This is a genomic window from Candidatus Dependentiae bacterium (assembly GCA_018266175.1).
GTDB lineage: Bacteria > Babelota > Babeliae > Babelales > RVW-14 > JAFEAY01.
Window position 1 is genome coordinate 1 of the sequence record JAFEAY010000010.1, and the last position, 115,343, is coordinate 115,343.

Sequence of the window (115,343 nt, forward strand, 5' to 3'; positions counted from 1 at the left end):
AACGAGTTCTCTTGTGGATTGTATCCACTAATTTTCCCCCCAATAACCAAATGGTCTACGAGCACTTGCTCGCCTGAGGTTATTATTTGAGTACCGGAAGCAATACCTGGAAAGAGTTGTAGTGGAAAAAATAGATAGAGGCTAAGAAGTAGCCCAGCAATAGATATTCTTTTAATAGACATAAAATAGAGTTCTTTGCGTTGATAGATTTAAAAATACCTGGGCAAAGATAGATTAAAAGATTTTCTTTGTCTATTGAACACCTCGCTCAATGGAAGCTATCATGATGAGCAAAAAGATCGCGAAAAAAATCTTGGACTTCGGAGCCATCTTCTTGTACGTTATTGTGATCATCGGACATGATAAAGTCACTTGCTAAAGTATAGTCGTCAAGAAGATCTCGTCCCAAGTCCAATTCCTGCGTGTGATGCATCACAGAATCGCTCGCTAATCCCTGCCGAGGATCAAGAACAACTGTTCCACTACTCAATATCTCTTGCTCATTTGAAAATTGATCTGATGAGCTTGATCCCTGAGCTATTGAACCTAACTCTTGAATTAATGATAGTAATTCTGCAGAACTGGGTTCTTGAATTGGCACAGGCAAGTCTTGCTGTTCAGGTGTATCGCCATTTTTTCTTACTCTCTCAGAAGCCTGATAGACCATTCCTTTACATAAAATCCCAACATGAACGGCTCGACTGCACAACATGACACCACAGCAGGTATCGCACGCGAATAAACTTTCTTCATTTTTTTGAGCACATTCAATCATATGAGCAGATACAGCGGCTCGATCAAGCAGGTCTAACTTTTTGTATGACATACTTTTTTCTGCTAATTGAGCCGAACACCACGGACATACTGCATGCTCGCGGATCATATGATTTTTGCAGGCTCGTGCATGGACAAAGCTTCTTGAACATTTATTACAGGTATTTTCTTGCTCAATTTTTAAAACTACCTCGATATCCAATCCTTTATCCGCAACAAGATTTACTTGATGCTTGACGCCACATTTGTGATCTTTTTTTGCATAATGAAAAAGTGCAGAACATTTTTGGCATTGCCAGAGTGAAGTCTTTTTTATTTGAGCACATTTCTTGATGTGATCAACACGTGCTTGTCGATCATTCTCCGAAAGCCCCCTCCAGTCTCGTGAATTAAGATAAACCAAATCACTACACCACGGACATGCATAATGAACACTTATAATATGTTCAACTCGATGTTCAGCTCGTACAAATTGTCGCTCACATCCTTCACAGGTAAGGCCGTTGGTAACACGAAGTTCTTTTTCTCCACCGTCTTTCATAGCAAAAATTGGAGTAGTCCACGAACTGCTGAATGCCAAAATGGCACATGCTATAATCAATTTTTTCATTGTACATCTTTCAATCCTGCTCTACGAAAAGAAATCATGAACTCAATCAAAGTAAAATTATACAAAGAAATTATGTAATACTCACTATCTCTTCTTGCTCTTTGTTGCATCCACCAAAACCATTCGTTCTGCAACACGCTGAAAAAGGGGCGCTGCTACTTCAGATGCCCAACGAGCATGCTTTTCAGGCTCCTTAACAAAAGTAATAATCACACGGCGATAATTTCCCTTTTCAACAATTCCTGCAAAGGTATAAATGCCTCGCTTCAGCGAATATCCCTTGCCCTCAGCACATCGGGCTGATCCTGTTTTACCCATTACACGATAACCAGGAACATCATAACGTGTACCAATAGATTCAAGTATTTCTTGAATTTGGTTGATCGTTGATTCTTGATACAATCGTTCTCTTTTCTCAAAATCCTGCTTACTCTTTTTCAAAAGCGTTGGTCGTACCAAGTAACCACCATTGGCTATGAGGCAAAAAGCTTGTGCAAGCTGCACCAATGAGATCATGGTTTCATAACCAAACGAAAGAACAATTATAGAAGGTTTACTCCAATTTTTTGGATGATTCACAAAACCATCACGCTCTCCGGGAAATTCTATCCCCGTTTTTTTACCAAAGCCAACACGGCAAAAGTGGTCGTAGAGTTTTTTTCCCACACGTTTGGCAATCTTTGCAGTTCCAACATTGCTCGACATACGCATGACATCACGAAATGGAAGCACACCGACGCTTTTCCAATTTTCCACCCTGAAGCGATCGATCGACGTAACCTTCCCTTCACAATCAATTTCTTCATCAAGCGTTACCACGCCCTCTTCAAGTGCTGCAAGAGCAGAAAATGCCTTAATAACCGAGCCCAATTCGTAACATTCGCACACCACATTATTTTTAGTCACCTCAAGTGAAGGTAATGATTTCTGATTAGGATCAAATGTTGGATAGGTTGCAAGCGCAAGCACTTCACCTGTATCAGGATTCATCACGATGACAGAACCCAACTTTGCTTGATATTCATCAACCGTCTTCTTGAGCTCTTCAAATGCAAGGAATTGCAAGTTACTATCAATCGAAAGCGTGAGTAATTCTCCTTGACTTCCCTCCTGATCAACTGCGCGCTCAAAATAATGATTTCCTGAACGCGCATCACGCTGAATAGTAATCTGAGTCGCAACCCCTTGGAGTGTTTTATCAAACCCAAGTTCAATGCCCGCAATTCCTTTGTTATCAATATCGGTAAAACCTATAAGCTGCGCTAACGACTCAAAAGGATAGAAACGTTTTTGCTCGTTAATTAAAGAGACATCATCCGTTCCATTTTTTTTAAGCCATGCAGCACGCTCTGGCGTTAGGTGTCGCTCAAGCCATAAAAAATGCCGTTCTTTATTTTCATTCATACGTGCAAAAACATCAGGGTAATTGTCCTGCACAAAACGCTTAGTTTTTTCAGACTGCTTGAGCTGATGAGGCAAAATAAAGGCCGATTGAACCTCTCGATTAAATGCAAGCGCAACGGTGCCGGATCGGTCAAAAATCAAGCCACGGGCTGGGTTGCTCGTCAGCGTAACCTGATGCTGCTGAACAGCGAGCATGTGAAAAAAATCTTTTTGATGTATCTGAAGCAAAAAAAGCCTGGTTACCAACACAACATAAATGGCCATGAATGCAAGAAAGACTAAAATTACTCGAACTTTATAATTTTTGTGCTGAATCATATCACGCCCTTGTTGATGTTTGATGTAAGGCTTCAATACAACGAAGAACATCGTGCGATGATGCATGATAAAAATCAAGTTCATAAACCTGCTGCGTTACCGTTATGACTTGTGACAGCTTAAGAGGCGTCATACCGAGTTGATGGCTCGCATGGCTTCGTGTTTGCGTATAATCATGAAGCGCACACAAGCGAACTTGTAACTCGATTTTTTCCTTTGCAAGTTGCTCTTTTCTGATCTCTAAGCGCCTTTTTTCATACATAATTTTAATAATTTGGTTGTGCTGATAAATAGTAACAAAGGCTCCTATAAGAATTATCGCTGCGAAGAACTTTATAAATTTCGCTTTTTTCATGGTTGATCTAACCCCTTAATAATCTTAACAAATAATGGTAATAATAGATTTTTCTGTACAAAATGAGCGTAACTATACTTGTTGTGAATTTTCCAGATATTATGGAAAAAAGTTATGAAACAAATAGGTATTTTTTCTTATATAAGGATGATTATGAAAACAAAGAAATTATTGATGTTGTCACTTGCCACAGCAAGCCTACTCACCATGTCCGGTTGCTGTAACTCTAAATTTTGTGATTGGGTTTCTTCATGCTATAAAAAAGCCTGCAAAATGTGTAAATGCTCAGACTCTAAAAAAGCTAGTGTTAAAAAAGCTGCGGCCAACCAGTCGATTCTTTCTATCGAATCTCACGATGCTTTTCAAGCTCAGATTCTTGAATCTGAAAAACCTGTTGTAGTAAAATTACAGGCTGCATGGTGTGGCGCTTGCCAGGAAATGGAACCCGTCTTTAAAAAACTTTCTACACAAATGCCTGAGATCACCTTCGCAGTGCTTGATATCGACCAAGTCGGTGAAATTGCAAAAAAATATTCCATTACCGGTGTTCCAACATTTTTGCTGTTTAAGGATGGCAAAGAAGTTCGCTCAGACAATCGAGTTCTTGGCGTTATTGAAGAAGAAGCTTTTAGAGATATTTTAGAAGAATCATTACTCAAATAAGCAACACAACATTATTTACAAAAAAACCCAAATTGCTTACGATTGGCCATACGATTAAATAAGTCTATGGCCATTATCTTTAATTAAGAATAATTATTTATTATGAATATTTCATTAACTAATACGCTGAGCAGAAAAAAAGAATCTTTTGCTCCAGCTGATGCAAGCAAAGTAAAACTGTATGTGTGCGGCATTACGCCCTATGACTATTCACACCTTGGTCATGGCAGAGCCTACATTAACTTTGATCTACTCGTACGACTGCTTAAATTTCTTGGACACAACGTTACATTTGTTAGAAATTTTACCGATATCGACGATAAAATTATTAACAAGGCAATCCAAGAAGGTATTCCTGAGGGTTTTAGAACAATTGCCGAGCGTTATATTGATGCATACCATCAAGACATGTATCAACTCAACTGCATTGAACCGAATTATGAACCCCGAGTAACACAATACATTCCTGAAATTATTGAGTTTACCAGCAAGCTGATTGATAAAGGTCATGCGTATATTGTAGACCACGATGTCTACTTTGATATTGCAAGTTTTCCATCGTACGGAAAATTGTCAGGCAAGAAGCTTGAAGATCTTGCTGCCGGTGTTCGCGTTGAAGTTGATGCACGCAAAAAAAATCCTGGTGACTTTGCTCTCTGGAAAGGGAATGAAGAAGGAAAATTTTGGAGCTCGCCATGGGGCCACGGGCGCCCAGGCTGGCATATCGAATGCTCAGTTATGGCAAATGCATTACTTGGAGAAACACTTGATATCCACGGTGGCGGTCAAGACTTAATGTTCCCGCATCATGAAAACGAAATTGCACAGTCGGAATGTTTGCACAATGCACCGCTTTCTCACTTCTGGCTCCACAATGCATTTATCAATATCAACAAAGAAAAAATGTCTAAGTCACTGGGCAACTTTTTAACGCTACGCGATACCTTTAAAACATTTGATCCTATGGTTATTCGCTTTTTTATGCTTCAACACCACTATCGCACACCAATCGATTTTAATGATGAAGATGTACAAGCAGCACAAGTTGCATACAAAAAAATTGTTACCAGCATGCAAGCCATTGATATCCCTGATGAACAGACTGAAAGCTACCTCAATATTGTTATGACACATCCAATAACAAAAGCAATGCTTGAAGCCCTGTGTGATGACCTGAACACTCCAAAATTTTTGGGACTTGTTTTTGAGAACCTCAAACAATGCGATAACCAAACTGCAGTGCTGGTAAAAATTTTACTTCAGTCTGTTCTGGGCTTAACACTCAAACCATTAGATGAAGAGATGGTCATCATCACGCCTGAAATTCAGGAATTGATTGATGCCAGACAAGCTGCCCGTGCTGCAAAAGATTGGGCTCGTGCCGACGCACTACGCGACCAACTGACCGAACTTGGCGTTGAAATTAATGATAAAAAACTATAACTAAGCAATCTTTGAACTTATAGTTTTTTCTTGAGCGAATGCATGAAATAATTACACCCTCATCAACTACTTTTTCTTATGGAAATAACATCGATGAATCGTCCTACCATACTCTTTTTATCTATTACACGAGGAGCTTTATGAAAAATATTGCTACATCAATTGCCCTTTGCATAACTGCCTGTATCTCATCAGCACAAGCTCATGTTACTCTTCAACAAATGCAAAGTTTTCTACAACAAAATACCCCTGAAAAATACTCTTGTGTCTTGGATGCATCTGAGATAAATCCAAGTATCTATGGAGAAGAGCTTGCAGAAATTCTTAAAGCCATTCAAAGCAATAATCCTCTTAATGAAACAGGCATAACACCGCTGGATGTTGCCGTACAGGTACAACAAGGCGCATGGATTGAAGCTGTTCTTAACTATTCAAACTCAGCTAATATTCGTTCACTCAGATCTTTTCAGCAAGCTCTTGAGCAAGCAATTTTAGAAAGCCGCACGATACCTATGAAAAGTCCAAAATGGACGAATCAAATCGTCAACCAACCACTCAATAATACTGGCGACACGGGAATTATTCTTGCAATGCGAGCAGGACAAGAAGCTTTAGTTAACCAATTAAAAGAATTTGGTGCCGATCCAGAAAAAAGAAATATTGCAGGTACTCACGCTCACATGATTATGAGTTGAACCTTGCTCATTGCTCAACCTTGACTGTAGCTGACTTACAAGTAAAACTTAAGTCAGCTACAATATTTTTTGAACCATCATTGCTTAAGGAGAAAGTCACATGAAGTTCAAACTGTTTCTCTGCACAATAGCCTGTGCAACATTAGCATATGCAGACGTAACGGTTCAAAACGTGAGAGATTATTTTACATCGACCGTTCCAAAGCCTGATAATTATCACTACATGTGGTTTTGGCTTGGAGCAAATGAGGGAGTCGGTAATCTTGCAGAAGAAGATGCCGTCATCGAAAATCAAATGCTTGAAGGCGGTGTAACTCCCTTGCAAATTGCAGCACAGATTGGATCACGAGACTGGCTGCATTTCTTGCTTGAATCAGGACAAAAACCATTCACAGAAATTGTTGCTTTGAGAGACAAAATTGAACAAGCATGCATCACAAAAACAATTCCCGAGTTTTCTGAAATAGATAAGCAGCATCTCAATCAGCCACTCAATACAGAGGGGCAAACAGCACTTGTTCTTGCTGCCCAAACTGAGCATTTCGATTTGATAGAGGAATTAAAAAATCTTGGGGCTCTGGAGGAACAACCCAGTATTGACGAGATCATCAAGCTTGAATCTGTAACAAAATATTGTGATAAAGAAGCATTTAAAGGATTCTTGGAATGGCGTTCTGAGAAAAAAGCTGCTGACGCACATGTTGCAGCACCAGAAAAGGAAACCGAATGAAACAATTTAAAAATTTTCTTTTCTTCCTACTCATTACTCCTGTTGTATGCGCACAGTTACACGCAATGGATGCTCCACCAAGTGATGCTCTAAGACCACAACGCCAATATCAACAATTTTCTAACATACAACAAACAGTTAGCCAATTTTTTACACTGTTTAAACCTCGGCACTTTAATAACAATAACAATCACAATAATAACGAACCAACTGAAATTGAACTTGATGCGAACATATATTCAGATTTTTTTGTCAAATTACTGACAAACCAAAAAGACAACTGTCTCAATACTCCACTCAAAATTGCATCAATGGGTGCCCATTTAGAATGGCTGGCATTTCTAGCAAAAAAACATGATTCTTTTAAGTTTTCATTTTATTGCGAGCACAATAACACGGTGTATACAATCACTATCAATGACGACGAATCAAGAAAAAAAATTGACGACCGTAAAAAATCTATTATTGAATTCAGAAAGGCAGTAACAAAATCGATAACAAAGAACTCTACAAAGCCAATAAAGAAAATTTTTTTTATTGATGGACCGATCATGGAAAATGGTGAAACTGCTTTGACATACATCTTAAAAAATAAAAATAATGCTTCTCAATTTAAAGAAATTTTTGCAAACCTTTATAATCGCAACGCAAATTTAGATATACAAAACACCAAAGGAGAAACCGTTAAATCTCTTGATTCAGAAATCCATCAAGAATTTAAATTCAGAGTGCGAAGAAACCCCGCTTATCCAAATTACCCAATTCCCTTTGATACTCAGCCAATACAAGAACTGATTGATTCAATTCTCAACCAATAAAACACTCCATCACTACTTTTGCATCAAAATTGCTCTTGCTGGCGCTGCTTCAAGCTCAGCAAGAGCCAAGTGCAAGCAGCAAAAGAAATACTCTCCAGCCTGAACATGACTAAGGCGTAAGCCTTCGATGATAGGAATATTTTTCTCAAGCAACCAGAGATGCGTTTCATGTCCGGGCTGGCCACGTTCGATTCCCAGATAATCAATCCCCACCGCACGCACTTTTTTGTCTACAAGAAATTGAGCTCCCGATGCATTCAAGTAAATAAATTGAGGATTAAAAGGGGCATGGGGTTCAAGTGCACTATTTTTTGTTTTAAATAAAATTATCTGATCCGCTTGAATTGGAAGCTTTTCCAAATCGTCACAACCAATCGAATCTTGAATATGCGTCATATCAAAAACAGTACATGGACCAATCAGCTTTGCAAGATCGAGCTGGTCAATGGTTGGACCTTGCTCCATAAAATGTGGTGGTGTATCAACATGGGTTCCGGTATGGGTGCCCAGCGTGATAAGCGCCTCGCGTGCTTTGTCCGCTTCCCAGGTTTTGGTATGGGTAACCGCGACTACTTTTCTGTCTTTGTATGCGGTCATATTTTCTGAAATTGGCCAGCTGATATCGATGATTTTTTTATAATTCATGCAAGCTACTCTTTATTTTTTATTCTTCGAATCTGGAGAGCAAAGAGCCAATAATTTATTCAGTAAAATAGTAAACCGTGGTATTTGTTCAACAACCCGATCAGCTGTCTCTTCGTCATAAGCATGAGAAGTCATATTCCGTGCATCAACCATATCAAGTGCACAGGTAATTTCATGATCAGAGATAATACGATTTTTATAAGCTTCTTTAAAAACGGTTTTTGGACTGTTCATTTCGACACCGTAAAACTTAAATAAAAAGAGCTTAAGATACTTCCAGGTAGTATCGACCGAATATTCAAATCGCTGAATTGTTGCATCACGATTCACAATAAAGTCTTCTTGATTTTTGTCGCCTGATCTACTTTTTTCTAAACGAACAAGAATGTCTTCAAGCGTCTTAACCGCCTTGCACGCTTGCTCATGTTTCAATTTTAGCTGTTCCATAAAACCCCATCTCGTTCTATCTCTTTTTTTAACCGATCTGAAGCTGTATGCAGATCAACAATATCAACGAAAAAAGGGACATTTGATTCTGCAACCGCATCTTTAATCTCCAACAAAACATGTCCTGGAATAGCTTGACTATTATCTAATGCAAGATCAATATCCGAGCGAGAACCATGCTCACTTCGTGCTCGTGATCCAAATAAAAGAATCTTACAGGCCGGAAGATGAGCTTTGATAATCTTTATAAGTAAATCTTGAAAATTGTTCTCAAGCATTGTTAGATCTCTCTTTTCTTAATCGAGTGGCCACCAAAAGCATGCCGGAGCATTGCAACAACTTTGGTTCCATAATTACCACCAGACGCACGTGACCAGGCACGAACTGCAAGTGCTTGGTCAAGCATTTTCATGGGAACATGAGCCAACTTGGCTTCATCAAGTGTCCATTGACCGGTTTTGTTTTCGCCAATCTCTCCAGAAATTGTCTCAAGGGCTTGATCTTGTTTAAAAACTTGATGCGCAAGCTCTAGGCACCATGAGCGAATAATCGAACCATTGGACCAGACTGAACTTATTTTTTCAAGGTCAAGATTTTGATAGTGGCCATGTTTGAGTAAATCAAAACCTTCGGCATAGGCCTGAAGCATTGAGTATTCAATGCCGTTGTGAATCATCTTGACATAGTGACCGGCACCTGCTGGCCCCATGTACTCATAACCATTGGGCGCTGCAAGCGCCTGAAATGCAGGAATTAATGTTTCGTATGCAGCTTTGTCACCGCCAATCATGAGTGAAAATCCGATATCCCGACCATGCAAACCACCCGATGTTCCACAATCAAGCAAGGCGATGCCCTGCTCTGCAAGAAGTTTTGCACGTCTGATTGAATCATGAAAGTTACTATTGCCACCATCAACAATAATTGTTTCTTTTGACAATGTTGGCAATACCTGCTGAATAACATCATCAACAGGATTTCCAGCCGGGACCATAAGCCAAAGCGCATCAAGATTCTGTGTAATATCGGTGAGTTGCGTAACAACTGCTGCACCCAACTCCTGAGCTTGCTGACGAGCCTGCTCACTAAAGTCAAAACCAACAACTTCATGCCCTGCATTAACCAAACGATACGCGATCGAAAGCCCCATGCGCCCAAGACCAACAAGTCCTATTTTTAAATGTGCCATTGTATCTTTCTTTCTGGATCTAGATTCTGTAACTGAGTTGGCCCCTTGCTTCCCGGAGCATAGGTGCACAGTTCAGGATTCATACGGTCAATCTGTTCAATAACATTCCATGAAAGTTCAATTTCGTCATTGCGCACAAATGTAGCATGGTCTTTTCTAATGACATCGCTGAGCAATAATTCGTATGCCTCAGGAGTATTAGGGCCAAAAAGCGCCGCGTGAGAAAAGTTCATCGTTACCGGAGTCACTTGACTTGAAACACCTGGAATTTTGACATTGAGCACTAAATAAAAACCTTCATGTGGGTTGATGTTAATCGTCAAAGAATTTTGCTCTGATGGACATGCATCAAGCAAACAATCAACTTTTTTAAATTTTATATGGATGCAGGCCATCCGCGTATCAAGCAGCTTTCCAGTTTTAAGATGAAATGGAACTCCATCCCAGCGTGGATTATTAACATAGACTTTAAGTGCTGCAAAGGTTGGGGTTGTTGATTCGGGATTAACATCAGCTTCGTTCAAGTATCCATCGTACTGACCAAGGATAGCTGAAGCAACTGAAATTTTTCTTAAAATTTCTGCTTTTGCATCACGAATGTCATCAGCAACTAAACGATGCGGGGCCTCCATGGCGATGAGTGCCAACAGCTGAAGCATATGGTTTTGCACCATATCCTTTAAAATACCGTAGGTATCATAATAGCGCCCGCGTCCTTCAATACCCAAGGTCTCGTTCATAATAATTTGAACTGAATCGATATGCTGGTTATTCCACAATGGCTCAAAAATGCGATTGGTAAAGCGCACAAGCGCAATATTGCTCACCAGCTCTTTGCCAAGCCAGTGGTCGATGCGAAACACTTGGCTTTCATCAAACACTTGTGCAATTGAACGATTGATTTGTTGAGCGGATTGCAGGTTAGTGCCAAAAGGCTTTTCGTATACCACACGTGACCAAGGTTTTCCAGCGGCTTGTTCTTCTTCGGCCTGATGTCGAACAATATCATACTGCGCAAGATTGTGCGTAATAGCATCAAAATGCTCTGGCATAGTTGCCAAGTAAAACATCCGATTACCAACAAGCTTTGATTCTTTTTCTAGTTGATTTAAAAAGCTACCAAGCCCTTGATATGCGACCTGCTCATGAAAATCCATACGATAATACGAGGCATGATTCTGAATTTGTGCCCACGTTTTTTCATGTAATGCAGGAATAAATTTTTTTGATCGCTCCAAAATGGTTGCAATCTGCGTATCATCATTTGAGACACAAACAAGAGAAAATTTGCACAATCGATTATCTGCAACAAGTTTATAAATTGCAGGAATGAGCTTACGTGCACTTAAGTCTCCTGTGCCTCCAAGAATAACGATGGTGCATTCGTGTAATGAACATTCAGCAGAATTGTGCTTTTCCATATATACAAAAACCTTCGTTAAAAAAATTAAGCATGTATAGTTTAGCGCTTTGTGCAATAAAGTTTAATCGGTTTGAGAGATTATTACATCAACTTTATCTTCATCAGTTTGTACTGAAGAAAGAACAAATAAGCGCTCGAGCTCTTGTGCAACATAGGTATGATCAGAGCAGATAATGCCGTCAATACCACATGCAATCCCAGCTTCAATGTTTTGAGGCAAATCATCAATAAATAAACATTCATCCGATACAAGTTCATATTGATTCAAGAGCGTATGATAAATTTCCGGTTCCGGTTTTACTTGTCCCACACGGTACGAAATAATGCCACCATCAAAGAGCTTGAAAAAATCGTATTGTTGTTCGATAGGATCAAACCATTCTCGAGGAAAATTTGAAAGAATATAGACCTTATACCCAGCTTGCTTAACCTTACGCAAGATATCAAGACCTTGCTCAATAGGAACCAAGTATGATGGAAGCTTTTCAACATAATAAGCTGCATGATGCAGGTCAATATCAAGCGACTGAGCAAGAGCCTGACTGAATTGATCAACCGTCATAGTTCCACGGTTGGCACTTTGACCAATTTTCTCAAACTCGTCTTTAACATTCCCTCCAAGGCCTTGAGCAAACTTTTTCAGGACTTCAGGTTGATCAACAAAAATCGCTTTTAAAAAGTCTTTTGGACGCCAATCAATGAGCACTCCTCCAAGATCAAAAATGATATTTCTATATTTACTTTTTTCTTGCATGATGTTTTCTCCCGTATTTGTAATCATTTATTTTCTTTATTTCAAGAACCATACCATATCGTAAACGCTTTGTGTTATATCTGGTACAAGAAATAGTTGCTTATAATAACGTGAAAAGGCAAAGATGAGAAAACTAATCTTTCTCTGGATCATAGTTTTTCTGAATTTTGAAAATGATTTACACGCAGACTTATCGGGTCAACTTGCAGCCCTACAACAATCGCTGGTTATCCTCAAAACAAAACTGCAACAACTATCTCAAAGTCTTACACAATTAAAAACAGAGCTTGAAAGCTTAAAACCAGAACGCACGTTTGGTGAGATTGATGCAACAAACCCAATTGTTACTTTAAAAAAGAAAAAAAAAGGAATTTTTGATTTCTATGATGTCAAAGTTCTCAATCAACATTTTAAGAAAGCTACTGTAACAGAACTTGCAACAACAAACCTCTGGCTCAAAACTATTGACCCCCAATTTGCACGCGATGGATGGCTGTGTGGATTTCATTCAATTAAAAATGCTTTTTACCTGTGCAAGCTTCTTACATTTCCTCAAGAAACATTTGAAGCAAATAAAGCGAAACTCATTCAAAAATTTCAAGGTGGTATGAAATTTCTCAGACTTCTTGAGTGGCCAAAAGAATTAGCCCAGCAACCCAAAATTGAAATTCCACTGAATGTTGCAACGCTTGGACGGGAAGCTGTTTTTAAACATCTTGCAAAAGAGCCTCAAATTAACCTTGCACCGGCGCCATGGGCAATGACCTGGCTCCATGAACGAATACGGCTGAATTATCCTGAAGCTGCCAGAACTTCCTATGACCCTCCAATGCAATATCGTGCCCAGCCTAAACCCGCACTTTATTCTGTTATGTATAACCCTATTGATCTTCCAAGCGATCTTGAAAATCTTACGCAAAGTATGCAGCTTGGAAAAACAAATGCTACAAGCTTTATGAAAAAATGTCTGAAAAAAATGATCATCGTCAAAAAATTTTACCCTGAAGATGATACTCAAGAAAAATTTACCCAAGAAGATGTTAATAATTTAAAAAAACTTTCTCAGGAATTTAAGACATCGAATGAGCTTATTGCACCGATTCTCTGGTCATATGAAACAGATTATGGTAACCATTGGGTAACGGTTATTGTTATTAAAAAAGGATCAGCTCAAGAAATTTTATTAGCTGATCCTGATATACATGGAGAAGATCATTCCTGGAGCACTCAAAATGAAGCAATTATTGATGAACTCATTGCACTGCTCACAAATCCAAATTATTTTTGAGCAATGACTTCAATTCTTGAAAAATTAAGCTCAATTTCTTGCTGTTCATTTTCAGGATTTTTTTCAAGTATATATGCAAGCAAGCGGTCAATAAACGATGCCTGATCCTCTACCTTGAGATGACGCACATGCTCAGATTGCTCGCTGATCCATGCGCAAAGAGCTTTTCGATTTTTAAATTTTTCTTTGGTAACTACTTTATTGAAATAAAACTGTTCAAATCCTGCATCAAATAAATATCGCTCATAAGCTTGCATGGTGAATGTAAGCCCCGTGTAGGCAAAATTTACAAAGTACGGAGCCCAATGTTCAGAGTTACTCAATTGTTCTGCACAAGTAAAAACTTCAGACAAATCTTTTTGCATCATCACCAGAAGCATTTTGCCTCCAGGGACAAGACTTCTACTGATTTTTTTTAAAATGTCTTGATGTGTTTCATGACCAAAATCTTGCAAGAGACTGCATGAAAAAACAATATCATAAAGCCCTTCTACTGATATATCTTTAGGCCTTTGATTGCTGAATGAAAGCCATTCAAATTTTCTTGATGGGTATTTTCTTTTTGCATCAGCAATGGCCTGACGCGAAGCATCCCATCCATACACACTATTTTGTGAAACAAGCGTTGAAATATAGTGCGTAATATTCCCATTACCACACCCAAGATGAAGAACAAGCTCATCTCCTTTAAAACTATAATGTGATAAAAAGTCACGGGCCCACTGATCCTGCATAGCATGGAGCTGACTAAAAAGCGCTATTCCAAAAGTTATGATGCTCGCTGAGTACGGAATTTTCACGGCAAACCCTTTTTTATAAATATTTTTTTACGAACCACAATGATGCGTATTATAAAAGAAGAGCCAGAGGGCTGCAAATCAAATAATCTGTTTATTAAAACATTCTTGAATTAGGCATAAAAGTTAAAGGTTTGAAAACGCTTGATAAATGCTTGAATTTGTAAAGCACAATCATGAGCCTTAAGATTTTCAAACATTTTATCAAACGCAATACGAGCCCGCACAATAACACGCTCATTTAAACTGTTATTATCTTTTTCTACAACTCGAACGCCGCGTAAAAGATTTTCGCACGAAAGATTCCGTACCGAAAAATAAAAATTTTCACAGAATCTACTTGAAAGTATGTCAACAAGAGCCTTTTCATCAACACCACTATTTTTGGACTGAGGCAGAATTCTGGTATATATTTTTTCGCAAATGATCTTAATATCACTTAATTTTAACTGAATAAAGCGAGCACATTCGCCTTCAGTTAACTCTTCTTGAAGATACGTATAAAAATGTAAATATTGTTGAAATGGCAAAAACAATGATCTCTTTTCAAGCTCATCAACACCATCATTTCTTTGGGTAACATTAAGAAATAGGGTTTGTAGATCAGCATAAATCAACACATGCTTAACAAAAATTTCTCCAATTTCATTTTTGAATTTCATTACTTCTTCATTATTAAATAATACAACATCAACAATAACAATCTTTCCCTCTTCGTGTTGACGCTTCGCTTCAATAATTGCTTGCTGTATCGCTTGTTTGTAAAATTGACTTTCAGTATCAGAGCTTTCCATGCTTGAATTATTTATTTGCGCAATTTCTCGGGCAATTGCATCAACCGAAATATAATAAACCGGCTTGTAATCAGCGTTCATAAGATCAATTAACTTATGAGAAATAGTTGTTTTTCCAGCGGAACAAGTTCCATTAATTAAAACAACAAAAGCATTGACATAGGAATAACCAAGCAATAAAACAAGACTTAAAACGGTATAATATTTTTTGGAATTCATGATTCTACCTTCTGATAAAGAGATACCCTTTATCTTGCAAACGTGAAGAAGTTTTAACTCATACAGATGGTAGAGTTGCACATAATCATAAGACAAATCAAGGGGTTTTTTATATCAAAATAAATTAACGCGCTTGTAAATCAGAGGTAAGAAATTGCTTTAAGAAAGTGCAACGTTCAACACCTTTGTCATTCTTAATGCCCATAGCAATTGCTTTAGACTGGCCAACAAGAATACACAAATTTTTTGCCCGCGTAATTGCGGTGTAGATGAGATTACGCTGAAGCAGCATGAAATGCTGCATGAAGAGTGGTATGATCACCGCCTTGAATTCTGAGCCTTGACTCTTGTGAATAGAAATAGCGTATGCAAGCGTGAGCTCATTCATCTCCGCAAAGTCGTATTCATGGTCGCGTTCACCAAAGCGCACGACTACTTTTTGATCAACGCGGTTGATATCAATAATTGAACCAATGTCTCCATTGAAAACAAACTTATCGTAGTTGTTACGGATTTGCATAACCCGATCGTTCACTTTGAAAAGCGTACCAAACTGCATCATTTGTTTGGCTTCATCGTTAACTGGATTCAAAATCATTTGAAGCTCTTGATTCAAACGCACAGTACCAGCGGTCCCACGATTCATCGGAGTCAGAACAATTGCTTCATCAGGATGAATTCCCATGCTCGGGAATTTATTCAAGAAAATGGTGCGTAAAAGGGGAAACAACTCTTCGGGCTCTTGTTGTTTAACAAATGCAAAATCTCGCTTGCTCCCGGGCTTTGGTGACTCAGGAAACTCTCCATTATTGACGCGGTGAGCATTGACAATAATCATACTGTCTTGTGCTTGCCTGAAAATTTGTGTCAGCCGAACAACTTCAATTCTTTTTGAATCAATCAGATCATTTAATACATTGCCTGCACCAACTGATGGCAGCTGGTCAACGTCACCAATCATAACAAGCGCCGCATTATGCGGCATTGCCTTGAGCACCGAGTGCATCAAAAAGACATCGATCATCGAGGCTTCATCAACAATTAAATAATCAAGCTCAAGCGCATTTTCTTCGTTACGCGCAAAACCCATACTTGTTGGTGTAAATTCAAGAAGCCGATGAAGCGTCTCGGTACTTCTTCCCGTACTTTCAAACATTCGTTTTGCTGCACGCCCAGTTGGCGCTGCAAGCCTAAAGCGTACATTAAATGTTTCAAGTTCTTGAATAAGCCGCTTGATCATGGTCGTCTTACCGGTTCCTGGACCGCCAGTAATAATAGAAACTTTATTTTGAACGCAGGTTAAAATACCTCGTTGCTGATCTTCATTAAGCTCAACACCGCGAGCATCGGGTTTTCTGACTGATTGATAAATCTGATTAATATCAAATTCAAGAGATCTTGTTTGTGTTGAAAGCAGCCGTTCAAGCTTTTTCGCTATCCCAATTTCTGAATAATAAAATTTGGGGAGCGAAAGATAATGCTGGTCGTTATACGAAATAAGCTTAATTTTATCTTGCTGATGCAAACTATGTAATGCACGCTTAAGTAAGTCTGCACAAACGTGCGCGTCAATACCAAGCAACTCTAAAACAACATCTTTCGTTTCTTGTACCAGCTTGTACAAATGACCATTGTTTGTTGCATCACCTAAGACATAGAGAATGCCTGCTTTAACACGCTCTATTGAATCAGAAGGCAAGCCAATTTTGAGTGCAATTTGATCCGCAGTTTTAAACCCAACACCCCAAATATCATCAACAAGTCTATAGGGATTTTCTTGAATTTTTTCAATTGAAGCTTGTCCGTACATTTTAAAAATTTTTACGGCAAAACTTGCTGAAACATCTTTGGACCGCAAAAAGATCATCACTTTTGATATCTCTTTTTGCTCTTGCCATGCGTCGATAATGAGCTGTACACGAGCCTGCCCAACACCCCTCACTTCAAAAAGCCTATTCGGTTCTTGATCGATTATTTCAAGCGTTTGATCGCCAAATTTTTGTACAAGCTTTTCGGCATATTTAGGACCGATCCCTTTAATGAGACCTGAGGCGAGATATTTTTGAATACCTTCAATAGAAGAGGGCGGCTTTGCCACAGCTGACTGTGCCTGAAATTGCCGCCCAAACTTTTGATGAAAAATCCAGCTTCCCTGCAGCGTTACTTGAGCACCTTGATGCAAGTCCGCAAAGTGGCCACGAGCAATCACCGAATCAGTTTTATTCACTTTGAGCGAAATCACCGAAAAACCGTTATCGGGGCTTTTAAAAATAACGCGCTCAACTGAGCCTGAAAGTTCGGTTATGTCGTTGCTCATAATACCTGTGCAATGCCTATTTTATACGCCAGCAGTTTGTGGTTGCTGTTTTTTGTTATTCAATTCTTTCATGATTTTTTCAAAAGCTGCTTTTGATCGAGGAGATGTGCTCTTCATGATACAACCACACAGTGAAATGATGTCATTACACAAAATGGTAAGGTCTTCAATTGATTTTACTTCTTGCAGAGCAAGTGTATCAATAGATCCTTGTTTATTAAAAAATTGATAGAGCAATGATTGATCGGGTGTCTTACCTGTTCGATACGGCTGCGTTGCCAAACATTCTTTAACAAGTGGTTGAGCAACATCTTTGTAATTTCTAATTAAATCAAAAAACTGCTTAACCGGCTCAATAACCGATTTAAGTTGTTCTTGAATCAGCTTTTGATCTTGAGCAATTGATCGTTGTTGCATATTGAGATGCGCTTGAATTTTTTTCTGTACGGTACGAGCCTGCTGTTCTGAACATTTCACTCGAACCATGGTAATTGGAAAAAGCGCAAGCATGTTGTCAAGAAGACCCATTTCTTGGCTCTTGAGTTCGCACACTACAGGTTCTTGACAGTACACATCAAAATTTTTATTGGCAGAAACAGATGCCAAAGCAATGCTTGATGAAAAGCAAATAACACTTGCTAATAAAAGTTTTTTTGAAGTCATTAATAATTCCTCCTCAAAGGATTTTTATCTCTATTGCAGTAACAACTAATCGTTAAAATGATGCAGTAAACTTAAGGTATAAAGTCCAATCTCGACCCATTTCTCTACTGGAAATTGTATAATCACCACCAAGTCCAAGACTCATGCTATTTTTGTCAGTAGTCTTTAATTTATAAAGCATTTCAGTAAAAATTTTGTGCTGTCTTATTTCTTGAGAAACAGCATCATCAATACGAATATCGCTGAGCTGAAGGGGTGTTCCATCATCTCTCATAAGACGAGTCCCATAAAGCGTCTTAATCCGCTCTTTTTGTTGCGCATAAAAATCATAGCCAAAAGCACAACGCATACGCCTGATATCAACCGAAAGGCTCGTCACAAAATTAATGACACCACCCGGATTCACACCAACGCTAAAGGCTGGTGGAAAAATATATTGTTCTAAGTAGTCATTTAATACCTGAGCAGCTTCCTTATCTGAAGCAGAATAGGCAGCACCAAGCTCTTCTGGTGTTACAACTTGCTTAACCATAATCAAACGATCTTCTTTGCCTGGAAGCAATTTATCATAAGAAAGACGCATCCACAACTGGGCTATATCATGAAAAATTCCAATCTTTGATTCAAAGAAACATCCTAAACCAAAGTGTCCACCATTTCCCATACGCGGACTAATCAGGTAATCACGTATATTACGCAACACCGGCAAAGCATTGTCTTGAGCTTCGCGCAAGTTCACCACTTCCCCAATAATATCCGGTACATTTGTATTAAGTTTCACTGAATTAAAAATTTCGCTGGTTGGAATAATTCCTTCAAAACCAACGTCTATTTGCATGTTAGGTGCATTAACAGTATTCAAACCAGCTTTCAAACGTGTATCACCAAGACCTACACGAATTCTGAAAAGTTCATTTTCATCAAATGCATCACCTTCACCCAAAAGTCGCCGCATAATCTCTTTGGACTCACGTTGATCACTTTTGCTCAACCAGAAATTACGCTCACCAAGCAAAAGCGATGTGTGCGCCTGAAGCATCCACGGACCTTTAATAAATCCAAATTGCCCAAGAATACCGGTCTTTCGCTCTTGGATAGTCATTTTCTTAAAAATTGGAATCACTGAAGAAATTTCGGCTGCCGACTCTGGTGGAGACAAAGCAATCAACTGATCCAGTACCCCATCAATCGTCTGAGAATCAAACAGATCATTAAGGGTAAACTTCATCCGATTGGTCATATTAAAGAAATAGTGCAATGCAAAACCGCCACGCTCGAGTGCGGTCATTTTATGCGGAAGAAGATACAAGATATCACGGCCAACAGGCGCTTTGGTTTGATTAATTAAGGGATTTTTTATTTTTGCTACTCTTGTTCCCGAACCAGGAGGTTCTTCTTCTGTAAGAAAAAATATAAGATCCTGCGGACTCAGCGTAGACCTAAACATGTCAAACCCATGCTCGGTTTCAAAGGCCTCGATATCACTCAAATCAAGGACAAACATGTCATCTGAGAAGTCAAAGTCACCGGAAAATTCATTGTCAGCTTGCAGAAACAAGCTAAAACAAAAACAAATTCCAAGACCCTTTACTATTTTTTTTAGATCAAATTTCATAATATGCCACATCCATTGCTGCTGGGTATAACGTGCCAAGCGATACATTCCATTAAAAGGCTCAACTTGAGAATTGACAACCCGCATAAGAACTTTATTTTAAGAAGAACCTCGCTTACTTTAATTAAGCGATAGTCACGCCACAATCTGAGACATTCCTTGTGCCGCGTAAGCGTAACCAGAAAAGTAAACTATAATCACTAGAATTGTCAATGCCCCCCCCGATTTAGCTCTTTTTCAAAAAAAATAAAACAAAGGTAGTCGAGTCATCCTTAAAGCGTTAGACTATCCAAACAATTTTAAAGACTGGCCATATAATTTTATAAATTGAAATTAAAAATAAGGGAACCTTTTATGATGACACATAAAAACCAACCGTCTAAGCTCTTTATCCTTGAGGGCAATATCGGTGCAGGGAAATCAACACTGTTGAGACTTCTCGAGCAAAACCTTGGTGTAGACATTATCAACGAACCGTTGAGTAAATGGCAAACCATGAGTGACCAAGAGAATTTATTAGACCTCTTTTACCGCGATACCAAGCGATGGGCATACACCTTTCAATCGTATGCTTTTATTTCACGTATTCAAGCAATCCTTGAACAACTCAGCAAAGACGACCGCTCTTCGACTAAAATACTTGAACGTTCCGTCTATTCCGATCGCTTCTGTTTTGCCAAAAATTGTTTCGAAGCTGGACTCATGTCATCACTTGAATGGCAAATATATCAAGATTGGTTTGAATGGCTTGTCGGCTCATACATGCCACAACCGAGCGGATTTATCTATTTGCGCACATCACCAAAAGTAAGTCATCAGCGATTAACTAAGCGCAATCGAAGCGAAGAAACCAGTGTAACCCTAGAATATTTACAATCGCTTCACCACAAGCATGAAAACTGGCTTATTCATCAAAACGATACCCCTGTCTACGTTCAAAAAATCCCAGTACTCACCCTTGAATGTGATAATGAATTTGAAACAAATCTGCATTTGCAAAGAAGTCATCTCCAATCAATTAATGATTTTATTGCGCAGGTTACAACACCAATAATTCCACCATCAAACTTTTTGGGACGCGTTTCACTCTAAATTACAGAGGTTATTTTATACATTGTGCAAGATTTTGACTCCAGAGGTTGTCATTCCCGACTCTGATCTGGAATCCATAGAATAAGATTGTTTTTAAGTAGATCCCTGCTTTGGTCAGGATGACAACCCAGGGATTAAAGTTATGATAGCAAGACATAAGACCATCATAGCTAATAACCCTGAATAGCAAATTTATTAAAAAAAATTGTATAGATTGAGTAAGCGATATTTTATTTTTGCTTAATCTATTTAGTTTTTGCTTAAAATTCATAATAATTAAGATACACTACGGATTGAGTCGCATAGATTAGTCTTTAATAAACACGAGGTTTTTATCATGGCTGCCTCAGAAGCTGTAAAAATTGCTGCATATATTGCAGCTGGAATTTGCATGGGAATTGGAACTCTTGGCCCTTCTCTAGGACAAGGATATATTGGCGGACAAGCGTGCGAAAGTATCGGGAAAAAGCCTGAAGCTGAAGGCTCGCTTATGAAAATTATGTTCATAGCACTCGCATTTGTTGAATCAACTTCAATTTACGCATTCTTTATATCACTGCTTCTTGTTCTTTATGTTGGACAGTAAGTAATTATCAAAAGCATAGTGAAAGGAAGCAACAGGCAATGCAAGTCAATGCAACAACATTGATACAAATTCTCAATTTCTGGATCACGTATTTTTTTTTGAAAAAATTTTTCTTCAAACCGATTGTACGAGTATTGTTGCAAAAAGATGCATTAAGAAAAGCATTGCGTGATGACTTGAAATATAAAGAAACGGCCTTGTTCCATCTTCAGGAAAAAAAGATCCGTCAAACGGTTGATTTTAAAGATCAAATCAACAAAAACTACCAGTTTCAGCCGTTCCAACTATCTGATATTCCTTGTAGTACCATTTGCCATCAGACAGAAGAAGAGGTGAGTGCATTAACCGACGCAACCAAAGAGCTTTTGATAAAGAAGGTGCCGCATGCATTCTGAATTTTCCTTGCTTGAAGTTTGCTTTGAGCTTTTACTTTTTTCCCTTTTCGCCTATAAATTATACGAATTAGGCAAGGCGTACTTAATTCCTTTTCTTTATCAAACGCTCGCACAGGAAAAAAATAAACAGACCGAAATCCTTGAAAAAGAAAAATTACTGATATCAACTCATCATCGACTTGAAAATCAAATCAATCAGCAAAAACGAACATATGCGCTGCTTGAAAAAAAAATTCAGAGTTGGTATTTAGCACGTGAAGCTGAAAAAGAACAACTCAAACGGGATGAAGCGCAGCGTATAGAGTTGATTAAAAGCAAACGAATTATCCAACAAACAAACCTTGCGCTCTCTCTTGCACTTCAGACAATTCCTTATGCTATTCAAGCAACACGTGATGAACTTACGGAGAAATATGAGGGTCAATGGGGTAAGCAAGAACTCACAAAGCTCATTGAATCCATCTCAAAGAATTCTTTGAAAAATAGGGATGGCCAATGAATGATACTCATAATAACATTGCGCGAAAATACGCTGTTGCATTTTTAAACCTCTATGAAAATGAATTAAACAGTGAGTATTTCCAAAATCTCAACGGACTTTTTCTCTTTTTGAAAAAAAATCATTGGTTTTATTTTTATTTGGGAATGTCGCGCATAGACGATGCTATTAAGCAACAAGCAATTGACCATGTGGGTGAAATTCTTAACTGTTGCCACCATACATCACAGCTTATTAACACACTGATCAAACACAAGCGTATTGAGTTACTTGATACTGTTATTGAACAAATTTTAACCTGCTATAACAAAAGTAAAGACGTTGAAGCCTTTACGATTTCAACTTCGCACACGCTCCTTGACAACGAAAAGGAGCGTGTACTCACGATCATTCGTTCACTCACAAAGCATAATATTAAAGCCACATTTGATGTTGATTCATCGCTTATTTGTGGTATAAAAATCCAGAGTGATCGATCATTTTTTGAACGATCGATTGCACGTCAGCTCAAAGACTTTGAACAATCTATTTTACGGCGAGTAGGCTTATGATTGAAAAAGATACCGATATACTCTCATTACTCGAACAAGCTCTGAGTAATAAAACGCAAGAAAAATTTGATGAAATTGGCATTGCAATCAAAGTTGGTGATGGCATCTGCAAAATATACGGGCTAAGCAATGCTGTCTTTGGTGAGCTCGTTGAATTTGAAAGCGGAAGCCTTGGCGTTATTCTCAACCTTGATGAAGAAGTTGTTTCCGCAGTTATTCTGGATAGTTCAACAAACATCATTGAGCAAGAAATTGTCAAACGAACTGGCACTGTTTTCCAGGTTCCTGTTGGTGATGCTCTGCTCGGCAGAATTGTCTCCACATCAGGAAAACCTCTTGATGCACTTGGTCCAATTAAAGCAGAAGCACATTTACCTATTGAAGCTTCAGCGATTTATGGAATCATAGATCGCCAACCGGTTAACCAACCACTCGAAACAGGCGCAACAGTTATCGATGCACTCATTCCCATCGGCAAAGGCCAACGAGAACTGATTATTGGTAATCGAAGCACCGGAAAGACATCGGTGGTTGTTGATATGATTTTACATCAAAAAGGTAAGAATGTTATTTGTATCTATGTCTCAATAGGGCATAAGCAATCCAATACCGCACGGTTAATTTATCAGCTTGAAAAGCATGGCGCACTTGAATATACCGTAATTGTCGACGCAGATGCAAAAGAAAGCGCACTCAACCAATTCTTATCTCCGTATGCTGGTTGTACGATTGGTGAACATTTTATGCGCAAAGGTCGCGATGTTTTGATTATCTATGATGATTTAACCAATCAAGCAATTGCTTACCGAGAAATGTCACTCCTTCTCCGTCGACCACCTGGACGCGAAGCATATCCGGGCGATATTTTTTATATTCATTCTCGCCTTCTTGAACGAGCTGGTCGTCTTTCTCAAGCTCATGGTGGTGGATCTATGACGGCAATTCCTATCATCCAAACTCAAGGCGATGATATTTCTGCATACATTCCAACCAACCTGATTTCAATCACTGACGGGCAAATTTTTTTAGATACAACACTTTTTAATAACGGAATACGCCCAGCCGTTAACATTGGGCTTTCTGTTTCACGCGTTGGAAGTACCGCGCAGAACAAAGCTATGAAGAAAATGAGCGGAAGCTTAAAGCTAGAGCTTGCTCAATATAATGAGTTACAGGCATTTGCTCAATTTGGTTCTGAGCTTGATAAAGCAAGTCAACGAGCACTTGATCGAGGTAACCGAGCATTTGAAATCCTTAAACAAGGCGAGCGCGAAACGTATTCATTTGTAGATCAAGTGATCTTTTTATTTCTCCTTAAATCAAATTACCTTGATAAACTCAATTTAGAAGATGTTAAACCTTTTGCAGCTCAATGCAGCATGTACATTAAAGGAACATTTCCTGAAATTTATCAGAGTATTTTTGATAGCAAGGATATTGGAGAAGCGGACTTTGTTGAGCTGAAAAAAGCAGCCGATGAGTTTACTATGATCTTTTCAAAACCGTTATAAGACTATGCTCAACTGGCGCCTTGCAAGCATTGTATGCACCCTTGTCCTCCTAGCAAATTGTGGAAGAAGACAAAGAACCATTTTTCTTTTTCCACATGAAAAAACAATACATTTTGCAACACTTCAATTTCCGTCACCAAAAATTATCAATATGATTCAGAATGCTCATGGAGCCACGATCGAGTGGCTCGAAGTACCTGTACCTACTTGTATTCAAGATACTGCAGTACAGCTTGCTGGGTATAATGTCTATCGACTTACTCATCAGGGATTTATTCCCAAAAGCCCTTTAAATAAAGATCCCATCACAATAGCTTCATATCACGATACAAGTAAAACGTTATGCAACCGCTACATCGTTCGAGCACTTTTTATTGTTAATAATCAGATACTTGAAGGTCCAACAAGCAATATTGGATATTGTTCTAAAATTTGAAAAATATTGGCTATTAAAAAAACTCCCTCCAACTTAGGACAAGCTGGAGGGTTGGGGGGGCGAACAATACATAAAGCATTGTTCATTTAGGGATTTTATTGATCGAATGTATACGATCAAACATAATTTTTTTGTGCATTATTCTGAAGCACGGCACGATCGTAACAAGCCACTATAAGTATGTCAAGAAAAAACATTTGCTCACTTCTCGAGCTCTTGTTCTTGAGCATCAAGCTGCGCACGCAACTGTTGCGCCTTGGCCATAAGAGGATCTTTTTTAGAAGCAAGGAAATCTTTTGTCTGAATGTACTTTTCAAGGACTACCATGAAATCCATATCAACATTCACCTGTGCTCGTCGTTCACGCTTGGCAAGCTTATGAACAGGAATGACTCCAACCACATATTTTGCATGCTGACAAGCTCGCTGAACCTCAAATAAGTCAACCTTATCAGGCTGCCCCTCAGGAATGTGATACATAATTTTAACGATCGCTTCATTCAAATCATACGTCGCAAGTTTTTGAATAATTTGCCGAGTTTGATCAAGGCCAGACTCAAGCATCACATCAATTTGAATCATCCGTCGTGTTACCAAAGGAACGACATCATACGAGCATTGTTTTTTGCCATCAATTGTTGTTATCGTGACGGCGCAAAAGCTCTTTTCTTCTTTGCGTTCGCCAAAGTCAACACGCTCAATTGAGCCTGCATAAACAACAGGAATCCCATTTGGATTCAAGTTTTGATAGCGATGCAGATGGCCCAGCGCAACATAATCAAATTGAGGTAAGGCAAGTTGTGAGGGAAGAAAAATTGGATCGTTACCAAAAATAGCACATTTTTCAGAACCTGAAAAAACACCACTACTCACGGTTAAATGACCGGCCAAAACAGCGGGAATTGTTTCATCAATCTGTTCGGCTAACTGATTGATCAATTGCCCAACACGCTGAGACAGATAACAGGTAATCTCGGTAGCAGACTTCATGCGATGCTCGTCATGCGTTACAACATTGTTACGAGCAGGCCATGGAATGCCAACAATTTGAACCAATCCACTTTTAGTTTTAATGGTCATGAGCTCAGGTTTAGAAAAGACATAAAATCCCTCAACCGGCAAATAATCAAAAACATCAAGTGAATGAGCTTTGCCAAAACTTAATGGATGATCGTGATTTCCAACAACAATAACCACAGGAATACTCGCTGCTTGTAACTTAAGCAAAAGTTTAACTAAAAGCTTTTGCTGCGTTGGAGTTGGATATGCGGTTTTATAGGCATCACCACAAAAGAGAAAAAAATCAATCTGTTGCTCGATTGCTCGATCAACAATTGACGAAAGGCTTTTGTGAAAATCCAAAAGACGGGAATGGATACCCGTCTTTGGATCAATTTTTCCGTAATTTTCAACGCCGAAATGTATATCTGCAGTATGAAAAAAGGTAACAGCTTTTTGATTAGGCATGTTGTTTATGATCTGATTTAGTTTTTACGGCACCACAAAAATTAAATGATAGCTCATCATCTTCTTCTGATGACTCTTTTTGCTTTGCAAGCTTTTCTCTTAATTCTCGTGCATAACCAATTTTGTTTTCTTGTCGAGTTCGTCCAATGGCTAAGCTTTCTGATGGAACATCTTTAGTAATGACCGATCCTGCAGCAGTATAAGAATCTTTACCAATATGCAGTGGCGCAACAAGCGTATTATTACTTCCAACAAAAACATTATCTTCAACAATTGTTTTATGCTTTTTTGCACCATCATAGTTGCAAGTAATTGTTCCAGCGCCAATATTAACACCTGCTCCAAGATTGGCATCGCCGATATAACTTAGATGTTTTGCTTTGCTCTTATTGCCAATAGTGCTGTTTTTTACTTCAACAAAATTTCCAATCTCAGCATTATCAGCAATAACACCATTTTCCCTGATACGCGCAAACGGTCCAATGTGAACATTGCAACCAATAGAACTATCTTGAATAACAGAATGAGAATGAATAGTACTTCCATCACCAACAACTGAGTTGGCTAAAATTGAAAATGCACTCAAAAAACATTCTTCACCAATTTTTGTCCCACGTAATAAATGAACTCCAGTTCCGATAAAAGAACCTGCTCCAATCTCAACATCAATATCTAAATGAATGCTTTGTGCAAGCTCAAAACGCACACCACGCATCATCCAATATTTAATAAGTTCAGATCGCTTAATTTGTTCGACTTCCCAAAGCTCTTGAAGTGTATTAACGCCACGAACATCATCAAACGGAACTGATAATGCTTGAACGGCTAACCCGCTATCACTTGCCATCTTGATTAAATCAACCAAATAAATTTCACCAGTTACCGGACTTTTGGTTAGCTTAGTAATATTTTTTTCAAGAAAATCTTGAGATATCATATAAATGCCGGCATTGACACGAATGATTCTACGTTGCTCAGCAGAACAATCTTTTTCTTCAATAATTTGAAACTTACCATCTTCTTCAATAACCCGCCCATAACCAGTTGGATCCATTACCATGGTCGTTACAAAAGTTATAGCTGATTTTGCTTCTTGATGCCTAAAAATCAAGCTTCTTAAATGCTCTGAAGTTACCAGTGGAGTGTCGCCCGACATAATTAGAATATTTTCTTGGTCCCAAGTATGTGCAGAACAAGCAACGGCATGACCCGTTCCTTGTTGCTCAAGTTGCTCAACAAAGCTCACTTGCTTAAGTTGAGCCTCTTGAATTTCTTGCTTAACTTGATCTGCTTGATACCCCACAATAACCGTAGTAGGAATCCCCAAACTTTCTAAAGCCTTTAAGGGATATAGTATCATGGTTCGACCGCAAATATTAAAAAGTAACTTACTCTTTTTTGTTTTAAAGCGTGTTGCCTTGCCTGCTGCAAGCACAATAGCTCTTGTTTTCAGCTCATTCATTGGTAACTCCTCATTAGATTTTGTGCCTATTAATGAGTAATAAACTGACATTATCATGATATACACAAAGATTTTTTTCAACTTGAGCATTTCCTTAACTTGAGCATTTTTAAGTTGAGCATTTACTTAAGATAAAAGCTGATTTAAAATGGTCACATAGCGTTAGTTCTTGTACATAATACCTGCGAACATATCTTTAATGCAACTAGTTTTAAAAAATAAAAAAACGCTCAGAACCCAATGTTTTTCTAAGAAAAAACAGTACGGAAAAATTGAATTTATCATTTGAAATCATGGTATGGAGAGGTGGCTGAGTGGTTGAAAGCGACCGCCTCGAAAGCGGTTATTCCGGGAAACCGGAATCGTGGGTTCGAATCCGACCCTCTCCACCAGCCTTCGCTCTAACGGGCTACGGCTGGGCAAGCCTGTTTCTTTAATAGACGCTTGGCAAGCCTGTTTTTTAAATACTCAAACATAGTTTTTCAAAGATAACAAATCATGAATAACACAGCCCTTGTAACGCATACCAATAAAAATATCAAACGCGACCAGCTGGACAACCTCGTCCCAAAACTCTGGGGCCACGAAGAATGGATCGTCAATAACCCACATTATTGCGGCAAGAAACTTGTCTTCATGCAAAATCATGGCTGCTCATTGCATCACCACAAAATCAAGCATGAAACTTTTTATATTCTTTCAGGACAAGTAATCTTAGAACTTGAAAACAACGGTATTCGTACCGTTCGACGCATGGGACCAGGCGACACCGCGGCAATACCCCAACTAACCTGGCACCGGCTTATTGCTTTAACTCATGCAGAAGTTATGGAATTTTCGACCTATCATATGGAAGAAGATTCTTATCGAGCAATTAATGCTCAGAAATTTGAGCAAAATGAAATCGATAACCTTTGCGAGCTTTTGTGAATAAACTTCTGGGCTATGCGCTTCTTGGACTTTGCTGCTTATGCGCTGGAATATTTTTCTTCCTCGTTCAGCGCGAGTTTATTATTATTCAGTGGTCATATCCTTCACGCCATCAGGCACACAATCTTTCTATCGATGCCACAACTACTCGAACAATAAAGCTTTATTGCTGGGACAATGAACGAACAATCGACCATGAAACATCGTTGATTTGGCATCGAAGTAATCCGGCTGAAAACCTTAAAACCCTTGTCAGTGCATGGATCAACCTTGCCCACTCTGAACATATACTTTCAAAGCTTGCCATACTTCAAGACGCTCCGTATGCAACTACAAGTAAGGAAGCATATCTTTCATTTGATCAGTCAATTTTAGACCCTACATGGTCAATAAGAAAAAAAATCTTTGTCATGCAAAGCTTACTCAAAACAATCAGTAAAACTGATCTAAAAATTCAACATATTGTCTTTTTAGTTAATCATCAACCGATGATCGATGAACACCTTGATTTCTCATATTCATGGCCTCTTGATGGTTTTATTCCAAATTTCTAATTTTGCTTAAGCTCTACAAAATAGCTTATCGGTCCTTTTTCTGATGAGCCATTTACAAAGACTCATGGTTTAAGGTATAACAATTTTACCGTAAAAGCGCAGGGCGTCATTCATGAAAAAAGGAGAATCGTATGCTTTCGTTACCAAATTTTTTTTTATTTGCCTTACTCATTTCACCAGGGATTGCTACATGCCAAGAGCAACAGGTTAAAACTCATAATGATTATGAACAACCAGCATGTAGAGCATGTGGCTGCAACAAAAACAAAACAAAACATGGTCGAAAAGAAAAAATTCGATGTGGAATTTGCGCACCAGCTCCACAAGAATCAACCCCTCAAGAAAGCCAAGAAGAAACAGTTGCATCAAAATGCGGCTGTACTCCACCCCCTCCACAAGAACAATCACAAGCCGATGAGCTTGGTTTGCTTGATGCACCAGAATACTCCTTAGAATGCAACTGCGGAAAACCTCCGCGAAGAGATGTTTTACTCGAATTAATAGACCAAATCGAAGAGCAACTTCGCGCAAAAAACTCCGGTTGCCCCGTAACACCACCAACACCTGACTGTGGTTGTCCAAAACCTACACCTCCAGTCCCAGATTGTGGTTGCCCAGTCGTAACATTTGCTGATTCATCGGATGTAAATGCTGAAATAAAATGTAATTGTGGCAAACCTCCACGAAGAAATATTGACGTCGAACAAACGCGGGCAAAAAACTCCGGTTGCCCAGTAACTCCAACAACACCTGACTGCGGCTGTCCAAAACCTACACCTCCAGTCCCAGATTGCGGCTGTCCAGTTGTAGGCGTTGTTGAAGCCTTAAAATCTGATATATCATGCGAGGAAGCAAAATGTGGCTGCAGTGCACCTGCCCCACAAGACCCACCAACTCAGGATACAAAAAAAGTAGACGCAGCTGATATTCTTGAAGGCCTTGCACAAACATCGTACCAAGCGGGCAATGTTATTGGAGCTCCAAGCAAGAAGGAAAAGCATCAAGCTGTCTGCAATTTAGTTGGATCAATATTACACCTAGCAGCTCAAGTGACAAAAAAAGAACATGCAGAGCCTGCTGCACACAGTCGCAACATTATGGCTATCACTCACCACGTTTTAAATAACGCCAAACAGGAGCATATTCGTGGTCAGCTTTTTACCAATAAACCCTACCTTATTGTTTTAAATAGCGTGGAAGTTCCAGAACGCAATCACCTTGTAAGCCAACTTTTGAGCAATCCAGAGGACTCAGGAGCTTTCCTTAAAGAGCTTTTCCAAGCCGCACACGAATACTTATCGGCTCATGAAACAACAGTCCAAGATGCCCTTTCTTCAGCACTCCAGAACTTAGTCAAAACTGAAGATGCGGACACGCAACGCGTAATAGATAATCAAGCAACGATTGAAGAGTTTTCAATTGGAAATATAAAAATTAGAAATGCAAGCGGCCAGCAGGTTCAAGTCATCGTACGAGCAGCTCAATAAAAAAGAATGGCTAAATCCACTGCATGTTATTAAAAACCTGTGATATACTAGCAAAAAACGTATATCACAGGTTTTGTTTCGCAATAGAAAGTGGTCCCATGGTTCGGTATCGATTACTCATTATTAAAGCGGCAATGCTTTTTTCAATGACGAGTTGGAATATTATGAATGCACAATTAGAACAAACAAAAACTGAAAAACCGGCTCAAGCAATTTTTTATTATCAAGATGGCAAGCTTGTTCAAGAAATAAATCCTGAATTGGGAAAACTTACTTTTTTTTATACTAATCCAATTGGTAGATGTATTCGTCAATTTATGAAGTTACGAACCTTTAGTAAAATTGTCGGATGCTATTATGATTCCAAACGCAGCATACGTTCTATAGAACCGTTCATCAAACAATATGCGCTTGATATGTCTGAATACGAAGAAACAACCTATGCAACATTTAATGATTTCTTTGCACGCAAGCTCAAGGCGAACGCACGCACCGTTGATACTCGTTCTTCAGTTGTTGCTTCACCATGCGATGGAAAACTTTTTGTTATTCCAAACATTTCAAATACCATGACTTTCTATCTTAAAGATCTTCCTTTTAATCTTGAAAAATTTGTTGGTGATGCACAACGTGCACAACAATATGAAGGCGGAACGCTTATGATTTTCCGTCTTGCTCCGTACGATTATCACCGTTTCCATTTTCCGGTTGATTGCACTCCATCACAAGCAGTCATTATCAATGGCACACTTGAGTCGGTCAATCCTGTTGCCTACAAAAGCGGTATTCAAGTATTAACTGAAAATGAACGTCACCTCATTGAACTTAAAACTCAAGATCATGGAACAGCGCTCATGCTGCCTGTTGGAGCAATGTGTGTTGGAAAAATTACTGAAACGTACACAGCTGAAGAAGCAGTACAAAAAGGTGCCGAATCTGGATTTTTCTCATTTGGAGGATCAACAATTGTTCTCCTTTTCCCTGCAGGAAAAATTAAATTAGCTGACGAATTTATAAAACATTCCGCACTCGGCCTTGAAACTGCAGTAAAAATGGGAGAACCTGTTGCAGATTTTCAGGAGCGTTTATAAATAAATTTCCCCCTAAAAAGGGAGTAAGGAGAACTGGACATGAAGATTTATCCATCACTCATCTCAGCAGATCTACTTAACCTAGCAAGCGTACTCAACAAGCTTGATCTTCATTGCGATGGCTATCACCTTGATGTCATGGATAATCACTTTGTTCCAAACCTCACGTGGGGTCCTGATTTTATCAACCGGATCAGACAAACAACATCAAAGCAGCTCGATATTCACCTGATGGTTGATAACCCACACACGTGGCTTTCTAGGCTCAAACTGAATGCGAATGATATGATTACCTTTCATATCGAAGCGCTACAAAAATCAGAAGCCATTGAACACCTTGTATCGAGCATTCATACAGAAAAGCTTCATGCAGGCATTGCACTCAACCCTGCAACTCCTGTTGAAAAAGTTTATCCCCACCTCATGGATCTTGACCATGTCCTTCTGATGTCGGTCAACCCAGGATTTTCAGGACAAACTTTTATTCCAGATGTTATCTCAAAAATTAAGCCTCTGGTTACTCAACGTATTATTGCCCAAAAGCATTTCTCAATTGGCATGGATGGCGGGATTGGTTTAACCAACATAGCAACACTTGCCGAGCACGGTGTTGATTACGCATGCGCAGCATCAGCAATCTTTGCAGCCAGCAATCCCATTCAGGCGTTAAGCAATTTATATCACGCTACAAAATAAAGTTTTATTCAAAACAAAGCTGAATCTCTTGACGCTGTGGGCACCATCTTCTATCTTGTTCTTCTTAAAGATTAGTTATTAAAAAATTCATGCAAAGGACACATGCGTGACACATGAAAATTCTGACATAAAAAAATTGCGCGTCGGCGTTTTAATGGGTGGAAAAAATGCTGAACGCGAAGTCTCATTCAACTCAGGTAGAACCATCTGCGACCATTTAGACACTGCTCGCTACGAAGTTATTCCTATCTTTCAAACCGAAGCAGGAACACTCTATCAACTTCCATGGAAATTTTTGCACCGAGGAAAAATTTCAGACTTTATTCATCGCCTTGATGCGCAAGCAACCAAGCTTTCGTGGGATGATTTAAAATCTATTATCGATTTTGCTTACATCGCTCAACATGGGCGTTATGGTGAAGATGGAATCCTGCAAGGCACCCTTGAGGTCCTTGATATCCCCTACCTAGGCAGCAAAATTTTTGGCAGCGCCAGCGGTATGAACAAAGCATTTCATAAAAAACTTTTTGCTGGAACAGGCATTGCAACCCCACGTGGCATTACACTCACGAGAAATGAAATTGAAACACTTTATCAACAAGAAATCTTAGCGCTCCTTCACGAACAAAATATTCACTTCCCCTTCATCGTTAAACCTGCTCATGAAGGCTCAAGCCTGGGTATGAGTGTCGTAAGCACCGCTGAAGAGCTTACCCCCGCCCTACAACACGCTCTTATTTCTCAAATCAATCATGTTGAAGTGCTCGTTGAAGAAAAAATTGTTGGCATGGAATTTGTCTGCGTCTGCCTTCAAAAGGCTGATGGAAGTTGGTTTACCTTACCAATTACCGAAGTTGTACCCGAAGAAGGTTCTGCGTTTTACGATTATGAACAAAAATATATGCCTGGCCGCGCACAAAAAATTACCCCTGCCCGTTGCTCACAAGAAATTTTAGAAAAAATAGGCGAAACCTGTATCAAAGCAACTGAACTACTCAATTTTAAAACTATTTCACGTATTGACGGTTTTGTAAAAGATGACGGAACCGTTGTCCTGATTGATCCAAATTCGTTAACCGGCATGGGACCTGCAACATTTCTTTTTCATCAAGCCGCACAATTTGGCATGAACCACATGCAGCTTATTAATTTTTTAATCGAGCAGGAACTTAAAGCTTATGGCCTTTCAGATAAGCTCTCTCTGCTGAGCAATTGCTCGAAAGATTTGATCATGAATAATCAATCGGTGAAAAAAATTCGTGTCGGCGTTCTTTTAGGTGGCGATTCAAACGAACGTGAAATTTCACTGGAATCTGGAAGAAACGTTTGTTACAAGCTCTCACCTCACCAGTACCATGTCACACCACTCTTTTTATGCAACCAAACCGAGCTCTACGCGTTAAGCACTGAACAACTCATTAAGCATTCAACACGTGCGATTAAAAACGTTATAACTTCAGAGCAAAAAATAAACTGGTCATCTTTGTCAGAAGATTTTGACTTCATCTTTATTGCGCTCCATGGCGGTAAAGGTGAAAATGGTTCTGTACAGGGTATGCTTGAAATGCTGGGAATCCCTTACAATGGCTCAGGAGTACTGACAAGCGCACTGTGCATGGACAAATTCAAAACCAATGAGTTTTTACGTACACAAGACATTAATGTCCCTGCATCACGATTATTAACACGAAATGCATGGGATAAATCTGCTCCTTATGAAAATAAACTTGCACTACTTTATCAGACCATAACATCACTTCAATTCCCCTTAGTTCTGAAGCCCTCCGATGACGGTTGCAGCGTCATGATTAAGAAAATTAATGATATCGAACAATTAATTATCGAACTTGATATTTTCTTTGAAGGCTCAAAAGATGCTGCAATGCTTGAAGAACTCATTGTTGGAACAGAGCTGACCTGTGGCGTTTTGGGGAATAATAAAATCACTGTTTTGCCTCCATCACAAGCGGTCGCAAAAGAGGGAATTCTTTCAATCAAAGAAAAATTTCTACCTGGTGAAGGTGAAAACCAAACCCCAGCACCGCTCCCAACAGAAGTACTAACCTTGGTTCAAGAAGTAATTGGAAAAACATACACGGCAGTTGGTTGCAAAGGTTATGCACGCATTGATTGCTTCTACCAAAACGCTCAGCAAAGCCCGACCGGTACGCAACGCGTGATTATTTTAGAAATCAATACATTGCCCGGCTTAACTCCCGCAACCTGTATTTTTCATCAAGCTGCAGAACTTGGACTTAAACCGATGGACTTTATTTCTAAAATTATTGAGCTTGGCTTTGAAAACCATACGCACATTCAACCAAAAACACAAACAAGCGAGCTTCCTCCAACCGGGGTTTCTCCAGCACAGTTATTTTTTGAACAAGAACCAGAAGCACCATTAGAATATCACTATGAACAAGAGCCAGTACAAGAACAGAAAATAGAAATACAAGCTAAAAGCTCTGATTCAGTTATTGAGACTGAACAAACTCATGAGCCTGAAGCAGGCGCGCGCATTCGCTCAGAAGAATCTGAGCAAGAACCTATTGCTCCTGAGCAACCGCGACCTCAAGCAGAACTGAGAGCTGCTGTTCCTGAAATTATGATTATGCGAATGTTTTGAATTTAACAAGCCACAAAGAATAAGCCCCTATTGAGAGAATTAATAGGGGCTTATTCTTTTAAGAACTAACGAACAGAATGAGTCAATTCTTGTGCGCAAAGGCCAACGCCAATCCCCACACCAACAGCACCGGAAATAACGGCTGCTAGAGCAAGCAGCTTTAACATCGTGCTTGTTTTAACATAGCCTGCATACATATCTGTTTCTCGAGCATAGGCACTACGCTTTGCGTCAGCACCAATGCGAGCAACAGCACCAAGCTGGTCACTGATCATTTTATCGATTTCTTTTTCTGACAAACCCATCTGATAGAGTTGAGCGACACAGCCTCGTGCTTGGGTAACTAATTCTTCCGATTGGGCAGTCGATATCCCAGTCAAAGCCTGAAAAATTGCTGAATCATTTTTTAATGTGCTTGCTAATAACTGAACACTCACCATTGATGCACACATCAACACAAGAAGCTTTTTAACCATAGAAATCCCTTCCTCACATTATGATACATAGGAAAACGTTATAAACCAGAAGAATTTATTATAACACTATTCCCCTCAAGAGTAGGAAGAGTTCTGATACATTCAGCTTTTGCGTAAGCAAGTTGCTGATAGGGCTTTTTAGTAAGAATAAAAGCAGCCATAGCATCAACCAAAGCACGTACCGTCAAAATTTCGCTGATTGGATTTATAGTATTGTAAATGTACAAAATCTGAGGAACAAACCTACTGTGAAACCCGGCCATTTCAAGCATGGGAATCATATACGCGAGATCCGATGTAGCATGAAAATATTGCCCCTTGATCTGTAAATCTTCTCGTTTAATGCGTTTAAAGAGCCAAGCATAAAATGTTTTGAGATGCGATGAAACAAACGTATATTCTCGAATGGTGTTTGCATCAATAACCTCATCAGGAATTTGACTACACTCCCCAACATAACCTGGATCTGAATGTGCGAACTGCCCATAGGTCATCCAAACATCTGGGTTTTGATACATTGCATTGAGTATTGTGAGCACATACGAACACGAAAGTTCATCATCACCATCTAAAAGGACAATAATTTCATCATCATGACACAGCTGTGAAGCGGTAACAAAGTTGGCAAGAGCTCCCACTCGAACTTTATTTTGTATAAAACAAACACGATCTTCTTGGTTATACTTTTTAATCACCTGGGCAATCAATTCACCTGAGCCATCAGGAGAGGCATCGTCTATGCAAATAATTCTGAAATTGTTATAGCTCTGATTAAAAGCACTCACCAAACAACGCTCAATCCACTGCTTTGCTTTGTACGAAGTACTCACAATAACAAACGGCTTTTCGTTCACACCTTTGATGGGAGCTCCAGCTGGAGCAGTAAATTTTTTTCCTACTCTTTCAGCTTCTTGATTTTGAAGAGCGTCAATAATCGTTGAACTCTTTAACGGAAGATTGGCCAACGGTTCGTAGGGCTTTTTTGCTCTGATAATTGCTACAAATGCATCACGTACTAAGCTTTCGGCTTCATTAATTCCCAAGGCACTTGCAGTATTATATCGGTATAAAACTTGATCAATAAATTTGCTATGAAACCCTGCCATTTCAAGCATGCACAGCATGTAAGAAATATCAGTTGCCATTGGAAAAAATTGGCCACAAACTTGAAGATCTTCTCGTTTAATACAATGAAAAAGCCCAGCATAAAAAGTCTTTAAATGGGACGAAACCCACGCGTAGCTACGAAAAGCATTTACTTTGATAACTTCATCCGGAATTTGACTGCATTCCCCGACATACTCTTGAGATGTAGCTGAAAATTGACCATAGGTCATCCAAACATTTGAATCTTGATATGCGCGGTTGAGCGTTGCCAGTACATCAGAATCTGCAAGCTCATCGTCACCATCCAAGATCACCACAATTTCATCAGGACGACAACCATGAATAGCTTTATACAGATTTTCTAAAATTCCAACACGAATTTTATTTTGTATCAACTGGACACGATGCCCTTGCTGATGCTCTTTGATAAGTCGATCAAGCTCCTTACCTGAACCATCAGGCGACGCATCATCAATACAAATAACACGATATTTTTTATAATTCTGATTCAAGATACTCTTCAGGCAACCATCGGCAAATTGCCTTGCTTTGTATGAAGAGCTTATGATCACAAATGGTTTTTCGGTAAAAGAAAAATGCATAGGATCACCGACTCGCTCTTTGAGCTCTCGAGGATGAAAAATCTCCGTAAAAGCAACTTGCGTATGATCCTTGGCCAATTCGTGAGGGGATCCAATATCTCTTGAATATGCAAAGCAACTTACCAAAGAAAAACCCAAAATCAATATACGAACAACTTTTCTCATTCCCTTCTCCTCAACTCTAAAAAGTAGCCCCCGATTAATTTACTCAACCGGGGGCTACTTTTATTAAAAATTAAATTCTATTAAAGCGTATAAGCTCTTAATTTTCATCGAGAGCCCTAAAAATCTCTGTACCAGCCACTCCTACAACAGCACCAACAGCAAGAGAAAGTGCTACAAGTGCACCAAGCTGAAGACCTCTTTTTGCAAAGTGCTTAACACCGGCATACTTTGAATTCGTTTCCAGCTCACACTGAAGCGCTCTGAAAATTTGGTCATCCGATAAGCCTTTTTTTCTGAGCTCTTGGGCAGATGCTCCAAGGCTTTTAATTAGTTGAGCTGATTCACTCAATGAAAATTGCATGTTTTGGAGTAATGCTTGTTCTTGCTCACAACCTTCTTGAGCTGAAGACTCCTGAGCATTCACAGCACAGCTCATAGAAACGCAGGCAATTAAAGCCATAACTATTTTTTTCAACATTTTTTATCTCCAACGTTCGGTATGGAACTCATCTGCTAGATTATTAAATTCATTATTTCTTCGCTGTCTTGCAAGATAGTTCCTGACAAGATGATCACCTACAAACCCAGCTGCTGCTCCCACTATTCCAGCAACGGATGAAACTACAACAGCAGATGCGAGCAAAATCCACATCTTTTTTGTTGTAACATATCCTTCATACAGATCTTGAGATTGCCCGATTGTCAAACCAATCTGATCCGCAATAATGCACTGTATCTCTTGCGTGGAGTAACCTATTTTGCGTAAGTTGGCAATATAGGCGCGGGCCTCTTTAACACACTTTTGGAGTTCAGCTCTTGATGGCTTGCTCGATGCCGCTGCTGGCCCATCAGACTTCTGACTCGATACATTCTTGGTTACCGGCAAAGCGGCTGCCAATACATTCATGCCTACAACCGAAAGGCATGCTAAAATAAGTGCTTTCTTAAACACAAAAACCCCTCTTTATTAAAAAAAACAAAAACAGATAGAAAGACTATCAGAACACAATAAAATGGCAAATCACTCGCCACTTGTTACCAGAAAAATTTCGCTGACATAAGCAGAACGGTCAATCTGCTGCAAGAGTTTATGCAATGCCCCAAACGATTGGGCCTTCAGCAGAATATGACGCATCTCATAATCTTGAATTTTAAAAACTACCGGCAAACTTGGCCCCAGAATAGCCACCTCAAGCTTAAGCTCCTTGTTGTACTGTTGCAATTGATCGCATACAGCAAGCGCATCAGCTTCAAGTTGCACAACATCTTTGTGCCGCAACTCAATACTTGCAAGACGCAAAGCAGGTGGATATTTTGCCATCTGGCGCATAGCAAGTTCTTCTTTGCAAAATTCTAAATATCGCTCTTCGTTAACATACTGAAAAATTTGATGATCATGGAGCACTTGAACAATCACGGTGCTCTTTTCGTGCTCTCTCCCAGCACGCCCCGCCACCTGAATAATCTGCTGCAAGGTTGTTTCAGCGGCATTGTAAGCCGGAAAATGCAAATTCAAATCGGCCCATAAAATGCCTACCAGCGTTACGAATGGAAAATGGTATCCCTTGGTAACCGACTTGGTTCCAATTAAAATATCAAGCTCACCCTGCTCAAACTGCTCAACCGTTTTATGCCATGTTTTCTTTTTGCTGGTCGAATCAAGATCTGCACGAGCAATCCGCGCATGGGGAAAAAGCTCCTGAAAAATTTCAACCACTTGCTGGGTTCCAATTCCTTTTTTCAGCAAATGAGCTGAACCCGCCTTGCACGAAGTACAGCTGTTGGGAGGCACTAATTTGTATTCACAGTAATGGCAACAGAGCATACTTTTTTTCTCGTGCCCCGGCTTTGTCGTCATATGCAACGTCAAGCTGACCGAGCAGTGAGGGCACTGAAAAATAAATCCGCACAATTTACACTGCACAAAAAAGCTAAATCCGCGACGGTTAATGTAAATAATAACCTGCTCTTTGCGGGCAAGCGTTTGATTAACAGCCTGCTCAAGCTCTTTGCTCACCCAAAAATATTTGCGTCGGCGATCTTGCTCGGTCAGTAAAACTTTTTTAACTTCTGGAAATTTACCGGCAAATCGCTGCGTAATTTGGAAAAGCTTCCAGCCCTGCTTTTCAACTTGAAAAAGGGTATTAACCGATGGCGTCGCAGAACCAAGCACAATAGGAATGCCATAAATTTTTGCACGCCAGAGTGCCAACTCTTTACTGTTCAGCTTGGGGTGCTTTTTCTCAACAAAACCCTGTTCATGCTCTTCATCAATAATAATGACTCCCAGCTTATGCATGGGTAGCATGATGGGCAAGTGAACTCCAATCACGAGCATTGGCCTATGGTCCAAAAGAGCTTGCCAAAGCTCACGTTTTGCCGTGACATTGGTTGCAGAATGAAATCCAAAAATCAAAACTCCAGGGAGCTGCTTGCGTAAACGATGCTCAAATTGTACCGCAAGCGATACTTCAGGAAGCATTAAAATTGCAGACTTGCCCAATGACAAGGCTTGAGTAATAAGTTTTTTGTAAACCTCAGTTTTTCCAGAACCGGTAACACCATGTATCACTGTTGGCGCGTACGCCGATTGGTTGATAAACGGTTCAAGATAATCAACTACTGCCTGCTGCTGGTCAGTCAGCTGTACATTTTCAGTGAGCATTGATGGCAAAATACTTGGAGAATCTTTTGCATCTGCTGTTTTTTGTTCATGCAGAAACGATTTAATTCTTCCTGAAAAATGGAGCGTACTGACAAACGCGTATGCAGCGACCGTTTTAACAAATTTTTGATACAACGGGTCATCGGGCATCGGCTCAATCGCTGCTATTTCTTTAAGCTGGTACGAAATTTTTTCTGGAAGCTGATGGTGAATACTGGTCACCACAGCACCAACCAACTTATCTTTGAGCGGAACAACGACAATGGTTCCAATTGCAATATGCTCTGCAAGTGCAGCCGAAACGGCATATAAAAAAGGGCGGTTAAAACCACTCAACAGTTGTACGTAAGCGTAAAGTTTCATTGCGATAAAGACTCTGATTGCGCTGCAGCCAACTCATGGCAATATTCAGCCTGGTGAACTTTAACCATAATTTTGCTAAACGGAAGCGGTACTTTAAATTGATCCCAGCTCTTTTTAAACGTATACGCCCACTGAGCGGTACATTCAACAAAAATCACCGGCAGCGAAGACTTGGCGGCTAAATATTTAATGCCCGGCTGAAGCTGAAATGCAGGCCCTCGTGATCCATCACCAACTAGACACAACCGACGTTCTGTAGAAAGTATGCCAAGCGACTTTCGTACTAATGAAACGGAAGTCTTGTACGAAGAGCCATACAGAACAGAGAAGTTGAGTTTTTCGCAAATAAACCCAGCAAATTTACCGTCACTACTTGGGCTGATAATGCAATGACCAACGCCACCAGATTTAAAGAAAAAATACATTCCAGAGATAATATTCTGGTGCCAAAAGTAAACAACGCCCTCATTATCCTTGATTGGCTGTTTAAGAGATGGATGTACCTGCACCTTTAGTCGATAGGTTGCAAAAAGTAATCGTAAAAAAATATAAAGAGCATGTTTTACAAAAAAACTAAAAATTCTACTCTTTTTTATTTTTTTAATGATAGGCTTGAGTATCTTTGACCAGTACATACGCTATATCCTCCGCTGGGCAAACCAATTTTTGATAAAAGTGGATATAGTGTAAAGAATATAAAATAATTTTGCTAACTCAAATCGATATAGGTTTTTTCATGACAGATCGCTCACCAGAATTTCGTGTCTTCAAAAAAACATTGTCCAACGGTATGAAGGTAGTTACACGCCCCATCAATCACGTGCCTCGCGTTGAAGCCCAAATTTGGTACAATGTCGGATCAAAACATGAAGATGCCCACGAAAAAGGGATGGCTCACCTGATTGAGCATATGCTCTTTAAGGGCACCGATAAACTCTCAGAATCGGACATCAATCTCATCACCCACAAGCTGACCGGGTATACCAACGCTTTTACCAGCCACGATACCACCAGCTTTATTTTCAGACTCCCGAGCAACGCATGGAAGCATGCGCTTTCAATTTTTGCCGATTGCATGGAAAATGCCCGATTTGATTCACAAATGCTCTGCTCTGAAGTAAAAGCGGTTATTGAAGAGTTGCGCATGTATCGCGATGACTTTCAAAGCACCGTCATTCAATCACTCATTGGAGCAATTTTTCCCGAGCATCCGTATCACTATCCAATTATCGGCTCTAAGTATGACCTTGCACAACTTGAACGAGATACGCTGTTTAAATTTTATAAAAAGCATTATCACCCCGCTAACGCAACATTAATCATTGCTGGAGACGTTGAACCTGAAGAAGTTTTTCAAGCGGCAGAAGAGATGTTTGGGCATATCCCCGCATCAACTCCAGTCTCCAATTCCTCGTTCTATTTCGAAGACGACATCATCAGCAAAACGGTTACGTTATATCGCCAAGTAGCAACGCCATGGTGCTGCTTTGCCTACACAGTCCCAGGCCTAAAAGATCAAAAAAATCACTTGCTCGATATCGCATCACTCATTCTGGGCCTGGGGAGAAGCTCTCGCCTGTACAAGCGCTTAGTTGAAGAAGAACAAATAGCAGCAGACGTTGAATGCTTCACCTTAGACTTTGTTGAAAAGGGAATTTTTGGCATAACGGTTTATCCAATTAAAGCAAGCGACATTCCAACGATTGAAAAAATCATCAATGAAGAAATTGCCAAGCTCACCACCGGACCAATTGAAGATTGGGAATTTACCGCAGCTCAGAAAAAAGTTTCGCTCGACTACACGGGCCTGCTTGAAAGCATGGAAAAGCAGGCAACACTCCTTGGAAGCTTTATGCTTGCAACTGATGACCCAACAAGCCTTGAGCGCTATTTTAATAATATTCAGAACCTCACCAAAGAAGAGTTGCAAGAATTTTTCACCCGCTATTTGAGTACATCCAAACAACACAAAGGATATTTGCTTCCTATTCCTGAAAAAGATTTACCACTTCTCAATGAGCTACAACAAAAATCTGACGCTCTTGAGAAAGTAATTTTAGAAAAACATCACCGCACCTCTCCGGTGGAACCGGGAAGATTGGTGGACAGCATCAAGCTTCCCCCACTTTCAGAGTTCCACTTTCCACAGCCGCAAGAATTTATGCTGGCAAACGGATTGACCGTACTCTTTCATAACAACGCACTCGTACCACAAGTGTCATGCATCTTGGAATTCAAAGCTAACTCTTGCTACGACCCAGAAGATCGCCAAGGTCTTTTTAATCTTCTTTTAGAAGTTTTAACCGACCGTACCGCAAAGTACCCCAGCGATACTTTTCATAAGCTACTTGAAACCAATGGCATCTCGCTGAGTGCAACATCGCAAGGCATGGTTGTACGCTGCTTATCAGGAGATCTTGGTCAAGCGCTTCACTTGCTTGGTGAGCTCTTAACAAACCCATCATTTGATGAAAAAACTATTGAAAAAATTAAGCAACAGCTGTTTAATGAAGTAACTGAATATTGGGACAACCCGCTGGACTTTGTTGATCAACTTGCCAAAGACCATATCTACCAAAATCATCCCTATCACAAAAATCCAATGGGAAGTTTGGAGAGCATCAAAGCCATCACCGCCGATGATCTAGCAACATGCTATAAAGCGCTGGTAAGCCCTCAGGGAGCAATCTTTTCTATTGTTGGTGATTTGAGCGCATACGATCTTCCAACACTTCTTGAAGAGCGACTTGGAATATGGAATGGGAACAACATTCCGTCGTTAGATTATCCTGCGCTTGCTCCGGCACATGCACAAATTCTCACACACCCACTTAATCGAGACCAAGTTGTTCTTGCATTTATTACGCCAACAATTACAAGAACTGATCCTTCATACTTGCTCTATGTTTTGCTTGATACCATTCTGACAGGCGGCTCAGGCGGCTCGATGAGCTCTCGACTTTATCAGCTCCGCGAGCAGACAGGTCTTTTTTATGCGATCGGCGGATCGCTTGTTCATGGAGCTCGCGAAGAGCCTGGAATGATGTCGATCAAAACAATTGTTTCAGCAGACAAAGTGGATGAAGCACAAAAACTTATTATGGAAACAATTGCAAATCTTCAAGAACACGGCATCACGCAGGATGAATTCAGTATGGCTAAAAACCTTCTGCTATCCTCTCTGGTAGATTATTTTGAAGCAAATATGCACATGGCATATACATTTTCATTCCTGAAAAAATATAATTTAAGTTTTAATTTATTTGACAAACAGCTAGCTGCATTGTCTATAATAAAAATTGAGGATGTTAACCTCATTGCCCAGAAACTCTGTAAACCGGAAATTATTTCTGTCATACGAGTTGGAAGGGTTAAAAAATAACAAAGAAGTAGTGTATAGGTAATCTCTCAAAAAGGAGTTAGAAGGAGATACGCCCATGGCAGTGAAGAAAAAGGCTGCGAAAAAAGCAGTAAAGCGAACAGTGGCTAAAAAAGCCGCTCCAAAGGCTGCAAAACGCACAGTCAAGAAGGTTGCCAAAAAGGCAGTAGCTAAAAAAGCTGCTCCTAAAAAAAAGGCAACCGCTAAGAAGGCAGTAGCTAAAAAAGCTGCTCCTAAAAGAAAGGTAGCCGCTAAAAAAGCTGCTCCTAAAAGAAAGGTAGCCGCTAAAAAAGCTGCTCCTAAAAAGAAAGCCGCAGCTAAGAAAAAAGCTGCTCCTAAAAAAGCTGCGCCTAAAAAAGCAGCATCCCGTTCTGGGAAGCGTAGCATGACGGTTAAAAAAGGTGCTAAAACACCTGCTCCAACCATCATCTAGCATATTTTTGAGCTTTCAAGATTGAGTGGCCCTTTCAACCGGGCCACTTTCTTTTTTTAGACAAATCATTACCAATAATTGGGTGGAAAAGATTATTTTTATTGCGCTTGTTTGAGGCTTTGATTCACCTCTAGGGAAGCATATTTTTTTTTCAAATTATCGAATTCGCGTTAATTTAGTTTTGTAATGAGGTCTTGAGCATTTACAAAAGAAATCGTAAGGTCGCCATAGCGGCGTTTAAAAGATGCCCCAATATTACTTGCGACAACAAAATTTTCTCCGTCTGGATAATAACGGCGAAATGCGGCAAAATTTCTTGCAATAGTCGCATTGTCTTCTGAAGCTGAAAATTTGCACTCAATAGCTGTAATTGAGTTGCCACCTTTTTTACGAAGAATAAAATCAATTTCATGACCGCTTTTATCACGCCAGTAATTAATTGAACGTGTTTGAAGTTGTCCATGCATCTCATTTAAAATGCAATGCTCCCACATAAATCCAGCATCTTCTTCTCTCAGCTCAGTTCTACCTTTTGCATAACAAACAAATCCAGTATCAAAGCCATATATCTTCGGTGCAGTTACAATTTCAGTTGGTTTATGCGTTGAAAATGGCCTAATGCTATGCACTACAAAAGTTTCTTCAAGGACATTCAGGTAATTGGCTACTGTTGGTCTGCTTATTTCGCATGGTGCGGTATATCGAGTTGCTTCAAAAAGTCCTCCACTATTGGCGAGCAAAAGCTCTGCAAATTTTTGGAATGAGCTTCGTTTTTCAACCTTAAAAATATCTTGAATATCTTTTGCCCAATAAGAGTCAATCCACTCCTGGAAATACTTTTCAGGGAGCTGTTTTGCGGTAAAGAAAGAGGGAAATCCGCCAAATAAAAACCTATGGCGAATATCTGGATTTTCGAACAGCGACAATTCTTGGAGTAATATTGGTGTTAACCAAATTTCAATCTTGCGGCCTGTTAATGTGTCTTTAAATTTTGCACTTGCACCCAAGGTTGAAGACCCGGTGGCAATAATCTTAATGTCGGGATAGTGATCAGCAGCTAACTTTAAAAGCTCAGATGGATTCTCGAGGCGGTGAATTTCATCAAGAATAACATTTCGACCTCGCTGGCTATCTAAAAATCCTTCCGGGTCTATAAGCAATTGACGTACTCGTGGACTTTCGCAGTCAAAATATTCAACGTTTTCTAAGCTTTTACAAAGACTTGTTTTGCCAATTCTTCTGACCCCCATAAGCCAGATGATAGAGCGTTCACTCCATGCATTTTGAATCAATTTTTGCCAAAAATGACGTAGGATAAGCATATAGGCCTCCAGGTTTAAATACTCTATGTGTAAAGACAGTTTAGCATATAGATACTCCAAGTGTAAAGCATAATTCTCATTTGGAGTATTCCCTGGGTAGGGTAACCCGAACTCGATAATTCAGAAAACGTCAAAAACTATGAAAACTTAATCGGGGCGCTTACCTACAAAAAATTTCGCGTTAACCCGCCACAAATTCCATTTGATTTAATCAACCAAATCACTACGCTTATGTTCTGTATTCTGTTTATTGTCCCTCAAGAACTTAAGGATTATCTATGAAAACATGTACGAAGTGGCTTCTTGCTAGTAGCCTTGTATTGCTTGTTGCTGCCGGACTTTTTGTTGCTAAAAACTATTTCGGCTGCTTCTCTTGCTGTACTAAACTCTGGCCAACTCAGAGCGAACAAACATTTGCAATGATCAAGCCTGATGCGGTTGCTGCAAAGAACAGCGGTAAAATTATCGACCGCATTGAAAGCGAAGGCTTTGAAATTATCGCCATGAAAAAAGTAACCCTCTCACAAAAACAGGCTGAAGAATTTTATGCTGAACATAACGGCAAAAAGTTTTTTGCAGAGCTTGTTTCATTCATGACCAGCGGACCAGTTATTCTTATGACCTTGAGCAAAGAAAATGCAATCAAGGCATGGCGAGAGCTCATGGGCAGCACCAATCCTGAACAAGCGGCGCCTGAAACATTACGTAAGCTCTATGGCGCAAGCATGAGCACTAACGCAGTACATGGATCTGATGCACCAGAATCGGCAGCTCGAGAAATTAGATTGATGTTCCCAGATTTGGGACAGTAAGCTTTTCTATTTTAAGATCTTTAACGATTTAAAATAAAAGTCCCCAGAGAGTGATAAAACTTTCTGGGGACTTTTATATTTTTTCTAATTTTTAGTGAGCTAAGTACCGAGCAACGAATGCTTTTTGTGCATCGGTTGAAAGTGAAAACTCACGTCTTCTGCGAAGCTCTTTTACCGTTTCAACTCCTGAAGTAGAGTTAAGATACTTACCAAGCCAACATGCAAGAAATGTTCCTGTGCGACCAATTCCTGCCTGGCAGTGAACGATAACCGCTTTATTTTGCGCAATCACTTGATTTGCTCGCTCGATAAACTGATCAACTTGCTCTTTGTGAGGTACTCCCATATTCGGAACTTGAATATGATAAAATTCTATCCCATCAACTGGAAGCAAACCTTGTTGCTCGAGTGATTTTTCGGTGAGCGTAACAATCAAACCAATATTTTGAGCTTTAAGCCATTCAATATGCTCTTGCTTTTCTGGACAAGCCATACCTGCCATTTTTCCAGCTTCAACCCAAGAAAAATGATCCGGCTGCATCGCCTGTAAACCTGCAGTTGCAAAAACTAACGCTACGATAGTCATTATAAATCTTTTCATAACAAAACTCCTATTAATCACTATAAGATAATTTAACTTACTCATTCAGTCTAGAATAAATAATAAAAATGTCAAATAGAATAAAATAGTTATATTTATCAACATTTTATGACATTTTAAACCTGAATTAACCTGAAGCTCCCCTTGTGGGTATTTCAGATCTATTCCTCCATTTATTGATCTTTTATCCTCAGAAATGAAATAATCAGCAAATCCACAAACAAGTCAGTGTAAAAGAGGTTGTTATGCTCCATTATTTTCTTAAAATCATATTTTTTATCTTAGTAATAGGGAACTCTGTTTGTGCAGATCTGCCAGGACAGCTCGTTCAGCTGCAAGGAAAACTTGGTCAACTCAAAGGAAAACTTGGCTCGCTTAAGGAATCATTAAGGAAGCTTAAGAATAAATTGGAACAACCTGAACAAATATCAATAAACTTTGAGCAGGGTTTTTTACCTAATCAATATTACGGCGCTCAAGCAGAACAAACACTTGTTGAACTTGAACAAAATATTATTACCAATGCTGAGACCAATGGATATGGCTATAAAACTGCTAACCTTATACAACTTCAAAAGGTTTGCCGTCTTGCCAACAATGCGATAGCCAAACTTAATATTGGCTATACCTTTGCAGTCCCCGATTTTATTATGATCTCATCTCAACAAATACAAGACTTCCTTAAAGGGCTCCCTGCTCCTCACAAACTTGACCTAGTACAGCGCTGGCAAATTATTATTAATAGGTATCTTCCAAGCCTCGAAGCACTTCAGCAAGCAATCCAGAATAAAAAATTTCCTGATGGCTTTTTAGATGATGCAGAAAAACTTGAGCATGAGATTAAACGAATATTTGAGCATGTTGCTAACACCAAGTCAGATCAAGCTCTCGAGGATATCATCACAACACTAGATCAAACACAAAAACAAAATATAACAACACTCATCGCAGCCCTTAAAAATCGAAATGAAAAGCTGATGGTGCGAAGCTCTGGCAAAGAAGATACGGACAAACTGGCCAACGCTGGAGGTAACGAAAGCATCGCCAACGTTTCTCCAACAACAAAAGATATTTTGCTCGCCCTAGGTGTTGGTGAAAAGGATAAAACGGGCGTGGTTTCATCTTATTTTAGCGCTAAATCTTTGACTCAGCGACTTGGTGCCGGTGACCTTTCGCTACGAGAAGCTCCCTTTACCCCTGTTGTCATGCAACGAATGATTGGAGAAAAAAAAGGCCAACGACTCCCTCGCTGTGGTGTTATGTTCACTGAAGAAACTGAAGGAGCTGTATCAAAACGGTTTAGAAAAAATGTCGCAGGGAAATTTGTAGATAAAGACGGTAATGTTATTGCTGAAGATGAAATCCACACAAAAGCTCGTTATCGTGATGAAAATCAAAAAATTAAAACGAGTGGGATCTCGATCATTCAAGCGGCGTTTGGCCATAACGAAGGAGTCGTCAACAGCCTTGTTACTGTTGATACCTACTTTGTTGATAACTCTGGACTTATTCACCCGCTCATCAGACAAAAAAACTTTAGGAGAGCTCCCTCGGGTGAAGGCAAGCTCGCTCAACAAAAAAATAATGCGGCGCTTGTTGACCTGCCTGTGCTGGAGCCTCAAGCAGTTATTGCTCTCAAGCTCTTTGCAAGCGCGCTTGAAGATTATTACAAAAAGCCCATGGATGTTGAGTATGTTATTCTGCATGATGAAGGGTTAGACATTATTTATATCGTCCAAGCTCGCCCCATCGTTCATAACCCTACTCAACCAGAACCGTTCTATCTAGATCTTGATCATCCAATGGTTAAGAGTCTGCAAAAAATTCCTGGCCAAGCAATTGGTGTGGGTGGTGGCACCCTGCAGTTTATAGGAACAAAGCATCAAGTAATTATTAAAAATAATATTGGTGAAGCACTTGCAACCTATCAAGCCAGCCTTAATCCAAAAGATGTTAAAGCTATTTTAATCAATGAAATAGCGCCTGCAACATCCCACGAGGCTACTACTTTTCGCAGCGAACTCAAACCGGTCATGAGTATTGAAAAAGATTTTGAACATGTCCAAGACTGGTCACAGCAAGATACCCCCAAAATTATTCTTGATGCTCAACAACAATTTGTTACCCAATGGCCCGGTGAAGGATTTAATCTTGCTAGATTGTTAGGCAATGGAGCGGCACTTCCAAATTGGATCAACTATCCCCTACCACAACAAGTTTCGGTCATGAGCATGTATTTACCTGGATTAGTTCAAGACATCTATAAATCGGTCAATCAGGCTTTTTTTGGGACTGATGAAATATCAGATCAACAGCGTGCAGAATTCAAACAACACCTAAAAATTCAACGCAGCTCTATTTTTTTTATAAAACAACAAATCAAACTTGTTAAAACTGCTCGAGAAGTTGATGCACAAGAAGCTCTAAAAAATATTTGGCTTTTTTGTAACGCTTTACCAATTCGTCAGGGCTATCAAGATCGTATTCGTTCGTTTTTGCATTACGCAGGGCTCATCATCACCAACCTCATACCAAACTTAAATATTCAACCTAAAAATCCCGATGGGACAAGAAATGATGCCTATTTGAGCAAGCGCCTCTTCCCTATTCACTTTTTAGAGACACTTCTCTTTCAACATCATCACGATGTTACGGGTCTTTATGGCGATTCAGTTATCAAACTGTGGACTCAAATAAGAAAAGAAACAAAAGGAATTGAAGTAGTCACGCAAGCCGTTTTGCCCGGACAAAAAGGAGTACCTAAAGATCCCTTTACCAAGCTTGCTGCAATTCTTGGCCAACATGCGCTTACCGATGACCTTAAAAATCGTTGGATTCAGACAATTAGGCAACTTGATCTGACCGGTAAGCCTATGCAAGAAATTTCTAAAATCCAGAAGCTTACAGACCAAATAAGTTCGCTTCAAAAGCGTATTGATGTTCTGGCTAAATACCCCAATGAAAAAAATAATCAGTTGAGACAGGCGCTTCTGGACGGAACAAAAGAAGCTCCTCTAGGTTTAAACACGCTAAAACAAGAACTTAACGGTAGAACCATTTCAAATACCGAAAAACAAAAAGCAAAGTTTTATCAGATGCTTCTCTCATTGGGCAAACTCGATATACTTGAACTTTGGCTGCATACCTCTTTTGCCCAAGACCAAAATATCAGTAACTTAACCAATGAAGTAGACAATTCAAAAGCCTTTTTGGACACTCTTCTTGATTACAAAAAACGCCTCCAAGATGTAAATCTTGCCGGCTTTGAAAACCCAAAAACATTTCTAACAAATTGGAACGAATTTCAAGATAATATCTTTAATTATTTTGTTACAAATCTCATTCAATCATTTGTAAGCACATCAAAACTCGGAAAACTTGCAGCCCTTGGGGTTATGGAAGAACTGGTTACAAAATTTGATGCTGCGATTAAAACAGTTACCGGTAGTACAAAATTTGCAGCAACCAATCTCCCCATAGGAAAATCATTCGATGATATAAAAGCTGATCAAAACTCATTAAAAGAACAAATTGATATCAAAAAAGATAAAATTTTTACTTTTCATCTCATGCTTGAACGGTATTTTGAACTGCTACAAAAATGGCTTGAACTCTTAGAGTCGTTAAGGCTATTTCTTCCTCCCTACAATAGGGGAGAGCTGGTTAGTGATATTATAAACAATCAAGCACGAGCAATCCTTTCAGAGCTTGGAAATAAAACCAACCTTGATTCTGAACTCAGACCATCACCAGGATTTAGTGTTGGAGGAGCAGTCATTGGATCGCAAGCAACGTGGTATAATACAACAACACCTAAGACCCATGAAGACTTTTTTACCTTTTGTCACCAGAGCTTGTTGGTAATTATTGCAAAACTTTCCAGTAAGTATGGTATTCAAGAAAATCAATTACCAAGTTTTCTCCAAACAATTAATCAACAGATTAAAAACTTGCGATATAGTAATTATAATACCAAGCCAGCTTTACTCGGAACACTCCTTCAAGCAAACAAACTCACCCTCTTGTACAATTTCCCTCAAGACAATCACAGCGCCACTATAAAAGTTATTTATAACACAAGCTCAAAGTCAACGACTGTTCACTTCAGTATGTTTGGCGGAAATCACCTCAACCGATGGCCACAATGTATTGATTATGCAGAGCTTAAAAGTCTTGATCGCGTTCAGTTAAAAGCATCTACTCAAGGAAAAGGATTTGAGATTAACTGGCTTATCAAAAAACCTGCCGATATGAATACAGTAGGGCAACTCATTACGGATCTGTGTGCAATAGCTTCAAGTGGAAATATAGCTTCCAAGATTGCAATGAACGCTACCATCTTTAAAAAAATTATCGAGCTTTCTGCAGACAGTAAAGTGCGTATACATTCTGCGCTCCCTGCCGCGCTTGAGCATCTTAAAACTAATGATTATGGCCCTATCGAAATTGATCAACTCATAACAATTACCCAAAAACTTTTTGCAGGCAAAGACTATGCGCTTAATTCAGAAATCTTCTTTTTCCGTAGGAAACACAAACCTGATGCTGACCATCCCACAGTAGATAAAGCTATTTTTTATAACCTCACACCTGAAAACTTTTATTCGCTTGTAGGATACGATGATATTGAAACATATAAATACACCAATATTCGCTTGCTTATGGATAAACTGAATGAACTGAAGAAAGCCAATAAACTTTCAAACTTACAAACAACAAATCATACGTCTCTTCAAGCTGATTTTAGAAGAGTTGTTCCAGTCATTTAAAATATAAAAAGGAGCCTCATGAATAGATATTTTTTAAAGATTATTTTTCTACTTCTATGCAGTATATCGACCTTACCGCTTGCTGCCGACCTTCCGGATCAACTTACCCAACTACAAGGTAAACTTGGTCAACTCAAAGGTAAGCTCGGCACGCTTAAAACCTCGCTCACCAAACTTAAAGACCGATTAGAAGGGCGAGAGGCTCCAAGCAAAGGGCTATTGCCCGATAAGTATTACGGTAATCAAGCTGAACAAACATATAAAGATATGGAAACAGAGCTGTATACGAACGCAGAAATGGTTGGCTATGGTTATAAAACTGCTAATTTAATGCAACTTAATGAGCTGTGCACCATCATTAATGCTCATCAAGCGGTCCAAGATCTTGGTTACGAATTTGCCGTTCCTGAGTTTTTTGGCATTACATCACAACAAATACAAGATTTCTTAAAAACTCCAGCTATAAATCTTGATGTTGCCGAAGAATGGAAAGCGCTTATCAAAAAATATTTTCCATCTCATGACGAATTTAAAAAAGCGCTTAAAGATAAAAAATACCCACCTGGATTTTTTGATGAGGCAAAAAAAATTGAAACTACAATCAAAGAAAAATTCAATAATATTTACATAGGATCTCAATCTATCGATGAAATAATTACCACCCTCACTGCACTCGACCGCGAAGAGCTCAAAAATCTTATTACAAAAATTGCTGCGCAGGGCGAAAAGTTTATGGTCCGAAGTACCGGCAAAGAGGATACCGACAAACTTGCCAACGCTGGAGGCAACGAAAGTATTGCGAACGTCTCACCAACGGCAGAGGCCCTTATCAATGCCATTGGAATTGGAGAAAACGACCGCCTTGCCGTTGTTCCATCATATTTTGGTGCAAAGTCACTCACACAGCGGCTTGGTGCTGGTGACGAGTCAATCATCGAAGCGCCATTTACGCCCGTGCTCATTCAGCGAATGATCGGAGAAAAAGAAGATAAGCCACTCCCCCGTTGCGGTGTTATGTTTACCGAAGAAGCTGAGGGAGCTTTATCAAAACAACGCCTTCGTGATGAAAATTACAAAATTAAAACTACAGGAGTTACCATTATCCAAGCAGCCTTTGGCCATAACGAAGGTGTTGTAAATAGCATTGTTACCGTCGACACCTATTACACTGATGACTCTGGCATCATCCATTCACTCATTAAGCAGAAACGATTCCGCATTAAACCTCTTGGCGAAGGCAAACTAGGAAGAGTAGATAATGGAAATGCACTTATCGATCTCTCCACACTTGAGCCTAATGCGGTTAAAGCGCTCAAACTCTTAGCAACCGCTCTGGAAGATTATTACAAAAAGCCGATGGACGTTGAGTATGTTATTCTGAATGAAAATAAAAAGAAAACGATCTACATCGTCCAGGCTCGTCCCATAGTTCACGACACAAAACAACAACAAGCTTCCTATCTTGATTTGAATCATCTAACAATCCAAGGCCTTACCAAATTGGACGGACAGGCAATTGGAGCTGCCGGCGGCGCGCTTAGGTTTATCAATGGAAAAGATGGATCTGTTGTAAAAAAAGGAATTGGCGAAGCACTTTCAAGCTATCAAAGCCGTGACAATAAAAATGATGTTCAGGCTATTTTGATTGGTGAAATGGCTCCTGCAACATCTCATGAAGCGACCGCTTTCCGTAGTGAATCCAAACCAGTTATAGCCATTGAGAAGGACTTTGACACACTTGCTGGGTGGGCAGAGTCAGAAAGCGCAAAACTGATTCTTGATACACAACAACAATTTGTTGCTCAATGGGAAGATAGCTTTAATGCTGAACAAGAAAAAATTATCGAAGATTTTATTCATAATGGTTTAGCAAAAAATGGATGGATCAGCTACCCACTGCCACAACGTGTATCAATTCAGGGAAACATTACATCTGAACAACGAAAAATTTTATTCCAAGAGCTCAATGCAAAACTTTTTGGAAACATATCGATGCAAGACCAATTAGAAAATTTCCAACTACCCGTTAATAAATTGGCACGGCAATTAAAAGACTGGATCTATCTGGTCAAAACAGGAACACCGCAAGAAGCGCAAGAAGCTCTTGCAAAGCTCTGGCTTGTATTTAACTTTATGCCGCCTCAAGCGGATTATGCTGAACGCATTCATCAGCTGCAAACATATGCTGCTCTGATTATTTCAAACCTGCTTGAAAACTTAACTATTAACTCAGGAGACGAAAATTATCTCGGAAAACGACTCTTCCCAATCCATTTTCTTGAAACAATCCTCTTTCAGCACCATAAAGACTCCGAAGGGCTTTATGGCGATTCTGTTATAAAACTGTGGACACAAATGAAAGAAGAGAAAAAGGGTAACGAAGCAGTAACAACAACAGATACATACGGGAAGCTAGCAGGGATTCTGACTTCTCGTGGATTAACTCAAGATCTCAAGGATACATGGAAAGTTTTTATAGATTCACTTGATAACACCGGTAAATCGATGCAAGAAATCATGAAAGTAAGCAAACTCCAGCGCCAGATTGCTTGGCTTGAAAAGAGTATGCAAGCTCTTAAACCTGGGAGTAAAAATGATGAACTTCGACAGGAACTTCAAAAAGACTTAGATAAGGTAAAAGCAGAACTTGGAGCTCAAACTATTTCAGATGATGACAACAATAAAGCCAAGTTTTATCAAATGCTCATAACGTTAGGCAAGCTTGATATGCTCGATTTATGGCTGCATACCTCATTTCCTAACGCTTTAAACGATTTAGCTCAATTAATTAAAGAATTTGATGATTCACAAGCATTTTTAATAGAACTTTTGAAATACAAACAGCTCATTGAAGATGTTAACGTAGCCGGCTTTGAAGATCCCACAACTTTTCTGAAAAATTGGAACGCCTTTCAAGCTGACCCAGGAAATATTTTAGATTATTTTATTCAAGACAACCTCTTTATGGAAAAGTTTAAGAATGCTCAAGGCCTTGGAAAGCTTGCAGCACTAGGTGTGATGGAAGAGCTGGTTACAAAATTTGATGCCGCGATCAAAGCGGTTACCGGCAGCACAAAATTTATAGTCACCGAACTTGCCGATGGTAAATCTTTTAATGCAGTTCGCGCAGATGAAGCATTGTTAAAAAAGCAAATCAGCACACAAAAAGATAAAATTTTTGCTTTTCATCTGATGCTTGAAAAATATCTTAAACTGCTGCAAAAATGGTATCAACTTTCACTAGATAGCTCTATTCAGTGGATATTTGCAGGACAAAACCTCAATCAGAGTATAACATCACAACTCGAAAAAGCAGACAAGCTGTTAAAAGAAACGCTCATAAAAAAAACGAATGACGCTGAACAGCTACAAGCAAAAGTTCATGCTGAAGGTTCTGCTATTGGTTCTACACAAGCAGGGCAAGCCGCAGACAGACTTGCCGCAAATACACATGAAGAACTTTTTACCTTCACCCATCAAAGCCTTCTGATTGTAATCACAAAATTTATGAACCAATATGGTTTTAAAGATGAACAGCTACCACAAACAGTTCAAACACTTGATAAACATATTGCTGGTAAGAAAAAGAACTGGGGAATAATTGAAGGTGGATTGCAATATGGAAGTTATAGACCAAGCCTTGTTGGAACTCTCTTTAAAAATAATATACTCACACGAAAGTATAATTTCCCACAAGGGCTCCATAGTGCCGCAGTAAAACTTATCTATAACACTAAAACAGAGCAATGCTCACTCACCTTCAGTATGTTTGGGGCAGACCACTATGCTCGATGGGAAAGATGTACAGATTATGTAGAATATGAAGGATTAAATCAAAACATAGGCGAAAAACCTCGTACTACTTTTATGACAAAAGGATTTGATGCTACATGGTCTCTTGATAGCAAAAATCCAGAATCAACAATAATCAAACTACAAGCTATCATTCAAACTTTGTGCGCTATTGCTGGTGCTAATGATCAAAGCAGCGCCAGTCATTACTTTGATGATAGTCAGATGAATAAAGTGATAGAGCTTTGCGCAACCAAATACCCACGTATTCACTGCTTCTTTAATTTAGCCCTTGACAACTTAACTCAAGATAATATTAGTAATAATACAATTAATCATCTCATGAAAATTGCAAGTAAACTTCTTGAACCAGGTGGGGAATACGCTCTTAATTCAGAAATTTATTTGTACCGCTTGCCCTTAGCTCCTGATATGTATGGTGAAAATAAAGAAGTATTTTATGGTATTACCCCGAATAATTTCTATGAACTTGCAGGAACAGGAACACGTGATATTAAAAGATATAAACATGCTAATATTCGAGCAATTCTTATAAAGCTTATTGAGCTAAAAGACGCATTAAACGCTGATCAAAAACTAGCATTTCTCAACCTGATTGAAGCTCATCAAGAATATATCGTTGATCAGTGGGATACTATAAATATTCCGGAAACGCGAACTTACAATTATCAAAAACATCAATATGATACGACACCCGAAGTTAGTTTCAAAGCATTTATTGATGCACTTCCTGCCGACCTACAAGCTCGCAAAACTGAAATACTCAGGCAATTGGTTACACAGAGCGATTACGGCAATAACTCAGCTGTTTATAATGCCTATTACAGAAACGCTCCCTATGGTGATCCAAAAGTTCAACCACTTTCAGGCGCAGACCTAAAGCAATTTTTTGTACAACGAGGCAGTAACATTTTACGCACCCCTGCATGCACAGCTCTGTACCAAAAAGTCGAGAACACCATGAATCCAAAAGAAAAAGAAACTTTTGCTCGCCTGGTTGGAGATAGTCTTAGCCACAAAGATTATTTGATACGCGAAAATGCAAACACTTTATTTGCAACATTACAGCAAGACAATAGCCTTCAAAATACACTTGCTCCATATCTTGAAAAAATTAATACCGTTAAGCTCAAGCAACTCGATACGCTTATTGCAAAAATAGCAACTGATGAAACTGATGATTCTTTTGAGAGAGCACTCAAGTTAATCGAAACAATAACCGGTATACTTGGTTATCGTAGCCTGCTCTCGTCTATTTTAGATCGTAGTGAAAACAAAAATATAAAAACGAATTTTGCTCAGTTCAAAAATAATCTCTCAAGCCCAGAGTGGCGAAATAAGTTAGATGACGTCGTTAAAGCTTACTTTCGTAAGAAGCTTGAAGATGGGTACTTTATACCTAAACCTGCTTATAGTCGTTATAGTTCAAATACAACAAACCCTCTTATTTTGTACATAATCGAAACCATTTACCAAAAATTCCCTGATGATCAGAATCTTATCAACTTGGCTGATAAGCAGCTTCTTGATTCAATCAAACATGATGTTCTTGATACTATTATTAAAACCAAGCAAGACGAAAAAGATCTATTTGTACAACTCTGTGTCACTGCGCTTAGGAGAAAGAAGGCTTTGGAATTGGAAGGCTTTGCTAAGAATACTATGGCATCATATTCTATTACGCCCATTGAAAAACTATTTGCAACACTCATCTTCCTTGATGCAGAAGTTAGATCAGCAGAGTTTTTAAGAAGTTTAATTAATGAGGCAAAAGGAGTACTTTCAAACCTTTATTCTAACTATAGAGATAATGATCTGGCAAAAAAAGTACTTCAAAAGATCATATCAATCTGGGATCGTCTGAGTTTTATACAGACACCACCTGGATATACAAAAAAAATGCTCGAAGATCTCATTAACCCCCATGCATACTGATATGGCAGTGGCTATTGGTAGCTGGTTGAGCTCTGGTTCTTATGGAAGCAGTTTTGGTAGCGGTAGTAGTGGGTATAATTGGTGATTATTGATTTTAATTATTGTTGATACAAGAATGAATAAAGGCCCCCAGGAATTACAACCCGGGGGCCTTGAAATTAGAATTATTTACTCTGTTGATGAGAAAATCGCTTTCCTAAATCATCGATGCCGGCAGAAAAAGTATTTTATTCTTTTCATCAAATGAAAGAGGCCCCATGTAACAAAAAACACCCAGCGATGCCTGAGGTGTAGCGGCCATAAAGCTTTTCAGATTATTGAATTTTTTCGTTTCAATCTGAGAAGAATAAGTAATTTCGAATGGAATAATTCGCCTTCCAAGCGCAACAACAAAATCAACCTCAGCTCCCCCAGCAGTTCGCCAAAAATGAATTTGATGATTTTCTGATTGAGTATCAAGCCACGTTTGTAACTCGTTAAGAAACCAGGTTTCAAGTCGATGACCTATCAATGCGGTACTTTTCAAAACGGTAATCTCATGAATACCAGTCAAGTAACTGACCAATCCGTTGTTAATCAAATAGCCCTTTGGTGATTTCACTAACCGCTTGATAGAACTTCTGATGTAAGGAAATAATTCAGTGTATTGCAGTGTGGCAAGTAAGTAGTCTCGATATTTTGAAAGGGTAGCTCTTGAGCAATGCAAGGCATCCATAATTTTTTTATCATCTCGAACAGATCCAGTAATTTCGGCACAAATTTTCATCAGATTTTGATACATATTTAAATCGCCGATTGAATCAATAGCGCGAATGTCTTTTTCTAAATAAGTCTGCAAATAATCACCTAAATATTTTAAGCGCAACGATTCCGTTGCTGCCGCTATGACTTCTGGAAGGCCACCCCATACCAGATGGTTGTGTAATGATTCCTGCAAAATATTTTGAAAAGGACTCATCTGTACCATAAAATCTTTCAACGCTTGCACATCTTTTTCAGAAAAAATAAGGTCAAAGACATGGTGCGGTGGTAATGAAATTCCCTCATGCAAAAAATGTGTCGTTTCTCTGAGGTTAAACTCACGCAAATTTAAAAGCTCAACTCTACCCGCTAAAGATTCTGCAGTTAATTTATGTAAATTAAGATGCGCTGATCCAGTAAGAAGAAATTTTATAGAGTCTCTCCCTTTATGGGTATCGTATATAATCTTTATTTGATCAAATAAAGCAGGGCATTTTTGTGCTTCATCAATAAAAACCCAGAGCTTTTTTTGCCCTCCAATTTTTTGAAGTGCAGCCTGCTCAATCATCAACTCAAGCTCTTCGGCTATAACTCTGTTTCTTTGGCTGAGCACGTCCATGTTCAAGTGAACCCACTTCTTCTCAGGATTAAGGTTCATGTAATATTCAAGCAGTGTTGTTTTTCCAACACGACGGGGGCCCAAAAGGGCACTGATGAACGGCCGCTCAAACGACTCAAAAAGGAAGGCTTCATTAGCTCTTACAATGTATTTCTTCATTTTTAAACTCAAAATAACGCTTTTGCATGACAAAATTAACACCTTAATGTTAAAATTGCGACGCAAAAGTGTCAAGGCATTGTGAAAAAATCCTTCGGCGGGAGAAATTGCCTGGATAGACTTTTTTGGTCTATCAATGAAATTGGCCCCCGGGTTGTAATTCCCGGGGGCCTTGAAATTAAAAACGTTTATTATTTTTGTTTATCGAGTTCTTCTTTTAGATGATCCATGAGCGTCTTTTTAAAACCCATTTTAAGGCTATTTTTATGCTGATCATAAAATTCTTGGGCTTCTTCTTTAGCATTGTTATCAGCACGTGCAATAACTCTAAAATAATTTTTTAAAATATTAGTATTCGAAGGATTACTAGAATCTGCGGCATAAGTTTTATGAGAAGCAGGATCAATTATAGTAAGCCGGTTTTCTCCTACCGGCAAGATAATTTGATGATCTTTAATTAATAGAAGACATCTCATAAGCTCTGCTACAACTTTAAGCTCATTAGTTTGCTGTATTCTTATGAACATATTCTGCAATGTAGGTCCACTTGCAAGAATATTTCTGACAATCTTATCAGTATAACCTAGAAGCTCATTGAGCGATTTGTTAGAACGTAATTCGTTCGCATTAATATACTGTAAAAGCCATCCAAGGTAATCAATAAATTTAAATGCTCTTACTCTTGCATCAGAATGCTTAGAAGCAGCATCAATAATGTCTTGATTACTATCTATCGCTGCAATCAACTTTATAACTTCAAGTAAGCCATTCAACTCAATCGATTGTTTTTCAACTACTTTAACTTCATCCTTAATTTCACTAATAGATTCATTAAATAATCGATCCTCTTCTTCCTCACGTCGACGTTCATCTTCCTTACGAAGATTTTCTTCTTCTTCTTCTTTACGTTGACGACGTTCTTCTTCTTCTCGCTGAAAACGCTCTTGTGCTTCTTTTCGATCTTTTTCTTCAAGAGCAGCTAATCTTTTTTTCTCTTCTTCTAGGCGAATACGCTCTTTTTCTTCTAGCTGAAAACGCTGTTCTTCTCGTTCACGTTGTTCATTCTCACGTCGCTTACGATCTTCTTCGTCACGCTGACGACGCACTTCTTTTTCATGACGCTTCTTAATACGAATTACTTCTTGTTCGAGCCCTATTATCTCATCCATTAAAAATCGTGCATATAATGTTGCAAGAACTTCTGCTCGAACTTGTTGCCCTGTTAAACTATAACCCCTACCTAGATTTGCTTCAGTGAAAAAAACTTGATAGCTTACCCCATCTATAATTAATTCTTTTGCAGATTGCTTATCAGAAGGAATTGGCACAGCAGCTTCTCCTGGAAACCGTATTTTTTTACTGTTGGTATAATCTCTGCAAGCAAGCAAAATATTAGTTAAAGCATTTTGAGATGTGATTAAAGGCATTCTAAATTGCGTATGGCTCAATCCATTGAGAAGGTAATAAAGTGCCCCATCAAGCGAAGGCTGATATTGATTTTTAACTCCATGTCCTTGTCCGATATACCAGAGAATAGCTGTTGCAGCCCACCATAAAAAGTTTGGCTCGTAAAATCCATTTTCAAGAAGCGAAAATGCAAGGCGTGAGCCAGGACTTCTCCATCCAATTTTTGGAAGAATAGCTTTTAAAATTTCAGCATCTTGTTTTTGCCCATTTTCTATACAAGACTTTAAAACATCTGTATAAGACCTTATCGTATCCACTCCCACATCACTTGTGTCGTCAGAAATCCAACTAACAGCATGATGATAAGAATGTTGGTCTGCCAAAGATCTTTGCACTTTAAGAATTTTTGCATGGCTATACTTCTCAAGCAGGCTATTCACAAGCTTCTCACAAGCACTTTTAATCACCTGAATTGCTTGTTCAATATTTTGAGCATCAATATTTCTTAATGCATCTCGGTTATGACCATCAATAAGAGAACTTCTAAATACTTTAACCTCGTTGACTAGATCAGCATCTTGCTGGGAAATATCATGCTCAAGAGTATTAAGTATTTCATTTACTTTTTGACTAAAATTTCGATAATCAATTTTGGGTTCAATTTTTATCTCTTCAATCTCAACAGCATCACCGCGTAGATGCTGTGAAATAGCCTCAAGCCCATTCTTCAAGGCTTCAAGCTTAGCCCTCAACTGAACAAGGTTTTGATGCAATCCTTGAATGCGGTCGCTCAACTCATCAGCCGCCAGTGAGCATACCAAGCTCATGGTTATTGCCATTAAAAATATTTTACCATACTGCTTCATACCAACTCCTCTATAAATCAGTTATTTTTATACGCCCCAATTACTCACTTAATTACTCGGTTTATATTTCTCAACAAACTTCTCTTGATTGGAATCAATCGATGGATGTCGGATTGTTCTGAGATAATCAATCGCTTGTCGTGGCGACATCCCGTGCCGTGCAATCAACCACACCGCAAGCATTGTTCCAGTACGACTTTGGCCAAACTGACAATGAACAACCGCCCTTTTTTTTGTCTTATGCGCTTGGTCAACCGCTTGCAAAAATTCTTGAATTTGAGCAGGTTCTGGTGTATCGCCACTTGGAATATAAAGAAATTTATCAACAACACTTGTTTGACCTTGTTTGCCCAATGTACCAGGCCACCAAGCTTCGTTATTTAAATCTTTATTTAACGAAACTATCAAGCCAATCCCCAACCATTCAAGCATTTTTATATCACGAGTACTGGCTGGCTGCTGCATGCCGGCAAGAAGCTGAGGTGCAACCCAGGAAAAATTTTGTGTTGCAAGCCTGAATGCAAGTACCGCATCAAGCGCATGAAAATCATGACCCTGCTCTCGTAAATAATTAAGCGCTTCAAGGCATTGATCTATAAAATGAGTATATTTAAGATCTTTTTGATAAAGATGATTAAATTCTCGCTCTTTTTGTTGGTTCGTAAATGGACAAACGTCATAAATAAATTGAGTTAACGTTGCTGGCAGCTGTACCGGCTTAAGGGCTTGATATGCTTTTTTAAACAGATCAAGCGTTGGTTGCCGAGTAATTAAATCATGCGCTTGGTTTGCAAAAAATTGCTCCGCAAGAGCTTGAGCGTCTGGAACTGTACCTAAGCTGAGTGGCACATACAAAGCAGACAAACTGGTTGCATTTGCTTTGGTCAGGGCATCACCACGCGTCAGGCTATAGCCACCAACACTATCAATTATTTTTTTAACTTGATCTTTTAAATCGATAATACTTCCTGCTGCCTGTAGGATCACCTTAAGCTCGGTGCTTGCACCAAGACCAAATCTCCCCCAGCTTCCACGACGGGCAAAAAAGTCAGCATGCTGCTCAATCAGGTTCAGCAAACCCACCCACGTTACTTGGCTGAACGTTTCATACCGCTTGTCTTTGACTATTTTTTGTACAATATTTTGAATCAGCCCTCCGCGAAAACTGCTCACCGCGCAAACTTTTTTTACCGGATCTTGAGTAACATCTTGATCGTACACATCGAGTTCATGCTCAGTTAACGTTTTGTAATCAGGGATAACGACTTCGTCAGGGGTTTTGGCAAAGTCTATTGGTGATGGCGTATGACAGGCTTTAAAATAAAAAAGATCGGCTTGTGCTGCGTACTCTGGTTTTTGGAAAAATCGCTTGATGATTTCAAAAACTTTTTGCCAATCATTATTCCCGTCATCACTGGCCTTAATCACATCAAGGGCTTTTGTTAAAAAAAAGTTCGGGCGTTGACCATTCAGTGAACTATCCAAAATATAGCCTTTTAAACGCTCCACCAAGTTTGTATCTTTTATGATTTTTTTGAGTGCATCAAAAGCTTCACCGCTTTTTTTCATCACTGGACCCGCAACTATTTTTTCTTTGCCAGCAGAATCCGTAACTTTTTGTGTAAGACCTCCCGTTGCTTGAGCAAGTAATAAAGTAATTTTGGCCAGAACATCAAGCTGGGAGCTGTACCACTGATTCTCTTGAAATGGCCAAGCAAAGGTAACACCGTTATGGTCGATGCTCATAACCGCGCCACTTACATCCATCAGTGCTGCAATCATCTGCGCATAGTCGGCAACTTTTTCCCAACGAGCATATTCGTTAGGGCCTGAATAGTGAATGGTAATGACGCCTTGCTTGGCAGCTCGATTGTGCTTAAATTCAAGCGTTGCTTGAGTTCCAGGCGTTAACTGATAGGTAATAGTTTGAGAAAATTCACCGGTTGTATCATCAAAAACATCGGAAGCTAGAGTAACCGTAACACCATCAACTTTAAGGTTAATAAACTTTTTAATGTTACTTGCAACAAAATAAGGAGCTTTGCCTTGATTCAAATTTTCGTAAATAGAGATTAGACCATTTTGAAGCGCTTGCAGCTTGTGCTTGAGGCTTGTCAAAGAGGCATGCAGATCTGCAAGCTTTGTAGGAAGGTCATCGGCAGCAGTCAGCGTGGGGCTGCATGCAAGGGTTATAAGAAAGAGTGTGGTGAGAACAGACTCATAGAGCTTGGCCATGATTTTAGCGTCTCCTGTTTTTATTGTTACTAACATTTTATAAAAACATAGATCCAGGTAGCCACGCAAGATTCTAGCTGTATTCGTTTTCTTGAGCGGTTAACACAAGAAAGATGATAAAGAAACAATGGAACAATGCGCTAACCGCGCACTCGAGCAGATTAAAAATAAAAACTATGCAGTCGAGCTACAAGGCCAGGGCATTAAGAAGGTTGAGTTGTGGGGAATTGCCTGTCACCACAAAGCAATACTCCTTATTTCTGAATCATAAATAACGCGAACTCAAGCATTATAATGTATTGGATAGATTGATTAAGACACACGGTTGTGGCTGGTGACCTGATCAGACTCTCCAGCCACAAAATTATTGTATCATTTACCTTTTTTTGGCTTGCTCCATTTTGCAAAGCCACGAGATTTTGCAATCGCATAAAAATCTTCTTCTGGCTGGTTTTCTTCTTCGTCATCTTCTTGGCTCTCGTATCCACCTTCTTGCTCATCATCCTCTGATTCATAGGCATCGTACTGATCATCAGACCAAGAGAGACCCTGGGCATAATGATCAGCAAGCTGATCATCAATTTCTTGGATAAGCTCATCAAAGCGCGATTGGTCTTTTTCAAACTCAAGCTCTTGCTCCTCTAATTGCTCGAGCAATCTTCGTTCTTTTCTTCGTTGCTTATAAGCTCTTTTTCTTTGTGCTCTATCTTTTTTTGTTGCAAAAAACTCCCGCTCATCTTCCCATTCTTCTTCTAAATAATCTTGGTAGTCCTCTTGCATATGAAGACGAACATTTTGTTTATTTCCTGCTTGAGATAAAGAACTCCTTGCGCACTCATGCTGTTTACAAGACTGTAAGACCGATGAAATAACAAAATACCTCAAGCGTTTGACACGTTTTTTACTATTTTTACTCAATGCATCAAATAAATTTTGCCTTGCACTCTCAATGATTTGATTGCAAGAGCTACAGTTTATGCATGGCAATAAGCTCTTAATCAAATGTTGAATAGTATCTTGTGTATGGTTTGGAGCAATAGTTTTAAGACGACCTCTTAGTATTTCTGCATACGCTTGACCGTTTAACCCACAAGACTTATAAGCGTTTTCCAATCTTTTTGGGCTTGCAAAAAGCAGCCCATCAAATGAGTACACTGCAAGTAACACTACGTTGAAAACCATGGAGTACAACAACTTCATTATTTTTCCTTTTTAAAAATAAAGCGCTAGCTCATAACAATTTTATTATTTTGTTGATCAATTATAAACATTTTTTTATCAGGATTTTTTAACATCTCAACGGCCAATGGGCTTACCACGAGCTGCTGAACTGCTCGCTTGAGCGGGCGAGCACCAAACTCGGGTACATACCCCTGCTCAGCCAAGTAGGCGAGCGCAGCCTCTGAAAACGTCAGCTGAATGCCTTGATCTTTGACCCGACTTTGTACCACATCAAGTTGAATGCGTACAATCGTTTTGATGTCGTTCAACGATAATGATTTAAAGAAAACGGTCTCATCAATACGATTCAAAAATTCAGGCCTAAAGGTTGTCAGGAGCAATTTCTCAATTTCAGTACGCACTTTGGGCGTGATCTCTCCTGCCTGCAAAATAAGTGAACTACCGATGTTTGAAGTCATAATAACAATGCAATTTTTGAATGAAACAGTACGACCTTGCGAATCGGTTAAATGACCTTCATCAAGAATTTGTAAGAACATGTTGAAAACATCGGGATGCGCTTTTTCAATTTCATCAAACAGTAAAACACTGTAAGGATGCTTGCGCACCTGTTCGGTCAACTGACCACCTTCTTCGTACCCAACATATCCTGGAGGTGCTCCGACAAGGCGTGCAACGGCATGTTTTTCCATGTACTCAGACATGTCGATGCGGATCATTTTATGCTCGTCATCAAACAGATAATCGGCAAGCGTTTTTGCCACTTCGGTTTTTCCGACACCAGTTGGCCCTAAGAAAAGAAACGAACCGATCGGTTTGTTTTGGTCACCAATCCCGGCACGATGCACACGAATGGTATTGGCAATTTTGGTAATTGCTTCGTCTTGCCCAACCACACGCGTATGCAGCTCGGTCTCCATATTCAAAAGCTTATGTCCTTCATCAGCTTTGAGCTTTTCAACCGGAACTTTGATCCAGCGCGAAAGTACTGCGGCAATATCATCTTCATCAACCTCTTCTTTGATCAGATGCGTTGTGAGCGATTTTAGTTTTTCCAGCTCATCGTTCAATTTCTTTTCAAGCTCAACAAGCTTGCCGTATTTGAGCATTGAAGCTTTGCTCAAGTCACCTTCACGCTCGGCTCGGGCAAAGTCGATATTTGCTTGTTCGATTTGTTCTTTAATTTTTTGAATTGATTCAAGCGGCTTACGCTCAGACTTCCATTGGTCAAGCAGTGCACGCTCTTCTTCTTTAAAATTACTCAACTCTTTTTCAAGATCGTGTAATCGTTTTTTTGAAAGATCATCTTTTTCTTTGCCCAGCGCAATTTTTTCGATCTCAAGCTGACGCAGCTTACGCTCAAGTTTATCGAGTGTTTCAGGCTTTGAATCGATGGCCATTTTTACTTGCGAAGCCGCTTCGTCAATTAAATCAATTGCTTTGTCGGGTAAAAAACGATCGGGGATCAGGCGGGCAGAAAGCTTGACCGCTTTGACTAAAGCTTGATCTTTGATGCGAATGCCATGATGCAACTCGTAGCGCTCTTTCAGGCCGCGCAAAATTGAAATTGCATCGTCAAGCGTTGGCTCTTCAACCAGAACTTTTTGGAAGCGACGCTCAAGTGCTGCATCTTTTTCAATATATTTTTTGTATTCCATGACGGTTGTTGCACCAACGCAATGCAAGATTCCACGTGCAAGTGCCGGCTTGAGCAAGTTGGAGGCATCCATGCCTCCTCCGGTTGCACCAGCACCTACAAGCATATGAAGCTCATCAATAAATAAAATTATTGCCTCATGCTCTTTTTCGATGGCATTTAAAATTGCCTTGAGCCGCTCTTCAAACTCGCCTCGGTATTTTGTTCCTGCAATGAGTGAGCCCATGTCCAGCGATAAGATGCGGCGGTTGCGCAAACTTTCTGGCACATCGTTGTCAACAATGCGCTGGGCAATGCCCTCAACAATTGCTGTTTTTCCGACACCGGGGTCACCCACCAGCACAGGATTATTTTTGGTACGGCGTGATAAAATTTGAAGCACATGACGGATTTCATCATTACGGCCAATGACAGGGTCAAGCTTGCCCTGCTTGGCACGGGCGGTGAGATCTTGGCAATATTTTTCTAGAACTTGGTAGTTATTTTCAGCGTTTTGGTCTTTCACGGTTTCCCCCTTTCGTAACGATTGAACCCACGGTAAAACATTGTGATAATTTAAATTTTGGGAAAAGAAAGTGGTAATGCTTGATGGAAGCGTTTTTGTTTTTGATAAGCCCAGCAGCAAAAGGTCAATACTGATGTACTGGTCACCGAGCTCTTTTGCAAGCGCTTGGCACTCACTAAAAAATGTACTGAAGTTGTGGTCGATGCCGACTTGAGCACCGGTTACCTTGGGCAACCGATTGAGCTCGTTGAGCGTCAGCGCATCAAGCGATTTTATATCGACTTTTAAAGACTTAAAGCATGATTGAAATAATTGGTCGTCTGTTGCAACGGCAAGCAGATGAAGCGGCTGCAAGACAGCATGGCTATGCTCTTGCGCACAGGAAACCGCTTTTTGAAAAAGTTCCGCACTTGCATTGGTTAATTGTTCTTGGTTCATAAATATCTCCTGAACATCACAGCAATAAACTGATGTTCAACTATTATGCCGCAAAATTAACTCAATTCAAGTGCGTGAAAATGTATGGAGAAATTATGGCTGCTTGCCCAACTCAGTCTTGAGATGCGTTAGCTGTCCTGCAAGTGATCCAAGCTTTGACTTCAGTTCAGTGAGCTTTGTTTCTAAATCAGCGATTGTTGTTTGTAATACGCTTGGTTGAGTTACTTTTGCTGCTTCAGCTGCAGATTTGTTAGTATTCTTAGTGCCTTTATTTCTCTTTTTCTTATTCCTATTCTTTCTTTCTTTTTTTTGCTGATGTTTTGATTTTTTCTCAGCAGCATAAACACTTTCCTGTGCAACAAAACAGCTTGCTCCCGCAATCGCTACAAGAAGAGCAACTCTAAGCCCCAAGCATTTGATCATTCTTTGCATCATCACAAATCCCTCACCCGTTACATAATTTATTATAAACATCGAAACACAATTCATGGTATTCAAGAGAGCCCTAGGCTTTCAATAAATCAAAAAAATTGTCGTTATAAAACCAACTCTGAGTAAGCTGCGAAGTTTGAATTAACTCAAAACGCTGAGCTTTGGTAGAGGAATGTAGCTCAAGTTGCGCGAGCGCGCCCAGGCTTTAAGAAAGTCCCAAATTTTGTAGGACTTGAGTGTGTTCATGGTACGAGGAAATGCAGGATCGATGCAAATCACCGACCGCGTTGCTCTGTTCCATCCAACAACAACCATGAAATGGCCATTACGATAGGGCGTTGCACCACCACGCAAACTCCGTACACTGACTGCAACGGGAACTTTACGCTGAAGATATTGATACAAATCGTTAAAACTGTTCAGGCGCTCGACACGGAAAAAAACATTCCCCTTGCTTGCATGATACGCATGCGCAACGTTGAGCAGCCAGTTACCATAAATATCCAGATATCCCTTGTCCAAAACTTTATCGGCAAAGTCAATGACATAATCGTGAAGATTGGTATTTACTTGAGCGCCGGGCTCTTTTTTCATGAAGTAATTAACAATTAAGCTGGTTGCGGTAGGGGAACAAAGATCTGCAAAACGTGGGTGCTTGAGCACCATTTGCGATTGCTTAGGAACACCGCTGACCAAAACAGTTGGATTATTCACAGAAGGCCGTGCAAGATTAAACAACTTCATGTTCGATGCACAGGCAAAAAGCGCCTTGAGACTGTGATGGTCTGCACCACCTTCAAACGTTACTTTAACACGAAAGCCACGCGCAAGAACATTGCGCTGCATTTCAACAAGTACATGCTTGGTATGAACAAATCGATCTAACTTATTAACAAATGTTTGTTGATGATCGGGCGACCACTGAGCAAGACGATGCCAACGCGACCAATCGCTATGCTTAACACTCACCCATATGGTCATTTTACCACGCTTGGGCCGATAGGCATTCCATGACAGAATAAGCTCATTAAATGGTCCGGTATCAGTGCGCTCCCAAATTTTAACATCGGCGCCTTGGCCAGCTGTTTGAGGAAGAGGGTCATTAAAAAATTTTGAAAATGTTTTTGAAAAGTTGCATGAAAGGGGTGGTTGTACAACCGCATGTGCAGATGAAAGAGTAACGATGCATAGCACCATGTTCCAGCAGATAAGACGTAACCAATAAGGCATAGTATTCCAGACTGTTTTCACTGCCCTGCTCCCCAACTTCCCCCTTTATGATACGGTTCCTTCACTTACCAACACAAAAAGAGCTAAAGACATGATCAAGCATCGCCTCGGTTACATTGCGACCGGTGAGTTCTGCTGTTTTTTCAAGAATCTCTTTGAGTTGATACGCTACCAATTCGTAGTGTACTCCATCAGCAAAGCCATTAACAATAAAATCCAATCTTGCTTCGATTTGAGCAAGGAGCTGACATTGTCGATGGTTTAGAAGATAGGGGGACGAGCATTGTGCAAAGATATATTGAATTTTCTCTTCTATCATCACTTCAAGCGCTTCGATTCCTAAGCGCTCCTTAGCCGAAGTATATACCGTTTTATGACTTTGAGAATCCAGAATTTGTTTTAAAGCAAAATTAACAGGCTGAGCATCAACTTTGTTCACAACAATAATTACCTTGTCAGCATATTCCTGAAGTACCTCATGATACTGAGCATCAAGATGCTGGTCGGCTGCATCAATCACGAGCAAGACAACGTCTGCCGAACGTGCTTCGTGCCAAGAACGCTCAATACCCTGCTTCTCGATGACATCGCTGGTTGATCGTAGTCCGGCAGTATCAATGAACAATACAAAGTTTCCTTGGCGATAAATTGTTGTTTCAATGCTATCGCGCGTTGTCCCTGCAATATCAGAAACAATTGCTCGGTCCTTGCGTATCAACGCATTAAAAAGTGTTGATTTACCAACGTTAACACTTCCAACAAGGGCTACACGTATCCCCTGCTTTATTTGCTGCTGCTGATTAAAATTTTCTTGCGCACTGCGCACATCACTACGCAACTGAATAAGTTTTTCTATAATAAGCTGATCGAAATCAAAGTCTCGCTGCTCTTCGTCAAGAAACTCAAAGCTGGCTTCAACAAGTCCAAGTACTGCAACAAATTCAGTTTGAATGCCTTGTAAAAATGAAGACAAACTGCCCTGAAGTTGCGCCATCGACTTGCGTAACGCAAGCTCAGTTTGAGCATGAATGACATCGTTAATAGCCTCAGCCTGAACAAGATCAAGCTTACCATTGAGAAATGCTCGCTTGGTAAATTCACCTCGTTGCGCATGGCGAGCGCCTGCTTTGATAGCAACATCAATAATTTGTTGAATAATAAATTGGTTATTGTGGCAACTTATTTCAACGGTATGTTGCCCAGTGAATGTTCTTGGTGCGTGCATCACAAAAAACAAGACTTCATCAATGGGACATGCAGTATCCTGAGGATCAACAACATGCCCATGATGAATAGTATGACTTGAAACATTATTCAATGATTGACCAGATGAAAGCTGAGCTATTTGAGCAGCAACAGCGAGTGCATGATCACCAGAGAGTCTGAGTAGGGCAATTGCACCATTTCCTTGCGGACTGCATTGCGCTACAATGACATCGTGTTCATCACTCTGAAGTGTCGGATGAACGCTTATCATGTGCCCCAAGACCTTTGAACGAAATAACAATGTGATAGTTGTGAAATTTCTTTTTGTGCGTCTTTTTTAAGAACTGCATAAGCAAGTAAGCAAGACTCATGCTGATAGCACGCTCATCTTCAAGCTTAAATACACGCTCTTGAAAGCCGATGTAAAGAATTTTCTTATCAATTTTTGTTGCAAAATTAGTTGAAACTTCCATCAACGTGCAAAGCTCATTCAACCAGGGTGTGATCTGATCAACAAGTTCTTGTGTCCAAAAATCGCCCTGCACTGTTCCTCGATCATGACGAGCATTGATAGCATCAACGTGCGCGCGTTCTTGACGCTGAGCAAGCTGATTTGCACCTCTTTCGCCATCTCTTTGAACAACTCGTGCTGGCTGTTGTGCCGAACGCTGATTTTTAGCTTGCGACCTAGAATCTTTGGAGGCGGTAGCATTTGAATCAGGATACTGACGATTTTGCCTGCGATCGTCTGAACGTTCGTTTCGTTTTTGTTGAGCAACCTTACGCTGCTCACGCTCTTGCCGCTCATTCAGCTTTTTGGGATCATAGGAAATTGATACAATAGCTGGGCGTTTGGTAAAACCAAAAAAGTTTTTTGCTCCCAGTTCTAAAATATTAATTGTAAACTCTTCAGGTTTACCCGACTCTACCCACGCTTTTTCGATTGCTTTTGCGACGGATGATGCTTCATGCAGCATTGATTTCATGTAAGAAAACCTTTCAATGGAAAGCCGAGAATACATGACAAATATTGAGAAATAATAGCTCTAAAACTCCGAAATTTTAAGGAAACGCCGTGTCACCCACCCCATACACCACGCTCGATATGGAAAATTGCCGAATTCACTGAAGCTTATGCTTTCAGCAAAAATCTAACAGAAAATTACTTCCTGTGCAATCGGATTGTAATTTTAACCTTTAAAAGTCTGTAATTTTAAGGATGGGACGCTTCCCTCTTCGCTGATAAGCGCTATGACAAACAGCCTACATTTTTGGGTCGACCGTTTTGCTAGCTATAGCTTTCCAAGCCTGAAGGCATGGATAAACGAAGTTTGCCCGCCTACGTTAACTGCCATCGCTAAAAAGCTGTGACATTTGAATTAACTTCGGCGTGGCATCCCGCCATAGCCTGAAAGGCGACGGCGGATGGAGCGGGAAACGGGATTCGAACCCGCGACCCTTGCCTTGGCAAGGCAATGCTCTACCACTGAGCTATTCCCGCATTAATTGAAAAGAACGACTAAAATGTAAACGTATTTGAGACAAATGTCAACATGTATCGCTTTGAATATTTTTACAAACACAACCCTTGGCTTCCAGCTTTGCAAGCTACATCTGAACCATGGTCACAACGCCATGCAGCTTATCGGGTGGCAATTTGTAAAATTGAACAAATGATGGAACAAGCTTTTTAATGCTCGCAAAAACCTTCCAGAAGATATTGCGTGTCACAATTTCTTCCAAGCCATAAAAAATTACTTTGGCTTCTATGCCGGCATTGTGCAAGATTTTATCAATATCAAGCACTTCCATATATCCCATATGAATCTCGAAAATGCGCAGTCCATCTGCAAGGTTGCCTTTAAAAAAGCCAATAACACCAAATGGATCATCCCGTGTAACCACAGAGATCATGATGTTATCTTCATAAATAATATTATTTTTAAAGATCGTCTGAGTAATGTAGGGCTGGACATTATCGATGTCACGCACAAAGAAAAGCGCCGTGCCTTTTATTTTATTTGTCAGATTGTACACAGGAACATACTGCTCAAGAAAATCATTGAGGGACATTGGATGAATTGCCTTAATCAAACGCTTTTGACCAAAAGTATAAATAATGAGCGTACTGAGCGGAATAAGCGCTATGGCTATAGACCAGCAAGCACCAGACTGCAGCTTACAACTTCCTGAAACCAAGAAGAGAAACGCAACCAACATAACACCAATTGCAATCGCCATTTTTGCATAGCAACGCCTGAGATAAAAAATCCAAGTCATCATAACCGCGGTAAGCGTCATAGTTCCTGTTACTGCAAAGCCATAAGCGCTGGCTAAACTATGCGACTCTTGAAAATGAAAAATAATCATCAGCACACTGATAAGCAAAAACCAGTTTACAAATCCAACATAAATCTGCGAACGCAGCTTGCTGGAGGTGTATTCAACGTGAAACATAGGAAGCATGTTGGTCATAATGCCTTGATAGACAATAGAAAAAATGCCGCTAATCATAGCTTGCGAACCAATAACTGACGCCAATAAGCTTAAAATCAGGAATGGTATGTACAACAAACCCCACTGATGCAAGATCATTTCATATAAAACATACTTTGTTGCAGGATATAAAATTAAAAATGCACCCTGCCCTAAGTAGGTCAAAACAAGCACGCAGAAGACAAAATACCATCCATGTAGAATTGGCTTTCGTCCCAAATGACCCATGTCTGCATAAAGCGCTTCGCCACCTGTTGCGCATAAAATAACTTCTGAGAGAACAAAAAATCCGGTAAATCCATTGCGATATATAAAATTAAGAGCAAACCAAGGGTTAATTGCTTTCAAAACGAAAGGCGCCTGAAAAATACCTATGAACCCTGATATCGCAAGCACTACAAACCAAACGACCATAATTGGGCCAAAGGCTGTTGCAACACGCTCAACACCACGTTTTTGAAGCGTGAACAACATGATAGCAATCAGGCTTGCAAAGCCTATCAAAATATAATGATTTATTGGGGGCAAACCCGGGATCAGCAGAATTCCTTCAACGGCACTCAAAATGCTCATTGCTGGAGTCAGCATACCGTCTCCCATTAAAAGAGAAATTCCTATAAATGATAAGAAGGTAGCAACCATCACCTGTCTTTGTGATTTAAGCAAAGGAACTAAAATTTCTTTTAAAACAATCGTTCCACCCTCGCCCTTTTTACCCAGACTCATGGCAAGCCATGCGTATTCAACGCCAACCAAAACCACCAATGTCCAAATTATCAGCGAAAGAACTCCGATAACATTTTCTACCGAAGGCATAATTAAAAGGAATGCGACCGAAAGTGTGTAAATGGGACTCGTTCCAATATCCCCAAACACCACTCCCAATGATTTAACCATCTCTTTAAATGGTTTAAATTGCTCAATATGCGTAAATGATAAAAGCCAATGATACATAAAAAATCCTACAACAAATCCAATAAGATCTCTGCATCAGTTGTTTACAATCCCCAGATGTAAGGAGTAGGATAGCACAACCTTCCATGAGTTGTCATATAATTCACACCACTTGAATTATATTAACAATTTTTGGGTTGACATTATGTCGATGAACAGGTACGATACTGCACATAGATCATCTCTTTGAATTTGTGCCGAGGTAGCTCAGGTGGTAGAGCAGAAGACTGAAAATCTTTGTGTCGCCGGTTCAACTCCGGCTCTCGGCACCATAATTCTTCACTTTTTTTACTTTATTTTTTCTCAATATTATCGATATCACGCTGGCTTTTTAATTTGTCCTATCGCTTATTTTATGCTAGAGTCTAACAATTGATACAAGTTTCACGATGCACTCTATCAATAAAAATTATAGGTATCTGTATGTTTGATTTTTTGTCTAAAAAGTTTTCCGGCGTTCTTGGCTGGCTCAAAGATCGTGGTCGCCTTTCTGAAGAGAATATTCAGCAGGCTTTAGATCAAGTTCGCGAAGCACTCCTTGAAGCTGACGTGCCACTTGAAATTACTACCGCCTTTCTTGAACAGATCAAAAACGATGTGCTTGGACAAAAAATTCAATCTTCCTTGAATCCCGGTCAACATCTTATTAAAATTGTTCATGAAAAATTGCTCGATTTTTTGGGCGGGAAAAATGTCCTTGCTCAAGTAAATCTACCAATTCCATCGGTCGTTTTAGTTATGGGGCTACAAGGGTCTGGTAAAACAACAACGATTGCAAAACTTGCTCATTGGATACTCCAACAAGCTAAAATTCGTGGCAAAACACGCCGTATTTTAGTTGCCTCTGTCGACTTTTATCGACCAGCAGCGGTTGAGCAGCTCAGCATTCTTGCAAAACAAGTTGGTGTTGATTTTTATCGGGCTCAGAGCACAGACCCTGTTGCAGCAGCAGTTGAAATTGCACAGCATTTTAAAGCTCAGCACTATGAACACTTGCTTTTGGATACTGCAGGCAGACTTCATATCGATGACCAAATGATGCAAGAGCTTGTACAAATTAATACGAAAATAGCTCCTAAATATAAATTTTTAGTCTTAGACTCAATGACGGGACAAGAATCCCTCCGTGTGGCTCAGGCCTTTGAGCAGGCGGTTGGGTTTAATTCTGCTATTTTAACTAAAATGGACAGTGATACCCGTGGCGGCGCGGCATTCGCCTTTAAATTTGCTCTTAAAAAGCCTATCTCTTTTGTTGGAGCAGGCGAAAAACCTGAAGACCTTGAAAGCTTTATTCCTGAACGTATGACCTCACGCATCCTTGGGATGGGTGATATTATGACACTTATTGAAAAAGCTCATGAAAATATCAGTCAGGATGAGCAAGAAGAAATAACCAAGAAAATGATTGATGGGAACTTTAGCCTGCAAGACTTTGCAAGCCAACTCACCCTCATTGATAAATTAGGGTCTTTACAAAAGATTGTTCGGTACCTGCCAGGTATGAACACCCTATCATCTGAAGATTTAGAGCGAGGTCAGCATGACATTAAAAGATTTAATGCTATTATTAGTTCTATGACCTCAAAAGAACGTATGTTTCCTCACCTGCTTGATGGGTCCAGGAAGAAGCGTGTAGCTTCCGGGTCTGGTACAACTGTGCAAGATATAAATCAGTTGTTACAAAGATTTGAACAAAGTAAGCAATTTGTTAAAATGTTTAAGAAACCTGGTAAATTTAAACGGTTTTTTAAGTAAACGTAGTTTTAAGACGAACAGACTTACTCTGAAAATCGAATTAATCGCGATTGACGCAGTTTTTTGTAGTTTTTGAAAGGATATTCTCAATGGCAGTTAAGATTCGTCTAAGTCGTATTGGTAAAACAAACCGCCCCTACTGGCGTATTGTTGCAGTTGATGCACGTCGCAAACGGGATGGTGCGTTCCTTGAAAATCTAGGAACCTATGACCCTATTAAGCATGAGCTTGTACAATTTCACACTGACAAGCTCGAAGCATGGGTTGCCCAGGGTGCTGTTTGCACACCAGCAGTTCTTAAGCTTATTAAACGCAGCACATAAGCTGTAAGAGATACTTTATTTCTCATTTTTCGATTCAACGTTTATGCACAAAAATTGACGAGATGATTATTGCTTGGGAGAGTAAGCATGCTAAAAGAATTAGTTGAACATATTGTAAAGAAGCTTGTTGATAAGCCGGAAAACGTAGCTGTTTCAGAAATTAGTGGCGAACAGGCAACTATTATTGAACTGCGCGTTGCCCCAGAAGATCTTGGAAAAGTAATTGGAAAAGAAGGCAGAACAGCTCGATCAATTCGTACACTTGTTCATGCAGCTGCGTCTAAAGAACACAAACGCGTTGTACTTGAAATTTTAGAATAGTCTTTCTCAGTAAAATGAGTGGTCTGGAGGCTGGCTTTACCGCCAGCCTTTTTGCACTTTAACCCAAATAGCTTTGCCATGAAAATTTCGATTATTTCTGTCTTTCCCGAATTTCACCAATCAATCAATGCACTCAGTATTATTGGTAAGGCCGTACAACAAGGGCTTGTTTCATTTGATTTCATTAGATTTTCAGATCTATGCGAGCCAAAAGAACGGATTGATGAGCCAACTTGTGGGCCTGGAGCTGGAATGATCTTGAAGCCTGTGGTTGTTCAAAAAGCAATTGAACTTGCTGAGCAACGATGGGGACAAGGCTTTAAAGTTTTCTTCTCACCTCATGGCACTGTTTTGACACAGCCAATTTTGCGACAATATGCTGCGCAGTTTTTTGCACAATCTAATCAGCCCGCTCTCTCTGGGTATCCCGTCGAAGCTTTAGCGAAGACGGATGTATCGAAGGGTATGAGCGTAAATCACCTTATCTTGGTCTGTGGCCGCTACGAGGGAATCGATGAACGTGTTGAGCGACACTACGCCGATGCGCTCATCTCAATTGGTGATTATGTTTTGATGGGTGGCGACTTGCCTGCTCAAGTATTTCTTGAAGGACTTTTAAGGCTGTTACCTGGTGTTATTGGCAACCAAGAATCGGTTGAACAAGAATCGTTTGAAAGCGCATTTCTTGATCACCCACACTACGGATTACCGGCGGAATGGAATGGCATGAAAATTCCTGATGTCCTACGATCAGGGAATCATGCAGCAATCGACGCGTGGCGAAAAGATGCTGCGGCCAAGCGAACGGTACACAATCGCTTTGATTGGTTTGTGCGTGCCCAACCAAACCCTCCAAGCATTGCGCTTGCCAAAAAATTCATTCCTGTGCACTATGTTGCAGTAATGCATACCCAGGTAATCATTAAAGGTGGAACTGTTGGACAAACTTCAATTCCTTCAATTGATATCCATGACATCGCACGCGCTTGTGCATCGTACGGCATTAAAAACTTCTTCATCGTCAGTCCATTACTTGATCAACAAAAAATTGTTGCCACATTTATGGAATTTTGGCTTTCTGCTGACGGTGCAAAATACAATGAAAACAGGCATCAGGCTATTTCAAGTATAAGACCCGTTTTGTCGTACCAGGAAATGATTGATCTGATTGTCCGAGAAGAAGGGCAAGAACCACTGATTGTGTGCACATCGGCTCGAAATGTTGAACACAAACAACACATCGATTATTTCAGCCAGAAAATTGTCTGGTCACAAGAAAAACCTGTTCTTTTCTTGTTTGGAACAGGACAAGGACTCAGTGATGAACTTGTTCAAAAAAGTGATTTTGTACTTGCTCCAATTGAAGGGCTAACCGATTACAACCACTTATCGGTACGATCCGCAGTATCCATAATCCTTGACCGGTGGCTTGGACTTTCGCCCCGTCTTGGTTCAAGCAAGAAAGCCCCTGTAAGTTAACGGAATTTGGTGTTGATCAAAGAGAAAAAAGCTTATATACTTGGATAAACACGATTTTTCAGAAAATCATATGACCTTTGGTAAAATTTTGAGGACGCAATGAAAGCAAATTGTTTAACACGCGAAACTATTTTGGATCTTGGAACTGAACGAAAACTTCCTAGTTTTCGTGTTGGCGATACCGTTGAAGTATCTCAGTTAGTCTCTGAAGGAGACAAAGAACGTATTCAGCTTTTTGAAGGCGATGTTATTTGTATGCACAAAAACGGCATCTCATCAACATTCACTGTTCGCCGCATGGGCGCAAACGGCATCGGAGTTGAACGTATTTTCCCTTTCTATTCTATAAAAATCAGTGCGCTTCGCGTTGTAAAACGTGGTGATGTTCGTCGAGCAAAACTCAGCTATCTTCGTGATCGCCTTGGTAAAGCAGCTCGTATCGATGAAAAAATTCTCACCAAAGAGCAAAAAGCTGCTCTTGATAGAGAGTAATTCACTCGCTATGTTTCGACGTATCGAAAAAATTATTTGTACCATAGTTACTTTAGTAGCTATGGTACTTTTAGTTTCGTGTGGAAAGAAAAGATCTTATCACCAAGGAGATCTTGATATCGCCAGCACAAGCAAGGCTTCTTCAGACCCTCAAAATGTCCCGGTGCTCAATCATCCTCGTTCTTTTGATGATTTAGATAGTGACACCCCAGAGTTTGATTCGATCAAGCGCTTTTCTTATGAAGCATTCACTAAAAAAATAGTCCCACTCACAGCAACGCTTGATTTCCCAATCCCTGTAAATTTCACACTCCAGGCCTCTCCTGTTAAAAAATCTGAAACAAAAGGGGCTTGCTTAATTTACGAGGGGGATCTTTCACAAAAAAAAATTGTTTCTTTTTATCTTCACGAAATGCGCAAGGCCGGTTGGTCTGTTAAAAATTTATCGACTAGTCGAGAAGGCCTTTTGGTTTGCTCCCGCAAAGCTACACAGGTTGTTGTTTCATTGCGCAAAGCTCGAACAATCAGCAGTAACAATCATGTCGAGCCCAAGAAAACGCAGCTGTTATTATTTTTCACCAAAGAATCTTGATTGGAGTATTTGTGATCTGGTTTATTACACGTACCATTCTTTTTTTTATACTTGTCTTAATCTCATGCCCAATAATTTTTTTCTCACTCGTTTACGGACTGGGCAGATTTTTTAATCTCACAATTGATCCATCATCGCTTGCTGCTGGCTACTTACGTCGCAGGTAATTGACTAAACGCTCACAGACTTAACACATAGTCATACTAAACGCTAAATGACTTAACACTTGGTAAAGATTATAAGCCAAAATTTTGACTGCAAATCCGATTTTCAACCAAATCATGGTTGTTTTACAAACCAGTTTTAACCATAACTTGGTTGAAAATCAAACATACTCAGTTTTCTCTACCCAACCCCAAAGATTGTCTTTAATGCACTTTTACGCTATTCTAGCAATGTAAAGTTATATTTTAGTCCCATTAACCGAACCCGGGGACCCTATGAAAGCTTCATTTATCTCTTAAGTTACTGACACCATGGATAAAGCCCATGGACGCTCCAGTACTTTCCTCATTACTTCACTCAAACGCCCGTACCGTTGGGCACATTATTTTTTTAACTTTTTGAAAAAAAGGTACACACATGTTTTATGCTTATCGCATAATGCTTTTGTCATGCTTTTGTATCGGCATGATAACAATTAATACCTGTATCAATAAAAAGACTGAACTCAATCTTGAAAGAATAAAAACCGTGAATAATCATGAATCACGTCAAAAATCTGAAGCCCCAAACAGCCTCTTGATCGCACACGATAAATTAGGTGATCAAGTTATTTTAGAATGGAAGCAAACAAACCTGCTCGCACCTGATTTTGCACAAGCCATGAGCAGCGTATGGGAGCCTATTTCGCGCCAAGCGTACACACCGGTTGAAATGCAATTTCTAAAAGCGTTTCCCAATGTGGTAACAAGTGAGCCTTACTTTAAACCATTTGAAGCGCTCTTTAAAGATGGCATAGAAAAAGTCGATTGGAACGCTGCTGAGCTCATCATGGAAACGATCTTGAAATCGCATTTCATTTTTGATACTTCACTTTTGAGCGAAGAGATGAAAAAAAAGTTTGCACAAGACAGCTGCTTTATAGACAAATCTCGTACTGTAAATCGAGAAATGTTGATTTGCAGTACCATCTGGGCTCGTCGCTCTACTGCAGCAAGAAGCCGCAACAATAAGTAAACGCTCTTGATTTCACCCCTATCTTTAGTAATATCTGTTCAAGAGTAGATTTTAGAAAAAAGAGGGAGAAGAAAATTCTATGAAACTATTTCAATTTATTACATTTACAGCACTCTGCATCACCACCTTATCACTGCATGCACAATATCCTGAATTCAATATTGGGGAGGGCATTAATGAATGCGTACTTTCCCCTGATGGCAAATTTTTGGTAAATACAAATCAAGATGACCGAGCTACGAAGCTTTGGAATGCTCACACTGGTCAACTTTTGAACACATTTAAAACCCGGGGACAATTATTTTTTTCATCTGATAGCACGACGCTCTGCGCGCTGAAGAGGAATAAAATTCAACGCTACCACATTTCAGAATCTGAAATTATTCCTCAAGAGCCCATCGCTCTTACTGACCATGGTTTTTTGACTTATCCAAAAGGATCTTTCGTCTGTAAAAACATCGATTCTGAACCTATTTTTACATGTCTGAAAACATCTGATAATGCATGTCGTTTTAGCTGGGGCCTTTTTCTTTCAACACTTTTACCAGATGGCTCAACAAAAACAGTGGAATTTAAGCGAGAGAACATCCGTTTTTACATCCATTCCACACAGGCCAATACAATGACACCTGATGGAAAAAAAATAGCGATTGCGTGTGAAAAATGCTCATATGGCGTCCCATACATTCATGTTGTTGATGTAGAAACTCAACAACTACTCATAATTATAAATTGAGCGAAGATATAAGCTTAATTAATTTTTCCCCAGATCAAACCAAGCTCGTGATAGCAGCAGAATACAATTCACCAGGTTGTCATGAATACTGGTTTATCGTAATCGATTTGATCACCAATCAATCATCTTGGTTCAAGCAGGAAAAAAGAATTAAATACGCAGCATTTGCTGACAATTCAACCATACTTTTTATTCTTCAAGACGGAGCCGTTTCATTTCAAGAATTAACTGCTGAAAACTTGGAAAATAATCGTGTAACAAATATAAGAAAATTCAACGTGATAGAAAAAGCAGACGATTGTGATTAAATCAACTGCTAAGACTATCCATAAGACTGGCAGAAACTATCTTTAATTTACCTAATCCTTTTATAAACAAAAAATTCAAATTCTGGATAATCGGTGTGCTCAGCGACTTCCCAATCGGACCAATTGACCGCTGGAAAAAATACATCGCCTTCATAATTGTGCTTGATGTAACTCAAGTATAAATAATCGGCGATAGGTAAGAATTGCGCATAGGTGTACGCACCGCCGATAATAAAAATATCTTTGGTATCCGCTTGTGCAATCCGCAATGCATCATCAACTGAGTGGCACACATCCACATTTTCAATTTTCAGACCAGGTTGACCCAAAACAATATTGTGCCGGTTAGGCAGAGGCCTGCCAATTGATTCGAAGGTACGGCTTCCCATGATGATTGGGTGCCCTTGCGTTAATTTTCTAAAATTTTTTAGTTCATCGGGAATATTCCAGGGCAACGCATTCCCCTTACCAATCACTCCCTGCTTGGTCATTGCCGCAATAATCTTAATCATACCGCAATCTCAAATTTAATAGTTGGATGACTTACGTAGTTTATGACTTGTGAATTTTGATACGACCAATCAAAAATAGAAGAAAATGGTTCAGTAATAATTTGAGGAAGCGGATAAAGTAATGGATTGCGTTCAAGCTGCAGGCGTGCACCATCGATATGATTGACATAAATATGCACATCAGCCAAAAAGCCAATCAATTTACCTTCTTTCAAGCCCACTTCTTTTGCAAGCAGGTGAAGGAGCAAGGCGTAGCTTGCAATATTAAATGGCAAGCCAAGCATGACATCAACGGAGCGCTGGTTCCATAATAAATTGAGATAACCATTGCTAACCGTTACCTGAAAAGCATAATGGCATGGAGGCAACGCCATCTCAGATAAGTCCATTGGATTCCACGCTGAAACAATCATTCGACGATCAAGCGGATTAGTTTTGAGCGTCTGCACAAGTGCTTTCAGCTGATCACAACCTTGATTGGTGTAATCGGCATCAAAAGAACTATACTGGGCCCCAAAGTGCCGCCACTGAAAACCATAGATTGCGCCCAAATCTTGCTCTTCAAGCATCTGTTTTTTAGCCTGTTCGCTGTGGCCATAAGGTGCTTTTTTGGGATACGCCCACTCATCCCAAATATGATTATTCTGCTCTTGTAACCATCTTTTGTTCGTAATCCCTTTAATAAAAAATTCAAGCTCAGAAGCAACAAGCCTGAAGGGGACTTTTTTGGTCGTCAAAAGCGGAAAACCATCGGCCATGTCATGTTCAAACATCCGCCCAACCACGGCAATCGCATCGGTTGCCGTTCTGTTTTTTTTGAGTACGCCATGCTCAAGAATGTGGCGTACAATATCCAAATATGCTTTCATGGGTTAATTTCTTTCAAGCAACAAATAAAGATAATTTTTCCCAAATAATATCAAGATTGGCTCAACAGTACCATAAAAAATAAACATCCCAAAAGTATGGGGTACCAATCCTCATTAATGATGCTTTTTATTTTTAAAATATCGCTTCACCCAGAGCCAACTCTTCTTCCCCCAACGTACAGCAGGTTTGCACCCCAATAACCCAAGACCTATAACAATCAAAGCAACTCCGGGAATGATGGGAAAAAAGAGCCCGAATATCCCTGTAATTAGACAAATTAAACCCAAAAGTTTGTATAAAAAACTTTCTAAAATCATTCCGAAAGAATGAAAAAATGCCACAATAAACCCTCCTGTACGTTCTTTTGATCTTGCAAAAAATATGGTTTTTGCTATAAATAACGGTATCAAATTAATGCATGTAATGGGAAGTCGTCTAGCGGCAGGACCCTGGATTCTGGATCCAGTTACATAGGTTCGAATCCTATCTTCCCAGCCATCCGCCGTCGCCCTTTGGGCTATGGCGCGATGTCTCGTCATAGCTTGCCAAGCCGGAAGGCGTGGATAAGCGTAGACGGACAGCTTTCGCTTCCAATTTATTTTTTTCTTTTTATACGCTGAATCATTTCTTCAAATACTTGTAAAAAACGAGATCGATCTTTTGGGGAAAAAGTAGCGTTATAACTCGGACCTTCACCCGTTTCACGCAAATGAGCACGTAACTCGCGTATCGCTTTTGCTACACCAATATTATCATCATTAAAAACTCTGCCTGTTGAACTTATTGCACTTGCTCCATTTTTCAGGCAGCGCTCAGCAAGCAATATGTCTATGGTGATTACAATATCCCCCGCTCCAGCATGTTCCACAATCCAATCATCTGCAGCATCGGCGTCAGAGCCAACCACTATTTTATGAACGTTTATATCAACCGGCATATTCAAGCGACTGTTGCTTACCAAGTAGACCTGTATGTTGTGGCGCGTGGCCACTCGAAAAATTTCTTCTTTTACCGGACACGCATCGGCATCTACGTATATGTCTAACATTCCCAACCTGATTAATTTCTTTTGTTGCGTTAAAAATTCTATTTCATATTTTAAATCAAGTCTTGCTTATCAAGAAGGAATACGAACGAGCTTCATCAAAATATTTAAAACCTTTCCCGCTGCAGTTATCGCATCAAGAGCCTCGCTTTGATCGATAGAAAATTGATCATCAGGATAACGAGTACGCATCTCGTAAGGACTTAGATAATCGATATATTTTTCAAGTACCATTAAATGCTGATCATACTTTTTGCACTCTTCTAAGAGTCCTTCTAAGTCATGAGTTTTTGGAATTTTTTGATGTTGATACACCAAAAACGCTTTTAATGCTTTCTCTGCACACTGATGAGCATGATAAGCTACTATACCCAATATTTCATTATCATTCTCTTCATCACCGGCAACTAGCTTCTGCGCTGCCCTTAAATCACCTCGTGCTTTTATAATCCAATCTCTATGCCCTGGCATATAAGCACTTTCCTTCTTTGTTTACATAATAGGGAAGCGTTGCAATCTCATTAATGCGTTCTGCAAATTCATCTTTGGTATATACTGCTAAGTCTTTGTATATCCCCAAACCTCGTAACGCTGCATAACCAGCTCTTACTCTTGCATGACTTCTCTCTTCGGAGCTCTCAACGACTACAAGAAGATCAAGGTCACTATCTTCGCGTTGATCTCCACGGGCATAAGAACCAAAAAGATATATCTCTAGCGGATCATAGGTACGTACTAAACGCCTTACTACTTCTTCAATAATTTCCGGTGTAATCATACTATCCTCACAGCGTAACATTCCCAACCTGATTAATTTCTTTTGTTGCGTTAAAAATTCTATTTCATGCGCATCAATACTGTATAATGAAAGTGTATCGTTTTACATAAATTTTTGAATAAAATTAGATTTTCTTATGTGCTCACAAAACAACACGCTCTTAAGCAACATTCATCCCGACCTACTTGCAGCCCAAGCACTTGTATATGAACCAAGCGGGCTGACTTGTACATTAATAGACCAAGAAATAGAAAGTAAAGAGTATGGCGCGTGTAATCTGAAAATAAATAACTCCAGCGTTAAATTTCGCGTAGGCAAAATTACACCAACAAAGATTGGTCAATTTGTTACGTTATGGAAGCGAATTGGTAATGGACCAATTCAACCTTACGACATAGCAGACCCTGTTGATTTATTTGTTGTTAGTGTTCGCAATACTGACCACTTCGGTCAATTTGTTTTTCCAAAAATCGTGTTGTACCAAAAAGGCGTTATATCAAAAGATTGCATAGGCGGAAAGCGAGCAATGCGAGTCTATCCACCGTGGGATAAAGTTGATAATCAACAGGCAGAAAAAACTCAGCATTGGCAACTTTTCTACTTTTTTGAAATTCATCCAGGCGAGGTTGATACTGCTCGTATCCAGAAATTATACCCTATAAAATCGTTATAAAATCTGCAATTCTTAAACAAACTCACGTCAACACTTATTGGGTAGTTGTAACATCAATTCCAATACCTTGTGCATACTCAATTTGTTCTGTTATTAATTCAAGCAAACTTCGATTATCGACCGGGGTCGCATTTACAGAATGATCATGAGCATTCAACTGAATGGTTGGCAATTCAAACCCAATATTTATTGCATGCTCAATTTGCTGCTCTAGTTCGTTTTGCAATCTGGTATTAAGCAAATATTCTCCGCGAAGAATCGTCCATGGTTGACCGCTCTTAGATTGCCCTTGAACAGATAAACTTTCTTGATTTAAACTTGATGAAACTTGTGTTGATTCTGCAGAATTTTGCTGAGTATTATTAAGATTTTCATGGTGTGATAATGCTGCACCACCAGATTTTTTTACATTGCCCTGAGTTTCTTGAGAAGGAAAAAAGCCATTCCATTTGAGCATATTACCAAGCTGGTATACCAAATAAAACAAACCTATCGCCACACCCGCTGCAAGGGCAATTTGCCCTACAAAAAGATAATTACTCCACCGGGCTTCAGCATTTTTTTGCCTATAAAATTCTTCTGATTCTTTACTGCCCATCATAATATTTATGATATCGCTCCGTGAATATCGTTCATTCAAAAGGTCATAAATTTTAACACCAAGCTCATGAACTTTCTCAGGATCTTCATGACTGCAATTCAGGCTTGCGATAATTTCAGCAACTACATGTGTATATTCATCAACGCTCTGTGCAGACAGGGTTGAATTATCAGCCGTAACAATAAAATACGTCAAAGAAAGAAGGAGATATTTTTTAAGATATACTTTCATTTTATTACCCTTCATGCAGCTATGCGAGCCAAATCTCTGGCCCACTGAACTCGTACTTTTTCCCACAGCTCTGCCTGCTGTAAACTTTTCATTGCTTGATCAAGTGCAGTTTGCGCAATTTCACCCGTAAGCTGCTTAGGCTCCTGTCGGCGAGCTTGCACAACCATTTCTTGCGCAATAAATTTAATCGCTCGTGGGCAAACACCTTCAAGAAGGTCCGCATAGATTGAAAGATTTTCTAAGACATCTTGATGCAGGTCAACAACTGCTTCACTATTTTCTTGTGCAAATTTTTCAAGGTATGATGCAAGAATTTTTTCTCGCTCCGCCTTTTCTGGCAACGTAAACTCAATATTCATACCAATGCGATCTATAATTGCATCATCAAGTTTAAAGGGATGATTGGTTGCAAAAATAAACATTAAGTTTTTTTGTGATTTTTCCGGAACGAGTGCCAGAAATGTATTAATAAAATCTTGAATGCCTTGGGATGTTGTAGGAAGCTTTCGATTTGCAAACAATGATTCAGCTTCATCAATAAAGACGATCAACCCTTTTTCTGAATTTTTTGCCCAATCTAAAAGCTTGCGGAATTCACTATTTGCAAGATTTAGATCGGTAATTTTTGCAAATTCTGAACCAGAGGTTAATGCATAGTCAATATCTAAATAATAGGCCAGCTCCTTGGCAAATGCAGTTTTTCCCGTTCCTGAAGCACCAAAAAAAAGAACATTGGGGAGATTTTCGTTATACATTTTTGCAAATTGTACGCGCAGTACAAGATCAAAAAGTTGCTTATGCAATTCTGGAGTAAAAATTAAATCCTTAAGACAACTCACGCGCGGGGGCTTACTCCATCCAAACCAACCCTTTTTTGAGGTTTCACTGATGACCTTTGGTTGTGTAAAATAATTCATTACCAGAGGAATACCATACTGAGCAGCATAGACACCTAAAGCAATTGCTGTTACGGCAATAACAATTTTTATTATACGCTTTGGACTATCTATCATCTTTTGAATTGTATTCCATTTTATTTTTTCAACATCTGTAGCAGCTTGAGCCTTAATCTTTTCTTCTTGCTCAAAAATACCCAACCGCTGTTTTTCATGAATCTCTGCTCTTTGAAGTTGAATTCTGGTTTCACGATCAAACTCATTATGAATCCGTGCATCGTTTGCCCGTACAGCTTCATTTCGTATAACCTCTTGAGCTAAAGCATCTTTTAGACGATTAAATTCAGTTTCCAAAGTTGCCGTCGCAGTCTGTGCATACTGTCTCATTTGTGCATGCAACTCTCGAGATTCCTCAATTTGAGTTGCTACTTGATTTGCTTGCGCCAATGCCTGAGTTGATACCTGAAACGCTTCAATTGATTTATCATTTGAGTGATGAGCAAGTGCAATAGACTGATTTAATCTTACAATGCCATTATTAACAACCTCACGAAGGTAATTTGCTCGTTGCGTTACAGCTTCCACTTGCTGGAGAGCTTCGCCTACAGTTGTTGCTTGTCCTCGAACTTGAGACCTCTGAGGCTGCATTGATATAAGAGGTAATACATTAAAAAGATTGATGATCAAAAATAGATAAAATTGGTTTTTTTTCATCATGAACATCACTCCCCCCCACAACTATAAAAACAAAATAGAAATTCATTATGATTATTATATTTAAAAAAATAAACTTATTGCAATTAATTAGATATCGTATTCAATAAAACTTTATATAAAAAAAGGCAACCTCTAGTTTTTTTCAGATTTATTCATTACTTTTGTTCCTAGAGATAGAAAAACAGCCAAAATATAACTATGTTAAAGGAGCTCTAGAGCCATGGCTTATACCGTTAAATCCAAAAAAAGTGGAAAAATGTACTCTTTACATTCAAAAGAAGTAAAGCTTGCTGGCGATCGTAAACAAAGAATTTATTACTTTGCAGGCGAAGCTGGACCAGATGCACTTGATACATTGCCTGCTGGATATGAAGTTATAGAAAATGCGCGCACAGGCTTGCCTATGTTGCGTAAAAAGAAATAACAGTTCCACATTGCGATAAGCAAAATTAAATAAGGGCTCGGTACATTGTTACCGGGCCTTTATTATTTTATAGAAACATACTCACTCAACAGGTTTTTTTCCACGCTATTTCATAAACTCACCCCTCTATTTTCTTGAACTCACCTCAGTACAACCTCTCCTTATTGCTCAAAATTCCCAATTTTGTCGATATTGATTATTTTTGTCGACAAAAATATAATTTGTCGCTAATATGGGTTTAGAATAAGAATTTTAAAGAAAGGGCTTTCTATGAACACTGCATGTATAAAAAAGACACTTATAACGACAGAAAAAGACAATACGCTGGCTTTACAGTGCTATGAGCAGCTCCAAGAAGATATCATCAATGGTACCTTTGCTCCGGGGCAAAAGCTCAAGATAGAACTCCTCAAGCAGCGACTTGATGTTGGCCAAAGCCCCATTCGAGAAGCATTGTCTCGCTTGGTTGCTTCAGGCCTAGTCGAGACACAAGACAATAAAGGTTTTCGGGTTGCTCAAGTTTCTGAAGCAAATATTCGTGATATCTATCGCACCTTCTTCCAGATTGAGCTTTTAGCACTTAACCAAGCAATGGAACTGGGCGATGATGCATGGGAGGCATCAGTTGCCGCGGCGCTGCATCACCTGGCACTGGTTGAAACCAGGCAAGAACCGGTATCGTACCAAGTCTGGGCTCAGCGGAATTATGCCTTTCACGTCGCGCTGATATCGGGTTGCAATTCTCCTCTTTTGCTTCAGATTCGAGCCAATGTCTATCACCGTTTTGATCGGTACTGCCGCATCGCATTTAACCTTTCTAATACACAACTGCATCTCAATCACGATGAGCATAAAAAACTTGCTGATGCTGTCCTTGAAAGAAATACAAAAAAAGTACATGAGCTCTTGGAGTACCACATTTTTGGAGCATTAGAAGATGTTATTGCAACCCTTCAAAAAAATAACTTGTTATAAAAATAATTCTTACAAAGGATAATCATGAAAACAAAGAGACCATTAAAACAGTTAATGCATTATATGCTGCGCCATAAGGGCTCATTGCTGTTAGCTGTCTTGAGTTCAATACTCAATAAATTATGTGACATTGTTCCGGAAATTTTAATCGGTATCGCTATTGATGTCATCGTCAACCAACAACACTCAACGGTTGCACGTCTTACAAATATACAAGATCCATACATGCAATTATATCTCGTTGCAGGGCTCACCGCACTGCTTTGGATTGGCGAATCAATATTTGAATATTGCTACCTCATTCTCTGGAAAAACCTTGCACATACTATTCAACACACCTTGCGTTTAAGCACCTATGCACACATGCAACAGTTGGATACCGCTTATTTTGAAAACAAAACCACAGGGGGTTTACTTTCCATCATCAATGATGACATCAATCAGTTGGAACTTTTTCTCAGTGAAGGCCCCAATGCCATCATTCAACTTGTTGTTAACATCATTATCATGGGTGGAATCTTTACGTACATCTCGCCCATGCTTGCGGTGCTGACGCTACTCCCGGTGCCGTTTGTCATCATGATCGCTTATTATTTTCAAAACCGTTTGGCAACCCTGTATGGGGCGGTACGCGAGCGCGTTGAAGCACTAGGAAGCCATATAGCAAGCAGACTCATCGGCATTACCACCATCAAGAGTTATACTTGCGAACAATACGAAATTGATTGCTTAGCTCAAGAAAGTTTAGCGTATAAACAAGAAAGCCAACGTGCAAGCCATGTTAACGCTGCTTACATCCCAATAGTTCGTATGGGTATTTTGTGTGGATTTATTATGAGCATGATCGCAGGCGGAATTTTGGCACTCAATGGAACACTGCCTATCAGCTTTTATGCGGTATTGGTTTTTTTAACGCAGCGTTTTTTATGGCCATTCACCACATTGACCACCATAACCGATATGTACGAACGTGCTATGGCATCGGCACGTCGTGTTTTTACTATTTTGGCTCAGCACTCCAAGATTATTGATGGCAAGCAAAGCTTGGAGCTGGGTAAAGTTAAGGGCGCTTTGACGTTTAACAATGTCTCTTTTGCCTACAACAATGGAGTAAGTATTTTTAAAAATCTATCGTTCACTATTGCGGCCAACAGTACTGTTGCATTTGTCGGCTCTACGGGCTCAGGCAAAAGCACCATCATTAAATTGATTTTACGATTCTACGACAGCATGCAAGGCTCAATTTCTCTTGATGACACCGACATCAAGACCTTACAAACATCCGCACTTCGCCAAGCTATTGCGCTGGTAAGCCAGGAGGTCTATTTAGTTAATGGCACAATTGCTGACAACATTGCATATGGAAGCACCAATGCATCACGCCAAGAGATTATACATGCAGCGCAACTAGCTCAAGCGGATAACTTTATTACACAGTTACCACACGGGTATGATGCTTTGGTTGGTGAAAATGGAAAAAATCTTTCTGGAGGGCAACGACAAAGAATTTCTATTGCTCGAGCTATCCTTAAAAATCCACCTATTTTTATTTTCGATGAAGCAACATCAGCACTTGATAACGAAACAGAAGCGATCGTTCAACGCTCTATGACAACACTTGCACAAAATCACACAATGGTTATTATTGCTCACCGATTATCAACCGTACGTCATGCTGATACCATTTTTGTTATGGAAAAAGGGGCAATTGTTGAATCTGGAAACCATGATGAACTCATCATAAAAAACGGTGTCTATGCTGGATTGTGGAAAATTCAAACAGGAGAGCTTTCTTAAAAGCTCCAAAAACGACGAAAGACTAAAATTATGAACGCAATACTACAACGGTACTTACTTCTCGCATTATTCATCACGAGCGTTGCCCCGCAGAAAACATTCGCCATGCAACGCCAACCGACACATCAAGTAACAGCTCCGTTTGTATCGATTTTTTACCCACATAACAATCCAAAAAGATATACCGTTTCGCAAAAATTTTATATCGATAGCAAGATTGATAACGATGAGTACTATCAAATGCATCAATACTTGTACGGCAATACAGTAAAACTCGTAGGCAACGAAGCGTGCGGAAGTGATGGCTCATTTGGTTATGTTTCGTCAACAGACGACAGCCAATTTGCTAAGATTATGGTCAAATCAGAATTTTCAACTCCTGTTATTGTTTGTGCCGCAACAGCGCAAATTTTTTATGATGACCTCTCGCCTGCGCTTATCATACCAATGGGCTCTTTGCTTTACGTCCAAAATAGTAGCGATCCTGATTATTTTAAGTTTCTTGATCCAAGCGGATCAACCATGCTCATCTCCAGAAAAAATGTTAACGCTGTTGAAGATCTTGAGCAGCTCGATGAACACTACTTGCGTGCAAAAATTATTGCACAGGCAAAAAAGCTGATTGGATATCCCTACCAATGGGGCGGACTGTGCGCATGTGAAGGAAGTGGATTTGATTGTGCGGGTTTTGTACAAACCGTATATCGATCATGTGGTAAAAAAATCGAACGATGTGTTAATCGTCAATTCTCGAGAAGCAAACAAGTAGAACCATCAGCATTACGTGCTGGTGATCTTATTTTTTTCTATCAAAGTAGACAAAGCTTTAACAAGGCAGACCATGTTTGCCTGTATGAGGGTGATGAGATGATCATTGAAGCATCACCATTTACAGGAGCTGTAACCAAGGTTAAATCTGAAGATTTGCTCGGTAAAAAAATTATTGATTTTCAAAACAATGAGCCAATTTCATTTGCCGGTGTAACATATTTAATTTCGTTCCGCTCATTACTGAATTAAACTAAAACTGTGGGTACTAACAATCAGCAGTACCCACCTTTCAACAAGAATAAATATTCATCTCAGTACTATAAAATATCAACCTTTTACAAACGTTAGGTTCTTACGTAACTTTTAATTTTTTAAAAACATTGTCCCATCCATTTTTTCCCCTGGTATGCTGAGCAACTGCTTGATGAACATCTTTGATAAAGAAATGTTTTACGTTTTTAATATTCCAAGCTCTTTTAAATTCTGGAGTATCATTCATAACAACCAAGGTATACTTGATCTTAGGAAACTTTTTTTGAATAAGATTATTAAGCTTAATCGCCTCTTGTTTTTTAATTTTTGTTCGAAAAAAATAAATATGTTTCCCAAGCTTCAAAGCGCGATAAAAACGATCAATACGACGATAGTACTTATCTCTCACTTGCTCATAATCATAGAGCGGCGTACTATCATTTTTAAAATCGTGAATGAAATTAATTCTATAACCTTTATCAAAAACTCCGTGATTCACTAAGGGCAAAGCACGCGGTGTAACAACAAGATTTTCTAATTTTAAAAAATCTTTAAAATCGCTTTTTAATGCCTTATAAATCGAAGAGAATTCTGAAATAGCCCAATCAAATGGAAAAAATGCCTCAGTAATTTTATTTTTCTCAAAATTAATAGCAGGCCCACAATTCATACCCAAGCTTATAAAAATACTATTTTTTTTGAACTCGGCTTTATTCTCTTTTTCTGCGTTAAGCCAAAGAGGAGCTCGCATCGCATCATGATCACGAAGCTTTTCTAATTCATGGTAGAGTTGGCCAACTTCAATATCTTCGCGCTCAGACATAAAAACTGCAGAATCATCAAGTATATTTTTTGTATCCTGATTTGAATAAACAGGCACCATAAAGCTACACCATAAAAGGGTAGTACTCAGGAGCAAGCTTACATTTTTCTTGGGCAAGTATAATGACATCTCAAAGTCCTTTCTCTCGGTCTTACAAATACTCATTACTTCTTATACGCATACCATTATCAAGCCACCATTTTCAAGAATGCCTTTATTTTTCAAAAACGATTTTTATAGAATAAACAAAACTATTTTTAATTTTTTTTAAAAACAATCGACACCGTAAAAAAAGAAAACGTATGAACAAAAAAATACATTCATTCTGCTTGATAATCTTTATTTTCATTACTGCATCCCTTAGAGCCAGCGGTTATCGCGTTTCAGTTGAAATCTCATTAAATCAAGAAGAAATAGTGAACCCGCTTAAAGACAAACAAAGTGCTATAAAAAAATTTTTCCGTACCATAGCCAACCCAATAACAGCTTTAGACCAAGTATACAAACAAAAGCTCAAGAGCATTCTTGAGATGCTTGCTTCAAATGGATTAGGAAAAAAGGGTTGGGGAACATTGAATCAAACGAATAAACCCTTTCACATTACATTGGCCTATATTGATGACCTTCTTGATCAAAAAGACCTCACAGAGTTTAAGCAAGTTTTAGAAGGAGCGGCTCAACAAATCGCTGTTCAATTTCCAAATGGATTAGGTGATTTTTGTATCCAGGGAGTCCCAGAGTTTATTGGCGACAAGGGCTGGATTGCATATCAAAATATCAGTGACCCTTATGGGAAACTCAAAAAAGTTGCTCGCATAATATCTGATAAACTCAAAGCCAAAACTCATCATCGTATCAATAAAGATCACCCACTATTTCTAGCACATGTTTCAATAGGGCTCGTTGGAGATATGCTGTACCCACCAAAAGCACCTCAAAAGACAAACCCTTTTTATCTTCAATTACTTCAAAACCATGCGGCTAAACCGCATAACTCACTTTTATCAGGCATACAAAATGCAATGGTCACCAAAGGACTCATTGATAGTAAAATTAAATTTAATATCAAAAGCTTTACGTTAAAAATAGCCGATCTTCGCAATCCTGATAGAATAGAGCACTCTGAAATCATCTATGAATTGCCATCAGGTCTTGCCGCACAGCTTATTATTCTGAAAAGCAAACTTGAACTTTTGAAATCAAAGCTTATATCGCTCAAAGAGCAGCTCAAAAAACTCACGAAACAACTTATACAATAAGCTCAGGCTTTTTTGCTCTGGCAAAAATATGCTAGAATCAAACTCTCCTCAAATAACCCTCAATTAATAATTTTTAAAATGTAAAAATAAAAAATGAATAAACCATGTCTCACAACCTATCAAAAACTCTGTACCGAGTTTTATGACTTGATCGAGCATCCATACTCCCAGCAAGCTCTACGCCTGTACATGAACTATGCAGCTCAAGCTCAAGGACCAATTTTAGAGCCAATGTGTGGAACCGGTCGCTTTCTCATTCCCATGCTCCAAGCAGGTTTTGATGCTTATGGCTTTGATGCCTCAGAGCACATGCTTGATGGGTTAAAGCAAAAGTTTGCGGCTCTGAGCAATAAGCCTGCTCCGGTGTGGCAAGCGTTTGTGGAAAATTTTAGCAGCGATACACGGTATCAATTAATCTTTGTCCCCTATGGGTCGTGGGGGTTAATAACCAATCTTGAAAACTGTAAAAACGGTCTTGAAATTATGTATCATCACCTGGAACCCGGTGGAAAGTTTGTTCTTGAAATAGAAACGGTTGCATCACTACCTCAACCTTGTGGCATCGAGCGACGCGGTGTGCAAACAAGGGCTGATGGCTCAAAAATTGTTCTTACCACTATGACTTCGTATAATCCAGAATCACAAGTTTTCAGCTCTCAATGTCGATACGACTCTATTATTGACAATCAGATTACCAATACTGAGCACGAAGAGTTTAAACAGTATCTTTATAACTTTGATGAAATGGATCAATTATTGACAAATGCTGGCTTTATTCATATCAAAAAATATCAAGACCATGCATTGAATGGTGCAATAGACCGGAGTACACACATACTCATCTATGAATGTACCAAATAGAAGTGTACTTATTTCTATTCTTATTTATATTGAACCAATAACGATAACCGATGGGGAGTCTTCATGATTAATTTCTTTTCTTTCATTAAAGAAACACCAGACCTTGTTTTTTGGGCAACGGCACTCTTTGGTACGACACTTTTTTTCTTACGATTATGCGCAACCATTATAGGCGGCACAACCGATGATATGACTGAAATTGATCATACATTTGGAGATGATGGAGAAATGCATCATAGTTCAACAGGATCCTTTAAACTCTTTACCGTACATTCAATTTCCGGCTTCTTCATGATGTTTGGTTGGGTTGGACTTGCATGCATTAAACAGTTGGGGTACAGTCACCCGGTTTCCATAGTTACAGCATTGATAGCTGGAACTATTACCATGGTACTTACTGGTCTTATCTTTAAAGGTGCCATGCTCCTGGTAAGCTCCGGCACCCACTTTGATATCAAAAAAACGGTCGGCCTTGTTGGTACGGTATATCAACGGATCCCCCACAATGGGCAGGGGAAAATTCAACTCGTTGTCGACGGTGTAACACGAGAAGTACTTGCTCAATCGCTTGATCAATGCGCAATTGATTCATTCAGATTAGTTAAAGTTATAAAATTTCTTGATCACGAAATTGTGGTCGTTCAAGAAATTAATTCATAAAAAAGAAAGAATCATACGATGTTCGATTACATTTTAATTGCTTGTGCGCTCTTTGCACTCTTCATTTTTTTCACGTTCTTCTTCCTTGCAAGCTGTTATAAACGCTGTTCATCGAACAAAATTTTAGCAGTTTACGGAAAGATAGCCGGTGAGCGATCGGTTAAATGTTACCACGGTGGTGGTGCGTTTATTTGGCCACTCATTCAAGATTATTCATTCCTTGATTTGACACCAATGACATTGCACATTCCACTCAAGTCTGCGTTGTCTCAACAGAACATCCGTATCAACGTACCAAGTACCTTTACGGTTGCTATTGATACAACACCAGAAGCGATGAATAATGCTGCTGTTCGCTTGCTTTCGCTTTCACGCAAAGATATCGAACTCATGGCATCTGAAATCATCATCGGTCAATTACGCTTGACCGTTGCCTCATTGATGATTGAAGAAATTAACCAAGATCGCGAACGCTTCTTGCTTGAAATCAGAAATCATATCGAATCTGAGCTCAAGAAAATTGGACTCATGCTCTTGAACGTTAACATAACCGATATCACCGATGAGTCTGGTTACATCGAAAGCATTGGTCGCAAGTCGGTTGCAACAGCGCTTAATCAAGCAAAAATTGATGTCGCAAATCAAGAAAAAACTGGTGAAATTGGTCGAGCAGAAGCTGAGCAAGAACGAAGAACGCAAGTTGCCAACTATAATGCACAAGCTGTTGAAGGTGAAAACGAAGCAAAAGCAAAAATTGCAAGTGTTAATGCAGCATTGCTTGAACAAGAAGCTGAAGCGGCACAACGAGGTCAAATTGCGCAACAAAATGCGTATGCTCAAATTAACAAAGCAAAAAGCTTAGCTGAACTACAACGCCTTGAAGCTGAAGAAATTGTACCCAAAGAAATCCAGCGTCGCATCATTGAAATTGCAGCTGCTGCAGATGCAGCTAAGCAACGCTTAGAAGCAGAAGGTAAAGCTGCTGCAATATTACAAGTCAAAGAAGCAGAAGCAGAAGGTATCCGTAAAGTTCTTACCGCTCAAGCTGACGGTTACAAATTATTGGTACAAGCATGCGGGAATAACAGTCAAGATGCTGCAACTATGCTCATGATTGAAAAGCTCCAAGAGATTGCAAAAATCCAGGCTGAAGCAATCAAAAATCTTAAGATTGATAAGATTACCGTTTGGGATAGCGGCTCTTCTGAAAAAGGAAGTTCAACCGCTCACTTTGTAAGCAGCATGGTAAAGTCATTACCGCCGCTGCATGAAATTGCTGCGATGTCAGGCATTAATTTGCCAGCTTATTTGGGCGATTTAAACAACCCAAATAATTCATCTAATACATTGAACAAAACAAATATCCAATAATAATTTGATACTCTAAAAATAAGCCCTGACTATTCAAGAGTTGGGGCTTATTTTTTTTGCTTAAGAATTCGAGTTTGCCACTCAATAAATCTCAGCTCCCATTATCCAAAACCTTCACATATTGACAATTCGAATATCACAACTATACTCCTTGTCCCCTCAACAACATCATATAAACAACATTATTCATTGTTAATAAAATTTAATTCAATAATAAGAAAATAAAAAGGAAGGCTTTATGCTTTTATCTAACCAAGGCTTGGTCACCAAAAGCTTTGTTCTTATAAGCCTCTATCTTGTACTCGTAGTAAGTGATGCTTACTCAATGGACGCGAATAATAATAACTTTTTTACGCCTCCAGTTTCGCCCCTCAAACGTAAGGCAGATGATACTACTCAAAGCCCTTCCAAGCATCTGAAAAAAAATCTTGATTCTTCATGCTTTGCTTCACCTGAAAGAGAATTCCCTAGTTCGCCAACGCGCTTAACACCCTCAATGAAAGATATAAAACTTTACTCTCCTGTTGGATTAAAGACTCCAAAAAAATATGTAAATACAAAGCCAACATCTGAAATTTTGAAACTTTTCATTACCAATTTTCTTCATTATGATGAGCAATCTTCATTAACTCCGCTCATTAAATTTCTTTTTTTATTGGATCAAAATAGTGGGGAGCTCCAACGAAGCTGCGCCGTACTTGACCAACAACGAGATCCTCATGCTCTATTTCCTCAATTTTTGTGGTCAGAAATGAATGAAGATTTTTTTGACACGCTGCTAAAAAAATATCATCAAATGATTAAAGTACTTGAATTTCAACAATCACTGAGGGCTTGCAAAACCGACAAAGAACGATCAAATAAAGAAAAAACTCTTAAAGCTCAAATAGCCCACATAGAAAAGCAACTACAAAGTTATTTTGACGATCAAGATCTGATTAAACAAAAAGAAACCCTTCAAGAAATGTTGAAGGTAATTCCTCGAAAAGTTCCTGAAATCAAGATCCTTAACCTGGTTAAAAAGCATCTATTCGAAAAAATAGATACGATCTTAGATGAAAAATATCGCTTAGAAAATTGTGGCAACGCTTGCATCGAAAAGCCCCTAAAAGTAAAACGTTGTAACACATGCTCTCAATTTAATATATCAGCTGTTCAAAAAAAATGGCTCGAAACTCTTTTAAAACATTTGATTACTATTTACGAAGAACAGGATAGGACGCTTTGTAATCGCTATCAAAAAATTGCACGTTACCTTTTAGGATTCTATTTGTATCCATGGAAGCCTCAATGTAAATTGCGCTATGCTCAAATATTAAGTTTTTCTTCAGATGATGAAGATATTGACGATCAAGATATTATTCCTGCACCATTTGACCTAATTCCTGCAGCATTAAAGTTGTTAAGTCATAATGCCGCTCATTCAGACTTCATAAACCTTCTGCCTGAAAGAGGTATACTATTAAAGTTCAGTAACGCCGAACTCATTGAAGATTGCATTCAGCAATCACCTCTTTATTACTTGCTTTGTTTTAATATGCAGGAACAAAAAATAATTGAACGCATCGAAAATATTTGCACAGGTCGTTATGAACCAATAGATTCATCCAAAAATAGTATGATGCTCAGTGAATTAGTAAATATCATGATAGAAGACTATAAGAACAGCCTAGAAGAATTTACTCAATCTCCTCCAAGCGCTTCTTTATTGAGCAAAGTAAAATATGCAAAATATGTATTAACCAAAACATTTGAGTTAATTACCAATCATCTCACTCAGCCTTGCCAAGATACTCATAAACCCCACATAATGCTGCCTGACTGTAGCAATTTATGTTCGTATAGCTTCAAAGATTTGATACGTACAGCACTCATGATAAAAAATGTCCTCCAGCTTCAGAATAGTTTTCTTGATAATCTCATCATGGTAAAAAATCACCACATTGAGCAAGTGACCTATGAACTTCATGAAACCAAAAAAGTCTATCAACTTGGTGGTGGACATTTAGATTGTGCACTCCCCTATAACCTTACGACAAATCACGGCGAACACACTGTTTGTGAAGTTTCCAGACTCGCATCTAATCCCACAACGGGAGTTAGTTTTTGTGACTGGTCAATTTATGATGATCAAAAAAAATACGCTTCGCATAAAAGCTCAACAGTCTTCCCCTCCTGTTTTAATCAAGAATTTTGGTCTCAATATGTTTTGAAACTCCTTTCACAAAATGCAGATGACCGTGATTTTTGCTTGTATGATTCTGGAAATCGTATGCACGAAAAAGATGGCGTATGCAAGCGTATGATTATTTTCCAACACAAGCACACACTCGGATGCAAGAGTCATAACTGCTTGTGTGACCAAAATTCTTTAATGTATATTGCTGCTATCATTCGAGAAGAGGTCATCGACAAGTCAGAAGATTATGGCGATCAAGCTAATATCTTGCGTTCGCTGATATCGCTCTATCCGTTATCCGCTTACTGCTTAGATTATGATGGCAATCAGGATTGCTTTTTTTTAAATGGTGAAAAGATTGACGATGATGATCAGTTAAATAATGCAATACCAAATTACTTAGGGAAAACAAGTAATCACACGCAACTAAAACTTGATCAGGATGGTAAACCGATACATACAATTAATTTTCTTTCATGTTCCGCGATATATGAAGTCTTATTGACTGCTCGGGAAAAAGTAGCGGCAACCAACCCACTTGCAAATAGCGGCGATATCAATACGTCAATAATCGAAATTACCAATCCTGCTACGCACGACACATACGTTTTAGTTAAAGTTGCTCAGGGTATTGTTGTTAAAATGCTCAAAACCGATCTCTTAAAAATATAAATCATTTATTATTACTTTTTGCTTGAAGAGCCCTTGAGTTATTCAAGGGCTCTTTTCATACAATAAACTTTATTGAGATTCTTTTTCCTGAACAATTTTCAGCACTTCTTGTGCATGGCTTGCAACATCAACATTTGGTAAGATTGAAGAAATTTTGCCTTGAGGGTCAATTACAAAAGTCATGCGATACGGAACCGGAATAAACCACCAATTTTTTGCACCATATTTTTTTGCGGTTACTTTGTCTTTGTCGCTCAAAAGAATAAACGGCAAGTGGTATTTTTCTTTAAATTTTTTATGCGAATCAGGTGAATCATAATTAATGCCCAAGACAACAATATCCTGCTTTTCAAACTCTCCGAAATTATCTCTCAACTGGCAGGCCTGCTTTCTGCAACCGGGAGTGTCATCTTTTGGATAAAAATATAAAACAACGTATTTACCCTTAAATTCAGTCAACGTACGGATTTTGTGATCTTGGTCTGGTAGCATAAACTCTGGTGCTTGATTTCCTATTGATAAGGCGTTAACCCCAAATATCCCTATGCTCATTACTATTCCTAACAAACTGTTTTTTATAGTTTTCATCAATACACCTTTTCACAAGACTGAGTAACCCGACATTGTCTTTTTTACGAAATCAACGAACTTTCCATCTGAAATCTTGTAATAGTTACTGATTCCGGTTGTAAGTATAACAACCAAAAGTAAATTATCTTGGGTAAAATACATCTCTTTAAAATAAGACTTATCAACCGATATTACATCGAAACATGGATATGGAACTTCACTCTATAAATCATCTATTAATCCAATATATTTGAAGCTCTCCTTTTCAAATAAAATTGCAGCAGTATTTCCATTTGAAGAAACTTGAATATCCAAAATAGTACTTTGAAATAAACAATCTCGCAGAGACAATCTGTAACGCGCAATCCAAGAATCATATGATCTTTGATAATTTATTTTCTTTACTTCAACCTTATCGTTTTGCAAAAAAACAACTGCAAGTTTGTTTTTTTGATAGGCAACAAGGACTTTATTTGAATTTGGAATTTGAACTTGAAGCAAGATCTCGGGCAGGCCAAATGCTCTATTTGCTTGCTGAAGATTAAAATCCATTGCCTGGCAAAAAGCAACGCTTGTCCCTATGAGGATAGTAAAATAGCGTAAAATTTTCTTCATTTTTTATATTCCTTAATATTAGAGGTATAATCTATTCATACGTTTTATACCCTACCTAAACAAACATAACAAATAGCACGAAACAAACAAAATTATGCGCGTTAGAACACTCCTCAACCCTCTCAGCTGCCCTCAACGATTTTCAAAACAAAAATGGGCCGAAATATTTCCCCATTTCACCGGCACTCTTGATGTCGAAGTTGGATTTGGAACCGGTAGTTTTTTAGATCAGTATGGTAAAGCAAACCCCACTCATGCGTTAGTAGGATTTGAGATACGAAAAAAATTGGTTGATGCTGCTCAAGAGCTCATCACCACAAGTAAATTAGACAATGTCTTTTTGGTCTGGGGCAATGCAAGCTTTGGACTTCACGATATGTTTGATGACAACAGCATTGATCGAATTTTTGTCTTTCATCCAGACCCATGGCCAAAGAGGACACATCACAAACGACGCGTTATTAACCAAGATTTTCTAACGTTAGTTCAAAAAAAGCTCAAGCATAATGGTTGTCTTTATATCGCAACCGACGTACCAGAGCTTTGGGATGTCATGCTTAAAACAGTAAGTACTTCCGAAAAGTTTAAACCTGTTCAGGATGACTACTTCTGGGCAACGTTCTATAAAACTCGATGGAAAGAAATGAGCGAAGAGCACAATCGCACACTCTATTTTGGAACATTTCAAGCTCGAATGCAACCGCAACGATAATAGCTTCGAATATAATCACTTTCTTGAGATTGCATCATCTTGTTATCTATGCTTATGATTTCACTAGGCATCATACAAGAGGTATTAATGAAGCTATTACAACTTTATAAAAAAGTTATCCACTGTTTACTTGGGGCTCTTTTTCTTGTAAACCCTATTTTTCCGGCTCAAGAAGAACAGAACAAAGACCTTTTCAACAACAAATTCAGCAACCATGTTACTGTTTTAAATAATGAGTACCATGCACTTGAAATATTACGGGAAGAAGAAAGTTCTCCAGTTCTTGAATGGCACAATACAGAACGGGAAAATCAGCTTGGTCTGACTAAACCAATAATTTTTATTAGCCTTGGAGCAAACTGCGCTCCTGCTCGACATTTTGAAAGAAACCATCTCACTGAAGCCTTTTTCCCTTTTGATTGGTGCATTTCAGAAGTTGAATCAGTGTACAAAGCGTTGGAAGAAGATTTTCATGGCTATCTCAAACAAGAAAACTTAAAAATTTTTGAACTTGCGCCAAATGTAACACATCGCACCTTTCGCGATACATACTACAAAATAATTTATCCGCATGATTTTAGTCGAGATAAAGAACCATTGCATGATTATGAACAAATCAGAAACAAATATTATCGTCGTATTGATCGATTCTATCGAGCACTTTCTCTTGGTAAAAAGGTTTATTTTTTCAGAACCGGGATAACAAAAGAAGAAGCAAAAAAGCTTAATGCCCTTATAAGAAACAAATTCCCAAACCTGAATTACACTTTAATTGTTATCAGTGACACTGAGGATTTTAAAAAACAATGGAAAATCAAGCGGCTAAGAAATTTTTTCATACAGGGCTTTCAAGACGCCACAATTTTGAATCGTAAACTTTTGCAAGACTGGGATGCCGTTTTTCAAAATCTCAAGATCATTCCAAAACCACAACAAAAAAAGCGTGGACTAACCCATTTACAACAAAGGAGAAGGATTTCTCGCTTGAATCAGTGCTAATTCTGCTTATCATTTTTCAAATTTTTCTTTGCTATCAGCTATAAACCGTGGAACAACTAAACTCATTTTCAACTCAAAATGCAATCAAGACGCTCTTCACAACCAATCAAACAATCAACCGCCTCTTGAAATGAAATATTTTTCAATAGCATGACACTTGCAATTTTAACAGTTGATGGTAAGTATATCGATTGTGTTGTTTCAATATACTTTCTTTGAGCTTGAACCTTTTCTACCATTATGTTCACTTCATCATAAGAAGGCACAACCTTTGCAGGAGCTTGCAACGCATACACCTCTCGAATAATGCGCACGGTTCTATCAAAAAGTTTTTTATTTGATGCGCACACATCAATCATCAAATTTCCGCATACTTTACCCATCTTGATCATCGCAGCATTGGAAATGAGATTAAGTATTTGCTTAGTTGCCATCGACTGCACGCATGGCGATAATATACCTCCAAGGAAAATGCTCGTATTGACCATCTTTTCTAATGAAGCTGGTTTGAGTCCAGACGATACCTGAATCAACGCAGTTTGACCACCTCGTTGCTGCAACTCTAGCACTGCATTTTCAATGATCTTTTTATCATCAGCATCGTTCACAACAACTATGACAATATTTCCAACTCCTACTGGTCGCGCTAAAAAGCTTTCTTGTGCACCTTGGTTCACACCGCCTAAAATTACGTCAGCCACATCTTTAAGCTCTTCATCAGTCAACACGCGATTAGAAACCCGTTGCCACGCATCAGCATTGCTCTCAGCACCCAGAATAAATGCTCTGAATTCAGGGCGCTTGCCAACTTCATTGCTCCCACGCGTAGGGTTAATTGAAAATGTTGGACTGAGCTCAACACTGTCAGTAATAATTTCACGTAAAAAGTTCATGCCAAGATAGGTAATGTACCCACAATTGGTCTCATCTTTAATTTTTCTGAAATTGGCATGCGGGGATGAAAGCACCAGAACAACACCTTCAATAATTTTTGCAATCTCTGGAATAATGGTGCGTATTTCCAGACAGGCTTTTTCAAAATCAATAATCAGTTGATCCGCAATTTTTTGAGCTGTGTCTTCTTTACCTGCAAGCTGATCTACAACAGCAAGCAACGTCATACTTAGAGCAACGTTGGTTGCTGTTGCAGCTTGCAGACGCGTTGAGCCTTTAATTGCTTGAGGCTGAGTGGCAATTTTGACGGGAATAATTCCTTGTGCAAAAAGCGCTTCAGCTTTGGGCAATGTTTCCGGAACATTAAGAATGTGATAACAAAGGGCACCGCACTGTAAGGCGGCCAGCGCTGCGCCATGATTAAATGCGGCTGATCCACTTGCTGAAAGCAAAAAGACTGTATCGTTTGCGTTAAGATTGCGCGAAGTAAGTGCCAACGCACCCTCTTGCTCAGAATCTTCAAAACCTTCTTTTGCACGAATAAAAGCACGCAACCCACCAGCAATAATGCCAATAACTCGATTTTGATATTCACCAAATTTTGGGTTTCTTGATCTTTTGCATAACTCATTCCACTGCGCCGTCAGATTAAGCGCAATACGTCCACTGGAGCCAGATCCTAAAAAAAAGATTCGTCCATTATTTTGTATAGTTTTTATAATTTGAGTAACAATATTTTGATACTGCTCTGCTTGAAAAGTACGTAAGCTAGAGATAACCGAGTAATCAATGTCATTCAATAGACGTAACCCATCTTCGGTATTGCTCATTAAAACAGAACTCAAATTTTTTGTCTTAGGATGCGCCTGCTCGGTAACAAGATCGGCATAATCAAGCGGCCGTACCATCACAGTGCTGTTCACAAGCATGAATAACATCACTACAAAAAAATTATTCTTCATCATACAATATTCCCTTAATAGCTTTAAAAATAACGTTTATCCTAAAAGATAAGATAAAAAAATATATCTTGCTATAACTATAAGACGTTAATTTTCAAAGGAAAAAGTAATGAAATATTTAAAAAATTTTTTTTTATTAGTGGTATTTATGATGAAAAACATTGCATGCACTGAGCATAAAAAAGTGGTTGTTATCGGCGCTGGTATAGCAGGCTTAACAACGGCATACCGTCTTGCTCAAAATGGTATTGACGTTCACCTTTACGAAGCAAAGCCCCGTGTTGGAGGTCGAATACTCACCGCACTTGTTGATGGCCATATCGCTGAGCTTGGTGGACAAAATATTTTTGACGGTGCACCCGCTACAAATATGATCAACTTAATCAACGAGCTCGGGCTCACACTCAACTATGACAAGATCCACTTTGCCCCCCATTACGTTGATAATAACAAACTGACCGCATTGTCTGAACTTTTGAGTAAGCATAACTTGAACCTAGAAAAGCTTGAAGTACAATTAAATGAACTGGCACTCTCGTCAAGCTCACTGCGCGTAGTACTTGATCAACTTTTGAACCCAGAAGACCCGGTCAACAAGTGTGTAAGTACCATGATTGCTGGATACGAAGGCACTCCTCTTGAAAATCTATCACCACGGTATACTGAAACACTTATGCACATGCTCCTGGGCGGTGTCTGCACAGCTCACTCTTTTGAAGAAATCGACAATAACCGTTACTTCGATCATCTGACCATCACGGGAGGCAATAGCCTCTTGCCACAGGCGCTTGCGCAACAGCTTGATGATCGAGTTCATCTAAACATGCCTTTAAAATGGGTTTCGCAAAGTGCTTCTGGCCAATACCAACTTACATTTCAAGACGGACAAGTAGTTCACGCAGATGTGCTCGTACTTGCAAACCCTTGCTCAACATACGGTGATATTAATTTTGAATCGAATGTTATACCCGAAAGTAAGCTGACTGCAATTCGCCACGTGCAGTACGGTACTAATGCAAAGATTCTTGTGCCACTCACCGGAAACTACCAAACTAAAGTTCAAACAATTGGTGATGACATTGGAACACATTTTAATGCCGATGAAACAGTGCTCACCATTTACTGTACAAAAGATTTAGGTTTTTATACGGCACAAAACATAGCGGAGTTGTACACGTCAAAGCTACCCCATTTAAAACTTATTTATGATGAAGAGAATTTACCAACATCTACACCTACCATTGCACGCGATGAGCCTTTTGCTCAGTATAAAACTCCTGTTGGGCACAGTTGGCCAAATGATCCTTATATCAAAGGTTCGTATCACAACATTGCACCAGGACAAGAAGAAGTACTCACCGCACTTCAGGAGCTCGATCGCGAAATGGTCAAAACACTTTTTGCACCCATTGATGGCAAACTCTTTTTTGCCGGCGAGCATGCATCAATTCTTATGGATGTTCCCGGAACACTTGAAGCTGCTTGTGAGTCAGGAGAGCGCACAGCTCGAATGATTCAAAGGTTGATTTCTTAGATCTACATACGGTAATTTTGTTACAAGAAAAGTTTATTTATCAGATAGCCATAACGAGGGAGAAAAAGTCATGAAGTACATACCGTATTTATTTCTTTGCGTAATAACTATTTTTAGCAGTGTGTTTGGAGACATAGTTGTACACGATGGAACACTTGAAGACTGGGAGGCTTGCTGCCAGATTGCACAAACAATGCATATACCACTGATCAATGAACTCAAAGATACGCTCCCATGGCTAGTAGTAAAAGCGTTCGGTTTATCAAATCCCGAAAAACATATGACAAAGCGACTCAATCTGGCAAAAGAAGAAATATTTTCCAAAAAAACCACTAAGCTCTTTGTTCTCCATGAGACTAATCAAGACGATAACAATCCAAAAATTCTAGGCTTCTTTTCATTCACTATAAACAGTCAGGATAGCAACATTGCTCATACCAGCAGATATGGTTATATCGAGCAAGAGATAAGCCCTGAAGCCTTTAGCACAGCCTGCAAAGAGTATTTTGTTAGTGATGAAAAGTACAACAATATAAAGCATCTCCTTACTGTTGATCTCTATCCTTCAGCACAAGGGGAAATAATGAACAAATACAGAGCTCAAACCGAATCATTCGGTTTTAAGAAATGCCAACACGCACGAGGACTTGATCACTTGCCGTTTTTAATGAAAATACCAGCGGAATATCTTTTTGGGGCTCAGGTATACATTCTTGATTTAGAATAACTGAAGCAACAAATTCAGTAGTTCACATGTCGCATTTTAAGAAGATTATCCTGTTTTTCATGAAGATAATGGAGCATTGGGACAAATTATTTTAAGAAAATCTTCGCATGGCAGACAAAGCACATTATTCTTCAGCAACCGCTCCTTGCCTCGATAAAGCAAAATAACTTTTGCCTCGGGATAATCTTCTTGAAATTCGACAAGAGATTTAAGATCTTCAGAGCGTATCTTTTCAGCATTTTTAACTTCTATTGCCCAAAAACCAAGTGCCCCAAAAACAACAAAATCGACTTCAAGACCCGATCTTGTACGCCAAAAGCTTATCTCATGTTTTTCAGATGTATAATCTTTCCATGCCATGAGATGCTGCAGAACAAGCCCCTCCAGACCAGCACCATTAACTTCTGATTCGCTATCTTTTATAGACCTTGGTCGCAATGCACGATAAACACCCACATCAAAAAGATAAAATTTAGGATGTGCACTTAACTCTCGCTTAGCTCTCTGGGTAAAAACATTAATCTGATAACAAATGAGAAGGTCTTCTAAAATAGAAATCCAGTCACTTACGGTGGTTCGTTTTACATGACATTCACGAGCAATGTTTGTGATATTCAAAATAGATCCATGTGAAAGACTCATAATATGAAGAAATCGAGTAAACGATTCGTAATGACGAATCAACCCCTCCATCTTGACCTCTTCTTCTAGATAAAGACTGATATAAGCTTGAAGCGTTTCAAGTGCATCTTCATGAGCAAAACGAAGAGGAAGAAGTCCATAAGATAAAGCTTGCTCAAGATTAAAATGCTGCTTAAGCTCAGATGCCATAAATGGATGTAGTACCTTTCTTAATGCACGACCTCCAAGCAAATCTACGCCCTGCCGCTTGAGCTTTCGCGCGCTAGAACCGGTAAGAATGAATCTCCATTTGCGCTTCTTTTCAATGAGCATATGAACAATAGAAAGGAGCTCTGGAATCTTTTGAATTTCATCGATAATGATAGTAGCACCATCTGGCTGTGCACTTACAAGTTCAGTAAGATGATCTGGATTTGCTGAAAGTCGATAGCGAACATCGGCAAGGCGTAAATCGATTAAAAGAGCATCAGGATTGTTTTTCACGGTCATGGTCGATTTTCCAGTACCCCGAGGTCCGAAGAGAAAATAGCTCTGTTCTGGTTCCTTAAAAGCTCTTTTTATATACTTAAAATCCATGTTAACCCTTAAACTTATGCCAAACTAACCTCGCTTTAAACGCAAAATGACGGCGCTACCGTCAATTTGCGTCTCATTATGACGGTAGCGCCGTCATTTTGCAAGAAAATTACCCTGAACATACCTAAAACCATGTAAAATCTCATAAATCAGGAGAGCGCACAGCTATGAAGCTACTTGGCAAAAACCTGCGGGTTGCTTATTAAGATTGTTATGAATATAGAGATCAATCACTTCTTCTAGAACCACGAGTGGAGCTGCACCCAGTGTTAAAATAACATCATGAAATTCACGAATATCAAAATCATTGCCCAGCGCAGAGCGAGCACGCTGACGAAGTTCAAGAATTTTAAGTTGCCCAATTTTATAAGCGCATGCTTGACCTGGCCATACAAAATAGCGCTCTACTTCAGTAACAATTGAATCTTGATGGTAACCAGTTGCTTCTTTCATGTAGGCAATTGCTTGTTCCCTGGTCCAGCGCTTCTTATGAATGCCAGTATCAACAACAAGCCGCGCTGCGCGCAACAGCTCATCTTGAAGATGACCAAGCTTTGCTGCAACTGAAGAATAAAAATTCTCTTCGTATGCAAGTTTTTCTACATACAAAGCCCACCCTTCAATAAAAGCAGTATACGTTCCTAACTTACGCTGTAACGGAATATCCATTTCCATTTGAAGCGAGAGCTGAAAATGGTGCCCAGGCTCTGCTTCATGCACCGTAAGCGTTTCCATTTCATACCGAGGAAGCTCTTTCATCGAGCGAAGGTTAACAAAAAAAGTTCCTGGGCGAACACCGTCAATACTTGGCCTTGCGTAATATGCTCCGGCCATTCCATCTTCTTCATGCAGAGGGACCGCTTTGATGTGCACCAATTTTTTAGGCTTACAATTAAATAAATGAGAAAGTTGTCTTCGACACCTGGCTAAAATTGTTTCAAATTCAGCCAAGCAAGCAGCTCGACCTGCAGCAGTTTCAGGATAATAAAAGTCAGGATTCCGGCTATAAATTTGCATGAGCTTTCCAACACTACTCCTTGAATCTACAACTCCTTCTTGGGTGAGTAAAACTCTCATTTCTTTATGTATTTTATACACTTCTTGCAACCCAAGTTCATGAATTTCATCAGCTGACAATGGTACTGTTGTATGCTTTTCAAGCATATATTCATAGTATCGATCACCATCAGGAAGAGCCCACACTCCGTGATGAGAATGCGATGCACGTAAAATTTTAGTACAGCATTCCTTTAAACGTTCATACGCTTGGTAAACAGAGGTTTCAATGACAATTTGAGCGCGCTCAAGATAGAAACTTTTCTGCTTTGAATTGATAGTTTCAATCAGCTTTGCAAAATGCGAATAAAAGATGTTCTCCGTTATCAAACGAGGAGTCATTTTTTTAATTATGTTGATCACTTTTTCCATTGCAAAAGCAGGAAGCATAATCCCTTTACTCTTTTGATAATCAAGAAGTTCTATGGTTTGCTCAAGGTATTCTGGAATTATCTTGAGACGTGCAAGATACGACTCAACGTCGCGCGAACTCTTAAGCGAATGAATACTGGTAAAAAGAGAGGTTATATTTGAGAGGATTCCAAAAATCTGCGTAACTCGATATTCATGAAACAAAAAACTTTCTCCTGCAACAGCTCTCCTTAATTCCCAATGAAATATTTTATAAGAAATCCGATCTTGCAAAGAAATCATCTTGCTTTCATTTTTTTCTAAGGTCTTGAGTAATTCTTTTTTACGCTCAAAACCTTGAAGTATATTTTTACAAGAGACATCATTAAGCAACGTATTTTGCTGATAGTTTGCAAACTGATCGAAAAAACCACGGTGCGGCAGCCATTGGTAACTATCAAGAGTATCTGCTGCAAAGAGTTGATTAAACCAAGAATTTTGAGTCCCATGGTCTTGTGAAAATCCTGAGAAAAAAAGAGTTGATAAGCACGTAAAAATTATACATTTACCATAAATTGGTTGTAACATTCCCTCAGCCTCTCTATGCGCTCTCAACTTCTTTTTAAAAAATCCTAAAAAGGATAACTACTTACCGAATTAAGCGAACAAAGAACTGCACAATCGCAATAACTAAATCATAAAAGGCCCCAAAGATACCTTCAACTGCATCCAAAATTCCACGCTGAACGCTTTGCTTTTTTGCTTGCTTGGAAAATTCAACTTGCTGCTCAAGAGCTTTCTGATTCAACTCTTTAGTTGATTCTTTTTTAACTTTTGATGTCTTGGGTGGTTTGACACCTGATTCAATAACTAACTTGGTGAGCTTACTGAAAAGCCACGCACGTTCAATTTGTGTTGCTTCTTCAACACCGCAAATTACAATATTTTTAGGAATAAGCAGATTATCAACAGTTGCTCCATTATTAGTCGTAATACTTGCCAGTGTGAATTCTTGGTCACTAAAACGCTTGCTTTGAAAAATAGGTTTGATGATGCGAATTTCTTTTACTTTAGAAAGCTTAAGCTGCATAATTGAATCATCTTTTTCTGAGCGTATTCCACCAATAGATGTTCTACCAGAAAATGAGATATCTTTAATCGTAAGAGCAGTGTTATCGTCATAAATTTTCACAACATAACTTCCCTGCCCCTCTTCCAGTGGAACAAACTTAGGTTCTAAGACCCCACTGGTCCGCACAGCCCCCTCACCAAAAGCCTGCAGCCCTAACCCTTGAGATAAACAAAAAATAGATACCAGCATCAGATGTGATGCATATCGTGCAGTTATCATCCTATTTCTCCTATTTTCTTTTCAAAAGCACTTGATACGTTATAGCTTGTACTATAGCCATAGAGACAGAAGAATTACAAGCATTTATACCTCTACTTGCGCTCATGGCTTAAGCACAAGCCATGCATCTTCTTGTGAGCAAAATATTTCACATTGAATATACACATTCGCTTTTAGTTGACATTTGGGTATAATCCCAAATACTAAACGATACTTAGATGAAAATTTTTTATAAAAAAGCGACCCGTCACATATGAGGTGTTTAATGAATCAGCATTTTTCTTTTATACTGGCACAAACACTGAGCCTATTTTTTGTGTGTGAGCTTGGAGCGCAAATCACAGGTATTCCTTCTTCAAATAACGCTGTAATATCTGATGCATTAAAACCTGTTGTTATCCAAGAACAAACAAATACAACAGCAATACTCCCTCTCTCCCCACTTGTTTTTGCACAAGAAGTTAACTTGAGAGACAAACTCACTCCATTATTGTCTTGCTTAGGACATAATGAACTACAAAAGCTTTCTCCAGAAATACTCGATTATTTAAATCGGATAGCAAGCATTGAGGTTATTGTTGCAAGCTATCTTTTAGTACTCACACTCAAAAGCATCATTCATTGCCAAATAAGTCAGCCAGTACCAACACGCTCACCATACAGCTCACTTGATACCTATGAAACAAATGCTACCACTGCTCAAGATTTGACCATGAACGACGTAGAACAAAAAATATCAATCGCTGAAATTATCGATCTCCTTGAGCATGTTCAACAAGACTTAGCTCGTATTGAAGAACTTGATCGCCATGATAAAAAAGAGATTATGAATATTTTACTTGATCGCCAACAGCAGCTTCAACGTAAACTTAAACAACTCGGAATTCTCCACTATTCATCACAATCATCGCTTTGGAATTCTTCTTTGCCTTGGGCAGTTGCAGGTCTTTTCTTGGGCCTAACCATACTCACCGTTGCTCTTGCAAGCATCGATTCAGACACTGCTCAGACGACAGTACAATTTCCATCTGTTGATCTATTAGCTAAGAATTTAGGGTATAGACAACAGCCAGCACCTGTGCCAGTACCAGATCCTGCAGTCTAGACTAAAACGGTTACTTGTGCTCGATCATTTTAGTCGTAAAAGCATAAACAAGATCAAGTTTGCACCATGCAGGAATGAGCTCAGTAAGTGGTTCTGGTAAAAGATTTATGGAACTAAGACTTTCAAGCGGAGCCCAAGCAAATGCAACATGCTCTTCTTTTTGAGCAGGTATTACACCGGCTTTAAGTTCGGGTGATGTTGCAAGAAATAAGAAATTATACTCATGGGTATGACACACTCGAGCTCCCAGATTGGGTTGAAATGAATATTCTAAGCAACCCACAAATCTTTGTAGTGTAAAAGCAATCCCCATCTCTTCATCAAGCTCACGTAGTACAGTCTGCTGCGCGCTTTCTCCATGTTCAATATGCCCACCAGGCAGATAGTAGTGCCCTTGCTTCCAGCTTGGGTGATGAGCCAGCAAAATATGTCCTTGGTCAATAATAACAGCACGGGCAAGCGTGTGAATGTTTGTATTTTCGCTCATGAAATTCTTTTTTTATTTTATGGTGTTTCTATCTTTTTCAAAAGCACGTAAGCTTCTTTAACTTTTTTCTCACGCTCAATCTTCCAACTCACGGTAATCTCAGGTCGTGAAGCATTCGGGTTTGCAGCTACAAAGCGCTGAATAAAACTCAAGTAGGCCCATTCTTGCTTGGGGCATATTGTATTCGCTTTTCGTGCTTCTTCCCAAAAATCTGCAAATTCTTGATACGTTGGTGGTTTACCCTCAAGCCATCGCGCCCTGATCCAATCGTGCCCAACCGCAGTAAAGTGGAAGTGCTCGCCAATGAACTTTTTAAAAAAGAGACGTGTCGCCAAGTCGTTTTTATGACTGCCGTATAAAATCAAGCTTTCTGGTTTGAGCAACACAACTTGATGCTTTTTTGCTCGAGAAATGTCGGGGATTACAGGCTCCGCTAAAATTTTTCCAGTTTCTATAAAATGCATAATTCGGGCAATAATGGCAGCTTTCATACCCGCATGAGGAAGCTTGAGAGCTAAACAGACATGTTTAAGCTCAGCCATGCTCATGTAATGCTGCGCATCATTAAGAGCTTGTTGATCATGCTTGCTTAAAAGTGGAAACTTTTTCATTATCAAATACTCAGTGTATTTTCAACTTTTTGAAGAGCTTGTTCTAAGATAGGATAATACAGTTTAATGTGTGCATAAATTTCATCTGCAAGGTTTTCATCATAAGTATGCGACGTCAAGTTTCGGTCTCTTAACATTTTAAGCCACATCTTGTCATCGTCGATGAGCCCACCAGCATACGCTTCCTGCAAAACATCTTTAGGATATCTTACCTCAACACCTTTTGCTTCTAAAATGCGTTTTAACAGTTTCCAGAAAAGCTCAATCGTAAATTCAAATCGTTGAATCGATGCATCAATATTTCCTCGATCTTCATCCATGGGCTTACGGACCATGACACCAAGTGCTTGTAGGGCTTTTTTTGCCTGTTGCAAAGATTGTTCTATGCGACTGTCTCTCATTTTTTTTCCTTTTGATAAAGAATCACCCCATCAGAAACTATAGACTTTTTCAATGGATTATTATCGGCAAGTCGATCAAACCTCACGCAATCAATTTTAAGCAAAGTATCCGCCTTATCAACAAGATCAAGTACTAAATACCAATCATCATCGCTTGCTTGAGGACAGACAACTGCAAGGTCTATATCAGATCTATTCTTATGATCTCCACGAGCTCGAGAGCCATAAAGATAAATTATTTCGATAAACGGAAGCTTAGTTAAATCTTTAAAAAATTGTAACGATCTAATTTCTTCTTGATAAGAGGTCATACTATTCCTCAATAATCTCAGGATATTTCTGAGGTTGCGCTAAACAATATTCAACACCAAAACTTCCCTCTGGATGTTCCGCTTTTTCAACAAAGATACGATTTGAAAAACCACCCCGCTCATTGTATCTTTTCGCCTGAGCATGGGCTATCTGTTCAGACGTAATGCCATGCAAAATACAAAGAGCTTCAACAACATCAAGGACATCGGCAAGCTCTGCAATAAGCTCCTCACCAGATTGTGCTTCAACCACTTCTTGGGCTTCTTCTACTAACTTAAGCTGAAGCTGTTGGCTGTACTGGGCATCGTCAAGTCGTCTCCAATGCATAACAGAGCCATGTTTCTCCATCTTTTCAACCGCTTTATCGCGCCATAACTTATTTTGATAAAATGTTCGCATTTTCATGAGATAATCCTTATTCATCTCTTTATCAATTTCCTGTTCTTACGCAGAGCATACAGCAACTAAAAATTTGGAAAAGGGGAAGCCTGTAATAAGCAATTTTGCTCTTAATTGAGTCATAGATTTTTAGATGATGCGCTTGAACGATTGCAATTTAGACCAATGATATGCTCTTTTCAGCACAGGAATTTCGCTTATAAAAGGGATCACAAAATCACCATCTTGCGCTTCTACTATTGTTTTTTAACTTTATCAAACTAGACTTGCTATCAAAACGCAAATAATAGTATTTTCATTGCAGGAATCGTTTATGCAAATCAAATGCCGTAACAAAAAATGTGGTCGACTCATGGGTGTGAGAGAATTTTTAGTGTATGTTTCTTGCCACCTTGGGAAATTCGTTTTGCCAAGCCTTGTACCGTTAATAGTTGCCAAGCTTAAAGAATACTGGGAAACACCAACAAAGGGTTGGATCGACGAGTCTATGACTGCATATGCAAATTTTATGTCTCTGACTTGCCCTGGCTGCAAAAAAATGAAATGGGATCCTTATCCTTGTGATTCTAAAGACGAAATACAAAAAAACTACCTCAAAGATGATAGCAAAAAATAATCCTGTAGAGTAGTAAGTTTAAGGCGAAGGTAGAATATGAAGTTCTTAAAAGTCATTACAACCTTTTTGTTTATTACGTATTCACATGTCCATTGCTTGGATAATACTATACCTAATAAGGCAGCAACGCCAACCAGTGAGGAAACTGCCCAACTTGATCGATTCAGTATCTTTACAACGTATTTGGACAAACTTAAAAGTGCTGCAATAGAATTTGATAATAAACAAGGTAAGGCATGTCCGAAACTTCAATGCATGCAATGCAAAAAAGAAAAAATCACATGGGCATACGTTCATGGACATCTTATTGGATCGAGCATGAAATCTATTGCGAATGAAGTAGAATTCAACAAAATGAAAAACGTCATGGACGAATTTATAACAGTACTGGCACAATCAGATCTGCAAAAGATTTCAAATTGTATGCTTCAGATTGCACAAGATCTTAAAATTCCATGCATTAATTGTAATGCATCATCCTGGAAAATAACTTCTCAATAATTAAAAAACAACCTTTGAGTAGCGCAATCACTATACCCTAAATCATCCACACGGGAAAAAAAAGAATCCTTTTTTTTCTTCAAAATCAAGCAGCCCCATATAGCAAAAAAAACATACTGAAAGTTGCAAGTGAAAACCTGATATTGCTTGAATCAATGAAGTTTCATTCCATTTGGTACTTTTGAGTCAACGGTTACCAAGCAAATAGCACCCTGCTCATCTGAAAAACCAACCAAAAGAAATTGTGAAAGAAATCCTGCAATGTTTTTTTCTCCCAAGTTAACACAACCAACAATTGACTTACCAACCAATGATTCGGGAGTGTAATGTACCGTCACTTGAGCTGACGTTTGAAGCACGCCAATGTCAGGACCAAAATCTGCCCATACTTTGTAAGCAGGCTTTTTTGCGCGTAAGAACTCTTCAACTTTGATTACGGTACCCGAGCGTAAATCAA

General features: G+C 39.2%; 105 protein-coding genes and 4 tRNA genes (1 of these 109 running past the window's edge). 54 read left to right on the plus strand and 55 right to left on the minus strand.

Features of this window, described 5'->3' with window-relative positions; all coding sequences use genetic code 11:
- Positions 1-268: 268 nt before the first annotated feature.
- From JST56_02460 to JST56_02470, 3 genes are all read right to left on the minus strand, one after another.
- Positions 269-1,384: a hypothetical protein gene (locus JST56_02460; protein MBS1987833.1), complete on the minus strand. Its 1,116-nt coding sequence runs from the start codon at positions 1,382-1,384 to the stop codon at positions 269-271.
- An 84-nt stretch (positions 1,385-1,468) separates the two neighbouring features.
- Positions 1,469-3,106 carry a penicillin-binding protein 2 gene (locus JST56_02465; GenBank protein MBS1987834.1) on the minus strand — a complete coding sequence of 546 codons (1,638 nt, stop codon included), beginning with the start codon at positions 3,104-3,106 and terminating at the stop codon, positions 1,469-1,471.
- A 1-nt stretch (position 3,107) separates the two neighbouring features.
- Positions 3,108-3,461 (minus strand): cell division protein FtsL, encoded by a 354-nt coding sequence (locus JST56_02470; GenBank protein MBS1987835.1) that lies wholly within the window; start codon positions 3,459-3,461, stop codon positions 3,108-3,110.
- A gap of 153 nt (positions 3,462-3,614) precedes the next feature.
- On the opposite strand from JST56_02470, the gene JST56_02475 reads away from it, so the two are divergent.
- The 5 genes from JST56_02475 (at position 3,615) to JST56_02495 (ending at position 7,810) form a co-directional block, all read left to right on the plus strand.
- Complete coding sequence (locus JST56_02475; GenBank protein ID MBS1987836.1) at positions 3,615-4,124, plus strand: thioredoxin family protein; 510 nt, start codon at positions 3,615-3,617, stop codon at positions 4,122-4,124.
- 108 nt (positions 4,125-4,232) lie between these two features.
- On the plus strand, positions 4,233-5,567 hold the full coding sequence (locus tag JST56_02480; protein MBS1987837.1) for a cysteine--tRNA ligase: 1,335 nt from the start codon (positions 4,233-4,235) through the stop codon (positions 5,565-5,567).
- 140 nt (positions 5,568-5,707) lie between these two features.
- Complete coding sequence (locus JST56_02485) at positions 5,708-6,262, plus strand: hypothetical protein (protein ID MBS1987838.1); 555 nt, start codon at positions 5,708-5,710, stop codon at positions 6,260-6,262.
- Positions 6,263-6,362: 100 nt separating this feature from the next.
- On the plus strand, positions 6,363-6,992 hold the full coding sequence (locus JST56_02490) for a hypothetical protein (protein ID MBS1987839.1): 630 nt from the start codon (positions 6,363-6,365) through the stop codon (positions 6,990-6,992).
- Positions 6,989-7,810, plus strand: coding sequence for a hypothetical protein (locus JST56_02495; GenBank protein MBS1987840.1), 822 nt, complete (start codon positions 6,989-6,991; stop codon positions 7,808-7,810). The genes JST56_02490 and JST56_02495 overlap by 4 nt, the downstream gene beginning before the upstream one ends.
- A 12-nt stretch (positions 7,811-7,822) precedes the next feature.
- Here the strand turns inward: JST56_02495 and JST56_02500 are convergent, their stop codons facing one another.
- From JST56_02500 to JST56_02525, 6 genes are all read right to left on the minus strand, one after another.
- Complete coding sequence (locus JST56_02500; GenBank protein MBS1987841.1) at positions 7,823-8,455, minus strand: cyclase family protein; 633 nt, start codon at positions 8,453-8,455, stop codon at positions 7,823-7,825.
- A 12-nt stretch (positions 8,456-8,467) separates the two neighbouring features.
- Positions 8,468-8,902, minus strand: a complete 435-nt coding sequence (locus tag JST56_02505) for a nucleotidyltransferase substrate binding protein (protein MBS1987842.1) — start codon at positions 8,900-8,902, stop codon at positions 8,468-8,470.
- Positions 8,890-9,180, minus strand: a complete 291-nt coding sequence (locus JST56_02510) for a nucleotidyltransferase domain-containing protein (protein ID MBS1987843.1) — start codon at positions 9,178-9,180, stop codon at positions 8,890-8,892. Before JST56_02510 ends, JST56_02505 begins: the two co-directional genes overlap by 13 nt.
- Positions 9,181-9,182: 2 nt before the next feature.
- On the minus strand, positions 9,183-10,091 hold the full coding sequence (gene gnd / locus JST56_02515; protein MBS1987844.1) for a decarboxylating 6-phosphogluconate dehydrogenase: 909 nt from the start codon (positions 10,089-10,091) through the stop codon (positions 9,183-9,185).
- Positions 10,079-11,512 carry a glucose-6-phosphate dehydrogenase gene (zwf, locus tag JST56_02520; GenBank protein MBS1987845.1) on the minus strand — a complete coding sequence of 478 codons (1,434 nt, stop codon included), beginning with the start codon at positions 11,510-11,512 and terminating at the stop codon, positions 10,079-10,081. Before zwf ends, gnd begins: the two co-directional genes overlap by 13 nt.
- Before the next feature lie 63 nt (positions 11,513-11,575).
- Positions 11,576-12,295: an HAD family phosphatase gene (locus tag JST56_02525; protein MBS1987846.1), complete on the minus strand. Its 720-nt coding sequence runs from the start codon at positions 12,293-12,295 to the stop codon at positions 11,576-11,578.
- A gap of 97 nt (positions 12,296-12,392) precedes the next feature.
- Here JST56_02525 and JST56_02530 point away from each other — a divergent pair, with 97 nt between their 5' ends.
- Positions 12,393-13,556, plus strand: coding sequence for a hypothetical protein (locus JST56_02530; GenBank protein MBS1987847.1), 1,164 nt, complete (start codon positions 12,393-12,395; stop codon positions 13,554-13,556).
- Here JST56_02530 and JST56_02535 read toward each other — a convergent pair.
- The 5 genes from JST56_02535 to JST56_02555 form a co-directional block, all read right to left on the minus strand.
- Complete coding sequence (locus tag JST56_02535) at positions 13,547-14,356, minus strand: methyltransferase domain-containing protein (protein ID MBS1987848.1); 810 nt, start codon at positions 14,354-14,356, stop codon at positions 13,547-13,549. The genes JST56_02530 and JST56_02535 overlap by 10 nt on opposite strands.
- Before the next feature lie 110 nt (positions 14,357-14,466).
- On the minus strand, positions 14,467-15,366 hold the full coding sequence (locus JST56_02540; GenBank protein ID MBS1987849.1) for an ATP-binding protein: 900 nt from the start codon (positions 15,364-15,366) through the stop codon (positions 14,467-14,469).
- Positions 15,367-15,490: 124 nt separating this feature from the next.
- Positions 15,491-17,683 (minus strand): ATP-dependent RecD-like DNA helicase, encoded by a 2,193-nt coding sequence (locus tag JST56_02545; protein ID MBS1987850.1) that lies wholly within the window; start codon positions 17,681-17,683, stop codon positions 15,491-15,493.
- Between the two features lie 21 nt (positions 17,684-17,704).
- Positions 17,705-18,346, minus strand: coding sequence for a hypothetical protein (locus tag JST56_02550; protein MBS1987851.1), 642 nt, complete (start codon positions 18,344-18,346; stop codon positions 17,705-17,707).
- Between the two features lie 52 nt (positions 18,347-18,398).
- Positions 18,399-20,048 (minus strand): hypothetical protein, encoded by a 1,650-nt coding sequence (locus JST56_02555; GenBank protein MBS1987852.1) that lies wholly within the window; start codon positions 20,046-20,048, stop codon positions 18,399-18,401.
- 267 nt (positions 20,049-20,315) lie between these two features.
- Between JST56_02555 and JST56_02560 the strand changes: the two genes are divergently transcribed.
- The 7 genes from JST56_02560 (at position 20,316) to JST56_02590 (ending at position 25,031) form a co-directional block, all read left to right on the plus strand.
- A complete protein-coding gene (locus JST56_02560; protein ID MBS1987853.1) occupies positions 20,316-21,053 on the plus strand; it encodes a deoxynucleoside kinase in 738 nt (245 codons plus the stop codon).
- A 337-nt stretch (positions 21,054-21,390) separates the two neighbouring features.
- Complete coding sequence (atpE, locus tag JST56_02565) at positions 21,391-21,639, plus strand: ATP synthase F0 subunit C (GenBank protein ID MBS1987854.1); 249 nt, start codon at positions 21,391-21,393, stop codon at positions 21,637-21,639.
- Between the two features lie 38 nt (positions 21,640-21,677).
- Positions 21,678-22,034, plus strand: a complete 357-nt coding sequence (locus tag JST56_02570; protein MBS1987855.1) for a hypothetical protein — start codon at positions 21,678-21,680, stop codon at positions 22,032-22,034.
- Positions 22,024-22,533, plus strand: coding sequence for a hypothetical protein (locus tag JST56_02575; protein ID MBS1987856.1), 510 nt, complete (start codon positions 22,024-22,026; stop codon positions 22,531-22,533). The genes JST56_02570 and JST56_02575 overlap by 11 nt, the downstream gene beginning before the upstream one ends.
- Positions 22,530-23,084 carry an ATP synthase F1 subunit delta gene (gene atpH, locus JST56_02580; GenBank protein ID MBS1987857.1) on the plus strand — a complete coding sequence of 185 codons (555 nt, stop codon included), beginning with the start codon at positions 22,530-22,532 and terminating at the stop codon, positions 23,082-23,084. Before JST56_02575 ends, atpH begins: the two co-directional genes overlap by 4 nt.
- Positions 23,081-24,595 (plus strand): F0F1 ATP synthase subunit alpha, encoded by a 1,515-nt coding sequence (locus JST56_02585; protein MBS1987858.1) that lies wholly within the window; start codon positions 23,081-23,083, stop codon positions 24,593-24,595. The genes atpH and JST56_02585 overlap by 4 nt, the downstream gene beginning before the upstream one ends.
- Before the next feature lie 4 nt (positions 24,596-24,599).
- A complete protein-coding gene (locus JST56_02590; protein ID MBS1987859.1) occupies positions 24,600-25,031 on the plus strand; it encodes a hypothetical protein in 432 nt (143 codons plus the stop codon).
- Positions 25,032-25,232: 201 nt separating this feature from the next.
- Here the strand turns inward: JST56_02590 and JST56_02595 are convergent, their stop codons facing one another.
- Positions 25,233-26,498 (minus strand): exonuclease SbcCD subunit D, encoded by a 1,266-nt coding sequence (locus JST56_02595; protein ID MBS1987860.1) that lies wholly within the window; start codon positions 26,496-26,498, stop codon positions 25,233-25,235.
- On the minus strand, positions 26,491-27,960 hold the full coding sequence (gene glmU / locus JST56_02600) for a bifunctional UDP-N-acetylglucosamine diphosphorylase/glucosamine-1-phosphate N-acetyltransferase GlmU (GenBank protein MBS1987861.1): 1,470 nt from the start codon (positions 27,958-27,960) through the stop codon (positions 26,491-26,493). The genes JST56_02595 and glmU overlap by 8 nt, the downstream gene beginning before the upstream one ends.
- A gap of 300 nt (positions 27,961-28,260) precedes the next feature.
- On the opposite strand from glmU, the gene JST56_02605 reads away from it, so the two are divergent.
- The 7 genes from JST56_02605 to JST56_02635 all read left to right on the plus strand — a co-directional run bounded on the left by JST56_02605 (position 28,261) and on the right by JST56_02635 (position 35,344).
- Positions 28,261-28,352, plus strand: a tRNA-Ser gene (locus JST56_02605).
- 106 nt (positions 28,353-28,458) lie between these two features.
- The gene (locus JST56_02610; protein ID MBS1987862.1) at positions 28,459-28,890 is read left to right on the plus strand and encodes a cupin domain-containing protein; all 432 of its coding nucleotides are present in this window, start codon (positions 28,459-28,461) and stop codon (positions 28,888-28,890) included.
- Positions 28,887-29,444 (plus strand): hypothetical protein, encoded by a 558-nt coding sequence (locus JST56_02615; protein ID MBS1987863.1) that lies wholly within the window; start codon positions 28,887-28,889, stop codon positions 29,442-29,444. Before JST56_02610 ends, JST56_02615 begins: the two co-directional genes overlap by 4 nt.
- 131 nt (positions 29,445-29,575) lie before the next feature.
- Positions 29,576-30,931: a hypothetical protein gene (locus JST56_02620; protein ID MBS1987864.1), complete on the plus strand. Its 1,356-nt coding sequence runs from the start codon at positions 29,576-29,578 to the stop codon at positions 30,929-30,931.
- Between the two features lie 98 nt (positions 30,932-31,029).
- The gene (gene psd, locus JST56_02625) at positions 31,030-32,022 is read left to right on the plus strand and encodes a phosphatidylserine decarboxylase (protein MBS1987865.1); all 993 of its coding nucleotides are present in this window, start codon (positions 31,030-31,032) and stop codon (positions 32,020-32,022) included.
- Between the two features lie 39 nt (positions 32,023-32,061).
- The gene (locus JST56_02630) at positions 32,062-32,718 is read left to right on the plus strand and encodes a ribulose-phosphate 3-epimerase (GenBank protein MBS1987866.1); all 657 of its coding nucleotides are present in this window, start codon (positions 32,062-32,064) and stop codon (positions 32,716-32,718) included.
- Between the two features lie 106 nt (positions 32,719-32,824).
- Complete coding sequence (locus JST56_02635; protein ID MBS1987867.1) at positions 32,825-35,344, plus strand: ATP-grasp domain-containing protein; 2,520 nt, start codon at positions 32,825-32,827, stop codon at positions 35,342-35,344.
- 65 nt (positions 35,345-35,409) lie between these two features.
- On the opposite strand, the gene JST56_02640 is transcribed toward JST56_02635, so the two are convergent.
- The 6 genes from JST56_02640 to JST56_02665 all read right to left on the minus strand — a co-directional run bounded on the left by JST56_02640 (position 35,410) and on the right by JST56_02665 (position 41,357).
- On the minus strand, positions 35,410-35,820 hold the full coding sequence (locus JST56_02640) for a hypothetical protein (protein MBS1987868.1): 411 nt from the start codon (positions 35,818-35,820) through the stop codon (positions 35,410-35,412).
- A gap of 38 nt (positions 35,821-35,858) precedes the next feature.
- On the minus strand, positions 35,859-37,694 hold the full coding sequence (locus JST56_02645) for a glycosyltransferase family 2 protein (protein MBS1987869.1): 1,836 nt from the start codon (positions 37,692-37,694) through the stop codon (positions 35,859-35,861).
- 97 nt (positions 37,695-37,791) lie between these two features.
- Positions 37,792-38,172 carry a hypothetical protein gene (locus JST56_02650; GenBank protein ID MBS1987870.1) on the minus strand — a complete coding sequence of 127 codons (381 nt, stop codon included), beginning with the start codon at positions 38,170-38,172 and terminating at the stop codon, positions 37,792-37,794.
- Between the two features lie 3 nt (positions 38,173-38,175).
- Entirely contained in the window at positions 38,176-38,646 is a 471-nt protein-coding gene (locus tag JST56_02655; protein MBS1987871.1) for a hypothetical protein, read from the minus strand.
- Between the two features lie 69 nt (positions 38,647-38,715).
- Positions 38,716-40,722 (minus strand): primosomal protein N', encoded by a 2,007-nt coding sequence (priA, locus tag JST56_02660; protein ID MBS1987872.1) that lies wholly within the window; start codon positions 40,720-40,722, stop codon positions 38,716-38,718.
- Positions 40,719-41,357 (minus strand): DUF374 domain-containing protein, encoded by a 639-nt coding sequence (locus JST56_02665; GenBank protein MBS1987873.1) that lies wholly within the window; start codon positions 41,355-41,357, stop codon positions 40,719-40,721. The genes priA and JST56_02665 overlap by 4 nt, the downstream gene beginning before the upstream one ends.
- Positions 41,358-41,458: 101 nt before the next feature.
- On the opposite strand from JST56_02665, the gene JST56_02670 reads away from it, so the two are divergent.
- Entirely contained in the window at positions 41,459-44,104 is a 2,646-nt protein-coding gene (locus JST56_02670) for an insulinase family protein (protein ID MBS1987874.1), read from the plus strand.
- 61 nt (positions 44,105-44,165) lie between these two features.
- A complete protein-coding gene (locus JST56_02675; protein MBS1987875.1) occupies positions 44,166-44,534 on the plus strand; it encodes a hypothetical protein in 369 nt (122 codons plus the stop codon).
- Positions 44,535-44,704: 170 nt separating this feature from the next.
- Here the strand turns inward: JST56_02675 and JST56_02680 are convergent, their stop codons facing one another.
- Positions 44,705-45,856, minus strand: a complete 1,152-nt coding sequence (locus JST56_02680) for an ATP-binding protein (GenBank protein MBS1987876.1) — start codon at positions 45,854-45,856, stop codon at positions 44,705-44,707.
- 278 nt (positions 45,857-46,134) lie between these two features.
- On the opposite strand from JST56_02680, the gene ndk reads away from it, so the two are divergent.
- A complete protein-coding gene (gene ndk, locus JST56_02685) occupies positions 46,135-46,668 on the plus strand; it encodes a nucleoside-diphosphate kinase (GenBank protein MBS1987877.1) in 534 nt (177 codons plus the stop codon).
- Positions 46,669-46,759: 91 nt separating this feature from the next.
- Here ndk and JST56_02690 read toward each other — a convergent pair whose 3' ends face one another.
- Positions 46,760-47,269, minus strand: coding sequence for a dual specificity protein phosphatase family protein (locus JST56_02690; GenBank protein MBS1987878.1), 510 nt, complete (start codon positions 47,267-47,269; stop codon positions 46,760-46,762).
- Positions 47,270-47,514: 245 nt separating this feature from the next.
- Here JST56_02690 and JST56_02695 point away from each other — a divergent pair, with 245 nt between their 5' ends.
- Complete coding sequence (locus tag JST56_02695) at positions 47,515-52,038, plus strand: hypothetical protein (GenBank protein MBS1987879.1); 4,524 nt, start codon at positions 47,515-47,517, stop codon at positions 52,036-52,038.
- Positions 52,039-52,056: 18 nt separating this feature from the next.
- Complete coding sequence (locus JST56_02700) at positions 52,057-57,786, plus strand: hypothetical protein (GenBank protein MBS1987880.1); 5,730 nt, start codon at positions 52,057-52,059, stop codon at positions 57,784-57,786.
- Positions 57,787-57,982: 196 nt separating this feature from the next.
- Here the strand turns inward: JST56_02700 and JST56_02705 are convergent, their stop codons facing one another.
- The 3 genes from JST56_02705 to JST56_02715 all read right to left on the minus strand — a co-directional run bounded on the left by JST56_02705 (position 57,983) and on the right by JST56_02715 (position 63,813).
- A complete protein-coding gene (locus tag JST56_02705) occupies positions 57,983-59,305 on the minus strand; it encodes an ATP-binding protein (GenBank protein MBS1987881.1) in 1,323 nt (440 codons plus the stop codon).
- Positions 59,306-59,496: 191 nt separating this feature from the next.
- Positions 59,497-61,578, minus strand: a complete 2,082-nt coding sequence (locus tag JST56_02710) for a hypothetical protein (GenBank protein ID MBS1987882.1) — start codon at positions 61,576-61,578, stop codon at positions 59,497-59,499.
- A gap of 48 nt (positions 61,579-61,626) precedes the next feature.
- A complete protein-coding gene (locus JST56_02715) occupies positions 61,627-63,813 on the minus strand; it encodes a dual specificity protein phosphatase family protein (GenBank protein ID MBS1987883.1) in 2,187 nt (728 codons plus the stop codon).
- Between the two features lie 127 nt (positions 63,814-63,940).
- Between JST56_02715 and JST56_02720 the strand changes: the two genes are divergently transcribed.
- Positions 63,941-64,084, plus strand: coding sequence for a hypothetical protein (locus JST56_02720; GenBank protein MBS1987884.1), 144 nt, complete (start codon positions 63,941-63,943; stop codon positions 64,082-64,084).
- A gap of 101 nt (positions 64,085-64,185) precedes the next feature.
- Here the strand turns inward: JST56_02720 and JST56_02725 are convergent, their stop codons facing one another.
- The 8 genes from JST56_02725 to JST56_02760 all read right to left on the minus strand — a co-directional run bounded on the left by JST56_02725 (position 64,186) and on the right by JST56_02760 (position 73,856).
- Positions 64,186-65,013, minus strand: coding sequence for a hypothetical protein (locus JST56_02725; GenBank protein ID MBS1987885.1), 828 nt, complete (start codon positions 65,011-65,013; stop codon positions 64,186-64,188).
- A gap of 26 nt (positions 65,014-65,039) precedes the next feature.
- Positions 65,040-67,511, minus strand: coding sequence for an AAA family ATPase (locus tag JST56_02730; GenBank protein MBS1987886.1), 2,472 nt, complete (start codon positions 67,509-67,511; stop codon positions 65,040-65,042).
- A 177-nt stretch (positions 67,512-67,688) separates the two neighbouring features.
- Positions 67,689-68,030 carry a hypothetical protein gene (locus JST56_02735; GenBank protein MBS1987887.1) on the minus strand — a complete coding sequence of 114 codons (342 nt, stop codon included), beginning with the start codon at positions 68,028-68,030 and terminating at the stop codon, positions 67,689-67,691.
- Positions 68,031-68,168: 138 nt separating this feature from the next.
- Positions 68,169-69,278 carry a C39 family peptidase gene (locus tag JST56_02740; GenBank protein MBS1987888.1) on the minus strand — a complete coding sequence of 370 codons (1,110 nt, stop codon included), beginning with the start codon at positions 69,276-69,278 and terminating at the stop codon, positions 68,169-68,171.
- Positions 69,279-69,318: 40 nt separating this feature from the next.
- Positions 69,319-70,734 carry a tRNA uridine-5-carboxymethylaminomethyl(34) synthesis GTPase MnmE gene (gene mnmE / locus JST56_02745; GenBank protein MBS1987889.1) on the minus strand — a complete coding sequence of 472 codons (1,416 nt, stop codon included), beginning with the start codon at positions 70,732-70,734 and terminating at the stop codon, positions 69,319-69,321.
- On the minus strand, positions 70,703-71,449 hold the full coding sequence (locus JST56_02750; GenBank protein ID MBS1987890.1) for a Jag N-terminal domain-containing protein: 747 nt from the start codon (positions 71,447-71,449) through the stop codon (positions 70,703-70,705). Before JST56_02750 ends, mnmE begins: the two co-directional genes overlap by 32 nt.
- Before the next feature lie 440 nt (positions 71,450-71,889).
- Positions 71,890-71,964 (minus strand) — tRNA-Gly (locus JST56_02755).
- A gap of 107 nt (positions 71,965-72,071) precedes the next feature.
- On the minus strand, positions 72,072-73,856 hold the full coding sequence (locus tag JST56_02760) for a KUP/HAK/KT family potassium transporter (GenBank protein MBS1987891.1): 1,785 nt from the start codon (positions 73,854-73,856) through the stop codon (positions 72,072-72,074).
- Between the two features lie 253 nt (positions 73,857-74,109).
- On the opposite strand from JST56_02760, the gene JST56_02765 reads away from it, so the two are divergent.
- From JST56_02765 to JST56_02810, 10 genes are all read left to right on the plus strand, one after another.
- Positions 74,110-74,185: transfer RNA gene (locus JST56_02765), tRNA-Phe, on the plus strand.
- Positions 74,186-74,336: 151 nt separating this feature from the next.
- Positions 74,337-75,668 carry a signal recognition particle protein gene (gene ffh / locus JST56_02770; protein MBS1987892.1) on the plus strand — a complete coding sequence of 444 codons (1,332 nt, stop codon included), beginning with the start codon at positions 74,337-74,339 and terminating at the stop codon, positions 75,666-75,668.
- Positions 75,669-75,757: 89 nt separating this feature from the next.
- On the plus strand, positions 75,758-75,991 hold the full coding sequence (gene rpsP / locus JST56_02775) for a 30S ribosomal protein S16 (GenBank protein MBS1987893.1): 234 nt from the start codon (positions 75,758-75,760) through the stop codon (positions 75,989-75,991).
- 87 nt (positions 75,992-76,078) lie between these two features.
- On the plus strand, positions 76,079-76,312 hold the full coding sequence (locus JST56_02780; protein MBS1987894.1) for a KH domain-containing protein: 234 nt from the start codon (positions 76,079-76,081) through the stop codon (positions 76,310-76,312).
- A 78-nt stretch (positions 76,313-76,390) separates the two neighbouring features.
- A complete protein-coding gene (locus JST56_02785) occupies positions 76,391-77,791 on the plus strand; it encodes a hypothetical protein (GenBank protein ID MBS1987895.1) in 1,401 nt (466 codons plus the stop codon).
- Between the two features lie 99 nt (positions 77,792-77,890).
- Positions 77,891-78,283: a 50S ribosomal protein L19 gene (gene rplS / locus JST56_02790; GenBank protein MBS1987896.1), complete on the plus strand. Its 393-nt coding sequence runs from the start codon at positions 77,891-77,893 to the stop codon at positions 78,281-78,283.
- Positions 78,234-78,875: a hypothetical protein gene (locus tag JST56_02795; protein ID MBS1987897.1), complete on the plus strand. Its 642-nt coding sequence runs from the start codon at positions 78,234-78,236 to the stop codon at positions 78,873-78,875. The genes rplS and JST56_02795 overlap by 50 nt, the downstream gene beginning before the upstream one ends.
- 582 nt (positions 78,876-79,457) lie before the next feature.
- Positions 79,458-80,054 (plus strand): hypothetical protein, encoded by a 597-nt coding sequence (locus JST56_02800; protein ID MBS1987898.1) that lies wholly within the window; start codon positions 79,458-79,460, stop codon positions 80,052-80,054.
- Between the two features lie 79 nt (positions 80,055-80,133).
- Complete coding sequence (locus JST56_02805; GenBank protein ID MBS1987899.1) at positions 80,134-80,790, plus strand: hypothetical protein; 657 nt, start codon at positions 80,134-80,136, stop codon at positions 80,788-80,790.
- Complete coding sequence (locus JST56_02810) at positions 80,787-81,098, plus strand: hypothetical protein (GenBank protein MBS1987900.1); 312 nt, start codon at positions 80,787-80,789, stop codon at positions 81,096-81,098. Before JST56_02805 ends, JST56_02810 begins: the two co-directional genes overlap by 4 nt.
- 47 nt (positions 81,099-81,145) lie before the next feature.
- Here the strand turns inward: JST56_02810 and JST56_02815 are convergent, their stop codons facing one another.
- Together JST56_02815 and thyA are read right to left on the minus strand one after the other, a co-directional pair.
- Positions 81,146-81,610 (minus strand): dihydrofolate reductase, encoded by a 465-nt coding sequence (locus tag JST56_02815; GenBank protein ID MBS1987901.1) that lies wholly within the window; start codon positions 81,608-81,610, stop codon positions 81,146-81,148.
- Positions 81,607-82,479, minus strand: coding sequence for a thymidylate synthase (gene thyA / locus JST56_02820; GenBank protein MBS1987902.1), 873 nt, complete (start codon positions 82,477-82,479; stop codon positions 81,607-81,609). Before thyA ends, JST56_02815 begins: the two co-directional genes overlap by 4 nt.
- A gap of 425 nt (positions 82,480-82,904) precedes the next feature.
- Between thyA and JST56_02825 the strand changes: the two genes are divergently transcribed.
- Positions 82,905-82,978, plus strand: a tRNA-Gln gene (locus JST56_02825).
- Positions 82,979-83,075: 97 nt separating this feature from the next.
- Here JST56_02825 and JST56_02830 read toward each other — a convergent pair.
- The 3 genes from JST56_02830 to JST56_02840 all read right to left on the minus strand — a co-directional run bounded on the left by JST56_02830 (position 83,076) and on the right by JST56_02840 (position 84,303).
- Positions 83,076-83,528, minus strand: a complete 453-nt coding sequence (locus JST56_02830) for a YaiI/YqxD family protein (protein ID MBS1987903.1) — start codon at positions 83,526-83,528, stop codon at positions 83,076-83,078.
- Positions 83,529-83,597: 69 nt separating this feature from the next.
- Positions 83,598-83,996 (minus strand): HEPN domain-containing protein, encoded by a 399-nt coding sequence (locus JST56_02835; GenBank protein ID MBS1987904.1) that lies wholly within the window; start codon positions 83,994-83,996, stop codon positions 83,598-83,600.
- Positions 83,983-84,303: a nucleotidyltransferase domain-containing protein gene (locus tag JST56_02840; protein MBS1987905.1), complete on the minus strand. Its 321-nt coding sequence runs from the start codon at positions 84,301-84,303 to the stop codon at positions 83,983-83,985. Before JST56_02840 ends, JST56_02835 begins: the two co-directional genes overlap by 14 nt.
- Positions 84,304-84,439: 136 nt before the next feature.
- Here JST56_02840 and JST56_02845 point away from each other — a divergent pair, with 136 nt between their 5' ends.
- Positions 84,440-84,976, plus strand: coding sequence for a MepB family protein (locus tag JST56_02845; protein MBS1987906.1), 537 nt, complete (start codon positions 84,440-84,442; stop codon positions 84,974-84,976).
- 34 nt (positions 84,977-85,010) lie between these two features.
- On the opposite strand, the gene JST56_02850 is transcribed toward JST56_02845, so the two are convergent.
- Positions 85,011-85,808: a hypothetical protein gene (locus tag JST56_02850; protein MBS1987907.1), complete on the minus strand. Its 798-nt coding sequence runs from the start codon at positions 85,806-85,808 to the stop codon at positions 85,011-85,013.
- 11 nt (positions 85,809-85,819) lie between these two features.
- Positions 85,820-87,421, minus strand: a complete 1,602-nt coding sequence (locus JST56_02855) for an AAA family ATPase (GenBank protein MBS1987908.1) — start codon at positions 87,419-87,421, stop codon at positions 85,820-85,822.
- A gap of 220 nt (positions 87,422-87,641) precedes the next feature.
- Between JST56_02855 and JST56_02860 the strand changes: the two genes are divergently transcribed.
- The 4 genes from JST56_02860 (at position 87,642) to JST56_02875 (ending at position 91,637) form a co-directional block, all read left to right on the plus strand.
- Positions 87,642-87,845: a hypothetical protein gene (locus tag JST56_02860; protein MBS1987909.1), complete on the plus strand. Its 204-nt coding sequence runs from the start codon at positions 87,642-87,644 to the stop codon at positions 87,843-87,845.
- A gap of 270 nt (positions 87,846-88,115) precedes the next feature.
- Positions 88,116-88,820 (plus strand): FCD domain-containing protein, encoded by a 705-nt coding sequence (locus JST56_02865; GenBank protein MBS1987910.1) that lies wholly within the window; start codon positions 88,116-88,118, stop codon positions 88,818-88,820.
- Positions 88,821-88,844: 24 nt separating this feature from the next.
- Positions 88,845-90,617 carry an ABC transporter ATP-binding protein gene (locus tag JST56_02870; protein ID MBS1987911.1) on the plus strand — a complete coding sequence of 591 codons (1,773 nt, stop codon included), beginning with the start codon at positions 88,845-88,847 and terminating at the stop codon, positions 90,615-90,617.
- Between the two features lie 30 nt (positions 90,618-90,647).
- Complete coding sequence (locus tag JST56_02875; protein MBS1987912.1) at positions 90,648-91,637, plus strand: C40 family peptidase; 990 nt, start codon at positions 90,648-90,650, stop codon at positions 91,635-91,637.
- Positions 91,638-91,740: 103 nt separating this feature from the next.
- Here JST56_02875 and JST56_02880 read toward each other — a convergent pair whose 3' ends face one another.
- Entirely contained in the window at positions 91,741-92,592 is an 852-nt protein-coding gene (locus JST56_02880) for a hypothetical protein (protein MBS1987913.1), read from the minus strand.
- 173 nt (positions 92,593-92,765) lie between these two features.
- Between JST56_02880 and JST56_02885 the strand changes: the two genes are divergently transcribed.
- The 5 genes from JST56_02885 to JST56_02905 all read left to right on the plus strand — a co-directional run bounded on the left by JST56_02885 (position 92,766) and on the right by JST56_02905 (position 99,465).
- Positions 92,766-93,722, plus strand: a complete 957-nt coding sequence (locus tag JST56_02885) for a hypothetical protein (GenBank protein ID MBS1987914.1) — start codon at positions 92,766-92,768, stop codon at positions 93,720-93,722.
- A gap of 93 nt (positions 93,723-93,815) precedes the next feature.
- Positions 93,816-94,583, plus strand: a complete 768-nt coding sequence (locus tag JST56_02890; GenBank protein MBS1987915.1) for a class I SAM-dependent methyltransferase — start codon at positions 93,816-93,818, stop codon at positions 94,581-94,583.
- Positions 94,584-94,646: 63 nt separating this feature from the next.
- A complete protein-coding gene (locus JST56_02895) occupies positions 94,647-95,243 on the plus strand; it encodes a hypothetical protein (protein ID MBS1987916.1) in 597 nt (198 codons plus the stop codon).
- An 18-nt stretch (positions 95,244-95,261) separates the two neighbouring features.
- The gene (locus JST56_02900; GenBank protein MBS1987917.1) at positions 95,262-96,614 is read left to right on the plus strand and encodes a flotillin family protein; all 1,353 of its coding nucleotides are present in this window, start codon (positions 95,262-95,264) and stop codon (positions 96,612-96,614) included.
- A 238-nt stretch (positions 96,615-96,852) separates the two neighbouring features.
- Positions 96,853-99,465 carry a hypothetical protein gene (locus JST56_02905; GenBank protein ID MBS1987918.1) on the plus strand — a complete coding sequence of 871 codons (2,613 nt, stop codon included), beginning with the start codon at positions 96,853-96,855 and terminating at the stop codon, positions 99,463-99,465.
- A gap of 69 nt (positions 99,466-99,534) precedes the next feature.
- On the opposite strand, the gene JST56_02910 is transcribed toward JST56_02905, so the two are convergent.
- The gene (locus tag JST56_02910; GenBank protein MBS1987919.1) at positions 99,535-100,017 is read right to left on the minus strand and encodes a peroxiredoxin; all 483 of its coding nucleotides are present in this window, start codon (positions 100,015-100,017) and stop codon (positions 99,535-99,537) included.
- Between the two features lie 240 nt (positions 100,018-100,257).
- A complete protein-coding gene (locus tag JST56_02915) occupies positions 100,258-100,650 on the minus strand; it encodes a hypothetical protein (GenBank protein MBS1987920.1) in 393 nt (130 codons plus the stop codon).
- A 94-nt stretch (positions 100,651-100,744) separates the two neighbouring features.
- On the opposite strand from JST56_02915, the gene trmB reads away from it, so the two are divergent.
- The gene (trmB, locus tag JST56_02920) at positions 100,745-101,362 is read left to right on the plus strand and encodes a tRNA (guanosine(46)-N7)-methyltransferase TrmB (GenBank protein ID MBS1987921.1); all 618 of its coding nucleotides are present in this window, start codon (positions 100,745-100,747) and stop codon (positions 101,360-101,362) included.
- A gap of 87 nt (positions 101,363-101,449) precedes the next feature.
- Positions 101,450-102,361, plus strand: coding sequence for a hypothetical protein (locus JST56_02925; GenBank protein MBS1987922.1), 912 nt, complete (start codon positions 101,450-101,452; stop codon positions 102,359-102,361).
- 68 nt (positions 102,362-102,429) lie between these two features.
- Here JST56_02925 and JST56_02930 read toward each other — a convergent pair whose 3' ends face one another.
- Complete coding sequence (locus JST56_02930) at positions 102,430-104,220, minus strand: hypothetical protein (GenBank protein MBS1987923.1); 1,791 nt, start codon at positions 104,218-104,220, stop codon at positions 102,430-102,432.
- A gap of 106 nt (positions 104,221-104,326) precedes the next feature.
- Here JST56_02930 and JST56_02935 point away from each other — a divergent pair, with 106 nt between their 5' ends.
- Positions 104,327-105,751 carry an FAD-dependent oxidoreductase gene (locus JST56_02935; GenBank protein MBS1987924.1) on the plus strand — a complete coding sequence of 475 codons (1,425 nt, stop codon included), beginning with the start codon at positions 104,327-104,329 and terminating at the stop codon, positions 105,749-105,751.
- Positions 105,752-105,821: 70 nt separating this feature from the next.
- On the plus strand, positions 105,822-106,478 hold the full coding sequence (locus JST56_02940; GenBank protein ID MBS1987925.1) for a hypothetical protein: 657 nt from the start codon (positions 105,822-105,824) through the stop codon (positions 106,476-106,478).
- A gap of 57 nt (positions 106,479-106,535) precedes the next feature.
- Here JST56_02940 and JST56_02945 read toward each other — a convergent pair whose 3' ends face one another.
- The 3 genes from JST56_02945 to JST56_02955 all read right to left on the minus strand — a co-directional run bounded on the left by JST56_02945 (position 106,536) and on the right by JST56_02955 (position 110,454).
- Complete coding sequence (locus JST56_02945; GenBank protein MBS1987926.1) at positions 106,536-107,696, minus strand: ATP-binding protein; 1,161 nt, start codon at positions 107,694-107,696, stop codon at positions 106,536-106,538.
- Positions 107,697-107,861: 165 nt separating this feature from the next.
- A complete protein-coding gene (locus JST56_02950) occupies positions 107,862-109,691 on the minus strand; it encodes a DUF885 domain-containing protein (GenBank protein MBS1987927.1) in 1,830 nt (609 codons plus the stop codon).
- A gap of 61 nt (positions 109,692-109,752) precedes the next feature.
- Positions 109,753-110,454, minus strand: a complete 702-nt coding sequence (locus JST56_02955) for a hypothetical protein (protein ID MBS1987928.1) — start codon at positions 110,452-110,454, stop codon at positions 109,753-109,755.
- Positions 110,455-110,719: 265 nt separating this feature from the next.
- Between JST56_02955 and JST56_02960 the strand changes: the two genes are divergently transcribed.
- The gene (locus tag JST56_02960; GenBank protein MBS1987929.1) at positions 110,720-111,559 is read left to right on the plus strand and encodes a hypothetical protein; all 840 of its coding nucleotides are present in this window, start codon (positions 110,720-110,722) and stop codon (positions 111,557-111,559) included.
- Positions 111,560-111,569: 10 nt separating this feature from the next.
- Here JST56_02960 and JST56_02965 read toward each other — a convergent pair whose 3' ends face one another.
- The 5 genes from JST56_02965 to JST56_02985 are packed head-to-tail and all read right to left on the minus strand — an operon-like array spanning position 111,570 to position 113,775.
- Entirely contained in the window at positions 111,570-112,046 is a 477-nt protein-coding gene (locus JST56_02965) for an NUDIX domain-containing protein (protein ID MBS1987930.1), read from the minus strand.
- Positions 112,047-112,063: 17 nt separating this feature from the next.
- Positions 112,064-112,657, minus strand: coding sequence for an SAP domain-containing protein (locus tag JST56_02970; GenBank protein MBS1987931.1), 594 nt, complete (start codon positions 112,655-112,657; stop codon positions 112,064-112,066).
- 2 nt (positions 112,658-112,659) lie between these two features.
- Positions 112,660-113,058 carry a nucleotidyltransferase substrate binding protein gene (locus JST56_02975; GenBank protein MBS1987932.1) on the minus strand — a complete coding sequence of 133 codons (399 nt, stop codon included), beginning with the start codon at positions 113,056-113,058 and terminating at the stop codon, positions 112,660-112,662.
- Positions 113,055-113,369 carry a nucleotidyltransferase domain-containing protein gene (locus JST56_02980; protein MBS1987933.1) on the minus strand — a complete coding sequence of 105 codons (315 nt, stop codon included), beginning with the start codon at positions 113,367-113,369 and terminating at the stop codon, positions 113,055-113,057. Before JST56_02980 ends, JST56_02975 begins: the two co-directional genes overlap by 4 nt.
- 1 nt (position 113,370) lies before the next feature.
- Complete coding sequence (locus JST56_02985) at positions 113,371-113,775, minus strand: nucleoside triphosphate pyrophosphohydrolase (protein ID MBS1987934.1); 405 nt, start codon at positions 113,773-113,775, stop codon at positions 113,371-113,373.
- A gap of 307 nt (positions 113,776-114,082) precedes the next feature.
- Between JST56_02985 and JST56_02990 the strand changes: the two genes are divergently transcribed.
- Together JST56_02990 and JST56_02995 are read left to right on the plus strand one after the other, a co-directional pair.
- Positions 114,083-114,385 carry a hypothetical protein gene (locus JST56_02990; GenBank protein MBS1987935.1) on the plus strand — a complete coding sequence of 101 codons (303 nt, stop codon included), beginning with the start codon at positions 114,083-114,085 and terminating at the stop codon, positions 114,383-114,385.
- A 36-nt stretch (positions 114,386-114,421) separates the two neighbouring features.
- Positions 114,422-114,886 (plus strand): hypothetical protein, encoded by a 465-nt coding sequence (locus JST56_02995; protein ID MBS1987936.1) that lies wholly within the window; start codon positions 114,422-114,424, stop codon positions 114,884-114,886.
- Between the two features lie 152 nt (positions 114,887-115,038).
- On the opposite strand, the gene JST56_03000 is transcribed toward JST56_02995, so the two are convergent.
- Positions 115,039-115,343, minus strand: the 3' portion of a protein-coding gene (locus tag JST56_03000) for a tRNA-binding protein (GenBank protein ID MBS1987937.1). 31 nt of this gene lie beyond the right edge of the window; only the last 305 of its 336 coding nucleotides appear in the window; its start codon lies beyond the right edge, outside the window; it ends in the stop codon at positions 115,039-115,041.

Coding starts and splice junctions, on each gene's coding strand:
- atpH (MBS1987857.1), top strand. CDS start 22,530: ATGAATGATACTCATAATAACATTGCGCGAAAATACGCTGTTGCATTT.
- JST56_02925 (MBS1987922.1), top strand. CDS start 101,450: ATGAAGCTATTACAACTTTATAAAAAAGTTATCCACTGTTTACTTGGG.
- ndk (MBS1987877.1), top strand. CDS start 46,135: ATGAAAACATGTACGAAGTGGCTTCTTGCTAGTAGCCTTGTATTGCTT.
- psd (MBS1987865.1), top strand. CDS start 31,030: ATGGTTCGGTATCGATTACTCATTATTAAAGCGGCAATGCTTTTTTCA.
- JST56_02870 (MBS1987911.1), top strand. CDS start 88,845: ATGAAAACAAAGAGACCATTAAAACAGTTAATGCATTATATGCTGCGC.
- JST56_02690 (MBS1987878.1), bottom strand. CDS start 47,269: ATGAAAAGATTTATAATGACTATCGTAGCGTTAGTTTTTGCAACTGCA.
- JST56_02620 (MBS1987864.1), top strand. CDS start 29,576: ATGCTTTCGTTACCAAATTTTTTTTTATTTGCCTTACTCATTTCACCA.
- JST56_02955 (MBS1987928.1), bottom strand. CDS start 110,454: ATGATAACTGCACGATATGCATCACATCTGATGCTGGTATCTATTTTT.
- JST56_02880 (MBS1987913.1), bottom strand. CDS start 92,592: ATGTCATTATACTTGCCCAAGAAAAATGTAAGCTTGCTCCTGAGTACT.
- JST56_02510 (MBS1987843.1), bottom strand. CDS start 9,180: ATGCTTGAGAACAATTTTCAAGATTTACTTATAAAGATTATCAAAGCT.
- JST56_02495 (MBS1987840.1), top strand. CDS start 6,989: ATGAAACAATTTAAAAATTTTCTTTTCTTCCTACTCATTACTCCTGTT.
- JST56_02840 (MBS1987905.1), bottom strand. CDS start 84,303: ATGATTACACCGGAAATTATTGAAGAAGTAGTAAGGCGTTTAGTACGT.
- glmU (MBS1987861.1), bottom strand. CDS start 27,960: ATGAATGAGCTGAAAACAAGAGCTATTGTGCTTGCAGCAGGCAAGGCA.
- JST56_02590 (MBS1987859.1), top strand. CDS start 24,600: ATGCTCAACTGGCGCCTTGCAAGCATTGTATGCACCCTTGTCCTCCTA.
- JST56_02715 (MBS1987883.1), bottom strand. CDS start 63,813: ATGGCCAAGCTCTATGAGTCTGTTCTCACCACACTCTTTCTTATAACC.
- JST56_02850 (MBS1987907.1), bottom strand. CDS start 85,808: ATGAAAGTATATCTTAAAAAATATCTCCTTCTTTCTTTGACGTATTTT.
- JST56_02805 (MBS1987899.1), top strand. CDS start 80,134: ATGAAACTATTTCAATTTATTACATTTACAGCACTCTGCATCACCACC.
- JST56_02995 (MBS1987936.1), top strand. CDS start 114,422: ATGAAGTTCTTAAAAGTCATTACAACCTTTTTGTTTATTACGTATTCA.
- JST56_02735 (MBS1987887.1), bottom strand. CDS start 68,030: ATGATGCAAAGAATGATCAAATGCTTGGGGCTTAGAGTTGCTCTTCTT.
- JST56_02750 (MBS1987890.1), bottom strand. CDS start 71,449: ATGAAATCAATGCTGCATGAAGCATCATCCGTCGCAAAAGCAATCGAA.
- JST56_02725 (MBS1987885.1), bottom strand. CDS start 65,013: ATGAAGTTGTTGTACTCCATGGTTTTCAACGTAGTGTTACTTGCAGTG.
- JST56_02695 (MBS1987879.1), top strand. CDS start 47,515: ATGCTCCATTATTTTCTTAAAATCATATTTTTTATCTTAGTAATAGGG.
- JST56_02910 (MBS1987919.1), bottom strand. CDS start 100,017: ATGAGCATAGGGATATTTGGGGTTAACGCCTTATCAATAGGAAATCAA.
- ffh (MBS1987892.1), top strand. CDS start 74,337: ATGTTTGATTTTTTGTCTAAAAAGTTTTCCGGCGTTCTTGGCTGGCTC.
- JST56_02595 (MBS1987860.1), bottom strand. CDS start 26,498: ATGCCTAATCAAAAAGCTGTTACCTTTTTTCATACTGCAGATATACAT.
- JST56_02485 (MBS1987838.1), top strand. CDS start 5,708: ATGAAAAATATTGCTACATCAATTGCCCTTTGCATAACTGCCTGTATC.
- JST56_02875 (MBS1987912.1), top strand. CDS start 90,648: ATGAACGCAATACTACAACGGTACTTACTTCTCGCATTATTCATCACG.
- JST56_02530 (MBS1987847.1), top strand. CDS start 12,393: ATGAGAAAACTAATCTTTCTCTGGATCATAGTTTTTCTGAATTTTGAA.
- JST56_02550 (MBS1987851.1), bottom strand. CDS start 18,346: ATGACTTCAAAAAAACTTTTATTAGCAAGTGTTATTTGCTTTTCATCA.
- JST56_02835 (MBS1987904.1), bottom strand. CDS start 83,996: ATGCCAGGGCATAGAGATTGGATTATAAAAGCACGAGGTGATTTAAGG.
- JST56_02895 (MBS1987916.1), top strand. CDS start 94,647: ATGATTAATTTCTTTTCTTTCATTAAAGAAACACCAGACCTTGTTTTT.
- JST56_02760 (MBS1987891.1), bottom strand. CDS start 73,856: ATGGTTAAATCATTGGGAGTGGTGTTTGGGGATATTGGAACGAGTCCC.
- JST56_02680 (MBS1987876.1), bottom strand. CDS start 45,856: ATGCTTATCCTACGTCATTTTTGGCAAAAATTGATTCAAAATGCATGG.
- JST56_02475 (MBS1987836.1), top strand. CDS start 3,615: ATGAAAACAAAGAAATTATTGATGTTGTCACTTGCCACAGCAAGCCTA.
- zwf (MBS1987845.1), bottom strand. CDS start 11,512: ATGGAAAAGCACAATTCTGCTGAATGTTCATTACACGAATGCACCATC.
- JST56_02935 (MBS1987924.1), top strand. CDS start 104,327: ATGAAATATTTAAAAAATTTTTTTTTATTAGTGGTATTTATGATGAAA.
- JST56_02795 (MBS1987897.1), top strand. CDS start 78,234: ATGAAAAAATTCTCACCAAAGAGCAAAAAGCTGCTCTTGATAGAGAGT.
- mnmE (MBS1987889.1), bottom strand. CDS start 70,734: ATGATAAGCGTTCATCCGACACTTCAGAGTGATGAACACGATGTCATT.
- JST56_02845 (MBS1987906.1), top strand. CDS start 84,440: ATGTGCTCACAAAACAACACGCTCTTAAGCAACATTCATCCCGACCTA.
- JST56_02990 (MBS1987935.1), top strand. CDS start 114,083: ATGCAAATCAAATGCCGTAACAAAAAATGTGGTCGACTCATGGGTGTG.
- JST56_02545 (MBS1987850.1), bottom strand. CDS start 17,683: ATGAGCAACGACATAACCGAACTTTCAGGCTCAGTTGAGCGCGTTATT.
- JST56_02980 (MBS1987933.1), bottom strand. CDS start 113,369: ATGACCTCTTATCAAGAAGAAATTAGATCGTTACAATTTTTTAAAGAT.
- JST56_02985 (MBS1987934.1), bottom strand. CDS start 113,775: ATGAAAATGCGAACATTTTATCAAAATAAGTTATGGCGCGATAAAGCG.
- gnd (MBS1987844.1), bottom strand. CDS start 10,091: ATGGCACATTTAAAAATAGGACTTGTTGGTCTTGGGCGCATGGGGCTT.
- JST56_02645 (MBS1987869.1), bottom strand. CDS start 37,694: ATGAGAAAAGTTGTTCGTATATTGATTTTGGGTTTTTCTTTGGTAAGT.
- JST56_02540 (MBS1987849.1), bottom strand. CDS start 15,366: ATGAATTCCAAAAAATATTATACCGTTTTAAGTCTTGTTTTATTGCTT.
- JST56_02815 (MBS1987901.1), bottom strand. CDS start 81,610: ATGATTAAGATTATTGCGGCAATGACCAAGCAGGGAGTGATTGGTAAG.
- JST56_02665 (MBS1987873.1), bottom strand. CDS start 41,357: ATGTACTGGTCAAAGATACTCAAGCCTATCATTAAAAAAATAAAAAAG.
- trmB (MBS1987921.1), top strand. CDS start 100,745: ATGCGCGTTAGAACACTCCTCAACCCTCTCAGCTGCCCTCAACGATTT.
- JST56_02525 (MBS1987846.1), bottom strand. CDS start 12,295: ATGATTACAAATACGGGAGAAAACATCATGCAAGAAAAAAGTAAATAT.
- JST56_02940 (MBS1987925.1), top strand. CDS start 105,822: ATGAAGTACATACCGTATTTATTTCTTTGCGTAATAACTATTTTTAGC.
- JST56_02860 (MBS1987909.1), top strand. CDS start 87,642: ATGGCTTATACCGTTAAATCCAAAAAAAGTGGAAAAATGTACTCTTTA.
- JST56_02470 (MBS1987835.1), bottom strand. CDS start 3,461: ATGAAAAAAGCGAAATTTATAAAGTTCTTCGCAGCGATAATTCTTATA.
- JST56_02710 (MBS1987882.1), bottom strand. CDS start 61,578: ATGAAGCAGTATGGTAAAATATTTTTAATGGCAATAACCATGAGCTTG.
- JST56_02650 (MBS1987870.1), bottom strand. CDS start 38,172: ATGTTGAAAAAAATAGTTATGGCTTTAATTGCCTGCGTTTCTATGAGC.
- JST56_02490 (MBS1987839.1), top strand. CDS start 6,363: ATGAAGTTCAAACTGTTTCTCTGCACAATAGCCTGTGCAACATTAGCA.
- JST56_02720 (MBS1987884.1), top strand. CDS start 63,941: ATGGAACAATGCGCTAACCGCGCACTCGAGCAGATTAAAAATAAAAAC.
- JST56_02945 (MBS1987926.1), bottom strand. CDS start 107,696: ATGGATTTTAAGTATATAAAAAGAGCTTTTAAGGAACCAGAACAGAGC.
- JST56_02555 (MBS1987852.1), bottom strand. CDS start 20,048: ATGCGGGTTGTCAATTCTCAAGTTGAGCCTTTTAATGGAATGTATCGC.
- JST56_02930 (MBS1987923.1), bottom strand. CDS start 104,220: ATGATGAAGAATAATTTTTTTGTAGTGATGTTATTCATGCTTGTGAAC.
- JST56_02785 (MBS1987895.1), top strand. CDS start 76,391: ATGAAAATTTCGATTATTTCTGTCTTTCCCGAATTTCACCAATCAATC.
- JST56_02830 (MBS1987903.1), bottom strand. CDS start 83,528: ATGTTAGACATATACGTAGATGCCGATGCGTGTCCGGTAAAAGAAGAA.
- rplS (MBS1987896.1), top strand. CDS start 77,891: ATGAAAGCAAATTGTTTAACACGCGAAACTATTTTGGATCTTGGAACT.
- JST56_02780 (MBS1987894.1), top strand. CDS start 76,079: ATGCTAAAAGAATTAGTTGAACATATTGTAAAGAAGCTTGTTGATAAG.
- JST56_02865 (MBS1987910.1), top strand. CDS start 88,116: ATGAACACTGCATGTATAAAAAAGACACTTATAACGACAGAAAAAGAC.
- JST56_02965 (MBS1987930.1), bottom strand. CDS start 112,046: ATGAGCGAAAATACAAACATTCACACGCTTGCCCGTGCTGTTATTATT.
- JST56_02575 (MBS1987856.1), top strand. CDS start 22,024: ATGCATTCTGAATTTTCCTTGCTTGAAGTTTGCTTTGAGCTTTTACTT.
- JST56_02905 (MBS1987918.1), top strand. CDS start 96,853: ATGCTTTTATCTAACCAAGGCTTGGTCACCAAAAGCTTTGTTCTTATA.
- JST56_02855 (MBS1987908.1), bottom strand. CDS start 87,421: ATGATGAAAAAAAACCAATTTTATCTATTTTTGATCATCAATCTTTTT.
- JST56_02585 (MBS1987858.1), top strand. CDS start 23,081: ATGATTGAAAAAGATACCGATATACTCTCATTACTCGAACAAGCTCTG.
- JST56_02570 (MBS1987855.1), top strand. CDS start 21,678: ATGCAAGTCAATGCAACAACATTGATACAAATTCTCAATTTCTGGATC.
- JST56_02560 (MBS1987853.1), top strand. CDS start 20,316: ATGATGACACATAAAAACCAACCGTCTAAGCTCTTTATCCTTGAGGGC.
- JST56_02900 (MBS1987917.1), top strand. CDS start 95,262: ATGTTCGATTACATTTTAATTGCTTGTGCGCTCTTTGCACTCTTCATT.
- JST56_02670 (MBS1987874.1), top strand. CDS start 41,459: ATGACAGATCGCTCACCAGAATTTCGTGTCTTCAAAAAAACATTGTCC.
- JST56_02500 (MBS1987841.1), bottom strand. CDS start 8,455: ATGAATTATAAAAAAATCATCGATATCAGCTGGCCAATTTCAGAAAAT.
- JST56_02505 (MBS1987842.1), bottom strand. CDS start 8,902: ATGGAACAGCTAAAATTGAAACATGAGCAAGCGTGCAAGGCGGTTAAG.
- JST56_02630 (MBS1987866.1), top strand. CDS start 32,062: ATGAAGATTTATCCATCACTCATCTCAGCAGATCTACTTAACCTAGCA.
- JST56_02970 (MBS1987931.1), bottom strand. CDS start 112,657: ATGAAAAAGTTTCCACTTTTAAGCAAGCATGATCAACAAGCTCTTAAT.
- JST56_02915 (MBS1987920.1), bottom strand. CDS start 100,650: ATGAAGAAAATTTTACGCTATTTTACTATCCTCATAGGGACAAGCGTT.
- JST56_02890 (MBS1987915.1), top strand. CDS start 93,816: ATGAATAAACCATGTCTCACAACCTATCAAAAACTCTGTACCGAGTTT.
- JST56_02610 (MBS1987862.1), top strand. CDS start 28,459: ATGAATAACACAGCCCTTGTAACGCATACCAATAAAAATATCAAACGC.
- JST56_02960 (MBS1987929.1), top strand. CDS start 110,720: ATGAATCAGCATTTTTCTTTTATACTGGCACAAACACTGAGCCTATTT.
- JST56_02800 (MBS1987898.1), top strand. CDS start 79,458: ATGTTTTATGCTTATCGCATAATGCTTTTGTCATGCTTTTGTATCGGC.
- JST56_02705 (MBS1987881.1), bottom strand. CDS start 59,305: ATGAAGAAATACATTGTAAGAGCTAATGAAGCCTTCCTTTTTGAGTCG.
- JST56_02640 (MBS1987868.1), bottom strand. CDS start 35,820: ATGGTTAAAAAGCTTCTTGTGTTGATGTGTGCATCAATGGTGAGTGTT.
- JST56_02460 (MBS1987833.1), bottom strand. CDS start 1,384: ATGAAAAAATTGATTATAGCATGTGCCATTTTGGCATTCAGCAGTTCG.
- atpE (MBS1987854.1), top strand. CDS start 21,391: ATGGCTGCCTCAGAAGCTGTAAAAATTGCTGCATATATTGCAGCTGGA.
- JST56_02950 (MBS1987927.1), bottom strand. CDS start 109,691: ATGTTACAACCAATTTATGGTAAATGTATAATTTTTACGTGCTTATCA.
- rpsP (MBS1987893.1), top strand. CDS start 75,758: ATGGCAGTTAAGATTCGTCTAAGTCGTATTGGTAAAACAAACCGCCCC.
- JST56_02465 (MBS1987834.1), bottom strand. CDS start 3,106: ATGATTCAGCACAAAAATTATAAAGTTCGAGTAATTTTAGTCTTTCTT.
- JST56_02885 (MBS1987914.1), top strand. CDS start 92,766: ATGAACAAAAAAATACATTCATTCTGCTTGATAATCTTTATTTTCATT.
- JST56_02975 (MBS1987932.1), bottom strand. CDS start 113,058: ATGAGAGACAGTCGCATAGAACAATCTTTGCAACAGGCAAAAAAAGCC.
- JST56_02700 (MBS1987880.1), top strand. CDS start 52,057: ATGAATAGATATTTTTTAAAGATTATTTTTCTACTTCTATGCAGTATA.
- thyA (MBS1987902.1), bottom strand. CDS start 82,479: ATGAAAGCATATTTGGATATTGTACGCCACATTCTTGAGCATGGCGTA.
- priA (MBS1987872.1), bottom strand. CDS start 40,722: ATGAAACTTTACGCTTACGTACAACTGTTGAGTGGTTTTAACCGCCCT.